Origin of the sequence: Parasediminibacterium paludis (assembly GCF_042651445.1) — a bacterium.
GTDB classification, from domain to species: Bacteria; Bacteroidota; Bacteroidia; order Chitinophagales; family Chitinophagaceae; genus Parasediminibacterium; species Parasediminibacterium paludis.
In genome coordinates, this window is the sequence record NZ_JBHSDC010000022.1 from 1 (window position 1) to 115,343 (window position 115,343).

98 protein-coding genes, 1 tRNA gene and 1 riboswitch (1 of these 100 running past the window's edge) are annotated in these 115,343 nt (G+C 37.0%); of the genes, 49 read left to right on the top strand and 50 right to left on the bottom strand.

Translation table 11 applies throughout. The annotated features are described in order from the left end of the window. Positions 1 to 104: 104 nt before the first annotated feature. The 3 genes from ACFOW1_RS10375 to ACFOW1_RS10385 all read right to left on the bottom strand — a co-directional run bounded on the left by ACFOW1_RS10375 (position 105) and on the right by ACFOW1_RS10385 (position 3,819). Positions 105 to 902 (bottom strand): uroporphyrinogen-III synthase, encoded by a 798-nt coding sequence (locus ACFOW1_RS10375; RefSeq protein ID WP_379014095.1) that lies wholly within the window; start codon positions 900 to 902, stop codon positions 105 to 107. Between the two features lie 24 nt (positions 903 to 926). Next, the gene (locus ACFOW1_RS10380; RefSeq protein ID WP_379014096.1) at positions 927 to 1,709 is read right to left on the bottom strand and encodes a DUF4271 domain-containing protein; all 783 of its coding nucleotides are present in this window, start codon (positions 1,707 to 1,709) and stop codon (positions 927 to 929) included. Positions 1,710 to 2,049: 340 nt separating this feature from the next. Continuing rightward, positions 2,050 to 3,819, bottom strand: coding sequence for a BamA/TamA family outer membrane protein (locus tag ACFOW1_RS10385; RefSeq protein WP_379014098.1), 1,770 nt, complete (start codon positions 3,817 to 3,819; stop codon positions 2,050 to 2,052). A gap of 141 nt (positions 3,820 to 3,960) precedes the next feature. On the opposite strand from ACFOW1_RS10385, the gene hemW reads away from it, so the two are divergent. Then, positions 3,961 to 5,082: a radical SAM family heme chaperone HemW gene (gene hemW / locus ACFOW1_RS10390; protein WP_379014100.1), complete on the top strand. Its 1,122-nt coding sequence runs from the start codon at positions 3,961 to 3,963 to the stop codon at positions 5,080 to 5,082. A gap of 374 nt (positions 5,083 to 5,456) precedes the next feature. Then, positions 5,457 to 5,792 carry a hypothetical protein gene (locus ACFOW1_RS10395; RefSeq protein WP_379014101.1) on the top strand — a complete coding sequence of 112 codons (336 nt, stop codon included), beginning with the start codon at positions 5,457 to 5,459 and terminating at the stop codon, positions 5,790 to 5,792. A 75-nt stretch (positions 5,793 to 5,867) separates the two neighbouring features. Here ACFOW1_RS10395 and ACFOW1_RS10400 read toward each other — a convergent pair whose 3' ends face one another. From ACFOW1_RS10400 to ACFOW1_RS10420, 5 genes are all read right to left on the bottom strand, one after another. Next, a complete protein-coding gene (locus tag ACFOW1_RS10400; protein ID WP_379014102.1) occupies positions 5,868 to 7,931 on the bottom strand; it encodes a M16 family metallopeptidase in 2,064 nt (687 codons plus the stop codon). 48 nt (positions 7,932 to 7,979) lie between these two features. Further along, positions 7,980 to 9,305 (bottom strand): M16 family metallopeptidase, encoded by a 1,326-nt coding sequence (locus ACFOW1_RS10405; protein ID WP_379014103.1) that lies wholly within the window; start codon positions 9,303 to 9,305, stop codon positions 7,980 to 7,982. A 39-nt stretch (positions 9,306 to 9,344) separates the two neighbouring features. Continuing rightward, on the bottom strand, positions 9,345 to 9,539 hold the full coding sequence (locus ACFOW1_RS10410) for a hypothetical protein (protein ID WP_379014105.1): 195 nt from the start codon (positions 9,537 to 9,539) through the stop codon (positions 9,345 to 9,347). Between the two features lie 74 nt (positions 9,540 to 9,613). Further along, positions 9,614 to 10,630 (bottom strand): tRNA (adenosine(37)-N6)-dimethylallyltransferase MiaA, encoded by a 1,017-nt coding sequence (miaA, locus tag ACFOW1_RS10415; RefSeq protein WP_379014106.1) that lies wholly within the window; start codon positions 10,628 to 10,630, stop codon positions 9,614 to 9,616. A 120-nt stretch (positions 10,631 to 10,750) separates the two neighbouring features. Further along, positions 10,751 to 11,095: a HesB/IscA family protein gene (locus ACFOW1_RS10420; RefSeq protein ID WP_379014107.1), complete on the bottom strand. Its 345-nt coding sequence runs from the start codon at positions 11,093 to 11,095 to the stop codon at positions 10,751 to 10,753. On the opposite strand from ACFOW1_RS10420, the gene ACFOW1_RS10425 reads away from it, so the two are divergent. The 3 genes from ACFOW1_RS10425 to ACFOW1_RS10435 are packed head-to-tail and all read left to right on the top strand — an operon-like array spanning position 11,094 to position 13,442. Further along, entirely contained in the window at positions 11,094 to 11,267 is a 174-nt protein-coding gene (locus ACFOW1_RS10425; protein WP_379014108.1) for a hypothetical protein, read from the top strand. The genes ACFOW1_RS10420 and ACFOW1_RS10425 overlap by 2 nt on opposite strands. Positions 11,268 to 11,315: 48 nt before the next feature. After that, positions 11,316 to 11,828, top strand: coding sequence for a DUF7935 family protein (locus tag ACFOW1_RS10430; protein ID WP_379014110.1), 513 nt, complete (start codon positions 11,316 to 11,318; stop codon positions 11,826 to 11,828). Between the two features lie 57 nt (positions 11,829 to 11,885). Continuing rightward, a complete protein-coding gene (locus ACFOW1_RS10435; RefSeq protein ID WP_379014111.1) occupies positions 11,886 to 13,442 on the top strand; it encodes an acyl-CoA mutase large subunit family protein in 1,557 nt (518 codons plus the stop codon). A 124-nt stretch (positions 13,443 to 13,566) separates the two neighbouring features. On the opposite strand, the gene ACFOW1_RS10440 is transcribed toward ACFOW1_RS10435, so the two are convergent. Beyond that, positions 13,567 to 14,646: a fatty acid desaturase family protein gene (locus ACFOW1_RS10440; RefSeq protein WP_379014113.1), complete on the bottom strand. Its 1,080-nt coding sequence runs from the start codon at positions 14,644 to 14,646 to the stop codon at positions 13,567 to 13,569. Between the two features lie 379 nt (positions 14,647 to 15,025). On the opposite strand from ACFOW1_RS10440, the gene ACFOW1_RS10445 reads away from it, so the two are divergent. Beyond that, positions 15,026 to 15,898, top strand: a complete 873-nt coding sequence (locus ACFOW1_RS10445) for a transglutaminase family protein (protein ID WP_379014115.1) — start codon at positions 15,026 to 15,028, stop codon at positions 15,896 to 15,898. A 158-nt stretch (positions 15,899 to 16,056) separates the two neighbouring features. Here ACFOW1_RS10445 and ACFOW1_RS10450 read toward each other — a convergent pair. Further along, positions 16,057 to 16,128, bottom strand: a tRNA-Glu gene (locus ACFOW1_RS10450). Between the two features lie 100 nt (positions 16,129 to 16,228). Here ACFOW1_RS10450 and ACFOW1_RS10455 point away from each other — a divergent pair. Beyond that, the gene (locus tag ACFOW1_RS10455; protein ID WP_379014117.1) at positions 16,229 to 17,815 is read left to right on the top strand and encodes a C1 family peptidase; all 1,587 of its coding nucleotides are present in this window, start codon (positions 16,229 to 16,231) and stop codon (positions 17,813 to 17,815) included. 113 nt (positions 17,816 to 17,928) lie between these two features. On the opposite strand, the gene ACFOW1_RS10460 is transcribed toward ACFOW1_RS10455, so the two are convergent. Further along, positions 17,929 to 18,729 (bottom strand): chitinase, encoded by an 801-nt coding sequence (locus ACFOW1_RS10460; protein WP_379014118.1) that lies wholly within the window; start codon positions 18,727 to 18,729, stop codon positions 17,929 to 17,931. 179 nt (positions 18,730 to 18,908) lie between these two features. Between ACFOW1_RS10460 and msrA the strand changes: the two genes are divergently transcribed. The 3 genes from msrA (at position 18,909) to ACFOW1_RS10475 (ending at position 22,358) form a co-directional block, all read left to right on the top strand. Further along, positions 18,909 to 19,556, top strand: coding sequence for a peptide-methionine (S)-S-oxide reductase MsrA (gene msrA / locus ACFOW1_RS10465; RefSeq protein ID WP_379014119.1), 648 nt, complete (start codon positions 18,909 to 18,911; stop codon positions 19,554 to 19,556). 125 nt (positions 19,557 to 19,681) lie between these two features. Next, positions 19,682 to 20,872: a DUF1624 domain-containing protein gene (locus ACFOW1_RS10470; RefSeq protein WP_379014121.1), complete on the top strand. Its 1,191-nt coding sequence runs from the start codon at positions 19,682 to 19,684 to the stop codon at positions 20,870 to 20,872. Between the two features lie 55 nt (positions 20,873 to 20,927). Continuing rightward, complete coding sequence (locus tag ACFOW1_RS10475; protein WP_379014122.1) at positions 20,928 to 22,358, top strand: L-serine ammonia-lyase; 1,431 nt, start codon at positions 20,928 to 20,930, stop codon at positions 22,356 to 22,358. Positions 22,359 to 22,496: 138 nt separating this feature from the next. Here the strand turns inward: ACFOW1_RS10475 and ACFOW1_RS10480 are convergent, their stop codons facing one another. Next, positions 22,497 to 23,807, bottom strand: coding sequence for an exo-beta-N-acetylmuramidase NamZ family protein (locus ACFOW1_RS10480; RefSeq protein ID WP_379014123.1), 1,311 nt, complete (start codon positions 23,805 to 23,807; stop codon positions 22,497 to 22,499). A 137-nt stretch (positions 23,808 to 23,944) separates the two neighbouring features. Between ACFOW1_RS10480 and ACFOW1_RS10485 the strand changes: the two genes are divergently transcribed. From ACFOW1_RS10485 to ACFOW1_RS10500, 4 genes are all read left to right on the top strand, one after another. Further along, positions 23,945 to 24,397 carry an FKBP-type peptidyl-prolyl cis-trans isomerase gene (locus ACFOW1_RS10485; protein WP_379014124.1) on the top strand — a complete coding sequence of 151 codons (453 nt, stop codon included), beginning with the start codon at positions 23,945 to 23,947 and terminating at the stop codon, positions 24,395 to 24,397. Between the two features lie 253 nt (positions 24,398 to 24,650). Continuing rightward, the gene (gene atpD, locus ACFOW1_RS10490) at positions 24,651 to 26,156 is read left to right on the top strand and encodes a F0F1 ATP synthase subunit beta (protein WP_379014126.1); all 1,506 of its coding nucleotides are present in this window, start codon (positions 24,651 to 24,653) and stop codon (positions 26,154 to 26,156) included. 142 nt (positions 26,157 to 26,298) lie between these two features. Beyond that, positions 26,299 to 26,550 (top strand): ATP synthase F1 subunit epsilon, encoded by a 252-nt coding sequence (gene atpC / locus ACFOW1_RS10495; RefSeq protein ID WP_379014128.1) that lies wholly within the window; start codon positions 26,299 to 26,301, stop codon positions 26,548 to 26,550. A gap of 212 nt (positions 26,551 to 26,762) precedes the next feature. After that, positions 26,763 to 27,227 (top strand): hypothetical protein, encoded by a 465-nt coding sequence (locus tag ACFOW1_RS10500; protein ID WP_379014129.1) that lies wholly within the window; start codon positions 26,763 to 26,765, stop codon positions 27,225 to 27,227. Positions 27,228 to 27,233: 6 nt separating this feature from the next. On the opposite strand, the gene ACFOW1_RS10505 is transcribed toward ACFOW1_RS10500, so the two are convergent. Together ACFOW1_RS10505 and ACFOW1_RS10510 are read right to left on the bottom strand one after the other, a co-directional pair. After that, the gene (locus ACFOW1_RS10505; RefSeq protein WP_379014131.1) at positions 27,234 to 27,482 is read right to left on the bottom strand and encodes a hypothetical protein; all 249 of its coding nucleotides are present in this window, start codon (positions 27,480 to 27,482) and stop codon (positions 27,234 to 27,236) included. Positions 27,483 to 27,568: 86 nt separating this feature from the next. Continuing rightward, positions 27,569 to 28,540, bottom strand: a complete 972-nt coding sequence (locus ACFOW1_RS10510) for a peptidoglycan DD-metalloendopeptidase family protein (protein ID WP_379014133.1) — start codon at positions 28,538 to 28,540, stop codon at positions 27,569 to 27,571. Positions 28,541 to 28,759: 219 nt separating this feature from the next. Between ACFOW1_RS10510 and alaS the strand changes: the two genes are divergently transcribed. Next, positions 28,760 to 31,531 (top strand): alanine--tRNA ligase, encoded by a 2,772-nt coding sequence (alaS, locus tag ACFOW1_RS10515; protein ID WP_379014134.1) that lies wholly within the window; start codon positions 28,760 to 28,762, stop codon positions 31,529 to 31,531. Positions 31,532 to 31,674: 143 nt separating this feature from the next. Then, positions 31,675 to 32,049, top strand: a complete 375-nt coding sequence (locus tag ACFOW1_RS10520; protein WP_379014136.1) for a VOC family protein — start codon at positions 31,675 to 31,677, stop codon at positions 32,047 to 32,049. A 356-nt stretch (positions 32,050 to 32,405) separates the two neighbouring features. On the opposite strand, the gene ruvC is transcribed toward ACFOW1_RS10520, so the two are convergent. Next, positions 32,406 to 32,972 carry a crossover junction endodeoxyribonuclease RuvC gene (ruvC, locus tag ACFOW1_RS10525; protein ID WP_379014137.1) on the bottom strand — a complete coding sequence of 189 codons (567 nt, stop codon included), beginning with the start codon at positions 32,970 to 32,972 and terminating at the stop codon, positions 32,406 to 32,408. Positions 32,973 to 33,137: 165 nt separating this feature from the next. Here ruvC and ACFOW1_RS10530 point away from each other — a divergent pair, with 165 nt between their 5' ends. Further along, positions 33,138 to 34,070 (top strand): lysylphosphatidylglycerol synthase domain-containing protein, encoded by a 933-nt coding sequence (locus ACFOW1_RS10530; RefSeq protein ID WP_379014138.1) that lies wholly within the window; start codon positions 33,138 to 33,140, stop codon positions 34,068 to 34,070. Between the two features lie 8 nt (positions 34,071 to 34,078). Continuing rightward, complete coding sequence (locus ACFOW1_RS10535; RefSeq protein ID WP_379014140.1) at positions 34,079 to 34,879, top strand: DUF3108 domain-containing protein; 801 nt, start codon at positions 34,079 to 34,081, stop codon at positions 34,877 to 34,879. Between the two features lie 71 nt (positions 34,880 to 34,950). Here ACFOW1_RS10535 and ACFOW1_RS10540 read toward each other — a convergent pair whose 3' ends face one another. From ACFOW1_RS10540 to ACFOW1_RS10550, 3 genes are all read right to left on the bottom strand, one after another. Then, positions 34,951 to 36,207: a homoserine dehydrogenase gene (locus tag ACFOW1_RS10540; RefSeq protein ID WP_379014142.1), complete on the bottom strand. Its 1,257-nt coding sequence runs from the start codon at positions 36,205 to 36,207 to the stop codon at positions 34,951 to 34,953. A 422-nt stretch (positions 36,208 to 36,629) separates the two neighbouring features. After that, positions 36,630 to 37,664 carry a homoserine O-acetyltransferase family protein gene (locus ACFOW1_RS10545; protein ID WP_379014144.1) on the bottom strand — a complete coding sequence of 345 codons (1,035 nt, stop codon included), beginning with the start codon at positions 37,662 to 37,664 and terminating at the stop codon, positions 36,630 to 36,632. Positions 37,665 to 37,782: 118 nt separating this feature from the next. Further along, the gene (locus ACFOW1_RS10550; RefSeq protein ID WP_379014146.1) at positions 37,783 to 39,090 is read right to left on the bottom strand and encodes an O-acetylhomoserine aminocarboxypropyltransferase/cysteine synthase family protein; all 1,308 of its coding nucleotides are present in this window, start codon (positions 39,088 to 39,090) and stop codon (positions 37,783 to 37,785) included. A 390-nt stretch (positions 39,091 to 39,480) separates the two neighbouring features. Further along, a riboswitch (SAM riboswitch) is annotated at positions 39,481 to 39,598 on the bottom strand. Between the two features lie 107 nt (positions 39,599 to 39,705). Between ACFOW1_RS10550 and ACFOW1_RS10555 the strand changes: the two genes are divergently transcribed. From ACFOW1_RS10555 to ACFOW1_RS10575, 5 genes are all read left to right on the top strand, one after another. Further along, on the top strand, positions 39,706 to 40,686 hold the full coding sequence (locus tag ACFOW1_RS10555; RefSeq protein WP_379014147.1) for a glycosyltransferase: 981 nt from the start codon (positions 39,706 to 39,708) through the stop codon (positions 40,684 to 40,686). Positions 40,687 to 40,746: 60 nt separating this feature from the next. Continuing rightward, a complete protein-coding gene (uvrA, locus tag ACFOW1_RS10560; RefSeq protein WP_379014148.1) occupies positions 40,747 to 43,596 on the top strand; it encodes an excinuclease ABC subunit UvrA in 2,850 nt (949 codons plus the stop codon). Positions 43,597 to 43,679: 83 nt separating this feature from the next. Continuing rightward, positions 43,680 to 45,191, top strand: coding sequence for a cryptochrome/deoxyribodipyrimidine photo-lyase family protein (locus ACFOW1_RS10565; RefSeq protein WP_379014150.1), 1,512 nt, complete (start codon positions 43,680 to 43,682; stop codon positions 45,189 to 45,191). Positions 45,192 to 45,230: 39 nt separating this feature from the next. Then, positions 45,231 to 45,362 (top strand): hypothetical protein, encoded by a 132-nt coding sequence (locus ACFOW1_RS10570; protein ID WP_379014151.1) that lies wholly within the window; start codon positions 45,231 to 45,233, stop codon positions 45,360 to 45,362. Between the two features lie 39 nt (positions 45,363 to 45,401). Continuing rightward, positions 45,402 to 45,728 (top strand): hypothetical protein, encoded by a 327-nt coding sequence (locus ACFOW1_RS10575; RefSeq protein WP_379014152.1) that lies wholly within the window; start codon positions 45,402 to 45,404, stop codon positions 45,726 to 45,728. Positions 45,729 to 45,953: 225 nt separating this feature from the next. Here the strand turns inward: ACFOW1_RS10575 and ACFOW1_RS10580 are convergent, their stop codons facing one another. Beyond that, a complete protein-coding gene (locus ACFOW1_RS10580; protein WP_379014154.1) occupies positions 45,954 to 46,460 on the bottom strand; it encodes a hypothetical protein in 507 nt (168 codons plus the stop codon). Between the two features lie 93 nt (positions 46,461 to 46,553). Then, entirely contained in the window at positions 46,554 to 47,006 is a 453-nt protein-coding gene (locus ACFOW1_RS10585; RefSeq protein WP_379014155.1) for a GNAT family N-acetyltransferase, read from the bottom strand. Between the two features lie 214 nt (positions 47,007 to 47,220). Here ACFOW1_RS10585 and ACFOW1_RS10590 point away from each other — a divergent pair, with 214 nt between their 5' ends. Continuing rightward, positions 47,221 to 48,717, top strand: a complete 1,497-nt coding sequence (locus ACFOW1_RS10590) for an NAD(P)/FAD-dependent oxidoreductase (RefSeq protein WP_379014156.1) — start codon at positions 47,221 to 47,223, stop codon at positions 48,715 to 48,717. A gap of 99 nt (positions 48,718 to 48,816) precedes the next feature. On the opposite strand, the gene ACFOW1_RS10595 is transcribed toward ACFOW1_RS10590, so the two are convergent. Next, positions 48,817 to 49,371: a YqgE/AlgH family protein gene (locus ACFOW1_RS10595; RefSeq protein ID WP_379014157.1), complete on the bottom strand. Its 555-nt coding sequence runs from the start codon at positions 49,369 to 49,371 to the stop codon at positions 48,817 to 48,819. 163 nt (positions 49,372 to 49,534) lie between these two features. Between ACFOW1_RS10595 and ACFOW1_RS10600 the strand changes: the two genes are divergently transcribed. Further along, positions 49,535 to 50,863: a sensor histidine kinase gene (locus ACFOW1_RS10600; RefSeq protein ID WP_379014158.1), complete on the top strand. Its 1,329-nt coding sequence runs from the start codon at positions 49,535 to 49,537 to the stop codon at positions 50,861 to 50,863. An 83-nt stretch (positions 50,864 to 50,946) separates the two neighbouring features. Here ACFOW1_RS10600 and ACFOW1_RS10605 read toward each other — a convergent pair whose 3' ends face one another. Continuing rightward, on the bottom strand, positions 50,947 to 52,176 hold the full coding sequence (locus tag ACFOW1_RS10605; RefSeq protein WP_379014159.1) for an S-adenosylmethionine:tRNA ribosyltransferase-isomerase: 1,230 nt from the start codon (positions 52,174 to 52,176) through the stop codon (positions 50,947 to 50,949). Between the two features lie 254 nt (positions 52,177 to 52,430). Between ACFOW1_RS10605 and mraZ the strand changes: the two genes are divergently transcribed. From mraZ to ACFOW1_RS10685, 16 genes are all read left to right on the top strand, one after another. Further along, positions 52,431 to 52,883: a division/cell wall cluster transcriptional repressor MraZ gene (gene mraZ / locus ACFOW1_RS10610; RefSeq protein WP_379014160.1), complete on the top strand. Its 453-nt coding sequence runs from the start codon at positions 52,431 to 52,433 to the stop codon at positions 52,881 to 52,883. 5 nt (positions 52,884 to 52,888) lie between these two features. Next, the gene (gene rsmH, locus ACFOW1_RS10615; protein WP_379014162.1) at positions 52,889 to 53,830 is read left to right on the top strand and encodes a 16S rRNA (cytosine(1402)-N(4))-methyltransferase RsmH; all 942 of its coding nucleotides are present in this window, start codon (positions 52,889 to 52,891) and stop codon (positions 53,828 to 53,830) included. 32 nt (positions 53,831 to 53,862) lie between these two features. Further along, the gene (locus ACFOW1_RS10620) at positions 53,863 to 54,234 is read left to right on the top strand and encodes an FtsL-like putative cell division protein (protein WP_379014163.1); all 372 of its coding nucleotides are present in this window, start codon (positions 53,863 to 53,865) and stop codon (positions 54,232 to 54,234) included. 22 nt (positions 54,235 to 54,256) lie between these two features. Further along, complete coding sequence (locus ACFOW1_RS10625) at positions 54,257 to 56,368, top strand: penicillin-binding protein (RefSeq protein ID WP_379014165.1); 2,112 nt, start codon at positions 54,257 to 54,259, stop codon at positions 56,366 to 56,368. After that, positions 56,368 to 57,831: a UDP-N-acetylmuramoyl-L-alanyl-D-glutamate--2,6-diaminopimelate ligase gene (locus tag ACFOW1_RS10630; protein ID WP_379014167.1), complete on the top strand. Its 1,464-nt coding sequence runs from the start codon at positions 56,368 to 56,370 to the stop codon at positions 57,829 to 57,831. The genes ACFOW1_RS10625 and ACFOW1_RS10630 overlap by 1 nt, the downstream gene beginning before the upstream one ends. Positions 57,832 to 57,911: 80 nt before the next feature. After that, on the top strand, positions 57,912 to 59,222 hold the full coding sequence (gene mraY, locus ACFOW1_RS10635) for a phospho-N-acetylmuramoyl-pentapeptide-transferase (protein WP_379014168.1): 1,311 nt from the start codon (positions 57,912 to 57,914) through the stop codon (positions 59,220 to 59,222). A gap of 91 nt (positions 59,223 to 59,313) precedes the next feature. Further along, positions 59,314 to 60,654 carry a UDP-N-acetylmuramoyl-L-alanine--D-glutamate ligase gene (murD, locus tag ACFOW1_RS10640; RefSeq protein WP_379014170.1) on the top strand — a complete coding sequence of 447 codons (1,341 nt, stop codon included), beginning with the start codon at positions 59,314 to 59,316 and terminating at the stop codon, positions 60,652 to 60,654. A gap of 70 nt (positions 60,655 to 60,724) precedes the next feature. Continuing rightward, entirely contained in the window at positions 60,725 to 62,047 is a 1,323-nt protein-coding gene (locus ACFOW1_RS10645) for an FtsW/RodA/SpoVE family cell cycle protein (RefSeq protein WP_379014171.1), read from the top strand. Next, positions 62,048 to 63,187, top strand: a complete 1,140-nt coding sequence (gene murG, locus ACFOW1_RS10650; RefSeq protein WP_379014172.1) for an undecaprenyldiphospho-muramoylpentapeptide beta-N-acetylglucosaminyltransferase — start codon at positions 62,048 to 62,050, stop codon at positions 63,185 to 63,187. It abuts the gene before it with no gap. A gap of 2 nt (positions 63,188 to 63,189) precedes the next feature. Next, on the top strand, positions 63,190 to 64,551 hold the full coding sequence (murC, locus tag ACFOW1_RS10655; protein ID WP_379014173.1) for a UDP-N-acetylmuramate--L-alanine ligase: 1,362 nt from the start codon (positions 63,190 to 63,192) through the stop codon (positions 64,549 to 64,551). Next, positions 64,551 to 65,582 (top strand): cell division protein FtsQ/DivIB, encoded by a 1,032-nt coding sequence (locus tag ACFOW1_RS10660; RefSeq protein ID WP_379014174.1) that lies wholly within the window; start codon positions 64,551 to 64,553, stop codon positions 65,580 to 65,582. Before murC ends, ACFOW1_RS10660 begins: the two co-directional genes overlap by 1 nt. A gap of 93 nt (positions 65,583 to 65,675) precedes the next feature. Then, complete coding sequence (ftsA, locus tag ACFOW1_RS10665) at positions 65,676 to 67,055, top strand: cell division protein FtsA (RefSeq protein ID WP_379014175.1); 1,380 nt, start codon at positions 65,676 to 65,678, stop codon at positions 67,053 to 67,055. Positions 67,056 to 67,171: 116 nt separating this feature from the next. After that, positions 67,172 to 69,010: a cell division protein FtsZ gene (gene ftsZ / locus ACFOW1_RS10670; protein WP_379014176.1), complete on the top strand. Its 1,839-nt coding sequence runs from the start codon at positions 67,172 to 67,174 to the stop codon at positions 69,008 to 69,010. Positions 69,011 to 69,294: 284 nt separating this feature from the next. Continuing rightward, positions 69,295 to 69,876, top strand: a complete 582-nt coding sequence (locus ACFOW1_RS10675; RefSeq protein WP_379014178.1) for a hypothetical protein — start codon at positions 69,295 to 69,297, stop codon at positions 69,874 to 69,876. Between the two features lie 164 nt (positions 69,877 to 70,040). Further along, a complete protein-coding gene (locus tag ACFOW1_RS10680) occupies positions 70,041 to 70,964 on the top strand; it encodes a TIGR01777 family oxidoreductase (RefSeq protein ID WP_379014179.1) in 924 nt (307 codons plus the stop codon). Between the two features lie 67 nt (positions 70,965 to 71,031). Next, entirely contained in the window at positions 71,032 to 71,397 is a 366-nt protein-coding gene (locus tag ACFOW1_RS10685; RefSeq protein ID WP_379014181.1) for a DUF3471 domain-containing protein, read from the top strand. Positions 71,398 to 71,470: 73 nt separating this feature from the next. Here the strand turns inward: ACFOW1_RS10685 and ACFOW1_RS10690 are convergent, their stop codons facing one another. From ACFOW1_RS10690 to mnmD, 5 genes are all read right to left on the bottom strand, one after another. After that, positions 71,471 to 71,677, bottom strand: a complete 207-nt coding sequence (locus ACFOW1_RS10690) for a hypothetical protein (protein WP_379014183.1) — start codon at positions 71,675 to 71,677, stop codon at positions 71,471 to 71,473. 154 nt (positions 71,678 to 71,831) lie between these two features. Next, a complete protein-coding gene (locus ACFOW1_RS10695) occupies positions 71,832 to 72,422 on the bottom strand; it encodes a hypothetical protein (RefSeq protein ID WP_379014184.1) in 591 nt (196 codons plus the stop codon). 326 nt (positions 72,423 to 72,748) lie between these two features. After that, positions 72,749 to 72,907 (bottom strand): BlaI/MecI/CopY family transcriptional regulator, encoded by a 159-nt coding sequence (locus ACFOW1_RS10700; protein WP_379014185.1) that lies wholly within the window; start codon positions 72,905 to 72,907, stop codon positions 72,749 to 72,751. Positions 72,908 to 73,200: 293 nt separating this feature from the next. After that, positions 73,201 to 75,168 carry a DNA topoisomerase (ATP-hydrolyzing) subunit B gene (gyrB, locus tag ACFOW1_RS10705; protein ID WP_379014186.1) on the bottom strand — a complete coding sequence of 656 codons (1,968 nt, stop codon included), beginning with the start codon at positions 75,166 to 75,168 and terminating at the stop codon, positions 73,201 to 73,203. Positions 75,169 to 75,447: 279 nt separating this feature from the next. Beyond that, positions 75,448 to 76,113, bottom strand: coding sequence for a tRNA (5-methylaminomethyl-2-thiouridine)(34)-methyltransferase MnmD (gene mnmD / locus ACFOW1_RS10710; RefSeq protein WP_379014188.1), 666 nt, complete (start codon positions 76,111 to 76,113; stop codon positions 75,448 to 75,450). Between the two features lie 44 nt (positions 76,114 to 76,157). Between mnmD and ACFOW1_RS10715 the strand changes: the two genes are divergently transcribed. Then, complete coding sequence (locus ACFOW1_RS10715) at positions 76,158 to 76,763, top strand: DNA-3-methyladenine glycosylase family protein (protein ID WP_379014190.1); 606 nt, start codon at positions 76,158 to 76,160, stop codon at positions 76,761 to 76,763. A gap of 49 nt (positions 76,764 to 76,812) precedes the next feature. Here ACFOW1_RS10715 and ACFOW1_RS10720 read toward each other — a convergent pair whose 3' ends face one another. From ACFOW1_RS10720 to ACFOW1_RS10755, 8 genes are all read right to left on the bottom strand, one after another. Then, positions 76,813 to 77,811, bottom strand: coding sequence for a lytic transglycosylase domain-containing protein (locus ACFOW1_RS10720; RefSeq protein WP_379014192.1), 999 nt, complete (start codon positions 77,809 to 77,811; stop codon positions 76,813 to 76,815). A 46-nt stretch (positions 77,812 to 77,857) separates the two neighbouring features. After that, positions 77,858 to 79,288 carry an Asp-tRNA(Asn)/Glu-tRNA(Gln) amidotransferase subunit GatA gene (gene gatA, locus ACFOW1_RS10725; RefSeq protein ID WP_379014193.1) on the bottom strand — a complete coding sequence of 477 codons (1,431 nt, stop codon included), beginning with the start codon at positions 79,286 to 79,288 and terminating at the stop codon, positions 77,858 to 77,860. Positions 79,289 to 79,338: 50 nt separating this feature from the next. Then, the gene (gene tatC / locus ACFOW1_RS10730; RefSeq protein WP_379014194.1) at positions 79,339 to 80,187 is read right to left on the bottom strand and encodes a twin-arginine translocase subunit TatC; all 849 of its coding nucleotides are present in this window, start codon (positions 80,185 to 80,187) and stop codon (positions 79,339 to 79,341) included. 78 nt (positions 80,188 to 80,265) lie between these two features. Further along, a complete protein-coding gene (locus ACFOW1_RS10735) occupies positions 80,266 to 80,484 on the bottom strand; it encodes a Sec-independent protein translocase subunit TatA/TatB (protein WP_379014196.1) in 219 nt (72 codons plus the stop codon). Between the two features lie 112 nt (positions 80,485 to 80,596). Further along, positions 80,597 to 80,950: a 50S ribosomal protein L19 gene (gene rplS, locus ACFOW1_RS10740; RefSeq protein ID WP_379014198.1), complete on the bottom strand. Its 354-nt coding sequence runs from the start codon at positions 80,948 to 80,950 to the stop codon at positions 80,597 to 80,599. 117 nt (positions 80,951 to 81,067) lie between these two features. After that, positions 81,068 to 81,505, bottom strand: a complete 438-nt coding sequence (locus ACFOW1_RS10745) for a hypothetical protein (protein ID WP_379014199.1) — start codon at positions 81,503 to 81,505, stop codon at positions 81,068 to 81,070. Positions 81,506 to 81,619: 114 nt separating this feature from the next. Next, on the bottom strand, positions 81,620 to 83,179 hold the full coding sequence (rny, locus tag ACFOW1_RS10750) for a ribonuclease Y (protein ID WP_379014200.1): 1,560 nt from the start codon (positions 83,177 to 83,179) through the stop codon (positions 81,620 to 81,622). 437 nt (positions 83,180 to 83,616) lie between these two features. Then, positions 83,617 to 84,105 carry a DUF6702 family protein gene (locus ACFOW1_RS10755; protein ID WP_379014202.1) on the bottom strand — a complete coding sequence of 163 codons (489 nt, stop codon included), beginning with the start codon at positions 84,103 to 84,105 and terminating at the stop codon, positions 83,617 to 83,619. Between the two features lie 55 nt (positions 84,106 to 84,160). On the opposite strand from ACFOW1_RS10755, the gene ACFOW1_RS10760 reads away from it, so the two are divergent. Both ACFOW1_RS10760 and ACFOW1_RS10765 read left to right on the top strand, forming a co-directional pair. Further along, positions 84,161 to 84,742 carry a HupE/UreJ family protein gene (locus ACFOW1_RS10760; protein ID WP_379014203.1) on the top strand — a complete coding sequence of 194 codons (582 nt, stop codon included), beginning with the start codon at positions 84,161 to 84,163 and terminating at the stop codon, positions 84,740 to 84,742. Between the two features lie 324 nt (positions 84,743 to 85,066). Next, a complete protein-coding gene (locus tag ACFOW1_RS10765) occupies positions 85,067 to 87,481 on the top strand; it encodes a M1 family metallopeptidase (protein WP_379014204.1) in 2,415 nt (804 codons plus the stop codon). Positions 87,482 to 87,591: 110 nt separating this feature from the next. Here the strand turns inward: ACFOW1_RS10765 and ACFOW1_RS10770 are convergent, their stop codons facing one another. The 8 genes from ACFOW1_RS10770 to rpsO all read right to left on the bottom strand — a co-directional run bounded on the left by ACFOW1_RS10770 (position 87,592) and on the right by rpsO (position 94,656). After that, entirely contained in the window at positions 87,592 to 88,263 is a 672-nt protein-coding gene (locus ACFOW1_RS10770; RefSeq protein WP_379014205.1) for a hypothetical protein, read from the bottom strand. A gap of 135 nt (positions 88,264 to 88,398) precedes the next feature. Then, positions 88,399 to 88,803, bottom strand: coding sequence for a hypothetical protein (locus ACFOW1_RS10775; RefSeq protein WP_379014207.1), 405 nt, complete (start codon positions 88,801 to 88,803; stop codon positions 88,399 to 88,401). Between the two features lie 143 nt (positions 88,804 to 88,946). Next, positions 88,947 to 90,620 carry a helix-hairpin-helix domain-containing protein gene (locus ACFOW1_RS10780; protein WP_379014209.1) on the bottom strand — a complete coding sequence of 558 codons (1,674 nt, stop codon included), beginning with the start codon at positions 90,618 to 90,620 and terminating at the stop codon, positions 88,947 to 88,949. Between the two features lie 136 nt (positions 90,621 to 90,756). After that, complete coding sequence (locus tag ACFOW1_RS10785) at positions 90,757 to 91,101, bottom strand: hypothetical protein (RefSeq protein WP_379014211.1); 345 nt, start codon at positions 91,099 to 91,101, stop codon at positions 90,757 to 90,759. 69 nt (positions 91,102 to 91,170) lie between these two features. After that, positions 91,171 to 91,437: a 50S ribosomal protein L27 gene (gene rpmA / locus ACFOW1_RS10790; protein WP_379014213.1), complete on the bottom strand. Its 267-nt coding sequence runs from the start codon at positions 91,435 to 91,437 to the stop codon at positions 91,171 to 91,173. Positions 91,438 to 91,520: 83 nt separating this feature from the next. Then, on the bottom strand, positions 91,521 to 91,826 hold the full coding sequence (gene rplU, locus ACFOW1_RS10795) for a 50S ribosomal protein L21 (protein WP_379014214.1): 306 nt from the start codon (positions 91,824 to 91,826) through the stop codon (positions 91,521 to 91,523). A 186-nt stretch (positions 91,827 to 92,012) separates the two neighbouring features. After that, positions 92,013 to 94,175 (bottom strand): polyribonucleotide nucleotidyltransferase, encoded by a 2,163-nt coding sequence (gene pnp / locus ACFOW1_RS10800; protein WP_379014215.1) that lies wholly within the window; start codon positions 94,173 to 94,175, stop codon positions 92,013 to 92,015. A gap of 211 nt (positions 94,176 to 94,386) precedes the next feature. Next, positions 94,387 to 94,656: a 30S ribosomal protein S15 gene (gene rpsO, locus ACFOW1_RS10805; RefSeq protein WP_379014216.1), complete on the bottom strand. Its 270-nt coding sequence runs from the start codon at positions 94,654 to 94,656 to the stop codon at positions 94,387 to 94,389. Positions 94,657 to 94,916: 260 nt separating this feature from the next. Between rpsO and ACFOW1_RS10810 the strand changes: the two genes are divergently transcribed. Both ACFOW1_RS10810 and ACFOW1_RS10815 read left to right on the top strand, forming a co-directional pair. After that, positions 94,917 to 96,005 (top strand): glycosyltransferase, encoded by a 1,089-nt coding sequence (locus ACFOW1_RS10810; protein WP_379014217.1) that lies wholly within the window; start codon positions 94,917 to 94,919, stop codon positions 96,003 to 96,005. 13 nt (positions 96,006 to 96,018) lie between these two features. Then, positions 96,019 to 97,158 carry a glycosyltransferase gene (locus ACFOW1_RS10815; protein WP_379014219.1) on the top strand — a complete coding sequence of 380 codons (1,140 nt, stop codon included), beginning with the start codon at positions 96,019 to 96,021 and terminating at the stop codon, positions 97,156 to 97,158. Between the two features lie 61 nt (positions 97,159 to 97,219). On the opposite strand, the gene ACFOW1_RS10820 is transcribed toward ACFOW1_RS10815, so the two are convergent. Next, positions 97,220 to 98,053 carry a hypothetical protein gene (locus ACFOW1_RS10820; RefSeq protein WP_379014220.1) on the bottom strand — a complete coding sequence of 278 codons (834 nt, stop codon included), beginning with the start codon at positions 98,051 to 98,053 and terminating at the stop codon, positions 97,220 to 97,222. A 113-nt stretch (positions 98,054 to 98,166) separates the two neighbouring features. Between ACFOW1_RS10820 and ACFOW1_RS10825 the strand changes: the two genes are divergently transcribed. The 3 genes from ACFOW1_RS10825 to ACFOW1_RS10835 are packed head-to-tail and all read left to right on the top strand — an operon-like array spanning position 98,167 to position 104,054. Beyond that, positions 98,167 to 99,525, top strand: a complete 1,359-nt coding sequence (locus ACFOW1_RS10825) for a DUF3667 domain-containing protein (protein WP_379014221.1) — start codon at positions 98,167 to 98,169, stop codon at positions 99,523 to 99,525. Positions 99,526 to 99,534: 9 nt separating this feature from the next. After that, positions 99,535 to 100,314, top strand: coding sequence for a nucleoside triphosphate pyrophosphohydrolase (gene mazG, locus ACFOW1_RS10830; RefSeq protein WP_379014222.1), 780 nt, complete (start codon positions 99,535 to 99,537; stop codon positions 100,312 to 100,314). Next, positions 100,311 to 104,054: a sensor histidine kinase gene (locus tag ACFOW1_RS10835; protein WP_379014223.1), complete on the top strand. Its 3,744-nt coding sequence runs from the start codon at positions 100,311 to 100,313 to the stop codon at positions 104,052 to 104,054. The genes mazG and ACFOW1_RS10835 overlap by 4 nt, the downstream gene beginning before the upstream one ends. Before the next feature lie 831 nt (positions 104,055 to 104,885). On the opposite strand, the gene ACFOW1_RS10840 is transcribed toward ACFOW1_RS10835, so the two are convergent. From ACFOW1_RS10840 to ACFOW1_RS10865, 6 genes are all read right to left on the bottom strand, one after another. Beyond that, positions 104,886 to 105,578 carry a hypothetical protein gene (locus tag ACFOW1_RS10840; protein WP_379014224.1) on the bottom strand — a complete coding sequence of 231 codons (693 nt, stop codon included), beginning with the start codon at positions 105,576 to 105,578 and terminating at the stop codon, positions 104,886 to 104,888. 205 nt (positions 105,579 to 105,783) lie between these two features. Next, a complete protein-coding gene (locus ACFOW1_RS10845) occupies positions 105,784 to 108,924 on the bottom strand; it encodes an efflux RND transporter permease subunit (protein ID WP_379014225.1) in 3,141 nt (1,046 codons plus the stop codon). 69 nt (positions 108,925 to 108,993) lie between these two features. Beyond that, on the bottom strand, positions 108,994 to 110,100 hold the full coding sequence (locus tag ACFOW1_RS10850) for an efflux RND transporter periplasmic adaptor subunit (RefSeq protein ID WP_379014227.1): 1,107 nt from the start codon (positions 110,098 to 110,100) through the stop codon (positions 108,994 to 108,996). A gap of 63 nt (positions 110,101 to 110,163) precedes the next feature. Continuing rightward, on the bottom strand, positions 110,164 to 111,456 hold the full coding sequence (locus ACFOW1_RS10855) for a TolC family protein (protein ID WP_379014229.1): 1,293 nt from the start codon (positions 111,454 to 111,456) through the stop codon (positions 110,164 to 110,166). Between the two features lie 217 nt (positions 111,457 to 111,673). Further along, positions 111,674 to 112,018, bottom strand: a complete 345-nt coding sequence (locus tag ACFOW1_RS10860) for a hypothetical protein (RefSeq protein WP_379014230.1) — start codon at positions 112,016 to 112,018, stop codon at positions 111,674 to 111,676. Positions 112,019 to 112,225: 207 nt separating this feature from the next. After that, on the bottom strand, positions 112,226 to 115,343 hold the 3' portion of the coding sequence (locus ACFOW1_RS10865; protein WP_379014232.1) for an efflux RND transporter permease subunit. Its footprint extends 47 nt past the window's final position; 3,118 of the gene's 3,165 nt are visible here — the last part of the coding sequence; its start codon lies beyond the right edge, outside the window — the gene reads right to left on this strand; its stop codon occupies positions 112,226 to 112,228.

Below are 115,343 nucleotides of genomic sequence, written 5' to 3' on the forward strand. Positions count from 1 at the left end.
TAACACACCTCCTCCCACGCCCTTCATCACTACACCACACTACACCAACACAAAATGCACCAATAAGCAGTGAGGCAATAAAATGTTATTAATTAAATATACAATTACTTCTTAGCGTGCGACAACAAAAACTTATCTAACGCGGATACCATGCTTGGTGCTTGAGGTTGAGGCGCTTTAATGGCTAAGTCTAACCCTAAATCTTCTAATGATTTGGTTGTATTTTGGCCAAAAGACCCGAGATAAACACCGTTTTGTTTGAATTCTGGATAATTATCAAACCAACTTTTAACACCGCTAGGTGTAAAAAAGCAAATTATATCAAATTTATTTTTTTCGACAATTGGCTTAATATCATTACTCACAGAGCGATACATGAATGCAAGTTTATAATCGCATTTGTGATTTTTAAACCAGTTTACAATATCGTTGTCTTGTTGATTCTCACTGCATACATATAAAAAACGTTCATTCTCTTTATGTTTGTTAATAACATCAAACATACTTTTGTTAGTACCGTCTGCGCCATAAAATACTTTACGCTTACGATATAATATAAATTTTTGTAAGTATAACGCCACTGCTTCTGTTATGCAGAAGTACTTAGTATCTTGATTAATAGTCACCTTCATTTCTTCACACATTCTGAAGAAATGATCAATAGCATTGCGGCTTGTAAATACCACAGCTGTAAAAGAAGTAATGTCAATTTTTTGTTTCCTAAATTCTTTAGCTATAATACCTTCTAATTTTATAAAAGGTAGAAATACTAACTCTACATTATGCTTTTTTTCTAGATCAAAGTACGGCGACTTTTCACTTTCTGGCTTAGGTTGAGAAATAAGTATTTTTTTTATTACTTTAGTTTCAGTTTCTAATGCTACTGCTACTTTTTTAGCCATGCGATAATTAAAATTTTGGCAAAATTAAATGCTTGTTCCTATATAATTGAAAGCCGCTTTATAAATGATTAATAATGGCAAGATTTCAATGGTGCAAAGGTATAGGAAAAAATGTAAGGGGTTAATACTCAAATCTTTCCTTACAGAACTTAAGGATACTAAATACCTGTATAATAGCATTCCTGCAATTAAAAAAATTGAAATAGTATATGTAATTTCAGCTATTTGACCGTTATTGAATGATAATAATATTAAGAAAGGTAATAAAGCAACAGCCATGATTTTATTACTCAAAAACACGATGAATGTATAGGTTTGTGCAGCTTCTTTTGTGTTAAATACCCAACCACTGAATTGCAGGAATAAATATTTAGTGGTATAGATAATTGCTAAAATTGCTGATGCATAGGCAATTAACCACCAGAAATCTACAGATACCCAACCTCTTAACTTTACCACAAGGGCAATATAAATGCCACCAGATGCGATAAACAGCATATTCATTAATAGTGATGCTAATTTATTTTGCAATAGTTGTTCTCGTGTTTGTTTTGAACGTAAAGTGGTTTGAAAAAATAAGCTAAACATATTATTGAAATACTTAGGAAATACAATTTTCACAAAACCTACTAACAGTAATGCTGTGGCAAGCATGTAAAATAATTCTTCTTTTTTATTGGCTTGATGGTCTTTCTGCAACTTAAATTCTACCTCTTTACCGAAAGGCAAATATTGTGTTGCTAAAATAGTAGCGAAAGTAGATGTGTCTATTTTAGGTAAGGAAGCTTTGGCAGTAACTCTTGCCAATGAATCTTTATATATTGAATCAATTAAAACCTTTGCTTCACTATTTGAATCCGACAACCTTATCGAGTCTTTTATTTTCGTAGAGTCGATCGTGGGTTTCTTTTTTAAACTGTCTGTTATAATTGGTTTTTTAGGTGTTAATACTTTGATTTTAATGCTTTTACTAGTGTCTATTTTAGAGGGTGTACTTGCAATTGTATCTATTTGCCCGTAGGCAAACGATAGAAAACATGAAAAAATTATGGTGAAAATTTGCTTCAATTGCGATACTGTTGAGCCGCAAAAATAGTGGATTAGATGGTGGTGATTCAAAGCACTTTTTTAAAATGGTACAGTAATTTTAAAAAATACTTACAAAACCTATGTGAATTTTACTTTCTCTAAAATTAAAAGGTAAATCGTTGCGTTTACCTCCGGCAAAACTAATATTAATAATGCCCTGTTTGGTTTCAAACGCTAGTCCAAAACCTGCACCAATATAACTATTACTGCTATTGGTCAATTTATTAGTCACTGCGCCTAAATCTATAAATCCATTAAAATAAGAATTAATGCCTATTAAATAGCGATATTCTAAGGTGCCAACTGCATAGCGATTTGCAACAATACTTTCCTCGTCAAAACCTCTAAGTAGTTTATAGCCGCCTATCTGAAACAGCTCGTTTCTAAAATAATTGGGGCTTTCGTACCAGCCAGCATTAATAGCAGTTTTAACCACCGATTGCTTGCCTGTGGTAAAATAATGCGCCAAACTTGTTTTTACTTTTAGTTGGTAGGTATTTTTTTGAATGGTATCGTAAAGGCTACTATAATCAAAGCCGGTACCCTTTAGCTGCGTGATGGTGTTATTGGCTTTAATGCTTTTATTCCCCGCACTAATGCCTATCTTCAATTCGTTGCCGTTACGTGGATTAAAACGATAATTGGTATTATTCAATTCGTATTCAAGTGCCAAATTGGTGGTGCTTACATCAATAATATCTGGTAGCTTTTGTGTAATAATTACGGTAGCAGTATCAACCGTTAATAAATTGGTTTTAAATGTTTCAAGAGAAATTTTACCTGATTGCTTCGCTGAAAGTATATATTGTACACCCAATTTTGCAGTTAGGTTTAAATAGGCAGAATCTTTTTTATACAACTCAAACCCAAAATCGATGCCAAACGCTGAGTTAAAGATATAGGGCTTTTGAAAACCTAAGTTTAGGCGAGGAGATGCAGATTGTAATTGCTGCCAATTAAACAAAATGGTTTCGCCGGTAGCGAACGCATTTTTTAGGTTCAAGTTGGCTTCACCAGTAAGCAATACGTTGCCGCCAACCTGTTGATTGGCTGGTAGAAAACCCACTATTACATTAATTTGATTGCTGCGTTTAGGTTGTAAATATAAATTAAGGCTGTATGATGTTGCCAACATATTTAAATTCCAAGCACTACTTTGTTGCAAGTAGGGTAGTTCTAGCAAGCGCTGATTAATGGCATTCAGTTTCTCCTTATTAAATACTTCACCTGGTTGAAGATTGAGATAATGGTATAAAAAAGTACTATTTATTTTAGCGCTACCTAGTATATGTAAACTATCGAATTTGTACATAATTCCTTTGTTTACATATAGGTGAGCTTTCACTTTATTGTTTACTATTTGCACACTATCAAAACCAATTTTTGCAAATGGATAACCTGCGTTATCAAAATAATCAAGTAGTTTTTCCTGCAGTTGGGTAATATTTTGTGGATTAATAGGCTTGGCTGTAAATGCTTCTTTTTTGATACCCAATTGCTCGAGTAAAGGTTGTTGTTGCGGTAAAATAGTAAGCGATTGCCAAATGTATTTATCACCCAAAAAAAGTAGAACGGTAGTTGTGGCCGAATCTTGGTAAAAACTATCTACCGATGCGGCTAAATAGCCTTTTGATTGCAACAAGCTTGGTAATTGATTGACGTAGGTTTTACATTGTAATTTATTAGCAAATTTGGTAGTAAGTTGTAAATGCTGCCATGCACTGTCCTTACATTGTACATGCAAATAGTGGGTTTGTGCAGTTACTTTTACTAAGCATCCACACAATAAAACCACTAAAAACAAACTGTATAACTGTACTTTCGCCATTAAATCATTACAAGTTTACACCGTTTTTTACCACATAGCCACAGTAGCCACCTAGTTTTTGTATTCTATAGCTAAATGATAGCGAAACTTAGGGTTTCTATGTGCCTACTGTGTCTATGTGGTGTTATTAAATTTTTTTCAATGGCAGGTATTTATATTCATATTCCTTTTTGTCGTAAAGCTTGCCATTACTGTAACTTTCATTTTTCTACCACGCACAGTTTGCTGGCGCAAATGATAGATGCTATTGTAGCAGAAGTAGCGCTACAGCAATTGTATTTACAAGAAAAGATTGATACCATTTATTTTGGTGGTGGTACGCCTAGCTTGTGTACCGCTGAGCAAATAGAACGTATTTTACAAGCCATAAAAGTTACTTTTTCGGTAAGTGATGGCGCAGAAATTACGCTAGAATCTAACCCTGATGATATTACAGCCGAACGCCTAATAGCTTGGCAGCAAATGGGTATCAATCGGTTAAGCATTGGGGTACAATCTTTTGTGGAAGATGATTTACGCTGGATGAACCGAGCACATTCGGCCACACAGGCTACCGATTGTATTCAATTAGCGCAGCAATATGGCTTTACTAATCTCACCATCGATTTAATATATGGCACACCTACTTTAAGCGATGAACAGTGGCAACAAAATGTACAAACTGCTATCGATTTGGGCGTCACCCATTTATCTTGTTATGCGCTTACCGTAGAGCCTAAAACGGCTTTGGACAAGATGATTCAGCTAGAAAAGATAGCCAATGTAGATATAGAACAACAAGCAAAACATTTTGAACTGCTTATGCAATGGCTGCAAGCCGCTGGTTTTGAACATTACGAAATTTCGAATTTTGCAAGGCCTGACCACAGAAGTAGGCATAATAGCAGTTATTGGCAGGGTAAAACGTATCTTGGTCTTGGCCCATCGGCACATTCATTTAATGGCTATAGCCGTCAATGGAATATTGCCAATAATGCTTTGTATATGGCAAGTATTGCAAAGGAAGTAGTGCCTTTTGAGGTAGAACATTTAACCCCAACACAACAACTGAACGAATACATTATGACAAGCCTTAGAACGATGGAAGGTTTATCATTACAGCATGTGCAACTGCGTTGGGGTAATGCCGCCCATACAGCTATTCTGCAAGCAGCGCATCTATATTTACATGATAATTACATGGTACAAAGTGACCAATACCTTCGATTAACAAATGCAGGTAGATTAATCGCAGATGGAATTGCGGCGGATTTATTTCAATAATATTTTAGTAAATGGGGATTAATTCCCTGAATGGGCATTTAAAAGGTAGTAAAAGACTACATAACCCCTATGATAGGGTGGTAAAATGCTAATGATATAATCGTTTAATATCTATATTTTCATGTTAATTGGTAATAAATTAGCACTTAAACTACCATAATAGGTTGGATAAATACCTATGATATGCCTATTAAAAGGCTATGAAATAGACATTCAACTACCATAGTATAACAGTTTAACGGTTTTATTGTGGTGATTATTCTACCTTAATGGGATAGTTTAAGGTCAGGATTGGATGGTCTTAGTCCTATACGAAGAAGATATATGAATATATATGTATGATAAATGTGTATATTAGCCTTAAAATTAATTATATGGAAGCACCACATATAGGCAATATGTTAAGGCTATTTATTACTAAGCATCGGTTATCTCAAAGTGCCTGGGCCAGAAATGCAGGCGTAACACCTAAAACAGTAGCGAGTTATCTAAAGCATCCTACTATGCGGATAGATACGTTGTTTACTGTTAGCCAAACACTAGCGCACAATTTTATAAGAGAAGTGGCAGATATGCTGCCGCCAGATTTGGCGCCACAAAAACCTTTAGACCAAACTGAAACAGTAAAAGCGCTGCAAGCAGAAATAGAACACCTCAAAGTTCAAGTAGCAACTTTAGAAAAAGCCCTAAGCCTAATAGGTGGAAAATAAACTAGGACATTTCACCAAATAAAAAGCGACACCAAAGGATTGATGTCGCTTTTTTGTAGAAGTTGGTGGACGTAATTATTTCAAATCCTCAAGTTTTAAGCCTTGATTAATTTTTACGTCAGTAATATCAATATTAATTTTTAGTTGCCCTTGATCTAAAAGCATTTTAACTGGTATTTGTACACCATTAAAGGTTTTGTACTCGTTATAGTAAGTACTTACAGTTACTTTACCTTGAGGGCCAGCATCTTCTTGTTTTGATGATTTTAATCTTAAAAAAGTAGCGGTGCTGTAATAATTTGTAAGCTCACGACCTTTTGGCGTCTTAATAATTACAACATAAGCATCTTTACCATTTACTTGTTCTATACCTTTTAATGTAAATGAATAGCCTTTTTGGTTTAAATACACATTCTCGTACACTAAAGCTGCTTCTTCATCAAGTTCTTCCTTATCATCATCACCTACAGGCATGTTTTGTCCTTGCTGGGTTACAGTATACACACCGTTTTTAGCAGATTGTTTCATAATAGACATCGGCCCAGCAGACAAGTTTTGTACAAAAGAAGTAGGCACAATATACTTTTGAGAAAGATTTAAACTTTGCCCCATTATGCTTGCAGTGCCTACAGTTTCTACATCTTTAATAGTAGCAATGGCCTTGCCACCACTAGCGTCTAGACTTTTTTGCAACACACTCTCAGCTGTTACATCAGCGGCCACCGCTTTGGTAACTGGCGCAGCTACTTCGTTACCTTCAATATCGTAGTATTTTACAATGCCATATTTATCTAAACCTTTGGCTATTTCTTTAGCATTACCAACTATTACGATGGCCAAATTATTTGCTGGTATGTATTTATTGGCCATCATTTTTACTTTAGCAGCATCTACCGTAGCAAGGTTTTTTAAATAGTTTTGAAAATAATCTTTTGGTAAATTGTAACGTGCAATATTCAACGCAAAGCCAGCAATAGTAGCAGGATTTTCTAAGCTACGCGCAAATGCTCCATTGCGTTCATTTTTAATTAAGCTTACTTCATCTACACTAGCCACTTCGTTTCTAATGCGGTTAAATTCGTAAATAAACTGGCCAATGGCACTATCCGTTTTATCGTTGCGCACCGCAGCAGTAGCAGTAAAATTACCTACCAATTTATCTTCACTAATAGATGAATAAGCGCCATAAGTAAAGCCATATTTTTCTCTCAAATTTTTATACAATCTAGCAGAAGATCCCCCGCCTAAAATATTAGCCGTAATATCAGCAGCAATTGCATCTGGGCTGCCTGGCTGTAATTGTATAGGTGCCACCAAGCTAATATTGCTTTGCACGGCTGATGGTCTGTCTACAATAGCAATAAATGTTTTTGCAGGCGCAGCAGGCGCTTTATATACTGGTGCTGGTACCATACCTCTTGACCAACTGCCAAAATATTTTGTGGCGAGTTCTTTAGCTGCATCCACTGTGATATCGCCCACAAATACCAAGTACGCCACATTAGGTTTCCAGTAGGTAGTATAGTATTTTTTTACATCATCAACAGTTACGGCTTTAATAGTAGTTTCTGTTTCTATTTCGCCGTATGGATGATTTTTCCCATATACTAGTTTTGAAGTAACATTTCTAGCAATAGTAGCTGGGTCTTCTTTGCCTTGTGCCAATGCTGACAATGCTTGTGTACGAATTTTCTCAAGTTCATCCGCAGGAAAAGCAGGGCGTAACGCAATATCACTCATCAACTCTATTACTTTAGGAAAATTGCTACTCAACGAGCTGCCACTAACGCTAGTAGATGAAGTGCTAATATTGGCACCTAAATAATCGATGGCTTCATCTAGGTCAGCTTTTTTTAACTTACTAGTACCACGACGCAAGAGTTCACCTGCTATTGATGTTAAGCCTGCTTTATTTCCTTCAATAATCGATTCTCTATTGATGGTAAGCGTAGCAGAAACTCTAGGTAATTTGGTATTTTGTACCACAAATACTTTTAAGCCATTTGGTAAGGTAAAAATGGCAGGTTCGCTAATTTTTACAATGGGAGCAGGACCAGGTTTGGGTGCTTTGCTTCTGTCTACCTGAGCCATAACAGCCATTGGTAGCGCGAATAAGGTGTATAATAATATCTTCTTCATGTATTAATTTTTACTAGATGGTTTTAATCAAACTTTTAAACTGAATTACTACTTTTTACTGCCTTTTGGTACATAATACAACACCACACGGTTGTCTTTATTAAGATATTTTTTAGCAACGTTTAGTAGGTCTTCACGGGTTACTTTGTTAAACTTAGTGAGCTCTGTATTAATCAAATTAGCATCGCCAAAATACACCTCGTAGTTGGCTAAGGTTTCTGCGATGCCTTCCATGGTTGCATTGCGTGTTACAAATGCAGTGGTGGTTTGGTTCTTAACTTTTTGAAACTCTTTCTCGCCTACCAATGTTGTTTTTACAGCGTTAATAACAGAATCAATATTGGTTTCTAAAACTTCTGGTTTTACACCGGCATTGGCTATACCATAAGTAATAAATAAACCAGCATCTTCTAATGCATAGTTGAAGGCACCAGACGCCACCGCTAATTGTTTGTCATCAACAATGGTTTTGTTTAAACGAGAAGAACTGCCGCCAGATAAAATGGTACTTAGTACATTAAAAGCATAATATTCATCACTACCTTGTTTTGGGGCACGATAAGCTTGTATCACTGCTGGTAATTGAATATTATCTTCAATCACATCTCTTACTTCTTCACCTAGTGGCGGTTCTACAATATTTGGTCTTGGTATCTCTATCGTGCCTTTTGGAATAGTTGCAAAATAATCGTTGATTACTTTTTTAGTGGCTTCAATATCAATATCGCCTGCCACGCTTAAAACGCAGTTATTAGGCACATAGAAAGTAGCATAAAAATCTTTAAAGTCTTGCAGTTTGGCACGGCTTAAATGCTCCAAGCTGCCAATTGGCTGCCAACGGTAAGGATGCACTTTAAAGGCACGGCTAAATACGTTGCCAATGATAGTACCATAAGGTTGGTTATCTACACGTTGGCGTTTTTCTTCTTTTACTACTTCTTTTTGCGTATTCACGCCAATGTCTTCAATTTTCGCATGTAACATTCTTTCGCTCTCAAGCCATAGGCCAAGGGCAAATTGATTGCTTGGAAATAATTCAAAATAATAAGTTCTATCTTGCGTGGTGTTGGCATTGTTGTAACCACCAGCATTAGAAACATACTTGTCAAAATCGCCTCGCTTTACATACTCACTACCTTCAAACATTAAATGCTCAAAAAAGTGGGCAAAGCCAGTACGAGCCGTGTCTTCATTTTTGCTACCCACATGGTACAAAGCCGATACAGCTACTACTGGTGCTGATTTGTCTTGGTGTAAAATCACTTTTAAGCCATTGGGCAAAGTGTACTTTTCAAACTGAATTTGTTTGGTTTGTGCAAATGATACGCTGCCCATGCAGATACCAGCAGAAACCATCAATAGCCATTTTTTCATGTGTCTTTTTGATTTGTATTTAAGGATGGAATGATTGGTTTATTGGATAATTTTTGGCTTGCTATTAGACAGTAACATTGCTATTGCCGTTATAATAACAGTAAAGAATATACTTATAATAAAAATAGATTCTATCGCAACACCCAAGGCAATAAACATAGTTAATAAAAATATAAAACCAGTCACAAAGCCAAGTAGTAATGCGATCGTTTTTGTTGATGGAGATTTTTTCATTGGTATTAATTATGGCTCAAACATAGTAGCAATGCATTTTATAGGTTAAAATTTTATACCAACGCCTATTTGCTCTATGCTAAACCCATCTGTGCTAATAAAATTATTATTTCAGTTTGTAACGTTTTGTTATTGGTCAACCAGTATATCTCATCATCTTTTTTAAACCAAGTCATTTGTCTTTTAGCGTATTGTCTTGTATTTATTTTTATTTGGTTAATGGCAGTCGCTAAGTCACAAGAGCCTTGTAAATGGGCAAACAACTCTTTGTAGCCAACGGTTTGTAAAGCATTCAAATGTTGCACTTTTTCTAGGCTTTCTACCTCGTCTAATAAGCCTGCTTGCATCATTGCGTCTACCCGTAAATTGATGTTTTGTACAAGTTGCTCTCTTGGCATTTCTAGCCCTATTTTTATGATATTAAAAGGTCTTTCAACCGCCGTATTGCTTCGATAATTGGTAATGGATTTGCCTGTAGTTTCAAATACTTCCAATGCGCGCATTAAACGCTGTGGATTTTGTTTTTCGGCGGTTTCCCAAAAAATAGGATCTTTCGTTTGCAACTCCTGCTGTAACCATTCAAGACCATTTACCTGATATTGATTAATAATATATGTGCGAATTTCTGAAGGTATCGTTGGCATAATATCAATGCCTTCACAAAATGCTTTAATGTACAAGCCCGTGCCACCAACCATAATAGCAACATTGTTTTGGGTAAATATCTCATCGCAAGCATGTAATGCATATTGCTCGTACACACCTGCATTTACTTCATCGTTTACACTATGCGAATTGATAAAATAATGTTTGGCTTGCGCCAATTCTTCTTGCGAAGGTTTGGCTGTACCAATGCTCATTTCTTTAAAGCACTGCCTACTATCAGCCGAAATTATGGCGGTTTTAAAATGCTGTGCCAATAGCAATGATAGTGCTGTTTTGCCCACGGCTGTAGGCCCTGCAACAATGATGACAGTTTTGCTATGTGATAAATTGATGGTCATTAGTTGTGTAAAATGCTTCATTAAAACGCTCGCAGAAAACGCTGAAAGCGCAGAATATTCTGCGCGTTCTGTTGTTCCATCAAGCAAAATTATTATAACATAAATTTATAAAATACTTAGATTAGTTATTACAAATATGCTGCAATAAAAAATCCCTCTAGCAAAAAGCAAAGAGGGATTTTAATTAATTTATTTTACCATACTCATTTACACACTAAAAGATGTGCCGCAACCGCAAGTTTTACTTGCATTGGGGTTGCTAAAAGTAAAACCACGACTGTTAAGGCCGCCTTGCCAATCTACTTCCATACCAAATAAATATAATTGATGGCTAGGATTCATGACGTAGCTAATTCCGCCGCTTTCATACACTTCATCCTGTGCTGTAGCATCGTCAAAACCAAGCACATACGTCATGCCACTGCAGCCGCCGCCTTTTACACCTATACGTAATTTTTTTGATTGGTCAAAACCTTCCTCGTTCAATAAACGTTTTATCTCGTTGATAGCGCTTTCTGTAAGCTTTACCGGTGATGTTGTTATTGTTTCCATGCGCACTAATATTTATGCAAAGGTAAAAAATGCGGCTTTTAAACAATCGTTCTTATTATCGGTAAAAGGAAAATATATCTATGATTACATGATTGAAATGATGCTAATGATTACTGTAAATATCATACCATCAAGGAAACATAAAGCACAAATTGTAGTAGATATTAAATGATAGCAAGGCTGTTCTTTCCGTTATTTTTGTAAGATAAAATGGATATCAATGGATACTTTAACGATGATTGTGGGGGTTTGCTTTGCGGCAGTGGTATGTGGTATAGCTGCTAGATTAATGTATTTGCAACGCAAAGGCGCCGCAAAAGATGATAAAAATGAAGCGGCAGATAATAGCTCTAAAACCTTGCAACTACAGGCGTATGAAAGATTATTATTACTTACTAATCGTATGGCGTTGCCCAATGTTGTAAGCCGTGTAAATGTGCCTGAAGTTGGTGCTAGGGATATGCAATTATTGTTATTGCAAGCTATTAGAGAAGAATTTGATTACAATATCACGCAACAGATTTATGTGAGCCCAGCAGCTTGGGATGCCATTAAAAATCTGAAAGAGCAAAATATGCTTGCTGTAAATCAAATTGCTGCTAGCTTACCTGCCAATGCAACAGGATTAGATTTAAACAGACGTATATTAGAATATGTAATGACCGACCAACGTGGCAATTTACACGAATTGGTAGCAGAAGCTTTAAGTTTTGAAGCGAAGAAGCTGTTGTAAGCCCCCCGACCCCTTAGAAGGAGTATTTAAAAAAGCACTTTGAGTAAAACGCTTGCCATGAAAAAAATAGTGACTGATTCAGGTATTGACATTCAACCAATTTATACACCAGCAACTAGCAATCAGCAACCTGTAACAGAACTACCAGGGCAATTTCCATTTACCCGTGGTATTCAACCAGATATGTACCGTGGCAAGCTGTGGACGATGCGCCAGTACGCTGGTTTTTCCACGGCTGAAGAAAGTAATAAACGTTACCATTATTTGCTTAGCCAAGGTGTAAGTGGTTTAAGTGTGGCTTTCGATTTGCCCACACAAATTGGTTATGATAGCGACCATCCTTTGGCTGAAGGCGAAGTAGGAAAAGTAGGTGTGGCTATAGATAGTTTAGAAGATATGCAACGCTTATTTGCAGGTATCCAATTAGAAAATGTCAGTACATCGATGACCATTAATGCTACTGGCTTTATCTTACTAGCATTCTATGTTGCTTTGGCCAAGCAGCAAGGAGCTGATTTAGCCAAAATTACAGGCACAATTCAGAATGATATTTTAAAAGAATACGCTGCAAGGGGTACCTATATTTATCCGCCAAAGCCATCCATGCGCATTATTACGGATATTTTTGATTGGTGTGCAAAAGCTTTGCCTAAATGGAATACCATTTCCATTTCTGGTTATCATATTCGTGAGGCAGGAAGCACAGCCGTTCAAGAAATAGCTTTTACCTTAAGTAATGGTAAAGCCTACGTACGAGCTGCACAGGCAAAGGGTTTAGATATTAATGTGTTTGGTAAAAGGCTCTCTTTTTTCTTCAATGCACATAATAATTTATTTGAAGAAGTGGCAAAATTCAGAGCCGCGAGGCGCATTTGGGCCAACATGATGCGTGAACTTGGTGCAACAGATGAAAAAGCTATGATGTTGCGTTTTCACACACAAACGGGTGGTAGTACCTTAACCGCGCAGCAACCGCAAAATAATATTGCAAGAGTGACTGTACAAACATTGGCTGCGGTACTTGGCGGTACACAAAGTTTGCACACGAACGGATTTGATGAAGCATTGAGTTTACCTACAGAAGAGGCGGCAAGAATTGCGTTGCGAACCCAGCAAATTGTGGCTTTTGAAAGTGGTGTAGCCGATACGGTAGACCCGCTTGCAGGTAGTTATTTTGTAGAAAACTTAACGGCAGAAGTTGAACAGAAAGCATTAGTATTAATTTCTAAAATCGATGCTATGGGCGGTAGTGTGGCTGCTATCGAGCAAGGCTTTATGCAAGACGATATTGCTCGAAGTGCTTACGATTATCAACGCAAAATAGAAAGTAATGAGAAAATAATTGTTGGGGTAAATGCTTTTCAATCGGCAGCAACAACAGTTACGCCTGTATTTAAAATAGATGATAGCATTGGCAAGCAACAAGTAGAAAAATTGCAAAGCTTAAAGGCCAAACGTGATAATGCACAAGTAATTATTTGTTTAGAAAAAATAAAACAAGCGGCTATTGGTACAGATAATTTAATGCCACTGGTAATTGAAGCAGTAGAAAATCTCTGCACGCTTGGCGAAATAAGTAATGTATTGAGGGATGTTTTTGGTGAGCATAAATAATAATCTAGCCACAAAGCCACTACGACACAAAGGTTCATTAAAGAAAAAGCGATGATTTCAACTAAGAAACCATCGCTTTTTTTATGATCTTTCTATCAGTAAAATCATCTTAAATCACATATTATTAATCGTATCTGCCCATATCTTTCAAGAAACGCACATGTGCACCAATAGCTTTGCGCATGGTAGGATATTCAATATACTGTAATTGGTATTCCATACATACTGCACGAACAATATTGCTGATGGCAGGGTAGTGTACATGGGAGATTTTAGGAAATAAATGGTGCTCAATTTGAAAGTTCAAGCCGCCTACTAACCAACTGATTAGTCTGTTTTTAGTTGCAAAATTGGCTGTCGTTTTTATTTGATGAATGGCAAATTCATCGCCCATTGTATTACTATCCACATTGGCTGTAGGAAAAGCAGTATGTTCTACTGTGTGGGCCAACTGAAATACGATGCTTAAGGCAAAGCCTGCCACCATTGTCATTACTAAAAAGCCTATAAGCCATGATAACCAACCAACGGCGATAATTGGTAATATGATAAAAGCAACTGCATGGTATAATTTTACCCCCCAAAAAGTTATATGGTCTTTAACAGCCATTTTTTTTAGAGGCACGTTACCAATTTTTTGGGTAAAATATTTTTTATAATCTGTAAAAAATATCCAAAATACATATAATAGCATATATAAAAACCAAAAGTAAAAGTGCTGGAACTTATGCATCCTTAAGCGCTTTTGTGTTGGCGCCATGCGCATCAGCACGCCAATTTCGATATCATCATCAACACCATCAATATTGGTAAAGCTGTGGTGAATCATATTGTGTTTCATATTCCACATAAAATGGTCAGCACCAAGCATGTTAATACTTGTAGCTGCAATTTTATTCACTAATTTCTTTGTACTAAAGCTACCGTGGCTACCGTCATGCATCACATTAAAACCAATACCAGCTACCAGACCGCCCATTACCACACATTCAGCAATAGCTATATACCATATTGGGGTAAAAAACAAAAGATGCAAATACACGACAATTAGCGCTGCAATCATAACAATTGCTTTGGTAAATAAATTAGCTGTACCTGCTGATGTGATGCCCTTTTCATCAAAATAGGCTTGTACACGTTTTCTGAGTTCGGTGTGTAGTGGCGCTTTTACCACAGGGAATTTAGGGATACATGTTTGAGCCATTAGAAACTAATTAAAATAATAAAGATGCAAGATATAGGGTAAAGGGATGCAGCGTGTACAATTTATTAAACCTATCTAATTATTAACAATCGCTTGGTGTGATTATACTAGTAAGTTGTAGGTGATTATAATATATTTGATATTTAGTTACTTTTTTTAGTATTGATAATAAATTAATTATCTTTTAAATGGCGATTTTAAAGTTGCTACATATCGGTAATTTACTCTTTGAAAATAGGTATAGAAAAACATTTTCCCCAAGAGTAGAATAAGTAAAAATACACACCAACATAATTTTTAAGTTAGTTTGAACGTTGGAAGAATTGTAAAAGATGCTAATTTTTTTAAAACCAATTTCAACAATAAATTTCCGTCTGCTATGCAACAAACTAAAGAACTTAATGCATTATTTACTTTAATAGACGATCCAGATGTTGAAGTGTATTCGCATGTATCTGAACGTATTGTTGACTTTGGAAAAGCCATTATTCCAAACCTAGAAAACCTGTGGGAAAATACGCTAAGTGAAGAAGTGCAAGATCGCATCGCTAATTTGATCCATCGCCTGCATTTTACCGATTTAAAACATGATTTGATAGAATGGCGAGATAGTGGTCAGCACGATTTATTATTTGGCGCCTTATTAATAGCCAAATACCAATATCCCGATTTGCAAACCACTCCCGTATTGCAGGAAATAGAGAAAATTAGACGTAATGTTTGGTTAGAACTTAATAGCTATTTGACCCCATTAGAGCAAGCTAATGTGTTAAGTAGTATTATGTATAATTATTATAGTTTAAAAGGTGGTGAGGTATCGTATAATAAACCAGATGAGTTTTTTGTAAATAAAGTGCTTGCTACCAAACAAGGCAATGCGATTACCAATGGTATTATTTACCAAGTGATGTGTGAATTGCTAGACATAAATGCTAGAGTAATTAATATTCCTAAGCAGTTTATTGTGGCTTTTTTTCAAGATGATTACGATGAATCTACCTACATTGGACATCCTCAAAACAAAATATTGTTTTTTGTAGATGCTACAACAGGACAAGCGCATTCTCACAACGATATAGAAAATTATTTTAAACGCATTGGCGCAACACCGATAAAAGCACACTATAAGCCTATTTCACACAAACGTTCATTACAAATTTTATTGGAGGAATTGAGTAAGTGCTATCATCTGCCAAGTAATGAAACAATGCGTAACGAACTTCAAGAATTGGTAGAATTATTGGATGCGTAGTTGCAACAATGTTACCTAAAAAGTCATAAGAAATTATCCAAACTCGGATATTGAATTACATGCAATGCATCTAAATGGCATCGCATAAACAATGATTTTTCTTAACTCATTTTCATTCAACGAAAATAAAAAAGCCACAATAAAATTGTGGCTTTGAGTAGAGCGTACGGGAATCGAACCCGTGATTCCTCCGTGAAAGGGAGGTGTCTTAACCCCTTGACCAACGCTCCGTTTGTTTTTGGGAGTGCAAATATAGAAGCCATAAAATTACTAGCCAAAAAAAATTAAAACTCTTTTGCTTTTATTTTTAGGCTGTAAAATCAGATAGTTATGCCAATAAGAATGGTAGATGATCCCAACGATCAACAAGACAATAGTGATGACAACAGTGGTATTGGCGGTAGCGCAAACAGTGGTGGCGGTGGCAATATTTTGTTTCAGTTTTTACCAATGATAGTAGGCTTACTTATTCGAAAGCCAATACTATTGATGGTACTTTTAGCTATAGGTGGGGTCTTTTATTTTAAAGGCGGCTGCCATGGCATGGGAAGCACTACTAGTAACACTAATCAAGCAACATTATCGACCGGTGGTGTACTAGATCCTAAACAATTTGACAAGGCAGAAGTGTATGAAGGTTTGGATGAAAGTAAAACCGATTTACCAGAATATGTGTCGCTGTTAAAATTTGCACCAGACAGATTAAACCAAGGTCAGCAAGGTAGCTGTGTGGCATGGAGCAGTGCGTATGGCGCAAGAACCGTTCTTGAAGCGATTAGTACTGGCGAAAACCCTAATAAGTTGGCATTTAGTCCTTCGTTTTTGTACAATCAAATTAAATTAGATGGTTGCCAAGGGAGCTATATTATTCGTGCGATGGAAACAATGACCAAAGTAGGTGCAGTGCCATTTAACGATTTTCCTTATGATGATAGAGACTGTGATAGGCAGCCAAATGGGCAACTGATACAAGAGGCATCTGACTTTAAAATGCTTGGTTTTACAAGGCTTACAACTACAGAAAGTACCAATGGTGTTAATATCCATGCAGTAAAAGAGCATTTGGCAGAAGATGTGCCTGTAGTAATAGGGATGATGGTGGGTGGTAGTTTTATGCAAGATATGGCTGGTAAAGATATTTGGCATCCTACTGATGATGATTATCGGATGATGGGTTTTGGTGGTCACGCTTTGTGCGTGATTGGCTACGACGATAGAAAAGAAGGTGGTGCATTTGAAATCATGAATAGTTGGGGTAAGGAATGGGGTAATAATGGTGTTGCTTATGTAAAGTACAATGACTTTAAACATTTTGTACGTGAGGCTTATGGCATTAATCCTGCACCCAAAAAGGGCGCTGCTGATGTACAAAATTTGGCTTGTAATATTGGCTTGGTAGAAGCGAAAACTAAACGTTATTTACCACTACAATTAACGGAAGCTAATATTTTTAAAACCACCCAACCAATTGCAAAAGGAACAACTTTTAAAATAGAAGTGAAAAATAATAGCGCTTGCTATGTATATGTGTTGGGTAAAGAAACCGATGGTAGCAGTTATGTGTTGTTTCCTTATCCTTCAAAAACAGATGCTACTGAAACCAAATTTTCGCCTTATTGTGGTATTACAGGCTATCGTTTATTTCCTAGTGGTATGAGTCTGCAGGCAGATAATGTAGGCAATCAAGACTTTATAGCGGTGGTTTTTAGTAAAGACCCCTTGAATGTGTTTGAACTAAATGCTGCGGTAAATGCTAATAAAACCAATGGTTTTGACAATGCTGTCAATGCTGCCGTAAAAAGATTATCTGTAAAAGGTGTTCAATTTACTAGTGCTAGTAATGGTACCATTGGTTTTGAAACGCTAACTGGCGACAAAAATATGGTGGCTTGTATCGTGGCTATTGATAAGCAATAATTTTTACCCATAAAACATGCTAATATTTACGCATATTAGGTAAGAGTGCCTAATACAACTATATGGAGATTCGCCTACTTGCTTGTATTCTTATTGTGCTTTGCGTAAGTTATTTAATACACACCCATGCCTTTGCAATCGCAATTAGTATCGGTACTAATGCCTAGCAGTTTGGCAAAATACTTGTAAAAGCCAATACGTTCGTTTCGGTTTTCAATAAACGCTTTGTCAGTGGTATTACATTCAAGGCCACCGTTAATTATTAAAATCGTCATCCCAAAACCAGGCACTCTTTTTTGTATACTGTCTTCTGCGTTGGCTTGCCATTTACCACACATAACATCGTGACAACTAGGTTTTGGTTTTTGGGCTTTCATCCAAAACCAAAGTGCGGTTTTAAAAGCTATTATACCATTGCTTGCAACTAATTCGGGCTGTTGTAGTAATGGTAATTGTAGTTCATCGCCTGCCAAACCATAATTGTAGGCATAAGATATTTGTATTGGCCCACGGCCAAAATAATTTTTACCAGCAGCAGGTGTGTATTTGCTCAAGCCACCAGTATTGTATACAGGACAGGGTTTATTTACACAGGCTTGTTCTTCTTTAAATACCAAGCCCCACGCATATGGGCCGCCCTTTGCACCTTGCCAGCCGTTGGTAGTTTCGTGCGCAATATTGGCAAAAAAAGCAGCAAGTTCTTGCTTGTTTTGCAATGTGTTGCCCTCATTGGCAAATGAAGGAAAACCATTTGCGGCAGCGATAAAATTTTCATAACTATAAATGGTATCGTGATGCGGAAAGAGTTGTTGGTATTGTTTTTTAGAAATTAAATGTCGTAAAGTGCTGCTAGTATTTTGGCAAAAATTTTGTGTAAAAATCAGCAATGCGATAACCAATGATGTTGCTTTCATATGTTACAAAATAAAATATTATCAAATATAATCTAATGCAGCAATAGCTATTTCTGTATTAAGAAAGTTTTATGATTTCGGTTTGTAAGCAAAGTGAGTTGTTCTCGTATATACATCAAACAAATAAAGTTGCTGTTTGTAAATAGATAGTAACTAGTAATTACCAACAAATACAAATTATGAAACATTTAATTCGCTCGATCACTTTTATCGCTTTGGGTTTGGTAATATTAGGTCAAAGTAGTTGTGCCAAAGCACAAGGCGTGTACAAGGTAAATTTAACAGCGCCTAAAGGCAAAGCTATTGCAGCATTTGCTGAAGGTTGCTTTTGGTGTTCGCCACATATTTTTGATGCAGTGCCTGGTATTGATAGTGCAGTAGCAGGTTATGCTGGTGGACATACAGTCAACCCAAGTTACAGAGAGGTATGTACCGAAACTACCGGTCATGCCGAAACCATTTTAGTGTATTACGATCCTAAAATAATTAGTTATGATGCACTGTTAGATGTGTTTTTTACTTCACATGACCCTACTACCAAAGACCAGCAAGGGCCTGATAGAGGTTCATCTTATCGCTCAGTTATATTTTACCAAACACCTGCAGAAAAAGCAATGGCAATAAACGCGATTGCGCAATACAATAAATCAGGGATGTTTAAAAAACCAATAGTTACTGAAGTAACACCGTTAACGGCTTTTTATAGAGCAGAAGAATACCACCAAAAATTTGTTCAAAAAAATCCAGATAATGGTTACATCCAAGCTGTGTCATTACCAAGATTTGAAAGATTCAAAAATACTTACAAGGGTAAGTTAAAAAATTAGTTTGTGTTGTTAGTTTAGGTTGTTGTAGGCAGCCAATCCTTTGAGGGTTGGCTGTTTTATTTTATTAAAGTACTACTTGTATTTTAAATACTACATTAGTGGTGTAATAAACAATAACGGCTAAAATGGCAACACCCACCGCCCATGTAAAACGTATAGAGTCAATAGATATACTGAGGGGTTTAGTGATGATCATCATGGCGCTCGATCATCTGAGAGATTATCTGCATATTGATGCGAATTTGCACGATCCTTTAGATTTACTAGCAACGACACCTATTTTATTTTTCACAAGGTGGATCACGCATTTCTGTGCCCCAGTTTTTGTGTTTTTGTCAGGTGCGTCTATTTATTTACAAAGTCTTCGTAAAACTAAAAAGGAACTCAGTATTTTTCTACTAAAAAGAGGCCTTTGGCTTGTGTTTGCAGAAATATTTATTGTGTCGTTTGGTGTTACTTTTATTCCTTTTTACAATTTTCTTTTTCTACAAGTTATATGGGCTATTGGTATCAGTATGATAGTATTGGGTTTGGTAGTGCATTTACGTTTTGAAGTAATCTTAGGTATTGGGTTAGCCATCGTTTTAGGACATAATTTATTAGATTTTCCAGAAGCAGCAGTAGGTTTTAAACCCAATTTATTATGGGAATTTTTGCACAAAGGGGGGATAGAAAAAATATTTGGAATTACTGTTTTCATGTTCTACCCATTTGTGCCTTGGCTTGGTTTAATGATGCTTGGCTATTGCACAGGTATCTTTTTTACGTCAAAATTTTCTGTAGAACAACGAAAAAAGATATTATTGCAACTAGGATTTGGTTTAATAGCAACCTTTGTAATTGTGAGATTTATAAATGTTTACGGTGACCCTTTGCCTTGGGCAAAACAACAACAACCATTTTACACTTTCTTGTCTTTTATTAAAGTACAAAAATATCCTCCATCACTTTTGTACATGTGTATTACTATAGGGCCAGCTTTATTGTTTTTGGCAAGCATTGAAAAGGTACAAAACGGCGTTACCGATGTTTTGCGTACTTATGGTAGAACTGCTTTCTTCTATTATTTACTCCATTTTTATTTAGCACATATTATTTGTGGTGTTGCGTTTTTCCTAAGAGGCCATACATGGCATCAAGCTTTTGAGGCAGCAAAAGCATTCCCTTTTTTGTTTCAGATAGGCGGAGAAGGATATAGCCTTACGGTAGTTTACATTGTGTGGATTTGCTTAGTAGCTAGTTTATATCCATTGTGCAAATGGTATGATGGCTATAAAACTAGTCACAAAGAAAAACGGTGGTTGAGTTATTTGTAAATAAAATTGGTGAATTACTGCAACTTGTAACTTGCAACTTGAAACTTGTTACACCATGCCACACGAAGCCATTTCTGTATTTGATATGTTTAAAATAGGCGTTGGGCCTAGTAGTTCTCATACACTTGGCCCTTGGCGGGCTGCCATGCGCTGTATAAATACTATAAAAGCAGAATTTGGCTTAAGTGCAGTTGCTAGTGTAACCGTATTGCTATATGGTTCGCTAGCCAAAACTGGTAAAGGACACGGTACTGATGTGGCTAGTATTTTAGGCTTGTGCAATGAAGATCCAGTAACGATAGATGTAAACAGTATTACACCCAAACTTAATCATATTAATGCTTCTAAGCAGTTGCTACTTGGTGGCGAGGCTATGATTCCGTTTGATCCAAGTATTAATGTTCAGTTTTTATTTAGCGAAGCGTTGCCTTTTCACCCCAATGGTATGACATTTTTAATGACGCTGATCAATGGTCATCAGTTTAGCCAAACGTATTACTCAATAGGTGGTGGTTTTGTGGTAATGGAAGGTGAAGCTGCCAATAGTAAGCAATGTGTTGATTTGCCTTTTCCTATTAATACATCAGAAGATTTACTGCATTGGTGCATGAAAACAGGCATGGGTATTCATGAGGTGGTAATGGAAAATGAACTTACATGGCGTACTGAGAGCGAAACAAAAGAGGGGGTATTACAAATATGGCGCATTATGCGGGATTGTATTTATAGAGGTTGCCACACGCAAGGCGAACTGCCAGGCGGCTTGCAAGTGCAACGCAGAGCTTACGCATTAAACAAAAAATTAACTGCCAATCTCGGTCACTATACAAATTTTCAGGATTGGTTGATAACGATTAAAGAGAGTGGCCAAAGCTTTAAAAATGTATTAGATTGGGTAAGTTGTTTTGCCCTAGCCGTGAATGAAGAAAATGCCAGTTTTGGTAGAGTAGTTACCGCACCTACTAATGGTGCTGCGGGTGTAATACCAGCTGTATTGCTGTATTTTATTGCCTTTTGTGATGGCAATAGCGAAGAGAAGATCATAAAATTTCTACTCACTGCTTCAGAAGTTGGTAGTATTTTCAAAAAAGGAGCTACAATTTCAGCAGCCATGGGTGGTTGTCAAGCAGAAATTGGTGTGTCATCAGCAATGGCTGCTGCTGCACTCACAGAAAGTCTCGGTGGTACCCAAAAACAAGCGCTAATGGCTGCTGAAATTGCCATGGAGCATCATTTGGGTTTAACCTGCGACCCTATTGGTGGCCTAGTACAAGTGCCTTGCATAGAACGCAACACCATGGGCGCTATTAAAGCCATCACCGCATCGCAGTTAGCTTTGCAAAGTATGCCAGACTACGCAAGGGTAAGCTTAGATAAAGTAATTAAAACCATGTGGGATACTGCACTAGATATGAACAGCAAATACAAAGAAACCTCTGATGGTGGCTTGGCCATTCATATACCTATTAGCCTCAGCGAATGTTAGTTTTTACCACAAAGTCACAGAGGCACAATAGTTTCATTAAATAATTCAATGTGAATTATCAATAATCAATTTTCAATGCTTTCTTTTCTTACATTTTGAGATTCTTTGTGCCTATGTGTCTATGTGGTGAGATTTTCTTTACTCAAAATCTGGATACAACAAATACTTTTTTCTAATTTTTTTGAAAGCTTGTAATTTGGGTTGCCAGCTTTTACGAATCTCAGCTTCTGATTTGCCAGCTCTTATTTGCGCCATCAACTCACTATTGCCAGCAAGTTTGTTAAAGAAATAGTCGGTTGGTTTTTTACTTTTGGGTTGCAAAAAGAAACTGTCTTTTTCAGGAAATAAACGATAGGCTTCTAGCAAATACTTCAACTGAATTTGATTGTTTATTTGGTGTAATACTTGCTCATTAGTGCCATATAAATTCCAGCCATAACATTTACTGCCGTTTAATTTGGGGCTACTTGCTCCCGGTGTTGGCATTGGTGTAAAACTGAATAATGTATCGGGCAAACTAGGGTGGCCAAATATGCAGAAGGGATGTTCTGTACCTCTGCCTTCACATAAAATTGTGCCTTCAAATAAACAATTACTTGCATACCAATAAATACTTGCCATATCTGGCAAATTAGGAGAAGGTTTTATAGGTAAAATGTATTTGCTTTTGTGCGTGTAATTTTTACAAGTAATAACGGTCAATTTAAAATTGTCTCGCTCTTTTTCAAAACCCAGAATTTCTCCTAACGAATTAATATGATCTTGCATGCGGATATATTTCCAATCTAGCATTTGTTCGCCAATGAGCATTTTAGCGTATTCTCCTATTGTCATCCCGTACACGGTAGGTATGGGTTGCATGCCTATAAAACTTGTATAACTAGAATCAAGCACGGGGCCATCAACATAAAAACCATTTGGGTTTGGTCGGTCCAAAATAATCAGCGGTTTGTTAAACTCAATAGCGCTTTCTAAAAATTCTTGAAGTGAAGAAATGAATGTGTAAAAACGGGTACCAACGTCTTGAATGTCAAATAACATCACATCTACATCAGCAAGGTCTAGCGCTGTGGGCTTGCGCTTTTTACCATATAAAGAAATAACGGGAATACCTGTGGCAGAATCGATATAATTATCAACTTTCTGTCCTGCATCGGCTGTGCCTCTAAAACCATGTTCTGGCCCAAAGGCTTTGATAATGGTAATGCCCAATTTTTGCAACGTATCTACTAAATGTGTATTGCCTACAGTTGCTGTATGATTAGCAAAAATGCCCACACGCTTACCTTTTAGTAATGGCAAATATTCATTCATGGTATTGGCTGCAGGTAAAATCACTTTTGCTGGTAAAAGGGCTTTACTGGTAGGCTTATTGGTAATTTTTTTAGGCTGTGCTAATACAACAGTAGCTAAAAATAGGGTGCAAATAATGGTGGCAAAATACCTCATATAGTGGTTTTAAAAGTTGGAAATTAAATAAATTAGTTGTGATGAGAAGCATTGGGCTGTACTTTCGTTTTTTGAATGAACCATTAATGCTTCAATGTGTTCCCTCAGAAACTATTTTATACATTTAAAAAATACAAATGGCACAAGTAAAAAAAGGTGATACTGTAAAAGTGCATTATCATGGTACATTAACCGATGGTTCTATTTTCGATTCTTCTACGGGTCGCGAACCACTTGAGTTTGAAGTGGGTAGCGGTATGGTAATACCTGGCTTTGATGAAGGCGTAACAGGTATGGCTGTTGGTGAAAAAAGAACGGTAACCATTCCTGCAGACCAAGCTTATGGCGCAGTGCAAGAAGAAATGATTTTAGATTTTCCTAGAACACAGTTTCCGCCAGATATGACCCCTGAAGTGGGTATGCAATTAAGCATGAGCAATAACGAAGGTCAGCAATTTCCTGTAACCATTGTTGACGTAAAAGAAGATGTGGTTGTATTGGATGCTAACCATCCTTTGGCTGGTAAAGACCTAACTTTTGCGTTAGAATTAGTAGATATTACACCAAAATCGATGATAATAATGCCGTAATAAGCATTGTTATTTATTGCATAATGATACTTTTAAAAGCCGAGACAAGTTGTTTCGGCTTTTTTGTGATTAAGCTACGCTTTGATAGAAGCTAAATATAAATAAAAAAGCACATGCCGATAGCTATCGGTAGTGCGCACAGTAACTAAATAGTAGTACAAAAGCTGGCGACCAAAAAATTACTCATTATTGATATTGGCATTTTAACACCATACCCTTACTTTTGCAGCCAATTTAAAAACCTTACTATATTATGGCGTCGGTAGGTAAAATCAAACAAATTATTGGAGCGGTTGTGGATGTGCATTTTGCAAATGATAATGCATTGCCCGATATTTATAATGCTTTGGAGTTAACCAAAGAAGATGGTAGCAAGTTGGTGCTTGAAGTACAGCAACATCTTGGTGAAGACAGTGTACGTACCATAGCAATGGAAGGTACTGAAGGTTTGGTACGTGGTATGGCAGTAACTGATACTGGTAAGCCAATTGCAATGCCTGTGGGTGCGGGCATCAATGGTCGTTTATTCAACGTAACTGGCGATGCTATTGATGGTTTGCCTCAATTAAGTAAAGAAGGTGGCCGCCCTATTCACAATAAACCTCCAAAATTTGAAGACTTAAGTACTGCAACAGAAATTCTGTTTACAGGTATTAAAGTAATTGACTTAATTGAGCCATATGCAAAAGGTGGTAAAATTGGTTTGTTTGGTGGTGCTGGTGTAGGTAAAACCGTATTGATTCAAGAATTAATTAATAATATCGCTAAAGGTCACGGTGGTTTATCTGTATTTGCTGGTGTGGGTGAAAGAACACGTGAGGGTAATGACTTGTTGCGTGAGATGATTGAAGCAGGTATTATGAACTATGGTGATGCATTTAAGCATAGCATGGAAGAAGGTGGCTGGGATTTAAGTAAAGTAGATTTAGAAGGCTTGAAAGAATCGAAAGCAACTTTCGTATTTGGTCAAATGAACGAACCGCCAGGTGCACGTGCTCGTGTGGCATTGTCTGGTTTAACAGTTGCTGAATATTTCCGTGATGGTGATGGTACAGGAAAAGGTAAAGACATCTTATTCTTCGTTGACAATATCTTCCGTTTCACACAAGCTGGTTCTGAAGTATCTGCATTGCTAGGGCGTATGCCTTCAGCGGTAGGTTACCAACCAACGTTGGCAACTGAAATGGGTTTAATGCAAGAGCGTATCACCTCTACTAAAAATGGTTCAATTACCTCTGTGCAAGCGGTATATGTACCTGCGGATGACTTAACCGATCCAGCGCCTGCAACTACTTTCGCGCACTTAGACGCTACCACAGTATTAAGCCGTAAAATTGCCGATTTAGGTATCTATCCTGCGGTAGATCCATTAGATTCTACTTCTAGAATTTTGACACCTGCGGTAGTTGGTGATCAACATTATGATTGTGCGAATCGTGTAAAATTAATTTTACAACGCTATAAAGAATTACAAGATATTATCGCTATACTTGGTATGGACGAGTTGAGCGATGAAGATAAATTAACGGTTTCTCGTGCACGTCGTGTACAACGTTTCTTGTCTCAACCTTTCCATGTTGCTGAACAATTTACCGGTTTAAAAGGTGTATTTGTAAGCATTGAAGATACCATTAGAGGCTTTAACGCTATTATGGATGGTGAAGTGGATGAGTATCCAGAAGCAGCATTTAACTTGGTTGGTACATTGGAAGATGCTATTGAGAAAGGTAAGAAAATGCAAGCTCAGGCAAAAGCCTAAAACCCCCATCCCCTAAAGGGGTGAGGCAAAATTGTGGTGACGAGCTTTAGTTTTTCAATGAAACATCGTTGCGTCGCACACTTCAAAGGCTTGTTCTTTATTCAACATCTAACATTAAATTTCCCCTTTAGGGGCTAGGGGTATGACTTTAGAAATATTAACACCAGAAAAAAAATTATATAGTGGCAGTGTTTATGGTATTCAATTGCCAGGCGAAGAAGGTTTATTTGAAATATTAGATAAACACGCACCTATAGTAAGTGCCTTAAAACAAGGTAAAGTGAAGATTTTGAAAGATAAATCTACTTTTCAGTACTACAATATTCAAGGTGGTTTTGTAGAAATGCTAAACAATAAGGCAACTGTATTGGTAGAAGGTGCAGAACAAGCGTAAAACTGTATTATAAATTTGGTGAAAGAAAAACCATCCGTTATTGCGGATGGTTTTTTTATTTTTATAGCTTTTGCAAAATGTAATTTGTATTGTTGATGGATGATAATAGTTGAAGCATTTTTTAGTTATAATCTAAAGTGCCACCAATTTTTTGTATCAGATAAAAGCACAATCTTGCAGTTTGTATTATTTTGTTGTACTTTAGAATTACTATGGAATTTAATTTTATATTACCAAATAACAAGCAATTTCGCTCATCATTAATACTGTTGCTCATTTTTGTAGAGACGCAGTTGATTATTTATGAAATGGGCGAGTTTACTGATGCAGGCTTGTCAGAAATAACCACACTTGACGAGGTTAAGGAACTGATTGTTACTATTAGAGAATCGAATGAGCATGTAGATGAAGATTGTATATTAGATAGTACAACGCTCTTGAAATTTTATGCATTTGCAATTATCGTAAATAAGCTACTTGTAAGTGAATTGGATGATATTGTTATTGCATTATTTAAATCTAAACTGCCTGAGACTTACAGTTATTTAGATTTTGCTTTAGTAAGAAAAGCAGTATTACTATGTAACAATACTATTTTAGAAGTGATAAAAGAGCAGTCACACTTATTGACTGGTTTCAATGAATTAAATGATTGGCTTAATGAGATAGAGATTTAATGTCCGTTATCTATCAAACTCAATTTTTTTACTCCACATTTTCTTAAGTATCAATAATACTGTGGGCAAACTTATAAGCAGCCACACATAATAAATAATATTCCCAAGTTGCACACCCTTGTCAAAAAAGGCATAGCCAAACATAATACCAACAGTAGAATTAATGCCTAACCACGCAAGCGCAATGCCAATTGTGGTTAATATGCGTTTTAAAAAAGCGGCTACTTCTGGTTCCAATGTTGTTATTTTTTTCAAATTACAATTTTAAAGCACAATAGTTTACTTGCAATTTGTTGTATTTAAATCTACTGTGGCTATTGTGCCTATGTGGTAATCAACTACTAGTCAAAACTTTGGTTGCTACTGCTAGCAAGTTTTAATAGCCTATCAAATTGTGCAGGACTAATATCGTTGTAGAAATAATAAACAGGATCTATTGGTTTGCCATTTTTATGTACCTCGTAATGGCAATGTGGGCCAGTGCTTTTGCCCGTACTACCCACATAACCAATGGTTTCGCCACGTTTTACCGTTTGTCCGGCTCTCGCTTTTACACGTACCATGTGGCCATACACCGTTTCGTAACCGTACCCATGGTTAATCACTACCTCATTACCATAACCACCGCTATTAAAGCCTGCTTCTTTTACTGTGCCATCGGCCGTGGCATAAATAGGTGTGCCCTGCGGTGCTGTAAAATCTAGCCCCGCATGAAACTTGGTTACTTTATACACAGGATCTACCCTGTAGCCAAACCCACTTGCAATACGGGTTAAATTTTTATTACTTACCGGTTGAATAGCAGGTATGGCAGCCAATAATTTTAGTTTATTTTTTATCATATTGCCTATTTCAGCATAGCTTTTTTCCATAAAAGCGGTGCGTAGCGATAGGTTGTTTAACTGATCGCCCATACTTTTCACCAAATCGTTTTCGCTGAGTTTTTCTATTAAAATCACTTCTTTGGTTTTCTCCATTTCAGTAATTCTGGCGCTATCTGGTATGGGTGTGGCTTCAAAAATAGAGCGGTACACATTGTTGTCTCTATTCTCTAGTTCATCCATTTGTAATTCTAGTTGCTTTACCCTGTCTTGCAAAACGGCATAATCATCTTTTAAATTAGCGTTTTGTTCTTGCAGCAACTTTTCATTTGCCGAAGGAAAATATTTGTAAGCAATACTCACTATTATAAAAGCAGTAACCAATGCGGTAGCTATAAACGCAAATATGCGTAGCAGTTGTACACGCAAGGGCACTTCAAATTTTTCGTAGCGTAGCGTATGTGTGTTAAAAAAGTATTTAATCTTTGTCATGCTTGTTGTGTTTTTTCTGTCTGAACCTAGACCCGATAGCTATCGGGTTTGTATGATTAAATGGATTTGTAGGATGTGATTAAGGTATGCACATGTGTTACGCTAATCCTAAAATCGCTGAAATCATCGTTCAGACAACTTACCTTTACCGCCCTTTAAAGCAAACAAAGATAATTTTTATCAACAGTTAATCATCTTATAAAAATATTTCTCAAACCCATGTCTACTGCCGAGCAAATAGTGCCTACAGAATCGCTAAAAAGTGTTCCTACTTCGGGCGAAATACGCCAACAGTTTTTAGATTTTTTTAAGTCTAAAGGGCATCAAATTGTGCCTTCTGCACCTATCGTTATTAAAAACGACCCTACCTTATTGTTTACCAATGCAGGTATGAACCAGTTTAAAGATTATTTTCTAGGCAACCGTGTACCTACTTCACCTCGAGTGGCCGATACACAAAAATGTTTGCGGGTAAGTGGTAAGCACAACGACCTTGAAGAAGTGGGTGTAGATACCTATCACCATACCATGTTTGAGATGCTTGGCAACTGGAGTTTTGGCGATTATTTTAAAAAAGAAGCCATTGCTTGGAGCTGGGAATTATTAACAGAAGTCTACCAACTAGATAAAGACCGGTTGTATGTAACCATATTTCAAGGAGATGAAAAAGAAAGCTTGGCAAAAGATGAAGAAGCGTACAATGAGTGGAAAAAAGTAATTGCTGAAGACCGCATTTTACTCGGTAATAAAAAAGATAATTTCTGGGAAATGGGCGATACTGGCCCATGTGGTCCATGTAGCGAAATACATTATGATTGTAGACCAGAAGCCAATAACGATGGGCACAGTTTGGTAAATAATGATCACCCGCAAGTGATTGAAATTTGGAACAATGTATTTATGCAGTACAACCGTTTAAAAGACGGTAGCCTACAACCCTTGCCCGCAAAGCACGTAGATACAGGTATGGGCTTTGAGCGTTTGGTACGTGTTATTCAAAGTAAACAAAGCAACTACGATACGGATATTTTTATGCCTACCATTCAAGCAATTGAGAAAATAGTTGGCAAAAAATATCAGGCAGATAACTCCCCTTTAGGGGCTGGGGGTAAACAGTCCATTGCTTTTCGTGTGTTGGCAGACCATATACGTACCATTGCCTTTACGATTGCTGATGGACAACTGCCTAGCAACAACGGTGCAGGCTATGTAATACGTAGAATTTTACGCCGTGCTGTGCGTTACTACTATTCGTATTTAGACTATAAGCAACCCTTATTATTTCAATTAATGCCATTGCTAGCAAAGCAATTTGAACATGTGTTTCCTGAATTAAAGGCACAATTGGATTTTGTAAGTAAAGTGACTAAAGAAGAAGAAGAGGCATTTTTGAGGACGTTGGGTAAAGGGATAGAACTTTTTGAAAGCTATATTAGTAAAGTTACTAAAGTTAATAATGAGACTAGTTCTAAGAGTATAATTAGGCCTACAACTTTAAACGATGAAAATAAATTACGTGATTTTGACGCTAAGTCAGGGATAATTAATGGTGCTTTTGCTTTTGAACTTAATGATACTTACGGCTTCCCAATTGATTTAACGCAATTAATGGCAAGTGAAATTGGTTGGACAGTTGATATGCAAGGTTTTGAAGAAGCTTTGCAACAACAAAAAAATCGTTCTCGTGCTGCATCTGTAATAGATACAGAAGATTGGGTAACGGTTAATGATGTTGCTTCAAGCTTTGTTGGTTATACTAGCCTTGAAACCCAAACGCAAATTGTAAAATATCGTAAAGTAAAAGCGAAGGGTAAAGAGGGCTACCAAATTGTGCTAGCTGAAACACCGTTTTATGCTGAAAGTGGTGGGCAAGTGGGTGACAGAGGACAGTTGACGCTTGACAGTTGTGAGTTGACAGTGAGCGATACCAAAAAGGAAAATAATTTAATCATCCATTTTGTAGAAACCCTACCAGAAGCTATTGATATGGCTGCTGAAGTAGTAGCTAAGGTTGATGCGAGTAAGCGTCAAGATACGTCTTCCAATCACTCGGCTACACACTTATTGCACGCTGCTTTGCGCCAAGTATTGGGTACTCATGTAGCTCAAAAAGGTAGCTTGGTAAATGATGAACAATTGCGTTTTGACTTCTCGCATTTTAGTAAAGTCACCAACGAAGAGATAGCACAAATAGAAGCTATTGTAAATCAAAAGATACGTGAAAATGTACCTGTGGTAATTAAAGAAATGAGCAAGGACGAGGCTGTGGCTTTAGGCGCAATGGCATTATTTGGCGAAAAATATGGTGATGTGGTACGTGTGGTAATGATGGATCCTAATTATTCCATAGAGCTATGCGGTGGTACCCATGTAGGCCATACAGGTGAGCTTGGTTATTTTAAAATTAAAAGCGAAAGCGCTGTAGCGGCAGGTGTGCGTAGGATAGAGGCAGTTAGTGGCAAAGCAGCGGCTGCACATATTGAAGAAGCGTTTAGCACCATAGAAGCCATTAAAGGCTTGTTTAATAATCCGAAAGAATTGCTACGTGTAATTGAAAATTCGGTGGCAGATAATAAAGAGCAGAAAAAGAAAATAGAAAGCTTAGAAGCCAAGCAATTAGTAGCCATTAAAGCGGAGTTATTAACCCAAGTAGAAACTGTAAATGGTGCTTCATTTATCGGTAAAGTGCTAGAAATAAGCAATGCTGATAATTTAAAAAAGTTAGCTAACGATTTAGTGGCTTCAATCACCCCTTTAGGGGCAGAGGGCCTTGTGGTATTAGCAGCTAATATTGGCGGAAAAGCATCGGTAGCCATTGCAGTGGCTGAAGCGTTGGTAGCTAAAGGCATTGAAGCGCCAAAACTGATAAAAGAACACATCACACCCATTATTAAAGGTGGCGGTGGTGGCCAAAAAACATTGGCAACAGCAGGTGGGCAAGATGCTAGTAATTTAAACAAAGTGATAGAAGTGGTGAAAGGGTTGTTGTAAAATTTGTTTTTATAGACTTTCCAATTTTTTAAAACTTGGAATGTTTAAGTCGGCGATTCTGAATTATATTTTTAGTCCCGTCAAGTTGTAAAAACTTGACGGGACTTTATTTTTTTGTAGCTTTCAACTATCAAACCACCACCATGAAAGCACCTGCCTATTACAACTCTCTAATGCCTTACATGATTGTACCTAAGGCACATGATTTTGCTAACTTTCTTAAAGCAGTTTTTAACGCTGAAGAACAATTAATAGTACCTCGACAGGGAGGCGGCATCATGCATGCAGAGTTTACCATTGGCGAAGCCTGTATTATGTTTTGCGATGCCACGGAAGACTATTTACCTTTTGCCTGCAGTCTGTTTATATTGGTAGATGATGTGACATCCGTGTATCAAAAAGCTTTGGCACATGGGGCAGCGTCTTTACAAGACATAGCCGAAAGAGATTATGGTAAAAGTGCCGGTATTAAAGACACTTTTGGTAATGTATGGTGGCTAACAGAGATGTCGAAATAATAAAATATTGCTTGTTACTAGCCTTTACAGATTGTACTATCAGTAAGGGCTTTTTATCGGCCATTTGTTAATAGCTGGTACCACCTTTCTATAATGATGCGATGTAAAGTTGCTTTGCGGCGGCGGCGCGCAACTTTAACTTTGCAACGACCAACTGCCACTTTGTAGCGACCAACGTCAACTTTAGGGCGCGCAATGGTAACTTTAGTGCGACGGGCTGCCACTTTGGCGCAACCATAGGCAACTTTATACCGATTGACTTTGACTTTGTAGCGTACAGCTGTAACGGGAGGTCGCAGTAAGGCTACTATAAGATTTCCAATAGCTGTCAGTGTATAATTGACTGGAGAATACCACTATTTCTTTACCCTAGCCTCGTTCTTGGCTATAAAATCGTCCCAACCTTTAAAACCTTTACTAGTGGCAGCCGCTAATGGCGATGATTGTTGGTAATAATGGCACAATGCAACTGCTAAGGCATCGGTAGCATCAAAATATTGTGGTTGTTCGGCAATGTTTAGGGTACGTTGCAACATTTTCCATACTTGGTCCTTATCGGCGTTGCCATTGCCAGTGATAGATTGCTTTACTTTTTTAGGGCTATATTCTGTTACTAAAATACCAGCTTGCATAGCGGCAGCAATTGCCACGCCTTGCGCCCTGCCAAGTTTGAGCATACTTTGTACATTTTTACCAAAAAATGGTGCTTCAATGGCAAATGTAGTGGGGCGATACAAGCGTATGAGTTCGCATACCTTGGTATGAATTTTCTCTAAGCGCTCGTAAATATCTTGATAGCTAGCCAATTTTAATACATCCATAAGTAATACCTGCGGCTGCCCATTACTTACCTTTATTAATGCGTAGCCCATAATGGTAGAACCTGGGTCGATGCCTAAAATAATATTGCTTGGCTGCTGCATGAAGTTTATTAAATGCGATTAATTAAAGCAGTGAAATTAGTTATTCGCTATCATATTATGTCTATTTCATCAATTTTACACGTTTCTTTGTAGCTACTTAAACGCATTTTTCTGAAGCAAACGGTTAAAATATTCATCAGCTATGTTGTAGGACCAATTTTATTTGTGTGGCTAAGTTGGTCAATCTATCATCAAATACAGCAACAGAAAGGCTTACAACAATCGTGGCAAACTATTGTAGCCGCATTGAAAGGTAGCGGTCAGTGGCGCTTGTATGCGGCATTTGCGTTAATGTTTTGCAATTGGGGGCTTGAAGCCAAAAAGTGGCAAGTATTAATGCAAGCCATTCAGCCGCTTAGTTATGGGCGCAGTTTTAGAGCCATTTTTAGTGGTCAAGCCTTGGCTTCTAGTACGCCCAATAGGGTAGGTGAATTTGTGGGTAGAATTGTATACCTAAACGATGGCAATCGGCTTAGGGCGTTGTCATTATCGGCGGTGGGTAGCTTTGCCCAAATCATTATCACGTTTGTAATGGGGCTACTAGGTTTATTACTAGTATATCCAAGCATTACCGACAAATTACAATCAACATTTTCGCTAAGTACTTTTTGGATTAATTGGTTAGTATACGCGGTAAGTCTTACAGTAATGGTGCAATTGGTTTGCTTTTATAATTTATCTTGGATAACCAACTTGATAGAAAAAATACCATTCGTAAGTAAGTATCGCTTTTATATTCAGAAGTTGGAAGACCTTCATAACAAACAATTAACAAATATTCTCTTTCTTTCGTTTATCAGATACGTTGTATACATGGTGCAGTACCTACTCTTGTTTCAGTTGTTTCAAATAGAAATAAGTTGGTGGGTAATTTGTAGTTTGGTATGTGTGCAACTAATGGTTATGGCGGTAGTGCCAAGTATAGCTTTGGCAGAATTGGGGGTACGTGGTCAGGTAAGTATTGCCTTGTTTGGATTGTTTAGTAGTAACACAATTGGCATCATTGCTGCAGTGTCAGGTATTTGGTTAATTAATTTAATTGTGCCCGCATTAGCAGGTAGTTTGCTGATATTAGGCATTAAAATATTTAGAAAATAGGATTGAATATGAAGAAAGTTGTTAGCGCATTATTATTATTTACTGCATTAGCTTGGCAATCACCTACACCCGCAAACGAGTTTTGCGGTAGTATCCGTAACAGAGCTTTTCAAGATGATGAGCGTATAGATTACATTGTTTTTTACAGTGTAATAGGCATTTACATTAATGCCGGCAATGCAAGTTTTACGGCTAAAATTGAGCAGTTAAATAACAAACCTGTCTACCATATTGTAGGTACTGGTAGCAGTAATACTAGCTACGATTGGATTTTTAAAGTGCGTGACAAATATGAAAGTTATATTGATACGGCTACTTTACAACCTCAAAAATTTATCAGAAATGTAGATGAGGGCGGCTACAAAACCTACGAAAATATTACGTTTAACAACCGAGAAAACACAGCAGTTACTACCAAGGGTTTATACAAAGTGCCCAATTGTGTGCAAGATGTATTAAGTTCTATTTACTATGCTAGAAATATAGATTTTAGTAAGTATAAAGTAGATGACAAAATACCATTCTCGATGTTTTTAGACAATGAGGTATATAACTTATATATCAAGTATTTGGGCAAAGAAACCATTAAAACCAAGTATGGTAAGTTTGATGCCATTAAGTTTAAACCCTTGCTAGTAAAGGGAACTATTTTTGAAGGCGGCGAGAAAATGACTGTTTGGGTAAGTAATGATGCCAACCATGTTCCTTTAAGAATTGAGAGCCCCATAGCAGTAGGCTCTGTAAAAGTAGATATGATGGGCTACAGAAATTTACGGTCACCTTTTACCTCGCAAAAGAACTTTAGATAATGTACTGAAAAAAGGCACAATAGCTATTGCTTGATAACTATTGTGCCTTTTTGCTTTATGTATGGGACATGCTAAATTATCCCTGCCAATTCAAGACTTCTTTTCTTCAGTTTTATAATATCCATATCCTCAATTATTGGGTCTGGCATTAGAATTAGAGACGTGTTATTATCTTTCCACCAAGTAGCTTCTTGCAAATAGTTGACGTTTATTACTGCTACCAAATACTTGCGTTCTGCATCAGCGTGCCATTCTTCTATCCACTCAAATTTTTCACGCGGAATAAATTTCCAATCGTCAAAGCTCACATACACTTTTACAAAGTATTCGTTACTTAATTGGTGAGGCTGGTGATGGTATAATTTTTTGTACTCGTAACGGTAATTGTAGCGTAAGGCACTTAAATCGCTCAGCACCGCCGATGCCGTAGGAAAGCTACCTGCACCTTTACCGTAAAAGAATTGTTTATCTGCAAAGCCGCTTTCTATTACCGCTCCATTGTATTCATTTTTCACAAATGATAGTGGGTCGTCTTGTTTTACAAATTGTGGCAGGACAAACGTGGCTACTCTCCCATTTTTCAGCTTTTTAGCTTGCGCTACTAGCTTCACTTCAAAGTTTTTTTCTTTGGCTACCAAAGCATCGCTTAATTGTATATTTTGAATACCATTGAACAGCAAATTGTCAGGATGTTCAACAATACCATACGCATGATTCAATAAAATACTTAATTTATTTACAGCGTCAAACCCTTCCACGTCTAGCTTAGGATTACTTTCTGCAAAGCCCAATTGTTGCGCCAAAATCAAGGCATCAGCAAAGCTCAATTTGTCTTCAAACATTCTCGTTAATATGAAGTTGGTAGAGCCGTTTACTATGGCTTTTATGGCGTGTAATAAATCGTTATCATAGTATTCTTCTAAGTTACGTATTACAGGTATTGATGCGCAAGCAGCGGCTTCATACAATACCGACAAGCCCGTTTGTTTTTGAAGGTCCAGTATCTCTGGTAAATGCTCGGCTAGCATTTTTTTACTGGCACTTACCACATGTTTACCATTCAGCAAGGCGGTTTTTACAATCACAAAGGCGGCATCGGCATCGTCAATTACTTCAACAATCACGTTAATGTTTGTATCGTTGAGTAAGTCATCTTTTTCGGTAGTAAAAAGCGCAGCAGGGGCGTCTCTTTTTTTACCAGGATTTTTAATACAAACCTTTACAATGCTGGCTTTCAGCGATGGTGTTTGTTGTAATACTTTGTACAAACCTTCACCCACCACCCCAAAACCAAACAGCCCAATATTCAATTGCTTATGCGTATCCATTATCTACTTGTGATTTAAATGATTGTAATGATATCATGATTGCGTTTTGAAGTCTGTAACTTCTTATCGATTTAATGCTTTTCTTTTTTGTTTACTAGCTTTTGCAGTGCTATGTAGTTTTTTCTTTTGTTGCTATGCGAAGTCTCAGACTTCGCATGCTATATGTTCTTTAGAGTCTTAGACTCTTTACATAGCAATTACGAAGTCAGAGACTTCGTAAAGCATCCTGCTTATAACTGACTTCGCATGCTGTATGTTCTTTAGAGTCTTAGACTCTTTACATAGCAATTACGAAGTCAGAGACTTCGTAAAGCATCCTGCTTATAACTGACTTCGTCTGCTATATGTTCTTTAGAGTCTCAGACTCTTTGCATAGCTATTACGAAGTCTCTGACTTCGTAAAGCATCCTGCTTATAACCTCTTACTCTAAATTCAAGTTCTGACGAAGCAGTTGTTCTATTATCTCAAACTCTAATAAAAATCCATCGTGTCCATATAAAGATTCGATGGCTGCAAAAGTTGCGTTTGGTATATGTTGCGCTAAAAACTGCTGCTCACTCAATGGAAACAAAATATCTGTGGTTACACCTATCACCAATGTTTTTGCAGTAATACTTGCTAGTGCTGCTTCCACTGAAGCTCTGTTTCGGCCTACATGATGGCTATCCATGGCTTTGCTTAATGCATAATAACTAAAAGCATTAAATCGTTTTGCCAATTTTTCACCTTGGTAGCGCTGATAACTTTCTGCATTAAATACTTGCTCGTCTATAGGTAAGTTGGCCGTTTGTTGTGTAAAGCCAGTTTGTTTTACGCCATACGTATTATGGTTTCTATACGATAATAAGGCGATACTTCTTGCAGCTTTCATCCCGTTCATACCAGCATGGTCATTGTCCTCTTTCCAAGTTGGGTCATGCTCTATACACATGCGCTGGGAAGCATTAAATGCAATGCCCCAAGCCGAATGAAATGCATTGGTAGCAATCGGTACAATATTTTCAAACAAGTTGGGTTCTTCAATAGCCCATTCTAGTAATTGTTGCCCACCCATAGAACCGCCAATACCAATATGAATTTTAGTAATGCCTAGTGCTTGTTTTAAAAACTGGTAAGCCCTAATCATATCTCTTGTGGTAAACCAAGGAAATGTGTGATAGTAAGGCTTACCAGTAGTAGGATTGGTACTGAATGCGTTGATACTACCGTAATGACTGCCAGGCATATTTGCACATACAATATAATATTTTTCTGGTGTAAATAAACAGCCTTCACCCACCAAACCATGCCACCATTCCATCGGGTTGCTATTACCTGTAAGGGCGTGAAACACCCAAACAACATTATCGCCAGCAGCGTTTAAAGTGCCAAAGGTGTTGTAAGCCAAATGTAGTTCTGGTAATACTTTGCCGCTCTCGAGTGTAAATGATTGTTGGTGTTTAAAAATCTCTGTCATCTTGTGTTAGAGTTTCACGTAAAGCAACTAAGGATACTATGCCCACAACGTAACCTGTAAATCTTCGTGCACGTCGTCTTCTTTGTAGCCTTGCGTGAAATAATCTTTGTGTGAAATACTATGCAAAAACCTTATCAAATGCCTGCTGAATATCAGCTTTAATATCTTCTATATGCTCTATGCCTACACTTATGCGTACCTGATTTGGTGCTACACCAGCAGCTAATTGTTCTGCCTCGCTCAATTGCTCGTGTGTGGTAGATGCGGGGTGAATGGCTAATGTTTTGGCATCACCTACATTGGCTAAGTGGCTAATTAATTGTAAGCTGTCAATAAATTTCTCTGCGTTGGCTCTGCCGCCTTTTAAGCCCACTTGCAATACACCACCAAAGCCGTTTTTCAAATACTTTTTAGCTAGCTCGTGGTAAGCATTGCTTGGTAGGCCTGGGTACAATACAAATTCAACTGCTTCGTGTTGCTCTAGCCATTGCGCTAGTGCTAATGCGTTTTGCACATGACGTTCTACACGCAAACTAAGGGTTTCCAAACCCTGGATTAGTAAAAATGCATTGAAAGGACTTTGGGATGGTCCAAAATCACGTAAGCCTTCAACTCTTGCTCTAATAGCAAACGCAATATTTGGTAAACCTAAAGGATTATTGACACCAAAAATATCTGAGAAAACAAGTCCGTGATAGCCCTCGCTTGGTTGTGAAAACTGCGGGAATTTTCCATTGCCCCAATTGTAATTACCGCCATCAATAACCACACCACCTACACTAGTACCATGGCCACCAATCCACTTGGTAGCGCTCTCTACCACAATATTAGCGCCGTGTTCTAATGGTTTAAATAAATAACCGCCAGCAGCAAATGTGTTATCTACCACCAATGGTAGATCGTGCTTTTTAGCCAATGCTGCAAAGGCTTCAAAGTCAGGAATATTCAACCTTGGGTTACCGATTGTTTCTAGGTAAATGGCTTTTGTATTGTCGTCTATCAAAGCTTCAAAACTAGCAACATCATCGCCATTAGCGAAGCGAACATCAACACCTAAACGTTTAAAAGCTACTTTAAATTGGTTGTGTGTACCGCCGTACAAGTAAGAGGTACTTACGAAATTATCGCCTGCTTGTAAAATATTGTTGAGTGCCAAAAACTGTGCAGCCTGCCCACTGCTAGTAGCGACAGCGGCTACACCACCTTCTAAAGCCGCAATACGTTGCTCAAATACATCGGTGGTAGGGTTCATTAATCTGGTGTAAATGTTGCCAAATGCTTTTAGGCCAAATAAGTTGGCAGCATGTGCCGCATCGTTAAATACATAAGATGTGGTTTGGTAAATGGGTACTGCACGTGCGTTTGTTGCCGCATCTGGTTTTTGACCCGCATGTAGTTGTAAAGTCTCGAAATGTAAATTGCTCATAATAATTAAATTTTTATGGTTTTGAAAATTAGAAAATGCTTTGTAAAAGAGTTGGTTGCAGCGGTAAAAGCCCAAGTAGAATAATATAAACTGTGTAATGCCTTAAGGCATACAACAACAAACAGCAAATGGTATTGCACCATTTAATCGTAGTAATATGTTTGTTGTAGTTGTCACGTTATTTTCTACAAATTTAGTAGGGTTTTGCTTGTTTCAACCAAAATTTTATTTGCCCTAAGGCAAAATGCATACGTAATTTTCAAAAAAGTACTTATCAATCAAGTAATTATGTGGGCAAATGGGCATAAAAAAGCCCATCTGATGAAGTCAGATGGGCTTGAAATATGTATAACTGCTGGTAACTAGCAATTTGTAATCAAACTTAACTCTGACTTATCTCTTCCTACACATGTGGTAGGATGGAGTTGGCACCTTCAAACAAGTGAGTAACTTGCTTGGGTTGCCAAGGCTTCATTGGGCCAATTCCCTCTGCCTTTCTTGATAAGTGATTTAAAGAACTGGTGCAAATGTATAAGTAGCAAATTTAAAATGCCAAATAAATTTTTGCGATTGTGATGCGACAAGCTGTTAATTTCATTTTTTAAGCGAGTAAATATGCATGTATTAATAGTAAATAATACCATCATTCCTGCCTTAAAATATGGTGGTACAGAGCGGGTAATTTGGTGGCTAGGTAAAGAACTGGTAAAGCGTGGGCATAAGGTGACCTATATGGTAGCAAAAGGGTCAAACTGCCCATTTGCCAATGTGCTAGAATTAAATACAGACAAGCCTTTTAACGAATTGGTGCCTGCAGATGTAGACATGATTCATTTGAATCATGCGGTGAATGAAACGCCTTTAAAACCATATATTATTACGCTTCATGGTAATCTCAATCACCAACAACCATTAGATAAAAATACAGTGTTTGTTAGCGCCAATCATGCAGCAAGATTTGGTAGCGATATTTTTGTACACAATGGTATTGACCCAGAAGATTATGGCAAGCCAATTTTGAATAATAGGCGTAAGTATATCCATTTTTTAGGTGATGCGGCGTGGCGTGTAAAGAATATAAGAGGCGCTATAACAATAGCAGCTAAAGTTAAATTTCCCTTACATGTAATAGGGGGTGTGCGCTTTAACTTTAACCAAGGTTTACGCTTAACTTTCGATAGAAATGTCATATTTCATGGCATGAAAGGTGGTGCAGAAAAAAATCAAATCCTCAATCAATCTAAAGCCATGCTGTTTCCTGTATTGTGGCACGAGCCTTTTGGTATTGCCATAATAGAAAGCTTGTATTTTGGCTGTCCTGTATTTGGTACACCCTACGGTTCTTTGCCAGAAATTGTGAATGATGATGTGGGTTATTTGTCTAATAAGGCAAGTGAACTTGTTATTGGTCTTCAAAATATTGACATATATGGTAGGCAAGATTGTCACGATTATGTGATGGCAAATTTTACCTCGGTGCAAATGACAACTAAGTATTTGCATTTTTATGAACAGGTGTTAAATGGAAATAGCTTGAATAAAACGCATCCACAACTGCAAAAAGTACAGGTTGAAAAGTTCTTGCCTTTTGTGTAAGTGCTAATTATTAAACTAAAAAAATTAACAAAACAACTACCTTGTTGTTTTATTAACAGTATGAGCAAAATTGATACACCAAACGAGTTTATAGAAGTATTTGGCGCAAAAGAGCACAATCTTAAAAATATTGATATTTCGATACCTAAAAACAAGCTAGTAGTGTTTACTGGCGTTAGCGGTAGCGGTAAATCTTCGTTGGCTTTTGATACTATTTACAATGAGGGGCAAAGACGCTACATGGAAAGCTTTAGCGCTTATGCCAGGCAGTTTATGGGCGATATGGAAAGGCCTGATGTAGATAAAATTACAGGCCTTAGTCCAGTGATTTCTATTGAGCAAAAAACTACCAACAAAAACCCAAGGAGTACTGTAGGCACTGTAACAGAAGTATACGATTTTTTGCGTTTATTATATGCAAGAATAAGTGAAGCCTATAGTTACAATACGGGTAAAAAGATGCTTAAGTTTAGCGAAGAAGAGATAGTAGAAAATATTTTTGAAAAATTTAAAGGCAAAAAAATATCAGTATTAGCGCCACTGATTCGTGGTAGAAAGGGACATTATAGAGAGCTGTTTGAAGATATCCGTAAGAAGGGCTTTTTAAAAGTACGCGTAGATAGTGAGGTATTGGATTTAAAAGAGCGCATGCAAGTAGACCGCTATAAAATTCACGATATCGAAGTGGTAATAGATAGATTGGCAGTTACCGATGATATGAAAGTAAGGGTGAGCCAAAGTGTGCAGCAGGCATTGAAAATGGGTAAAGATTTGATGTTTCTGTTGGTAAATGATACCAATGCCATAGTACAATATTCCAAACAATTAATGTGTGTAGATACGGGTATCAGTTATGAAGAACCGTCTCCTAATGCGTTTTCTTTTAACTCGCCTTATGGTGCCTGCCCTACTTGTAAAGGGCTTGGCAATGTGTACACGGTAAGTATGGAAGCGATTTTGCCCGATATGTCTAAAAGCATTAAAGAGGGCGGTATTGCACCTTTGGGTGAGCAACGCGAAGCATCCATGTTTAAAAGCGTAGAAGCATTGGCAAAACGCAATAAGTTTAGCATTGATAAACCAATAAAAGATTTACCACAAACAGCTTTAAATATGTTGTTATATGGTAATACTGAAGGCATTAGCGAAGATATTTTAGACTTTGAAAATCTACCAGAACACGATCCTTATGGTGGCGAATTTGAAGGGATTATTCCAATGCTGAAACGTTGGTTTGGTAGTACAAGTAGCACCGAAACCATGCGTGAATGGACAGAGAAATACATGGAGCTAAAACGCTGCCCTAGCTGTGAAGGGGCAAGGTTGAGAAAGGAAAGTTTGTGGTTTAAAATTGATGAAAAAAATATTGCTGAATTAAGTAATCTTAATTTAGATAAACTACAACTATGGTTTACTGACCTTGAAACAAGAATGAATAATAAGCAGAATGTTATTGCTAAAGATATTCTGAAAGAAATTAGAGAAAGATTACAATTCTTGTTGGATGTTGGCTTAACCTATTTAACCCTAAATAGACCATCACGTACATTAAGTGGTGGTGAAAGTCAGCGTATTCGATTGGCTACGCAAATAGGTAGTCAGTTACAAGGGATCACTTATATTTTAGATGAGCCAAGTATTGGTTTACACCAGAGAGATAACCATCGTTTAATCACTGCGCTGCAAAACTTAAGAGATATTGGTAACAGTGTTTTGGTGGTAGAGCATGATAAAGACATAATGCTAGCTGCTGATTATTTAATAGACATTGGTCCTAAAGCTGGTCGCTTTGGCGGTAATATTGTGGCCCAAGGCACACCCCAAGAAGTGCTAAAAAGTGGTAGCGAAACTGCAGGTTATTTAAATGGTACAAAAGGCTTAGAAGTGCCCAAAACAAGGCGCACTGGCAATGGTAAAACGCTTGAATTAAAAGGTGTTGTAGGCAATAATTTAAAAGGTGTAAGCGTGAGTTTTCCTTTGGGAAAATTGATTGTGGTAACAGGTGTTAGCGGTAGTGGCAAATCTACCTTAATCAATGAAACGTTGTACCCAATTTTATCAAAGCATGCATACAATAGTCGTACACAGCCAATGGAGTTTTCGTCTGTTACGGGCTTGGAAGCGATTGATAAAGTAATAGAAATAGATCAAAGCCCAATTGGTAGAACACCACGCAGCAATGCCGCTACTTATTGTGGCTTTTTTACAGATATTAGAACCATGTTTGCTGCCGTACCTGAAGCTAAAATTCGTGGTTACAATGCAGGTCGTTTTTCATTTAATGTAAAAGGTGGCAGGTGCGATGTGTGTGAAGGTGGTGGTATGCGTGTGATAGAGATGAACTTCTTACCAGACGTTTACGTGCCTTGCGAAAAATGTAATGGTAAACGGTACAATCGGGAAACTTTAGAAATTCGTTACAAAGGTAAATCTATCAGTGATGTGCTAAACATGACGGTAGATGAAGCAGTAGAATTTTTTCAAGCTGTGCCTTGGATGTACCGTAAAATTAAAGTGCTGCAAGATGTTGGTTTAGGTTATATCACACTTGGCCAATCGGCTACAACCCTTAGTGGGGGCGAGGCACAGCGTGTAAAGCTAAGTACTGAACTTGGAAAAAAAGATACCGGCAAAACCTTTTATATTTTAGATGAACCAACTACTGGCTTACATTTTCAAGATATTAAATTACTAATGGATGTCGTGAATAAATTGGTTGATAGAGGCAATTCTGTGCTGATAATTGAACACAATTTAGATGTGATAAAAATGGCTGATCACATTATAGACCTCGGTCCTGAAGGTGGCGATGGTGGCGGTAAAATATTATTTGAAGGCACACCAGAACAAATGATTAAAAACAAAGTAAGCCATACTGCTAAGTTTTTGAAAATAGAAATGGGTTTATAAGATTGAAACGCTAATGGCGCTGAATACAGCGGATAAATCGGATTATTCTTTAGCCATAAAATCATTGTCTTAATAAATAGCAAGTGCTACCTAGTATCAATATTGTTTGGTTTAAAAAAGACTTGCGCTTGCAAGATCATTTGCCGTTGGCGAAAGCCATTGCTGTTAAATCACCAACTTTGTTGCTTTATGTTTTTGAGCCATCTATCATGCAAGCAAGCGATGCAGATGACAGACACTACAGATTTATATATCAAAGCATCATGCAGTTGCAACAGGCCTTACAGTCTGTAAGCGCCAATATCGTCATCGCACATTGCGAGGTGCTCGAGGCACTGCAAATATTGCAACAACAATATCATATTGATACAATTTTTAGCCATGAAGAAACTGGTAATGCCATCAGCTTTGCAAGAGATAAAGCAGTGGCTAAATTTTGCAAAGCACAACCAATCACTTGGAAAGAATATCCTACAAATGGTGTTATCAGGCGATTAAAACGTAGAACAGATTGGAATAAAAAGTGGCTTGCCACAATGGAACAACCGCAAGCGGTGGTAGATATTTCTCAGCTTATTCCTGTAACCATTACACAAAAAATAACCGACATATTATTCCAAAACCCTTTGCCTGAAAGTATTACAAGTGCTAATACTCATTTTCAGCCGGGTGGTTTTTTGTATGCAGAAAAGTATTTGCAAAGCTTTTTGTATAACAGAAAAGGCAACTACATGAAAGTCATTAGCAAGCCGCTAGAAAGCCGAAAAGCTTGTAGCCGTTTGTCGCCTTATTTAACGTATGGTAATTTAAGTATGCGACAAATATACCAAGCTGCACAGCAGGCAAAGCAAGCAACAGGCGATAAACGTAACATTAATTTTTTTACTAGTCGGCTTATTTGGCATTGCCATTTTATACAAAAATTTGAGAGCGAATGTTCGATGGAATTTTATAACCTTAATAAGGGTTTTAATATCATAAGAACAAACGTTGATGAAGCTAAATTATTGGCTTGGCAGCAAGGTAATACTGGCATTCCTTTGGTAGATGCTTGTATGCGTTGTTTACAGCAAACAGGCTATCTCAATTTTAGAATGAGAAGTATGCTCGTAAGTTTTGCCACACATCATTTATGGTTGCCTTGGCAAGCGATAGCACCACATTTGGCTAAGTTGTTTTTAGATTACGAACCTGGGATTCATTACCCACAAATTCAAATGCAAGCAGGCACCACTGGCATTAATACGATACGAATGTATAACCCTATTAAACAAGGACAAGACCATGATCCTAAAGGTATTTTCATTAAGCAATGGTTGCCACAGCTAGCTAAATTGCCCGAAACTTTAATCCACGAACCTTGGAAAATGAGTTCGCTGGAACTGCAACTACTCGGCTTTCAATTAGGGGTTGATTATCCTTTGCCAATTATATCGGTAGAAGAAGCTGCCAGATATGCTCGTAATGAACTTTGGCGGGTAAAAAATAGTAGTACAACCAAGCAGTTAAACGGCGCCATACTTAAAAAACATACCCAACGTAATAGCGAAAAAGAAGAAATGTTGCGTTTGCCGGGTGCAGATTTTAATAGCTGATTTTATTTATTACATAAATTTATACAAACTAAAAAAACAATGGATTTAAGTGCGCTTGATATTTTACCTGATTGGGACGATGAACGCTTTAAAAGAGATAGTAGTAGCGAAGGCGACAAATGGAAAACTGATGAAGCTGATGCTATTGCAAAAAACATGTATTTGCAATAGCGCGAAGTGTTCAACTTGGTGTATGCATATGCTGATAATTTGAGTACGGATGAAGAAGATGAATTAACCAACGGAACTACCGTTAAACAGCTCATTTATCAAAATATTATGCTGATTGCACCGAAGATTTTAAGCGCTGCGCGTATGGATAGCTATGTGCTTAAAATGGAAAATGCGGCTGTTATTAGGCATAATTGCAAAGAAATGATGGATCAAGTGAGTGTGGCTGTAATGCTTGGTATTGCAGATGAACAGCATGAAGCTGTGATTGAAGAAGCAGTTGCGGTGTTTAGAGAGCTATTTAAGCATTGGGTTGCTACTTTTAAAAAAGATGATTATGAAGATGAATGGGGTTTATTTTTATAAAAAGATTAGTAATGCTAGTTGCCTATCTTTTTCTATTAGTTGCGACAAACTGACTTGTAAAAACATAACTGGACGTCTGGAAAATACAACTGGGCATCCGGAAAAAGTAACTGGGCGCCCGAAAAGTTTAACTGGACACTTGTTTTTGACAACTTGACGCTAGTTCTAAATAATTGGGTATTGGAAAAACCTAGCTAGCTGCACAATAACCATAACTAATTTCATTTACATTAAATCTATAATTCTTCCATCTTCAACTCGGTATGGACCGTTTAATTCTGGGTTTTCTCTCATGGCTATTTCCATGTCTAAAAAGCAATTGTAAAAATGTTGCGCCAATAATTCCTCGTCTCCTGTTTCCCAAAATTCGCCTTCATCGATTACCTGTAAGTCAATAAAGCAATCTTGAATTTGTTGCAGCAGTTGTACAATTTTAACGTGTGTAACCGTATCAGCAAATTGTGTTTTGCAATATTCTTGCAAGTAGTTATGCTCGTCAAATTCTAGTAATAAAGGGTCAGAAAATTCGTGCGGCTGAATAGTAATGCCTCGTGTAGCGCCTACATAATCCCAATCTTCATCCTCTTTTACACGTTGCAATAGTTTGTCTGTTGCTTCAAAAAATGAGAATGGCATAGCATTGCTTTCAGCAAAAGTTTTTGCCGTCATCATCACTTTGTCATATGCTGCGTTAGACTTTAATTGCCCTTCAAAATGTATGGTTACGCCCATGTTTTTTATTATAAGTTTCTCAAAAAGAAACTAAGGTTTAATTAGTGGTGATTTTTGTTTCTTGGTCTTCTTTGCTTCCCTTGTGTAAATTCTCTATGCAGCTTTCTTAATCATCTCAATATGGTCAATGCCATCTTCATCATATACGTCGCTCGTTTGCACAAAACCAAAGCTTTCATAAAACGCTTTTAAATACAGTTGCGCGCCTATTTTAATATCTCCATTACCAAATAATTGGTAACATGCTTTTATGGCTTCTTGCATCAAAGCTCTGCCTGCCCCTGTGCCTCTGTAAGCAGGGCTACTCACCACACGGCCAATGCTTATTTGCACATAAGCAGTATTTGGGGCTAATAATCTTGCAGAACTAACCAAGTTATCACCATCGTAACCAAGCAAGTGATGACAGTTTTGGTCTTTATTATCCATATCTAAAAACACACAATTTTGTTCTACAACAAAAACCTCGCTGCGTAGGCGTAGCAAGGCATAGAGCTGTATATTGGTAAGATTATTAAAGTGAAGGCATTGCCATTGGAGTTGCATAAATACTTGCTATATTATTGATCAAAAAGCAACAAAGCTATTGTGCAAATTGTTAGCTGCATTGCAGTACGGGTTTTATTTTGCATTTTTGCCCACATTTTTGAGCGAAGGACAGCAATACTGACGACACAGATTAGATAGATTGAAATGGATTCTTATAATTTAAGCCTTTACATCTTTCTAAATCGAGGTTCAGACAAACAAAAAACAAAACATGCAAAAAAAAGTAGCCATCATTGGCGCAGGACCTGCCGGGTTAACAGCGGCTTATTTATTGGGTAAGGCAAACGAAAGTGTGGTGGTATTTGAAAAAGATCCAACTTATGTAGGTGGTATTTCACGTACAGAAACTTACAAAGGTTACAGTTTTGACATAGGTGGACACCGATTTTTTAGCAAAAGCAAAGAAGTAGAAGATTTTTGGACAGAAATTCTAGGCGATGAAATGCTAGAGCGCCCTAGAAGTAGCCGTATTTACTACAATAAAAAGTTTTTCTCTTATCCTTTGGTGGCGATGGAGGCATTGCAAAAGTTGGGCATTTGGGAAAGTGGTTTGTGCGTGTTGAGTTATTTGCAAGCCAAAATGAATCCCGTAAAAAATCCAACCAATTTTGAAGATTGGGTGGTAAATCAATTTGGCCGACGCTTGTTCAATATATTTTTTAAAACCTACACCGAGAAGGTTTGGGGTATTCCGTGTAACGAAATTTCGGCAGATTGGGCAGCACAACGCATTAAAGGGTTAAGCCTTAGTAGTGCCATTATGAATGCGGTTTTTAAACCTAAAAAATCGGCTAGTGGCGATAAAGACAAAGTAATTAAAACATTAATAGACAGTTTTAGATACCCGAAAAAAGGCCCAGGTATGATGTGGGAAGTTTGTGCTGAAAAGTGCAAAAACATGGGTGTAACCATTGAAATGAACTGTGGTGTAATTGATGCAAAACTAGCTGATGGCAAATGGAGTGTTACTACTACCGATGGCAGAACATTTGATGGTTTTGATAATGTAGTATCTACCACACCAATGCGTGAATTAATTGGATTTACCAAGCCTACTTTGCCAAGCGATGCCTTGAAAGCTGCTAATAATTTGGGTTACAGAGATTTTATAACTGTAGTATTAATTTGCAAAGATGAAGATGCGTTTAACGACAATTGGATTTACATCCACGACCCTAATGTGAAAGTAGGCCGTATTCAAAACTTTAAAAGTTGGAGCCCTTATATGGTGCCAAATCCCGAAATGGCTTGCTATGGCTTGGAATATTTCTGCTTTGAAGGCGATGGTATGTGGACGAGCAAAGACGAAGATTTAATTACATTAGCCAAAAAAGAAATAGAACAAATTGGCTTAACCAAACAATCTGCTGTGGTAGATGGCTATGTGGTGCGTCAGCCAAAAGCATACCCGGTGTACGACCATACTTACAAAGAAAATGTGGACGAAATTAGAGAAGCGCTAAAAGCATACCCTGGTTTGTATTTAGTGGGTAGAAATGGTATGCACAAGTACAATAACCAAGACCATAGCATGATGACTGCTATGTTGGCGGCTAAAAATATTATTGCAGGTGAAGATTTATTTGATGTATGGGATGTAAATGAAGATGCCGAATACCACGAAAGTGGCGATAGGGGTGCAGTAGATGACCATGCATATGATAAAGCTGGTATTATTGGTAGAATGGTACCGAAGAAAGTGAACTAATAACCGCTGATTATCTTGATTTAAATGATTGGCTATGATATTTGAACAGGCTGCCTCGATTTTCGAGGCAGCCTGTTTAAGTAAATCCATTTAAAAAAACTAGTTGAGTTGCGGGTCTAGTGGATAGTTAGGCATTAATTCATACTCACCACCTAAACCTTTAAGCGCATCTTTCCATATTTGCGTGGGTTTTGTACAAAAAACTAGTTCCTTACTGCCTTCGCGAATAATCCAACTTTTCTCCACAATTTCATCTTCAAGTTGACCAGTGCCCCAGCCGCTATAGCCTATGAAAAATCGAATATCTTTTTCGGTTAGGCTATCGGTTTTAAGCAAAGCCCTTACTTGCTCAAAATTGCCGCCCCAATAGATACCGTTGCCAATATCAGTGCCTTCATCTATAAAATCGGGGCGAGTATGTATAAAATGAATACTATTTTTTTGAACGGGTCCGCCCTCATATACTGAAAAATTTATACCTTCTAAACCTTCTACTAAATCGCCAATGCCAAGTTCGAATTGTTTGTTAAAAACAAAGCCCACACTACCTTCAGAATTGTATTCGCAAATAATGACTGCAGTTCTTAAAAAATTCGGGTCTTTTAAAAAAGGGTCCGAAATGAGAATAACGCCTGTTGTTAATGCTTCAATCATGCAAGAAAAATAATAAATTTTGCTACACGAAGACAATTTTTTAACGCATTCCCTTGGGTTTTAAGTTTTTTTTGATAGTAAAGTGTTGAATACCAATATTGGCAAGTGTTTGGCAATTATCTATACCAAAGTTTTAACACTGGTTAGAATTATATTTGCCAAGATGAAAAGAGCTTTACCCCTTATAGTTGTATTAACATCGTTGTCTTTTTTAGGCCTCATCTTGTTGCAGGCGTCTTGGCTGAAGAACTTATTGGAAGTTCGCGAAGCCCAATTATTTTCAAGAATTTATAGTGCCAGCACAGAAGTAGCTGTAGACTTGGCCAAAGGCAATGGAAGCGCACCGCTTATTAAAACACCGAAACGCATGGGTTTTGGTAGGTTCAATCCAGACATCTCAAGATTAATAAAGCCGCCTACTGTTGAGGAACGCTACTCTACAACAGATGTGTATAATAAGCTTAAAAACATATACGACGGTAGCGAACTGAAGAACTTGCACTTTGAATTTGCTGTTATTAATGGCTCGGCAGATTTAGAAATGCACTCAAATAATTTTGAAACAGAATATTATGATACCCTGCACAATAAGCGACTCTTTATCGCTATTGCGCCAGAAAGTGCTAGCGATTTAGAAAGTATTGGACCATTTGAACACCTCATCGTAATAGTACCCAATTTTAAAAATCAAGTTTGGGGTTCTTTGCGCTGGATTATTGCTGGTGGTGCAGGCTTTATGTTGGTAATTTTTGCTGCATTTTTTGTAACTCTTCGAACATTGTTTAACCAAAAGAAATTAAGTGAAATAAAAAGTGATTTTATTAATAATATGACGCATGAGTTTAAAACACCCATTGCCACCATATCGCTGGCCGTAGATGCTATTAAAAACGAAAAGGTGCAGAATGACAAGGATAAGCTCGCTTATTTCACAGGTATTATTAAGGAAGAAAATAAGCGCATGAATAAACATGTAGAAACCATCCTGCAAGCGGCTTTACTAGAAAAACAGGAGTTACAATTGCAATTGGTTGATCTGCCGATTCATGACACGTTGCATCATATTTTAGATAATTATGTATTGCAATTGGAAGATAAAAATGGCAAGGTGGACTTATATCTCAATGCTAAAAAAGATATTATTCAAGCCGATGAAGTACATTTTACGAACTTAATATCTAACCTAGTAGACAATGCTATCAAATACAGTAATGATAATGTACATATAATAATTACCACGCATAGTACTAATAAGTATTTTGTAATGAGTGTTCAAGATAATGGTATTGGTATGAGTAAGGAAAGTGTGAAACGTGTTTTTGAGAAATTTTACCGTGCACATACAGGTAATGTACACAATGTAAAAGGCTTTGGCTTGGGCATGAGTTATGTAAAAACTGTAATAGATGCGCATAAAGGGAAAGTGAAAATAGACAGTGCAATAGGTAAAGGCACTACGTTTACTGTTGAAGTGCCTTTTCGCCAATCGTAACAATGATGGAATGCAGAGGTGTAACGTAAAAAGTGAGGTATTTCAAATTGTCACCTTTGGCGTTCATCGTTTCCTCTATCACATTACCCCTTCATCAATAAGCAGCCATCACCATAGCTTAAAAAGCGATAATCCTTATTGAGCGCATGGTTGTAAATCATTTTCCAATCATCTCCAACAATGGCAGCGATTAATAATAACAAAGTAGATTGTGGCTGATGAAAATTAGTAATTAAGCCTTGCGCAACTCGCAATTGGTAGCCTGGTGCAATGATAATTTGGGTTTTAGTAATCAATCGCTCAAGTTGATTGCTTTTCATCCAATTTGTCAAAGCTGTTAATGCAGCTTCTAAAGATATATTTTGTGGTAAATCGTAAGCATCCCATTGTGATAAACTGGGTACTTTTTCATTTATTTTCGCCTGCTCAGTACTCATCAATACACCGAGCCAATACAAACTTTCAATCGTTCTTAATGATGTGGTTCCTACTGCAATAATTGGCTTAGGCTGATGCTGTAATAAATGTTCAATTAATTTAATATGAGAATCAATAAACTCGGTATGCATCTCGTGTTCATCCATCGTAGCAGCTTTTACTGGCTTAAAAGTGCCTGCGCCTACATGTAGCGTTACAAAATCTCTTTTAATGTTTTTATCATCTAGTTTTTTAAATAATTCCTCTGTAAAATGCAGGCCCGCAGTAGGCGCTGCTACGCTACCATCATACTTGGCATAAATGGTTTGGTAGGTATGTTTATCTGCTTCTTCTGCGTCTCTATTGAGATATGGTGGTAATGGTATTAAACCTGCAATATGTAATATTTCTGCGAATGTTAAGTCTGCGTTGTTCCAGCTTAATTCAATGATAAAGCAATCTGTCTTCTGTTCTATCTTTTTTGCCTCAATAATTACATCAAATTTATCATGCTGAATAAATTTAGCCAATGGTTCTTCTTTCCATTTTTTGGCGCCACCCACCAAACATTTCCACAGCACTTTACCTTTTTGCAGCATCGCCGTGGTAATGTCAGCATATTGGTCGTGCGGTTCTAGACAAAATATTTCTATTTGCCCGCCTGTTGGTTTTGTAAAAATGAGTCTTGCTTCTACTACTTTGGTATTATTAAAAATAAGCAAGCTTTCTTCAGGCAAATACACATCTAAGTGTTTGTACTGACTTTCTGAAATTTTCCCACTTTTAAACACCAAAAGCTTGCTTTCGTCTCTTTTTGCTAGTGGATGCTTCGCAATTTTTTCATCTGGTAAATGGTAGCTAAAGTCGTTTATTGACAGTTTTTTCGGATGAATCATCTTTGTTCAATCTTTTTAAATAATAGATTTTCAATTTTATTTACCTTTTAAACACCGTAAAATCACAGTTACGCACATGCTATTCACATGAAAAAGTGAAAATATGGTGACAATTGCCCTGTAATGCAATACTGGATTGCATTACAGGGCATAAAATACTGTGGATAAATACAAACTCTTAGAATTCGTATTTCCAGTGGGAAATTGTGTTATTTTGTGTTAAGAAATGGTAAATCTTAAACAAATACTCTAACATGGTAGGTTTTCACGGTGAATATGAAGCAACAGTCGACGCGAAGGGTCGCTTCTTGCTGCCTAGTGCCCTGAAAAAACAATTGCCAGAAGGGGAAAATCGTTTCATCCTTTCAAGAGGATTTGAAAACTGTTTAACCCTTTATCCCATGAAAACATGGGAGGCCATTTTAGAGAAGTTTAAAAAATTAAACCAATTCGACCCAAAGGTAAGACAGTTCACTCGTCAGTTTTTGAACGGTGCCACTGAAATTGAATTGGATAGCGCAGGCAGAATGATGTTGTCAGCATCATTTAAAGCTTATGCAAGTATTACAAAAGATGTGGTGATAGCTGCTACGCTAGACAAATTTGAAATATGGGATGCTGTTAAATATAACGAGGCAATTAGCAAGTTGTCGGCAGAAGACTTTAGCAATTTGGCAAACGAAGTAATGTCTGACGATAAAATGTAAGAAACATGAGCGATTTGCAGAATATAGAACCACAGCCTTCGCATTTAGAGTACCACGTGCCAGTGTTGTACGCAGAAACGCTTGATGGTTTAAATATTCAAGCAGATGGTGTATATGTTGATTGCACATTTGGGGGAGGCGGACATGGCAGAGGTATTTTGAAAAATTTAGGCGAAGCTGGTAGACTAATAGCGTTTGATCAAGATGCAGATGCCGTAAAAAATATACCAGAAGATAGTAGGGTAACATTTGTGCCACAGAACTTTCGCCATTTACAACGCTTTTTGCGCTTGCATAAGGTGAGTAAAGTAAATGGTGTTTTGGCAGATTTGGGTGTAAGCAGTCATCAGTTTGACGAAGGTGAACGAGGATTCTCAATTCGCTTTGATGGTCCGCTTGATATGCGAATGGATCAGCGACAAAGTTTAACGGCTGCAACTATCGTAGCTACTTATTCTGAGCTGCAGCTGCATAAAATGTTTGAGCATTTTGGTGAAGTGAGTAATTCTAAAACATTGGCCAAGCATATTGTAGAGGCGAGAAAGCAAATGCAGGTACAAACCATTTTACAGTTTAGGGCAATGATTAGCTCTGTTGTAAAAGGTAATCCTAATAAATATTTGGCGCAGGTGTTTCAGGCTTTGCGCATAGAAGTGAATGCAGAAATGGAGGCACTAAAAGAAATGTTGTTGCAGTTGAATGATGTGGTAGAAGTGGGTGGAAGAGTTGCTATTATTACGTTTCACTCGCTTGAAGATAGATTAGTAAAGTTGTTTTTAAAGAACGGCGGTTTTGATGATGAGGTGGATGATAACCCATTTGTACAACATACAAAAGTGCCACGTTGGAAATTGGTAACAAAGAAACCCATTACAGCCACGGCCGATGAGTTGAAAAAAAATACAAGAAGTAGAAGTGCCAAGTTGCGCGTGGCAGAACGAGTGTAACGGGCGATTAGCGATGATGAAGCGGATTAGCTATGATTTTAAAACTTAAAATTAAAGTGGAAGAAAAGCAAGACAATAGTCAACAAGTAAAAGAAAAGAAAACGGCTTTTAAAGCCGTCAGAGACAATATTGTGGGCGGCAAATGGATTGCAAAAAACTTGAATTTCTTTTTGTTTGTATCGGTGTTGGCTATCGTGTATATCGCCAATGGGCATATGGCCGATAGGGCAATACGAGATATTAGCAAAACACAGAAAGAGATAAAGGAATTGCAATATGAATACAAGACGATAAAGAGCGAGGTTATGTTTAAAAGTGAAGAGGTGCAAGTGTTGAAGGCGGCAGAGCCATTGGGGTTAAAGATTAGTAAAGAAGTGCCGCAACGTTTGGTAAGTGAAAAATAAGATTGCTTAATTGTTATTATAAATGGACGTAAAAAAAGACATACTATGGCGGGTGTATTTAAGCTACATCGTAATGGTGATAATTTGTCTTGCCGTTTTTGCAAAAGCATTTTACATACAACAGGTACAAGGTGCAAGCTGGCGTAGCATGAGCGATAGTTTGCACCAAAAAATTGAAGAAGTAGATGCAGAAAGAGGCACGATTTATAGTGAAGATGGGCAAATGTTAAGCACTAGCGTTCCCAAATTTAATATCTACATAGACTTTGCTGCTGATGGTTTAAGGGAGAAAAGTGGTGTACGCTTTAGAGAAAACTTAGATAGCTTATCTTTTTGTTTGGCTAATTTATTTAACGATAAATCTGTAAGTGATTATAAGCATTTGTTGCAGCAAGGTTTTAAAAATCGTGACAGATATTTCTTGTTGCAAAAAGGAATTTCTTATCGTCAATACGAGTCTTTGAAGCAGTTTCCTTTGGTCCGCTTGGGTAAAAATAAAAGTGGTTTTATAGTAGATGAGCAAACGATTCGTTTAAATCCTTATAAACTTTTGGCTTACAGAACGATAGGTTTAGATAGAGAAAATGCACAAAAAATTGGCTTAGAAAAAACCTATGACACATTACTGAAAGGTACAACGGGTAGGCGTTTGGTGCGATATATAGCAGGGGGTGTAAGCATACCTGTTGATGATGAACAAATAGAGCCAGAAAACGGAAAAGATATTGTAACAACGTTGGATGTATTTATACAAGAAGTTACAGAAAATGCTTTAATGAAGATGATGGTAGGTAATGAGGCGGTTCATGGTTGCGCTATTGTCATGGAAACAAAAACAGGTAAAGTAAAGGCGATTGCCAATTTGGGTAGAAGGCAAGATGGTACTTATTCAGAAGATTATAATTATGCAATAAGTCCTTCAGAGCCAGGCTCAACTTTTAAGTTGGCTACTATGATGAGTTTACTTGAAGATAAAAAAATTACACTGAATAGTGTGGTGAATTTGAATGGTGGTTCATGGCAAATTAACGGTCAAACGGTTTTTGATTCTGAGCAACATGGCAAGTTTGATGTAACGGTAAAAGATGCATTTGCATTGAGTAGTAATGTGGGTATGGCAAAACTGGCATTAGCTAGTTATGGTAATAATCCTAGGCGTTTTATTCAACATTTACATGAAATGCATTTAGATACTTTAACAGGTATTGATATTACAGGTGAACGCAACGCAGTAATACCTAAGCCAGGCACTAGAAATTGGAGTTCTATTTCATTGCCTTGGATGGCATTTGGGTATAATATAGAGGTAACGCCTTTGCAAACAGCTACATTTTATAATGCAGTTGCTAATAATGGTAAAATGATGAAACCTTACTTATTAAGCGCTGTGAAAGAAGAAGGCGAAGTGGTAAATGTAAATGAGCCAAAAGTGTTGATTGAAAAGATTTGTAGTGAAGCTACCATACAAGACTTGAAAACATGTTTAGAAGCAGTGTGTGCAGGTGGAACCGCAAAGGAACTCTTTAAAAATTCTACATACAAAGTGGCTGGAAAAACTGGTACTGCATTAGTTGCTGATGGTAATAGGGGCTATGCAGATCAAATTTATCAAACATCGTTTGCTGGTTATTTCCCTGCAAATGACCCACAATATACGATAGTAGTGGTCATAAAAAATAAGCCTCAAGCTGTATTACATTACGGCGCAACGGTTGCAGGGCCTGTGTTTAAAGAGATTGCTGATAGATTATACACAAATTATGTAAGGCAAGTAAACTATATGAGTACTAATAAAAAGATAGATAGTACTGCTACTTTTTACTATACCGGCTCTAGGCAAGATTTAAAGCAATTGGCGAGCCGATTAGAATGTGGGCAGAAAGAGATTGATAGTGCAACAGATGAATGGTTAGATGTGCGCATACATAAAGGTGCTGTTAGTTTTCTAGCTAAGCCAGTAGATGTCAGAACAATGCCTCAGTTGAGAGGTATGGGATTAAAAGATGTAGTGGTGTTGTGTGAAAATATTGGCTTGAAAGTAAATGCTAAAGGAAAAGGGCGGGTATTAACACAGTCGATACTGCCTGGTCAGTCATATGCAAAAGGACAAATTTTAAATATAGAACTTAACTGATGCTAACATTACAAGATATATTATACAAAGTGCATTTGCTACAAGTGCAAGGTGCTACTAATATTCATGTGTCAGCTATTGTTATTGATAGCCGTAAAGTAATTGCAGGTTCAGTATTTGTTGCTATTAAGGGCTTACAGAGCGATGGTCATGCTTATATAGATAAAGCAGTAAGCCTAGGTGCGGTCGCAATCGTTTGTGAAATAATGCCCGACAAATTGGTGGACGGCATCACCTATATACAGGTGAAAAATAGTAATGAAGCGGTGGCTTTTATGGCTAATAATTTTTACAACGAGCCATCATTGCATACAAAGCTTGTAGGTGTTACGGGTACAAATGGTAAAACAACTATAGCTACGGTACTTTTTAAATTATTTACACAACTAGGTTATAAATGCGGGTTGATAAGTACCGTGCAAAATCAAATTGCAAATGAAGTAATACCAGCAACACATACAACGCCAGATGCGGTCAGCTTAAATGCCTTGTTGCGTGAGATGGTAGATGAAGGTTGTTCGCATGTGTTTATGGAGTGTAGTAGCCATGCTATTCATCAGCATCGTATTACTGGCCTACATTTTACAGGGGGCTTATTTAGTAATATCACACACGACCATTTAGACTATCATAAAACCTTTGATGAATACATTAAGGTGAAGAAAAAGTTCTTTGATGACTTGCCCTCAAATGCTTTTGCAATAAGCAATGCAGATGATAAGCGTGGCGAAGTGATGTTACAAAATACCCATGCGAAAAAATATTTCTACAGCCTTAAAACGATGGCTGATTTTAAGGGTAAAATACTGGATAATGCATTAACTGGTTTGCAAATGACCGTTAATGAAATGGAAGTGCATTTTAGATTAATTGGCGAGTTTAATGCTTATAACTTATTAGCAGTATATGGTGCGGCAGTATGCTTAGGTGAAGATAAATATGAAGTACTTACTGCATTGAGTATGCTCACGGGTGCAGAAGGGCGTTTTGATTATGTTATCAGTAAGCAATTAATCATTGGCATTGTTGATTATGCCCATACACCCGATGCATTGGAAAATGTGTTGGTTACGATTAAAAAACTTAGAAAAGGGCACGAACAAATAATTACAGTAGTTGGCTGTGGTGGCGATAGAGATAAAACCAAGCGACCAATAATGGCACAAGCTGCTTGTGCATTAAGTGACAAAGTGATTTTAACAAGCGATAATCCTAGAACAGAAGATGCTGCTGCTATTTTAGCCGACATGGAACAAGGTTTAGATAGCGCAGGTAGAAGAAAATCGCTTACAATAAGCGATAGGCGAGAAGCCATCAAAACGGCTGTGAGCTTGGCAAGAGGAGAAGATATTATTCTAATAGCAGGCAAAGGGCATGAGAAGTACCAAGATATTAATGGCATAAAACATCCTTTTGATGATAAACAAGTGTTGAGAGAGATGTTTGAATTACTTGAAAAATAAGATGATAGATATAAGATGTTAGTTAACAGAATGGAAGTGTATTACTGTCAACTAACAACAATCAACTAACAACTATTATTATGTTATACCATTTATTTACATGGCTAGATAAGCATTTTGAAATTCCTGGCGCAGGACTATTTCAATTCTTAACATTTCGCATTGCGATGGCTGTTTTATTGTCTTTAATCATAGCAACGGTATATGGTAAACGCATTATTTTATTGCTACAAAAAAAGCAAATTGGTGAAAGTGTTAGAGACTTGGGTTTAGAGGGACAAGCACAAAAGAAAGGTACGCCTACCATGGGCGGAATTATTATTCTATTGAGCATTCTAATTCCAACCTTGTTGTTTGCTAATCTAGATAAAGTGTACATCCGATTAATGGTTTTATGTACTGTTTGGCTAGGTGTAATCGGTTTTTTAGACGATTTGTTTAAAATACGTGCTAGGCAAGCTGCGAAAGCAAAAGGTGAAACATATAAGAAAAAAGATAGTGACGGATTAGCTGGTATTTCTAAAATTATTGGTCAGGTGGGTTTGGGTATAATCATTGGCACAACGCTGTATTTTAGTAATGCTGTAACTGTTGAAAGAGAAGTGTTTACATCGCCACAGGCACAATTGCAAAGAGGGGAAAAATTAGCAAAAGATTCTAATATTATTATTAGAAAAATTAATGGAATACAGAAACGATTTGTAAAAGTAAAAACACCAATTACAACAATTCCTTTTATAAAAAACCACGAGTTTAATTATAGTAAACTAATTACTTGGATGGGTAAAGGTGCAGAAGATTATACTTGGACAGTTTATATCATCATTGTGACTTTGATTATTACGGCAGTATCAAACGGCGCTAACTTAACAGATGGTCTAGATGGCTTGGCAGCAGGTGTTAGTGCTATCATAGGTATTGGTATTGGGGTATTTGTATATGTAAGTGGTAACTACATTTTTGCAGATTACTTCAATGTGATGTATATCCCAAACCTTGGTGAACTATCCATTTTTGTAGGTGCGTTTGTCGGTGCTTGTATAGGGTTTTTATGGTATAATGCTTATCCAGCGCAGGTTTTCATGGGCGATACGGGTAGCCTAGCACTTGGAGGCATTATCGCTTCGCTTTCTATTATAGTACGTAAAGAATGGTTGATACCTATTTTCTGTGGTGTGTTTTTGGTAGAGAATTTAAGTGTGATCATTCAAGTAAGCTACTTTAAATATACAAAGAAAAAATATGGTGAAGGTAGAAGGGTTTTCTTAATGAGCCCGTTGCACCATCACTATCAAAAGAAAGGTTTTCATGAGAATAAAATTTCTATCAGATTTTGGATTATTACTGTATTGCTTGTAGTAGCGAGCATTGTAACACTTAAGATTAGGTAAGCAAAGCTCAAGAAAGAATAAGGCCTTGAAGTGTCCGCCTAAGGCGGAACGAAGTAAAATAGAAATATAAAAGCTGGTTAACAAAGAAAAAATGAAACACAAATTAGTAATACTTGGCGGGGGCGAAAGCGGTATTGGTGCTGCATTGCTTGGCAAGCAGCAAGGTTACGATGTGTTTTTGAGTGATGGCGGATTGTTGAAAGCTGCTTATAAGCAAGAGTTGGTAGCCAATGGCATTGCCTTTGAAGAAGGACAACACACGGCTGATATAGTATTAGGTGCTGATGAAATTGTAAAAAGTCCTGGCATACCTGAGAAGAATGATATGATGAAAGCGATTAGAGCCAAAGGCATTAAGGTGATTAGCGAAATCGAACTGGCTTACAGGTTTAAAGGTGATGCAACAATTATTGCAATTACTGGCAGTAATGGTAAAAGCACCACAACGGCTTTAACGCATCATATCTGTATAAAAGCAGGGTTAGATGCAGCATTGGTTGGCAATATTGGTTATTCGTTTGCCAAGCAAGTGGCAGAGAATCCAAAGCCTTATTATGTAGCAGAAATCAGTTCTTTTCAGCTAGACGATATAGACACATTTAAACCAGATGTGGCAATATTATTAAATATTACAGAAGATCATTTGGATAGATATGATTACAAGTTTGAGAATTATATCAATAGCAAGTTTAGAATCATAGAAAATCAAACAGCAGACGATTACTTTATTTATTGCGATGACGATGAAGTAATACAAAATAAACTAAATACACTAACTATTAATACTAACCCACTACCATTCTCAATGAAACACGAAATCAAAAAAGGCGGCTACATTAAAGGCGATCAAATGATGCTACGTATACAAGAAGAACGCGTAAGCATGAGCATCTATGACTTCGCTTTAAAAGGTAAGCACAACAATTACAACACAATGGCAGCAGGCATTGCAGCAACTACAATTGGTATAAGAAAAGAGAAAATTAGAGAAGCTGTTGCCGATTTTCAAAGTTTAGAACATCGTAATGAATTTGTAGCATCGGTACGTGGTGTAGCATTTATTAACGATAGTAAAGCTACCAATGTAAACAGTACTTGGTTTGCGCTTGAGAGTATGAACAAGCCTACCATTTTAATATTGGGTGGTATAGATAAAGGCAATGATTATGGCCTTATTGCTGACCTCGTAAAGGAAAAGGTAAAAGCAATTGTGTGCTTGGGTAAAGACAATAAAAAAATTATAGCTGCCTTTAAAAATATTGTGCCATCAATTATTGAAACAGACAATGCACAAGACTGTGTGAAAGCTTGTTTTAAAGTTGCTACAAAAGGTGACGCAGTGTTGTTAAGTCCTGCTTGTGCAAGTTTTGATTTGTTTAAGAATTATGAAGACAGAGGTAACCAGTTTAAAGACGCTGTAAAGGAATTATAAACAGTTTGAGATTTGAGGTTTGAGATTTATAGTTCATCTCAAATTTCAAATTATAAATTATAAATTAACAATGGCTTTTAACGATACATTATTTTCTCAAATGCCTTCTGTACAAGGAATGCGAAGCCAACTGGCCTTACGTACTCGTGGCGATAAGTTTATTTGGGGAATAGTAATTTTATTAGCCTTGATTTCAGTGTTGGTAGTGTATAGTGCCACTGGTTCTTTGGCGTATAAAATGAATAAAGGCAACAATGAAGTGTATCTGTTTAAGCAAGTTGCTTTTATGATGATTGGCTTGGCATTAATTTATTTCATGCACCGAGTAAATTATACCATTTACAGTAAAGTAGCATGGATGTTTTTTCTCATAGCAATACCGCTATTACTTTACACATTGTTCTTTGGCACAGAAATTAATAAGGGTAGCAGATGGATACGTTTGCCTATTATCAATATGACGTTTCAAACGAGTGATTTTGCTAAGTTGGCTTTGTTTATGTATCTATCTAGAACCTTAAGTAAAAAGCAAGAAGTAATAAAAGATTTTAAAAAAGGCTTTTTGCCAGTCGTAATTCCAGTTGCAATTATTTGCGCTTTAATTATGCCCGCAAACTTATCTAATGCTTTATTAACTGGTGCTACCTGTTTGTTGTTGATGTTTATTGGTCGTGTAAGTACCAAGCATATTATCTTAACGGTTGGTATAGCCGCTATTCCAGTAGCATTAATTATCGGTATAGCAATGCTTACGCACAGTGGTAAGCAAAAGACACAGCAAATTTCGGAAGCAACGACTGAAAATAATAAGTTGTTCAAACGTTTTGATACTTGGGTAAAGCGTGTACAAGATTTTATGTACGCTAAAAATGAAGAAGTACCTTATCAGGTGCAGCAGGCAAAAATTGCCATTGCCAATGGCGGTATTTTGGTGGGTTTAGGACCAGGCAATAGTCGTCAACGTAACTTTTTACCACAAGCTTATAACGATTTTATTTATTCAATTATTATAGAAGAATACGGCTTACTTGGGGCAGCTTTTATTATATTAATTTACTTGGTGTTTTTATTTCGAGGCATCAGGGTTTTTAAAAAATGTCCTTACGCTTTTGGTGCTTTTTTAGCGCTGGCATTAAGTTTTACTTTAGTTATTCAGGCAATTGCTAATATGGCAGTAAATGTAAATCTGGTACCAGTTACAGGGGTTACGTTACCGCTGGTTAGTATGGGTGGCAGTTCTTTTTTATTTACCTGTGCAGCCATTGGTATTATATTAAGTGTAGCAAGAAATGTGGAGATAATGGAAGGTAAAGAGCCTGTACCACACACAGATTATTTACAGCCGCAAGTGGCAACCTCTAGTCCCGAAGGGGAAGAAATAAATAAAGTATAAATGAGTGTACTAAATGAAAATATAAAGAAGTCTCACAGCACTCCTTTAGGGGCGGGGAGGCGTATCATTATTGCGGGCGGCGGTACCGGCGGGCATATTTTTCCTGCTATCGCTATTGCCAATGCGATCAAGCAATTGCAGCCAGATGCTGATATTTTATTTGTAGGTGCAAAAGGTAAAATGGAAATGGAAAAAGTACCACAGGCAGGTTATCCCATCAAAGGACTAACCATTGCAGGCTTTAATAGAAGTTCTTTAATTAAAAATATTGGCTTGCCACCTAAAATAATTAAAAGCTTTTTTCAAGTTCGTGCCATTATCAAGCAGTTTAAACCTACAGCTGTTATTGGTGTGGGCGGCTATTCAAGTTTTCCTGTGTTACGTGTTGCTCAAAGTAAAGGCATACCAACCTTTATTCACGAGAGTAACTCATTTGCTGGTAAAGCTAATATGCTTCTTGGCAAAAAAGCGACGAAAATTTTTGTGGCTACGGATGGTATGGGGCAATTTTTTCCTGCCGAAAAGATAGTGGTCACGGGTAATCCTGTTCGTGCAAGTATTGCACATAGCAAGGTTACACAAGCTGAAGCTTTATCATTTTTTGGCTTACAAAGTAATATCAAAACGGTATTGGTAGTAGGTGGAAGCTTAGGAGCTAAAAGTATTAACGATGCTATTGCTAATCATATAGAAACCTTCGCAGAACAAGGATTGCAATTGATTTGGCAAACAGGTAAAACCAATGCGGCACATTACAAAGCAATAGCAATTGGTAAAGCAAATGTATGGGTGAGTGATTTTATTACACAAATGGACATGGGTTATGCAGCTGCAGACATCGTAATCAGTAGGGCAGGTGCAATGGCGGTAACAGAGTTATGTGTAGCTGGTAAACCTTCCATATTTGTGCCTTATCCATTTGCCTCAGAAGACCATCAAACGGCTAATGCAATGGCATTGGTAAATAAAAAAGCTGGGTTACTCGTTAAAGATAGTGATGTAAATGAAGCGTTGATAAATACTGTCTTAGAACTCAGTAACAATGAATTATCGCAGCAGGTGTTGCAACAAAATATTAGTGCATTGGCTATTAAAAATGCCGATGAAATAATTGCTCAACAAATTTTATCAAGCATTTAATTATGAGCCGTATCAATCAAATACAGAAGATATATTTCATTGGCATCGGTGGCATAGGCATGAGTGCTTTGGCAAGATATTTTCATTCGAAAAATGTAGTGGTTAGTGGCTATGATAAAACGCAAACGCAATTAACCAAAGCTTTAGAAGATAGCGGTATTGCCATTCATTATCATGAAGATGTGGATAGCATACCTAAAGATGTAGATGCAGTAGTGTACACCCCTGCAATGCCTGCTAATCATGCAGAACTAATGTATTATCAAACCAATGGCTATACAGTGGTAAAACGTAGCGATGTGTTGCAATGGATAAGCGAGAGTTCTTTTAATATCTGCATTGCTGGTACACATGGTAAAACCACTACCACCTCAATGATAGCGCATATTCTAAGGCATACGGGCTATGGTTGTAATGCATTTTTAGGTGGCATCGCTGCTAATTATAATACCAATTTTTGGAGCAGTGAGAATAATGTGGTGGTGGTGGAAGCGGATGAATATGATAGAAGTTTTTTGAAATTGAGCCCAGATATAGCCATTATTACCTCTATGGATGCAGACCATTTGGATATTTATGGTACTGCTGAAGAAGTAGAAAACGCATTCATTCAGTTTTCACAAAAAGTAAAACCTGGTGGTTGCTTAATTACAAAATACGGGCTTGCTAGGGCAAGTGAATTTGAAGTACCTGACCATTGTACATATAGCTTGAATGATAGCCTTGCTGATGTACATGTTTCCAACTTAATAGTGGTAAATGGTAGCTATCAATTTGATGTTATGAACCAATATTGGAAAGTTGATAATGTGGTGTTACACATGGGTGGGCTACACAATATTGAAAATGCGATTGTAGCCATTAGTGTAGCTAAGTATTTGAAAATTGACAACGAAAAAATTAAAGCTGCTGTAGCAGATTTTAAAGGTGTAAAGCGCAGGTTTGAATACTTGTTGAAGACTGAAAAGCATGTATTGATTGATGACTATGCGCATCATCCTACAGAGCTAGAAGCATTGATAAGTGGTGTGAGAAGTTTGTTTGCAGGTAAAAAATTGACACTTGTTTTTCAGCCGCATTTATTTAGTAGAACCAACGATTTGGCTGATGAATTTGCTGTAAGCTTAAGCAAGGCTGATGAGGTGATATTATTACCAATTTATCCTGCGAGAGAATTACCAATGGCAGGTGTTACAAGTGAATTGATTTTGAATAAAATGACATTGGTTGATAAGCAAGTGCTTGCTAAAGAAGCCATGCTAGAATGGATACAAGTAAATAAACCAGAACTTGTGGTAATGGCTGGTGCAGGCGATATTGATACCTTATTACAACCTGTTAAAAAAATATTGACAACTGATTAATGAACTGGAAAAAACGACTGGTACAAGTATTATGGCTGCTAGCTGGCATTGGAACAATCGTATTGTTTGGCGCTGCTATGCAACAGAAAAACCATAAAACTTGTGTAGGCGTTAAAGTAGAAATTACAGGTGTAGAAGACCATTTGTTTATTGATGAAAACGATATCTTGGCTATTATCAATAGTAAATCGATTGTTAGTAACCAAGCAACAAGTAAGATAGATTTAAGAGCGATTGAAATGGCATTAGAAGGAACTGCTTGGGTAAAAAAAGCGGAACTGTTCTTTGATAACAAACAAGTGCTGCAAGTAAAAATTGTAGAACGTCAGCCGGTGGCAAGAGTGTTTACTGCTGAAGGTACTTCGTTTTATGTAGATAGTAATGGCTTACGACTACCGCTAAGCGAAAAGTTGAGTGCAAGAGTACCGATGTTTACCAATTTTCCAAGTGATAGACCCGTACTGGCAAAACCAGATAGTTTACTGCTTGAAAGTGTAGTAGCACTTGGTAAATACATAGTAGCAGATAGTTTTTGGATGGCGCAGACAGCACAGATAGCAATTACACCACAAGCAACATTTGAGATAATACCAACGCTTGGTGACCAAATCATTGTTTTTGGTACAGCAGATGATTATGCAGCTAAGTTTAATAGGTTGTATACTTTTTACAAAAAAGCGTGGTTGCAAAATGGCATTAATACCTATGAAAAATTAGACGTACAGTTCAATAACCAAGTAGTAGCAGTAAAAAGAGGTACGGCGCAAATAGCAGTTGATTCTGCAAAGGCGAAAGCGATGTTGCAAATGAATTTGGATGCTTTGGTTACTGATTCAGTAAGAAATATGCCCATCCCTACAGTAAAAATAGATTCGTTAAAACTTAAAAAGCAAATAGTTAGCATAAATGAGAAAAAAAAGTTAGCCGATAATAAAATTAAGAATAATAAAAAGAACGTAAATCCGTTATCAATTGTGAAGAAGCCTGCTTTGGCTAAACCAAAAGCAGAAATGAAGAAGTTTGGTGGGTGATAAAAGTTGATAAAAGGACAAAGCGCTGCAGTGTGCGACGCAACAGAAGCTCAATAAAGAACAATAGGCTGACACAATAAATAAAGATATTTTATGACTAACAACGAGGCACCGATTATTGTAGGATTGGACATTGGAACTACCAAAATTGCAGCAATTGCTGGCCGCAAAAATGAGTATGGTAAATTAGAGATATTGGGCTTTGGACGTGCCAATAGTAATGGTGTACAACATGGTCAAGTATTAAATATCGACCAAACGATTAAAGCGATTCATCAGGCATTGCAAAACTGTTATGATAGTAATCCTGAATTAGAAATAACGGAAGTGTATGTAGGTATTGCAGGGCATCATATAAAAAGCTTGCAAACACGTGGCGATATGGTAAGGCAAGATGCTGAAACAGAAATTCAGCGTTTTGAAATTGAGCAATTAATCAGCAATCAACGTAAAACTTTTATTCCTGCTGGCGATGAAATTATTGAAGTGATACCACAAGAGTTTCATGTAGATAATATTCAGAATATTAAAGATCCTGTAGGTTATAACGGTGTAAAAGTTGGGGCGAATTTTCACATCATTACTGGCGATAGAAATGCGATTAAAAATATTAGACGCGCTGTAAATAGAAGTTCTTTAACCACTAAAGATTTGGTATTGCAACCACTTGCTAGCGCTAGTGCTGTAATGAGCGATATTGATATGGAAGCAGGTGTTGCCATTTTAGATATTGGTGGCGGTACAAGTGACCTTGCAGTGTTTTATGAAGGTATTTTAAAGCATACAGCCGTTATACCTTTTGGTGGCGAAAACATTACCAACGATATCCGATTGGGTTTAGGTGTATTAAAAAGCCAAGCCGAAGCCATGAAAGTTCAGTTTGGTAGCGCCTTGGCAGATGAAGCAAAAGCCAATGCATTTATAACCATACCTGGCTTAAAAGGGATGCCTGCAAAAGAAATTAGTGTTAAAAACTTAGCACAAATTATTCAAGCTCGCATGAGTGAAATATTAGATTTTGTAAGCTATCATTTAAAACAAATTGGGTTAGACCAGCGCACTTTAAATGGTGGTGTTATTTTAACAGGCGGTGGCTCTCAATTGAAGCATTTAATTCAATTAACGGAGTACACAACTGGTTTAAATGCACGTATTGGTTTGCCAAACGAACATTTAGCACCAAACCACATTGATGAGTTGAAGAAGCCAATGTATGCAACTTGTATTGGTTTAATACTGAAAGGCTATAGCGATTACGAGCATCAATACAAACAGTTTACCGAGACCTTTAAAAGAGTAGAAATACCAAAGGTGTTAAAAACCGAAGCTACTGTAGAAACGCCACAAGAAAAAGTCGAACTGCCAGCAGAAAAGGAAATGATAAAAGAAAGAACAAAGCTAAAATTCTGGGATAAGTTTAAAGATAATTTGATAGACTTATTTAAAGAAGAAGAAGACCAAAAGATAAAATAAAATTATTAGTTACAAGTTTCAGGTTACCAGTAACAAGAAACAAGTGACCAGCAACCAAACAAGACCCTTAAAGAACGAGAGAGATATTTACTTTACTAATCCGTAATTCCGAAGACATGATTCAATTTGATTTGCCTAAACAAAAGTCATCTATCATCAAAGTAATTGGTGTAGGTGGTGGCGGTAGCAACGCCGTAAACTTTATGTTTAATCAAGACGTAGAGGGCGTAGACTTTATTGTTTGTAATACCGATGCTAAAGCGATAGAGCAAAGCAGAGTACCTAATAAAATACAACTAGGGCCATACCTTACACAAGGTTTAGGCGCTGGCGCTAACCCAGAAGTGGGTAAAAAAGCGACTGAAGAAAGCTTAGAAGAAATTAAAAAGATACTTGAGGTTAATACCAAAATGGCCTTTATTACTGTAGGTATGGGCGGCGGTACAGGTACTGGTGGTGCACCTATTATTGCACAAATTTGTAAAGAGCTTGGTATATTAACTGTTGGTATTGTTACCACGCCTTTTGGCTTTGAAGGCCCACGTCGATTAGCACAAGCTGAAGAAGGTATTAAGCAATTGAAACCACATGTAGATACTTTGCTAGTTATTAGCAACGATAAACTACGGATGCAATATGGCAACCTTAAAATGAAGGAAGCGTTTGGTAAAGCAGACAATGTTTTGGCTACCGCTGCTAAATGTATTACAGATATTATTAATAGTCGTGGTCATATCATTGTTGATTTTGCTGATGTATGCACCGTAATGAAAAATGGTGGTGTGGCAATACTTGGTAAAGCAGAAGTAGAAGGTGAAGACCGCGCTCAACGGGCCATTGAAGAAGCTTTGTCTTCTCCATTGCTTAATGATAACGATATTAAAGGTGCTAAATGGATACTTATCAATATTAATAGTGCTGAAGGTGATGATGAATGTACCATGGATGAACTGGAAGTGATTAATAGCTATTTGCGCATGCAAGCTGGGGAAGATGCGGATGTAATTGTAGGTATGGGTTACGATAACTCATTGGATAAAAAAATTGGTATCACCCTAGTAGCTACAGGCTTTGATGCTAAAAATCCTTTTAGCAAACCAGCAAAACCAGCAGCACCACAACCTGAAAAAATTGTAATGACTTTGGGCTTAGAAGGTGAAGAGAAAAAACTAACGCAGCCTGCACCATTGCCACAATCAAGCATTCCTTTTGTAGAAGTGGATCCTTTTGCACCTCGCTTACAAGATGAAGTAGCAGAAGCGCCAACTGTATACACCATGGAAGCAACAGAAACATTGGTAGAAAGCCATGACGATAATGAAGTGCTACACTTTGAATTAAGTACTACTATTTCTGATGATTTTGTAGCGCCAAAACCAGTTGTAGAAGAAGCGCCTAAAGCCCCAATAATAGATGAAACATTGCAGTTTGTGATGACTGAGCGTAATCCTAGTATTTTAAACAAACCAGCCAATATTTACGCCGAGCAAAAGCCATTCAAATCTTGGTTACAAGAAGAAACAAAAGCGCCTGAAACACCCGCTGAAACACCAACGCCTGCGCCTACTTATAGAGGGCCAGTGTTTGAGTTTGAGAAAGAGGAGGAGGAAGTGCCAGCACCATTTGAGTTACACGAAAAACCAGCAGCGCCAGTACAAGCCATTGCTGGCGGTGTGGGTGGTTTTGATGACTTTGATGAAGCTGAAGAACAACGCAGAAGAGCACAAGAGCGCATACAAAAACTACGCAACCTTAGCTTTAATATGAACAGTGCAGATGCGAATAGCGATTTTGAAACTGTTCCAGCCTACATCCGTCAGAAGATGGATTTATATGGTAATGCATTTACTAGCGCAGAAAACTTTTACAGCAAGTACACGGTAGGTAAAGATGAGAATAACAATACCAATATTTCTAGCATCAATACCTTTTTAGATGGTAAAAGACCAGACTAGTTACTGGTTGCAAGTTGCTTGTTACTAGTAAAGCATACAGTATTTAAAAAATCCCGAAGCGTTTGTTTCGGGATTTTTTATGATGATTTGTTGCAATTGATATCAAAATACCTACGCTACAATAAAGCTCCAAAAAGTGCAGAACGTACAACTGTGCGACGCAACAAAAGCTATATTGTAGCAAAGGTGCTGAGGAATAAATTTGAAAATAAATATTTCAGGTTAGTTTATTGAGTAAATGTAGGTTTACCTTATTTTTAGAGAGTTTTTCAATATTTGACCCTATGGAAAAGAAATACTTAATCTACGCGCTTCTGGTTTCTATATTATTACAAGGATGCAAAAAAGCAACTGATACAACGGCTGCTTATCCTTACCATTTGAATGTTAGTATTAACAAAGTAAATTTTACTACCAACTCTGTTGCACGTTTTGGTTTGTCGAATGAGGCGGGCTGTGTAGCTAATAAGAGCTTTGAGGTAACAAATGCTGGGCAAATAGACGTAGATGCTTATTTTTTAGATTGTTATTTTAAGCACTTTACAAATAATATTGATTTTAAAAATACAAAAACTGGTAGCTATAAAATTTTTGATGGTGGCGACTTATTGAAGGCTAATCAATGCAATGGAGATTTGATTATCGGGTTAACTGACAATAGTATTAATAATTTATATTCTACTGCCATTTTACAGCCCACAAATATTGTACATAAAATAACTAATATTAGTATTGTAGATACCACTGCCGCAACAACAATTACCTATTCTGTATCAGGTAACTTTTCTTGCAATTTTAAAAACGCCAATAATGTGATTATCCCAATTACTGGGGATTATGTATTACCTATTAAAATTATAAAATAACTTCTCTAATAGTTGCTTGAATATTAGTTTTTAGTTTATATAATCAATTGTGGGTTGCTAAAAATTAGTATTTCTTTACATCCTAATAAAATATTGCAACTCCCATTTTGTTGCTGGTACAACTATCCCTGTGCATCTTTGTTGATATAACAAAACTGATAGTAATGGCAACGGTGTTAATAACAGGCGGTACTGGTATGGTGGGGCAACATTTAATGGAATTGTTGGTGGTGAAGGGTTACGATGTAATTATTGTGAGCCGCGGGCCTAGTAAAATGCGCCCTCATGCTAAGGTGAGCCATGCGCAATGGAATATTGATACGCAGGAAATAGATGCGGAAGCATTGGCAAAAGCTGACCATATTATCCACTTGGCTGGTGCTGGTGTGGCAGATAAACGCTGGACAACTGAACGAAAGCAAGAGATTGTAGATAGTCGTACTAAAAGCAGTGCTACGTTGGTAACGGCTTTGGCAAAATTGCCTAATAAAGTTCAAACGGTGGTAAGTGCATCGGCAATCGGCTGGTATGGTGCCGATACTGCTGAAAGCTTGATTAATGGCTTTACAGAAGATGCGCCTGCTGATACTGAGTTTTTGGGTGAAACCTGCAGACTTTGGGAAAAAAGTATAGCACCAGTAATACAACTAGGTAAACGTTTAGTAAAACTGCGTATAGGTATTGTACTTAGTAATACAGGCGGTGCACTAGTAGAATTTAAAAAGCCATTGCAGTTTGGTATTGCGGGCATACTAGGTAACGGTAAGCAAATGATTAGTTGGATACATGTTGAAGACCTATGCAAACTATTTGTGTATGCCATAGAACAGCCCCAAATGCAGGGCGCCTACAATGCGGTGGCAAGCAAACCTGTAACTAATAAGGAATTAACAATAACCCTTGCTAAAATGCTGAAGAAAAGCTTATTTATACCATTGTATATTCCAGCATTTGTGCTTAAAGTAATGCTTGGTGAAATGAGTATTGAAGTGCTTAAAAGTACTAACGTTAGTAATAAAAAGCTGTTATCAACTGGGTTTAAGTATGATTTTGCAACAATAGAAGCGGCTTTAGAAAACTTAAAATAGTAATTGTAAATTAATTTTGAACAAAGCATTCCAATATTATCTTCATTCAAATAAAACAATAACAGCTATGAAAAAATTAATGCTATTAGTAATGCTTGTATTGGGCTTTGCTGTAACTAGCCTTGCACAACAGCAAGACACCACATTAGCACAATATGTAGGTAAGTACGTGTTTCCAGCAGGTAGCGTAGTACCAGATGTAACCGTAACATTAGAGAACGGTGCCTTGGTAATGAGTTCTTCAGCAGGTTCTTCAGCCTTAGATAAAGAAAGTGAGGATGTGTATGTAATAGTCGCTTTTCAAGGTAAGGCCATGTTTAAAAGAGATACCAATAAGAAGATAGTTGGTATTAGTATTAATGCCATGGGTTACCAACTAGAAGGTACCAAAGAAAATGGTATTGTGATAGCAACAAATCATATAATAAGATAACACGCTAATTGAGATTAATACAATAAAAAAGCTATCCAAAAGGATAGCTTTTTTATTGTAAATATGCTTGTAATTAAAAACCTTTTTTAGCAACACCATCTGCTATAGCTTGTAGGGCTTTTGCTTCGCCTAAAATAGCTGCCATTTTGTTGCCTTTACCATCATGACCACCAGCCATATAACCACCTTTTGCAGTTCTGGTAATAACAGCATCTTGCATTGGTACATTTTTTTCTTTAGTCTTTAAGCAATATGCTTTAATCATTTTACTTGTATCCATTTTGTTTCAATTTTAACGCCTGTAACGTGTAGGCATTGGTTAGTGAATAAATTAGTAGCACAAACTACAGGTTTATTTGAGAATATGGCAAAAATGTGTCTAAAAACTAATCCACATTTTTATATCATACAATGTGACTAAATTTTATGTTTAGCTAAAATTGGTAAAAAAGCTTTATACCAATAAAAGCAGCATTTTTTAAATCTACATAACTTGAAAATTGCGCATCTAATTTTACAGTTGAAGATGTATATGATGCGGCTATTTTAAATTTACCTGTTGTATAAGCAATTTGCGGGCTATAGGTAAAACTGATTCCTGTGGTATCACTAATAACATTATACGTATTACCTTCATTTTTAAAATTGTAGATGCCCACACCAGCAGCTATACCCAATGAGAAGTTACCAATAGTATAACGTGGTCCCCCAAGAATTGGGATATAGCCAATTTTAGGAGATGTATAATCAAAATTGAAAGGAATACCACCGTAATTAACGCTATATGTATTTTTTTTGCCAGTAAAAACATAGTAGCCACTAGTTACATACCAACTAAATTTTTCATTAAATAAATAACTAATTTCAGCTTCGCCACCATAACCTGTATTGTAATAATTGCTAAATTTTCCACTTGGCAAAGATGCAGAAGCACCTACTGAAAATTGCCATTTTCTGTTACTTTGCTGCGCCACTACCACTACTACACCTAAGCATAAAAAACAAGCAAGCGTTATTTTTTTCATACCGTAACTATTTTGGTAATAATCAGCAATAATACTAAGTGTTTATTGTAAAATTACTTTTAATACAGTTAAATTATAAGGGTGGTAGATTATCATAGTAATAAAAAAATTATTAGAGGGTTGTATTTTTATTTATTCATTAAATGAGGATAGTTATTTCAACTATTCATATATTTTTTAATAATATTTTAGATGGTCTGTCAAACTTTTTTCCCATCTGTCTCGCCTAGCAATACCATGCTACACACCATAAACTTTATCAAATAGAGATAGCTTTCCATTTGTTACTGTTTCAGATGTTGTAATAATATATCTATCTCTTTTTGTTATAGCGATTTGGTGTCTACCATAAAAGACACCACATTGGTAAAAGAACCTTCAAAATAATTTGCTACAATGTTGGCAATGCCATTTTTAGAATAATCTGCCTTTGAGACGATTGGAAAATAGTAATGATTTCTACCATGTACTTCATGCAATGCCAATGCCTTCTCAATTAATATTTGGGGAAGCGTGTTTTTGTATTATTGTGTGGCTTAGGTGCTGGCATCTCTTCAATAATATCTTTTAGGTATGCTTTCTCTAATTTCTAAAGAACCTGCATTATTTGTTCTTCTGATTCTGTGAGTTGTCTTATATTATACCTAATGTCTTAGGTATATTTTTAAAAATTTACCCCCCCCCCAATATTTATCGGTACTTATTTTAATGAAAAACCCCCTTGAAAGTCTAACGTTTCAAGAGGGGTTTCATTATTCATTGTTACCATTTTCGAATACTAAACGTCAATCTTCGCATATTTTGCATGCGTTTCAATAAAGTTTCTTCTAGGTCCTACTTCGTCGCCCATCAACATACTGAATACACGGTCTGCTTCTGCGGCGCTTTCAATGCTTACACGTTTTAAAGTTCTACGTGCAGGATCCATGGTTGTTTCCCAAAGTTGGCTCGCGTTCATTTCACCCAAACCTTTATAGCGTTGGATGCCTACCGCATTATCATTACCATGCCCTAATTTTTCTACCAATGCCTTGCGTTGCTCTTCACTGTAAGCATATTCTTGTTCCTTACCTTTTTTAACCAAGTATAAAGGTGGCTGTGCTACATACACATTACCTTGTTCTACCAAGGCCTTCATATAGCGGAAAATAAAGGTTAAAATCAAGGTTGCAATGTGGCTACCATCCACATCCGCATCTGTCATAATAATTAGTTTATGATAACGCAGTTTGGTGGTATTTAAGGCTTTAGGATCTTCAGGTGTGCCAATCGTTACACCCATCGCAGTGAAGATATTTCTAATTTCTTCACTTTCATAAATTTTATGCTCCATGGCTTTTTCTACGTTCAATATTTTACCACGTAGCGGCAAAATAGCTTGATAGCTTCTATCTCTACCTTGCTTGGCTGTGCCACCTGCCGAATCACCTTCCACTAAGTAGAGCTCACATCTTTCAGGATTACGTTCACTACAATCGGCCAATTTACCTGGTAAGCCACCACCACTTAATACCGTTTTACGTTGTACTAAGTCACGGGCTTTTTTAGCAGCCATTCTTGCCTGGGCGGCTAAAACAACTTTGCTGATGATATTCTTAGCCTCACGTGGATTTTCCTCTAAAAACGCTTGTAATACGCGGCTAACGGTACTATCTACCACGCCACTCACTTCGCTATTACCAAGCTTGGTTTTGGTTTGGCCTTCAAACTGTGGCTCAGGTACTTTTACCGAGATAATAGCGCTTAAACCTTCTCTAAAGTCATCACCTTCAATTTCTACTTTGGCTTTTTCAAATAAACCTTCTTTATCGCCATAGCTTTTAAATACACGGGTTAAAGCACGTCTAAAACCTGTAACGTGTGTACCGCCTTCAATGGTGTTAATATTATTAACGTAGCTGTAAATATTCTCCTTGAAATCGTTATTGTAGGTCAATGCCACATCTACCGTTACATTGCTTGGCTCATCATAACCTTCTACATATAATGTATTGGTTAATAACGGCTGGCGATTGGCAGTTCTATCTAGCATTTCTACAAACTCAACAATACCGCCTTCACTATAAAATTCCATGGTATAGTCAGAGCCATCTTCATTTTTCTCTCTTAGGTCGGTTAAAGTAATTCTAATTTTTTTATTTAAATACCCCAATTCACGTAAGCGACCTTCTAAAATTTCTTTTTTGTACACCAAATCTTGAAAAATACTACCATCTGGCCAAAACCTAACAGTAGTGCCGGTTCTATCACTGGTGCCTATTTCTCTCACAGGGTAGGCAGGTATACCACAATGGTATTCTTGCTCAAACATTTTGCCTTCGCGCTCTACCGTTACGTGCAGCGTCGTACTTAATGCGTTTACACAACTTACACCCACACCATGCAAACCACCACTCACTTTATAACTACCTTTATCAAACTTACCACCAGCGTGCAGCACGGTCATTACTACCTCTAGTGCACTCCGTTTTTCTTTCGTATGCATGGCCGTAGGAATACCTCGACCATCGTCTTTTACACTTATGCTATTATCTTCATGAATGGTTACAAAAATATTTTTACAGTAACCCGCCAACGCTTCATCTATCGAGTTGTCTACCACTTCATATACCAAGTGGTGCAAGCCCTTTACGCCAATATCACCAATGTACATGGCTGGCCTTTTTCTCACCGCTTCTAAACCTTCTAAAACCTGTATACTATCGGCACCGTAACTGCCTTGTTGAGGATTCAATTCTTCGCTCATATTTTTTGTTCTATGCTGTTTTTATGAAAGGCTGTGAAGATAAGGAATTTAAAGGCTTTCAGGCTATTTTACGGTGCTTCATTTTCCACATTTTAAAGGCCATTTTTTATTTTTTGGGGACAAAATTTTGCACTACTATTTGGCACCTGTTGCGTCGCACACTGCGGCTTTTTGCAACCCTTTTCAGCTACCACTTTTTGCCAGCAAATTCATAATTATCAATTCGAAATGCTCTTCCAACAATTCACAATTCACTATTCACTTTTAGCCTTTGGTCACTCACAGTTTGCTTGCCCTTAGCATTTCCCATTTATTGGCAAAGCCTTTCAATTTTTCTACTGTAAATCCAGCAGCAATCATATTGCGCCGCACTTCGCCTTTACAGCAATAGGTTACTAAAACGCCACTTGGGGTAAGCATTTGGTACATTTTTTCGAATACTGCTTTGGTCCAAAGTTCGGGTTGATCATTTGGCGCAAAAGCGTCAAAATATATCAAATGAAATTGCTGATTGGCTGCTAGCTCTAGTAACGATTGTTGTAATTTAATAAGTGTAAAATGGTTATCTAACACCACAGATTTTCCCCATTCGCTACTATGTAGTTGCTGCAGTTCTTTTATCATTTGTAATGATTCACCAAAGTTTAACGCTGAGGCTTCTTGATGCAAAATTGGGTAAAGTTCTAAAGCTGTATAATCAACAAAAATTTGTTGTTGCTGTGCATATTGCCAGCTAAGCAAGGCATTTAAGCCTGTACCAAAACCCATTTCAAAAATATGAATGGGCTTAATGTTTTGTACCGTATCTACAAAGCGTAAACCCGCGTTTATAAACACATGCAAGCTTTCGCCGATAGCGCCACTTGTACTATGATAGGTAATATTTCTCTCTGGTATGGCAATGGTGGTGCTGCCATCATTCGTTATTTGGATAGCCCGTTTCATACGTGCAAATAAATACTTTTTAAAATCATCTGTATCTTCCGTCTATGGATTATGTGGCACACTTGCAAAAAGACAAAAAACTAGCTGTGACGCTTGGTACAACTGTGCATGAATTGCAGCTGCGAAAAAATATCCCGTTGCGTTTGATGGCCAGCATTATGAGTCAGCAATTAAGCACCAAGGTGGCATCGGTTATTTATCGCAGGTTTCTAGCATTGTACAACGACAAAGAACCCAAACCACAGCAAGTTTTAGATACACCATTTGAGACGCTTCGAGGCATTGGTTTGAGCAATAATAAAGTGGCTTATGTGCAAAATGTAGCGAGATTTTGTATAGACCAAAACATTACTGATAAAAAGTTGCAAGCCATGAGCAATGAAGAGATTGTGGCTTTGCTTACCCAAATAAAAGGAGTAGGGAAATGGACGGTTGAAATGCTACTCATGTTTAGCCTCGGCCGTGAAGATGTGTTTGCGATAGACGACTTAGTCATTCAACAAATGATGGTAAAACTATACAAGCTAGATGCTAGCAATAAAAAGGCTTTCAGAGAAAAAATGCTTAAAATTTCTACCAAGTGGCAACCCTACAGAACTTATGCTTGCTTGCACTTATGGCGCTATAAAGATGCTGTACCAGACTTGTAATTTCTTATTTATGATTTGAAATTAGCGGTATATAATGATAAATTTCAAATTAATGGCCTTCAAGCAGCATTCTAATACTTTCGGCCAGTATCTCTTTTTTTCTTGCTTCAAATACTGGCAGTTTATCTTTTGCAAGGCGCAATTGGTAATTTTCGCCTACAGACAATTTCTTATCAAAATCAGGATTCCATTTGGTAAACTGACCTAAATCCATGTCTAAAAACTTAATCACAATTCTAGAATTGTAACGCCCATTAATAGTTGTTGTAGTTGTAGTTTCTAGCTCTTGGTCAGTAAGCAGTTGTACCATTTTAGTGGCAGCATTGGCTTTAAAATCGGTGGCTTCTTGTTTGGTCATAGTGGTTAACCCGCCACTTCCTTCAAACAGATAATGCGTGCCAATAAATTTTTTTACATGTGTTCTAGTTTCTTCTTTTAAAAAATATTGTAAGTCCCAAAAGTCTCTACTGCCGCTTTTTCTAATGGCTTGCCTTACTCTACCCGCACCGCCATTATAGGCTGCAACTACTAGCAACCAATCACCAAATTGCTCGTATAATTCTTTCATTAATTTGGCTGCAACCTGGGTGCTTTTAGTGTAATCGGTTCGTTCGTCTATTGGCGAAAGTTTTAGCCCAAAACGTTTGGCTTCATAATCCATCAATTGCCAAGGGCCTACGGCGCCTGCCCAGGATACCAAACCGCTGCGTAAATGACTTTCAATAACGCTTAAGTATTTCATTTCTTTAGGTATACCGTATTGCGTTAATATTTGATCATAAAGTGCAAAATAGGGGCGCCCCCATTCTTTCATTTTAGTCAATTCTTTGCCTTGCTTGCGTATGTATTCTTGTACAAAAGGCACAGCTTTTGGGCTTAGCTGAGAGAGATAAGGTTGATTGGGATTAAATGTATCATTGGCAAACAGGCTTTTAAAACCTATTTTATCTAAGCGTAAAGTATCTGCAACTATCTGGCCGTAAGCACTATTTACAGCGCAAGCTACAACTAGAATGAAGTAAAAATGGTAGATGCGTAACTGTGTCATAACATCCTGTTTTATTGCTTCAATTGCAGTTGGTAATTACAACGTTCTACTTATTAATAGTTGCTGCAATGTTTAATAAGGTTGCTTCTTCGTAATGACCTGTCATTATTTGCACGCCAAAAGGCATACCGTTGCTATGGGTAAATAATGGTATAGATATAGCCGGAATACCAACTAAATTTGCAAAAACCGTATAGATATCGCCTAAAAACATTTCAATGGGGTCATTGCTTTTTTCGCCAATTTTAAATGCAGTGGTAGGCACAGTGGGTGAAATAATCGCATCGTAATTAGCAAAAATATGAGTGGTTGTTTGTGCCAATAATTGCCTTACTTGCTGTGCTTTGGTAAAATAGGCGTCAAAATAGCCTGCACTTAACACAAACGTACCTAATAAAATTCTACGTTGTACCTCTTTACCAAAAGCCTCGCTGCGCGTTTTTTTATACAATTCAGTTAAATCATCATCGGCAGATAATTGGGCACGGTACCCAAATTTTACCCCATCATAGCGAGATAAATTACTGCTCGCTTCTGCTGTGGTAAGTATATAATAAGTTGGTACTACATAGTCAAGCATATTAAAGTCTATCGCTTCTACAGTGTGACCTTTTGCTTGTAAGTTGGCTATTGTAGTATGCAATGCGGCTGCTATTTCTGCATCTAAACCTTTGTGGTTGAGTGTTTCTTTAAAATAGGCAAAACGGTATTTCTTACTAGTATCTGCTAATTGTTCAGAATAATTGGACACAGGTTTTTGTGATGCAGTACTATCATAATCATCAGCACCAGCTATTACTTCCAGTACTAAGGCTGCATCTGCTACATTTTTTGAAAAAATGCCAATTTGATCAAATGAAGAGGCATATGCTATTAAACCATAACGCGATACGCGGCCATAGCTAGGTTTTAAACCTACAATACCACAAAAATCTGCGGGCTGACGTACAGAACCACCGGTATCGCTACCAAGAGACACCATACACAAGTCTGCCTGAACTGCCACTGCCGATCCACCAGAAGAACCGCCAGGTACCCTTGTTTCGTCAATTAAGTTTTTTACAATACCAAAAGCAGAGTTTTCACTGCTGCTACCCATTGCAAATTCATCGCAGTTGTTTCTACCAATAATGATAGCGCCTTCAGCTAATAGATGTTCTGTTGCTGTAGCATTATATATCGACGTGAAATGGGCTAAAATTTTAGAAGCAGCAGAGACTTGATGCCCTTTATAGCAAATCACATCTTTTAATGCTACTACTACGCCATGCAACTTACCTAATGGCGCACCATTGATACGTGCATGGTCTAATGCCGCAGCTTGCACTAATGCATCTTCGGCAAATACTTCTAGAAAAGCGTTGAGATGGTTGTTGGCTTTTATGTTATTGATATAAGATTCAACGACCGCCACACAAGTGGTATTGCCATTTAGTAATTGCTGGTGATAATCTTTAATATTATTGAAACGGAACAATTGATTGAGTTTGACTTTATTTAAAAAGATACTATATTGTCAATATGGGTTTATTCCCACTCTTTAATAGCGTCTTTGGCGCGTTTTTTTTCTACATTCTTACATAATAAGATACTTATCTCGTACAGCATTACTAGCGGAATACTGCATATAATCGTACTCAACATGTCTGGAGGCGTAATAATTGATACGGCAATAACAATTACGACAATGGCATGTTTACGATATTTACGTAAAAAAGACGCACTTACAACATCTATTTTGGCCAAAAAGTATAATACCAATGGCAATTGAAAAGCCAAGCCCGACCCTAATATAAGCGGTACGATGGTGTTGAAATAGCTACCAATCGTCCAAAAATTTTGTATATTATCGTCTAATGAAAAATTAGAGAAAAAGTTGATGGTATATGGTGCAATAAAGAAATAACCAAACAAAACACCTGTAAAAAAGAGGGTGGATACCCAAAAAATAACGCCTCTCGTATTGCTCAATTCGTTCTTCTTGAGTGCAGGCTTCACAAAGCGCCAAAATTGCCAAAAAATATAAGGAAAAGCAATAATAAATCCGCCAATAAGAATGATATTCAAATACACATTAAACTGCCCAGCAACAGCATTGCTTTGCATTTTAACATTAATTTGCGTTAGGCAAAGCTGGTTTCCCAAGCCCAGCCGGTGCCCAAGTTTACATAAATATACATAGGTTAAAAAATCGGGGTGTGTAGGCCCCATTAATACCTTTTTTACGATAAAACTATTGTACACAGCCATTACTATTGCACCACCAATAATAGCAATAACAGACCTAAGTAAATGTTTTCTAAGCACATCGATATGCTCGATAAAAGACATTTCTGCGGTGGCATCTGAATGTGTTCTCTTTTTAAAAATGCTCATTAATTTGGGGAAAGCAAATGTGTTATAGATGTTTAACAAAATAATACCTCGTAAGTAAATTGCGAGGTATTAGAATTTTTAATTGTTAGATGTTGAATTGGTTGATGTGCTCTTTGTAGAAGAATCTTCATTGATATGTTCTTCTATCTCTCTTTTTACGTTGTCTTTTGCATCTTTAAATTCTCTAATGCCTTTACCCAAACCACGCATTAATTCAGGTATTTTTTTACCGCCAAATAAAAACACAACAATGACCAGGATTAGTATTAAATGTTGCGGTGCAAATAAATCTCCCATAATAATAAAATTTAGACAGCAAATGTAAAAGAAAAAATAGTTTAATGAGAAACAAAAAAGCGGAAGTTTAGTTAATACTAAATCTTCCGCTTTTAAATATGGGTAAGAAAAATTATTTAACGCGTTTTTCTTGAATTCTTGCACTTTTACCAAAACGTTCACGTAGATAGAACAATTTAGCACGACGAACTTTACCAACCTTATTTAAGATGATAGATTCGATATTTGGCGATTGTATTGGGAATAAACGTTCAACACCTACACCATCTGAAATTTTACGAACAGTGAAAGATGCGGTACCACCAACGCCTTGTAATTTAATAACATCGCCGCGGAAACCTTGAATACGCTCTTTACCACCCTCTACAATTTTATAATTTACGGTAACATTGTCACCTGCTTTAAATTTTGGATGTACTTTCTTAACTGTAAGTTGCTCGTGTACAAATTGAACTGCTGATTGCATGACTAAATTTTTTCGGACTGCGAAGGTAAGGGGCTAATTGTAATATTCCAAAATAAAATTTTTTAGGATAATTTCCCAATACGAATACATATTTTAATATTCAAAATTAAAATACGTTTATTGTGGAATCATTTTGCCAAAAGTACCATTAGATGCAGTTTGATCTAACCAATTGTAATGTGTTTGATCAAGTAACATAATTGTTGACGTGAAGGTTCCATAAGAATTTGTTACTTGAACTTGGGTTTCATTATTTAAAAAGATCCAAGTGCCATTTAGCGTGGCACCAGTTTCGTTAATTTCTGTGTACGTACCATCTGTTTTATAGGTTACCCTATTAATGCTTAGATTGAGTAAATTACTTCCTTGGTTTTTTTTGTAATACAAAATAGCATTGGTTGTATTATAATTTCTATAATACTCATCATATAGCCAAGTATTTCCGGTTAGTAGCTCTTTTTTTGTTTTGGTTGCAATAGGGCTGTCCTTGCTACATGAAATAGCCCAAATTGACATACTAAGAATAAAAGTTTTGTAAAGAAGCTTCTTCATCATTAGAAATTTTGATTTATGAAATATATTATTCATTGCAATATAATACATATGTAAATAAAAATCCCAAATTCTATTAAAGAATTTGGGATTTTTTTCAATTTGTTTTTAAATGATCTATCTCGCCATATTCACAGCGCGTTTTTCACGGATTACTGTTACTTTAATCTGACCTGGATAAGTCATTTCTGTTTGAATTTTTTGAGCAATTTCAAAGCTTAGTTTATCGCTGTCACCATCGTTTACTTTTTCGGCTTCTACTATTACACGTAGCTCTCTACCAGCTTGTATGGCATATGCTTTTTCTACACCTTGGTAACCTAAGGCTAGGTTTTCTAGGTCTTTAATGCGTTGCAAATATTGTTGCATGATTTCGCGTCTAGCGCCTGGTCTGGCACCGCTTATCGCATCGCAAGCTTGTATGATTGGTGAAATGACATATTGCATTTCCATCTCATCATGGTGGGCTCCAATGGCATTTACAATTGCTGGGTTTTCACCATATTTCTCAGCTAATTTAGCACCAAGCAAAGCATGGCTCAACTCTGTTTCCTCGTCAGGTACTTTACCTATATCGTGCAATAAACCAGCACGTTTAGCCAATTTTGGGTTCATACCTAATTCAGCAGCCATAATGCCACATAGATTAGCGGTTTCGCGACTATGCATTAACAAGTTTTGACCATAAGAAGAACGGAAACGCATTCTACCTACCATTCTAATTAGTTCTTTATGCAAGCCATGAATACCTAATTCTATTACGGTACGTTCGCCTATTTCAGCTACTTGTTCGTCTAGTTGTTTGCGTGTTTTTTCAACAACTTCTTCAATACGTGCAGGGTGAATTCTACCATCAGCAATTAATCGCTGTAAGCTTAGGCGTGCCACTTCTCTCCGCAATGGATCGAATGAAGATAATACAATGGCTTCTGGGGTATCGTCTACAATTAAATCCACACCAGTTGCAGCTTCAAGGGCACGAATATTTCTACCTTCACGGCCAATAATTTGGCCTTTAATTTCGTCTGTTTCTAAGTTAAATACAGATACCGTGTTTTCAATGGTTTGCTCAGCAGCAGTACGTTGAATGGTTTGAATAACAATTTTACGAGCCTCTTTATTGGCTTTTAACTTGGCATCTTCAATAATTTCTTGCTGAATGGTTAATGCCTGCGAAATAGCTTGGCTACGTAAACCTTCTATCAACTGCGCTTTTGCTTCTTCTGCTGTAAGACCAGCAACTTTTTCTAACCTGCGAATGTGCTCTTCTTGATGTTTTTCTAGCTCAGTTCGCTTAACATTTACAACTTCAATTTGCTTGTTAAGGTTTTCTTTAATAACCTCATTTTCCTTAATTTGTTTGTCTAGCGCAATTTCTTTTTGGTTTATTGCTAGTTCTTTTTGTTTGGTTCTTGCTTCCGATTCTACAATTTTTTTGTTGCGTTCTAAAACGTCTCTGTCATAATCGGCTTTAAGTTGTACAAACTTTTCTTTGGCCTCTAGTTGTTTTTCCTTTTTTAAGGTTTCTGCTCTTAATTCTGCTTCTTTAAGAAGCGCATTGGCTTTGACTTCTGCATCCGCCACTATTTGTTGCGTGTTTTTAGCGAAAATAAATTTCCCCGCTACAATTCCTACTATTAGTGCAAGTACACCAATTATAATTACTAAATAATCCATGCTGTTGGCAAGTTTTTAAAAATGGTTCAAAATCATATTTCTAAATCGTCACAACCTGTTTTTCTGTTTCAAAAACAATGCGATAGCTGCGAAGGTAATTAAATATGCTTTGTAATATGAAGTGATTTTGCAAGAAATATGGATGTTATAAAAGGATGTTTGTAAAGTGCTAATAAATTCGATAATGAATGAAAAAATAATTATCCAATTTGCAATTGAATTAACTTTTTAAGGCTTAGTAAAATAACCTGAACTACAATAAAATGGTATTATAAAAAATATTATAACCACGTAAGAGGGCGTAAATACTCCGAACTAATAATATTTTAATTTTATATATTTTGTATTACTACATGGATATTACAATGTCTGATGCAATGATATTACTTGTATTAAAAAAGTTATTATACAGAAAATTTTGGAAAGCCTCAGGTTCTTTAAAACTCAAAACTCGTAGTCGTTTTAGGATTATCTAGTTTAAAACTTTTATCGCCTGCCGCGGCTTTCAGATGAATGATATTGGCTTGCTTTTGCTCAAATTCGTACAGTAAATTACAATTTATATCTAGCTTCTTTAGCGATGTTACATTTTCTACTTCAAGATACACCCAAATACTTTCAAGCCTTTGTTCGTAGCCTATATAGTGCATGGTTACGGGCTTACCATCTACTTTTAATTGTAGCTTATTTTGCATATACGCATTTACAAGCTTGTCTACTGCAGCTTTATCGCTAGGGTGTTGTAGGTCTAGCTTGGTAGTATTACCAAATTTCTTCAGCGTCGCTTCTAGGTCTTCGGCAAAAATGCGCACACTTATTTCTAAACTTTTTTCTTTTGTGTTTTGGTCTATTTGTATTACCGACACAAAAAATGGATGAAAGAATATTGCTGTGGTAATCAACCATCTAACCAAGATATTTGCCATTTAACATTTGCATTTTGTAGTTGCAAATGTGCTAATTAATTTCCAACTCTTACACATGAATGACTTTCAATTATATTTTACATTGGGTAGGCAACATATTGCCGATTGGCAAGGTATCGACCATATCTTATTTGTAATGGCTTTGTGTCTGCGTTATCAATTCACCGATTGGCGGAAAATACTCGTTTTGATAACGGCATTTACTATTGGTCATTCGGTTACATTGGCTTTAAGTGCGTTTAACTTGGTTCATTTTTCTACAAAATGGATTGAGTTTTTAATACCAGTAACTATTGTTATTACAGCCATCAGCAATGTGTTTGTGAAGAAATTTGTGTATAAAAGCAAGTTTCCTTTCATTTACTTTATGGCTTTGGGCTTTGGATTAATCCATGGTCTTGGCTTTAGCAATTATTTAAAAAGCTTACTTGGCACAGATGAAAGTATTATTCTGCAATTATTGGCGTTTAATATAGGGCTAGAAGTGGGGCAATTATTAATTGTTGCAGGGGTATTAACAGTTTCACTTATCTTAGTTCAATTGTTGAAGTTAGGAAGACGCGATTATATTTTGTGGATGAGTGGTGGTGTATTTGCATTAGCCATGCAAATGTGCTTGCAGCGATGGCCATTTTAAATGATGGATTATCATTAAAGATCACTAATCAACGAACTAAGTTGCGTTATGATGAACTCCAGTTCGTTATTATGAACACTAGTTTGTAAAAAATGAACTAGTGTTCGCTACAGTGAACTCTAGTTCTTTAAAAGCAACCATTAGTTTGTTAAAAATGAACTTTAGTTCGTTACAATGAAGTCTAGTTCGTAAAAAATGAACTCTAGTTTGCTAAAAGCAAACACTAGTTTGTAAAGAATGGACGCCAGTTCTGTAACAATGGATTAAGTGATGACAGACCATTAACCGATAAACTATTAAACTTTAAACTATAAACAACACGCAATGAGAAAGCTTCTATTATTTGCTTTGATGGGTGCTGGTATCGGTGCTACAGCACAAGATATTAAGAATAACCCAGGATCAAATCACGGTAATAAGTTTGAGCAGTTGGGTACTATTTTACCTACGCCAAATGAATATCGTACTGCTAGTGGTGCCCCAGGTCCTAAGTATTGGCAACAACGTGCCGATTATGACATTAAATGTACCCTTGATGAGAAAAAATTGTTATTAACAGGAAGTGAAAGTATTACCTATTTTAACAATAGTCCAGATGTATTAACCTATTTGTGGTTACAATTAGATGAAAACGAACATAGTTCTGTGTACAATTCTGGCTACCAAACTAGTACCACACTTGGTAGAGCGCAAACTGTGGCAGGCTTACAAGCACTTGCTGATGCAAAAAAAGACAATGGCAATGGTGACAAAATTTCTAAAATCACGGATGCTTTGGGCAAACCGTTAACCTATACCATCAACAAAACAATGATGCGTATAGAATTGCCAACGGCGTTAAAACCAGGTCAAACATTTAAATTTAATATCGACTGGAGCTACAAAATCACAGACCGCTTATCTGTAGGTGGCCGTGGTGGTTACGAATATTTCCCTGAAGATGGTAACTATATTTTTACAATGACACAATGGTACCCTCGCCTTTGCGTATACAGCGATTTTCAAGGCTGGCAAAATCACCAATTTGTTGGTAGTGGCGAATTTGCACTAACATTTGGCAACTTTAATGTGGCCATGACAGTACCTGCTGACCATGTTGTTATGGCTACTGGTGAAGGACAAAACTATGCTAGCGTATTAAGCGCAGCACAACAAGCACGCTGGGCTACTGCAAAAAATGCAAAAGAACCAGTAGAAGTAGTAACGCTAGATGAAGCCACAAAAGCTGAAAAAGCACCATCATCTGCTACAAAAACTTGGGTGTTTAAAGCTAGTAATGTCCGCGACTTTGCATGGGGTTCTTCTCGCAAATTTGTTTGGGATGCCATGCCTGCTTATGTTGAGGGCAAAAAAGTAATGTGTATGAGTGCTTATGGTAAAGAGGCTTATGGTTTGTACCGTAAATTCTCTACCAAGGCAGTTGCGCACACTATTAAAACCTACTCTAAATTTTCTATACCTTTTCCTTATCCAGTAGCACAAAGTATTGAAGCGAGTAATGGTATGGAATATCCAATGATTTGCTTTAATTATGGTAGAACCGAAAAAGATGGTACTTATACAGAAGCAAGCAAAAATGGTATGCTTGGTGTTATTATTCACGAAGTAGGCCACAACTTCTTCCCAATGATTATTAATAGCGATGAGCGCCAATGGACTTGGATGGACGAAGGCTTAAATAGCTTTGTAGAATACCTTACCGAAGAGTTGTGGGACAACAAATTCCCTTCTCGTAAAGGTGCTGCTTGGTCTATTGCAGATTATATGCGCTTACCAAAAGATCAGTTAGAACCAATTATGACCAATAGTGAAAATATTATCAATTTTGGTCCTAATGCTTACACCAAGCCAGCTACGGGTTTAAATATATTGCGTGAAACCATTATGGGGCGCGAATTATTTGACTACGCTTTTAAAGAATATGCACGTCGTTGGGCATTTAAACATCCTACACCAGCCGATTTATTCCGTACTATGGAAGATGCAAGTGGCGAAGATCTGGATTGGTTTTGGCGTGGCTGGTTTTACGGTACAGAGCCTTGCGATATTGCGATCGATACTGTAAAACATGCCATTTTCGATCCAACTGCTACTGCTCAAGCTGGTGGTGGTTTTGGCGGAAGAGGTGGTGCAGGATTTGGTGGTGGCAACGGTGTTGCAAAACCACAAGTACCTTTATTTGACGATATTTCTAAAATTAGAAATAGAGAAGATAAAAAAATTGTGTTTCAAGTAGATGCAGATACAACGCTAAGAGACTTCTATTGGAGATACGACAGAGGTATTGAGCCTTACGATAGTACTGCAAAAGCGGCTTTACCGCCAGCGGCAGCGCCTGCAGGACCAGAAGCGTTAACCGATGAAGAAAAAGCGAAATATGCAAATACCCATTTGTACGAAATTACATTTAGTAACAAAGGTGGTTTAGTAATGCCAATTATTGTTGAGTTTAAATTTGAAGATGGTACAAATCAAATAGAAAGAATACCAGCACAGATTTGGCGTAAGAATGAAAACTTAGTAACCAAAGTTTTCATGACTACTAAAAAAGCAGTGTCTATTAAATTAGATCCATTGCGTGAAACAGCTGATATTAATGAGGCTAACAATGTATGGGGTAAAGTAGATGCAGAACCTAGCAAATTTGCTTTGTTTAAAGCTGGTGCGGGCAACCGTAGAAATCCTGCTGCTACCACCAAAAATCCAATGCAGATTGCTAAAGAAAAAAGTGGTAAATAATATTGGTTATTGAAATGATTTTTGTGATTAAATGATAAAAACGGTGCAGCCAAATGGCTGCACCGTTTTATTATACTATTTATTTAATAACTCCCTTTAGGGCTGGGGCATTACCCCGTTCTACCATCTCTTACTTTAAAAGCTTTTTTACCAGAGTTTTTTTTCTCAAAATCTAATATCTCTTTCGTCTTCAATTGCTCAGGTGTTTTTTTGGTAGAATCTGTTTTGGCCACTTCAGTTGGTGCTGCGCCTGCTACTTTTGGTATTACCAATTTATCCATATCATAATTTTCGGTTTTTATTAGCGACAAAGAGCCCGGTCTATAATATTTCCAAACCCCGTTTTTATAGGTTTCGCCTTCCCGTTTAACTACTTTTCTGATCACCTTGTATTGGTCTACAACATCGGGTACATCTATGGTATCGTAAGGTTTTTCTGGATTAATGGCGCGCCAGCTTTCTTCTCTTTCTAGGCCTGCAATGGTATAGTATCTACAAATGCCGTCTTTATAGCCCCAACGGTAATTTTCAAGCCCTATAAAATCGCCCTCTAAGCTATACAAGCGCCATGGGCCTTCTTTTTTATCGTTTTTAAATACACCTTCTTCCTCATAGCCAGGTTCGCCACGTAGGCTTTCGATGCGTATTTTCCATTTGCCTTGCTTTTGATTTTTCATATCAGTGCAATTAATGGTATCACCTGTAGACGTTAAACGATAGGTTTTACATTGTGCCCTACTTTGTAGACCAATGAATAATAATGGAACAATTAACCAACGCATATGGCTTGTATTTAGTCACCCAAAATTAGCAAACTATTAGCGCAAGAAATTGCTAATATCTTTTAAAGTGCACATTAAAAAAGCTACTAACCAAATTAAGGTAGTAGCTTTTTTCAATATTTTAATACAAAATACTTATACAAGTTCCCTTGTCAGGTGTATCTTGGTCATGTCTAGATATTGGTTTTGCAGTTGGTGTACATAATGCACATTAGGGTTGTGTCGTTTATCTTCTCTATACCACATTTCCATTTTGCTAAAATCGCCATCTACGGGTGTTACAATTCTGAAACTACCTTTTTTGTATTTGGCAGAGCCATCCGCATTCGGTTCTTTACTAAAACCAAGGTCTAGTAAAGCCGCGTCATCTAGCACAATCGGGTGGAGATGTTCGGTATCAAACCAAAATTCTTGAACATCGGTGCGTACGCATACTTGTTTTTCGTCACCATTTAGGTTTACTACTTCGCCAGTAGATAGTTGGCCTTCGTATTCGGCTTGCAGAAAGTCGCCAATTTTAATGTCGTTGAACTTAATCATATAGCTTATCGTTTTAGAACGAGAAGATAATGCTTTTTTTGAAATAGCAACCTTTTTTCAGTATTATTTTTTGGTAACCAGCATTTGTTTTCCAATAAAGCTGTGGTTGCGTCGCACACTTGTGCGCTTTGTACGCTATGCAACTACCGTTTACTATGCTGCGCTGCTACAAAGGCTTCAAACTGTTCAAGATTAAAGCTACTCAAATTTTTTGCAGCGGTAAGGCCAGCCTTCTGCGCTACCAAAACACCGTATTTGCAATCTGCATAACCCTCTATCGCATGCGCATCTGGATTAATTGATATTAATACGTTTTTATCTAATGCATGTTTAATCCAACGCCAATCTATATCTAGTCGCCTTGGGTGTGCATTTAGTTCTATCACCACATTATTGGCAGCACAAGCATCTATAATTTTGAAATGGTCTACAGGGTAGCCACCACGGCTTAGCAACAATCTACCCGTCATATGACCGAGTATAGATGTATATGGATTTTCTATGGCATTTATCAAGCGTAACATTGCTTTGTCTTCACTCATCTTTAAGTTCGAGTGGATTGAAGCAATCACAATGTCAAAGGTTTTTAGTATATCTGTATCGTAATCTAAACTACCATCACCAAGTATATCGCTTTCTATGCTTTTAAATAGCTTAAATGGTGCCATTTTAGCGTTTATCTCAGCTATTTGCATATGTTGCGCTAGTACCTTTTCTTCAGGCAAGCCTTGCGCATAAAATGCTGTTTTCGAGTGGTCGCTTATTACCAAATATTCATAACCTTGAGTTTTAGCAGCACTAGCCATTTCCTCAAGGGTATTTACACCATCACTCCATTTACTATGGCTATGTATAATTCCCTTAATATCTTCAGTGGTAATGATGGTTGGTAAGCTATTGCTTTTCGCTTGTTGTATTATTGTAGCATCTTCACGTAAGTAAGCAGGTATTACAGCTAGATTGGCAGTTTCAAATATGGCTTCTTCGCTGTCGTAGTTAGCAGTTTCATCCCAACCTGTAATATTGTTCCAGCTATTTAAAAAAGCTGCACTACAACTTGTAGTAAATAAAGTGCTGTAAAAAGCGGAATTATTGACGCAATAAAAACCAAGTGTTACATTTTCTTTACCTACAAACGATGCATAATTACCATCGTCATCTACCAAATCAAATTGATGTTTCGTTAAAAAATCTATCAGTACTTGTTTATCTAGCGTGGTTACCCATTCTAGTTTTTCTATTATTTCAAGCTGCCTTCTAAAAGCGCCCGTTACCGTAAATGTTTCTTTTGGAAATAAGGCTTGCATTTTAGCATGCACATTGTGTGCAAAATGTTCTATTTGCTGGTATAAATAACTACCAAGGCTACCTAGATAAAACTCAATGCCTTCTTTAATATTTTGTTGGGTTTTTTCGCCAAAACCTTTGTACAGCATCAAGCGGTTTTCGTTGCATGCGTAAAGCAGTTCCCCCAATGTTTCTATTTCTAGCTCTTTCCAAATGGTAGAAATCTTTTTAGGACCAATACCTTTTATGTTTAGCATTTCTATAATGCCTGGTGGTGTATTGGCTAAATAGTCGTTTAGTAATTGTAATTCGCCTGTTTCTATTTGTTCTACAATTTTCTCGCCAATGGTTTTACCAATGCCTCTAATAGCGAATATTTTATCGGCTGACAAATCTGCTAGTGGAGAAGGCAACTTTTCAATGGTATAAGCCGCAACTGAGTAAGATTTCGTTTTAAAACTATTCTCACCATGTATATCCATCAATTTACCAAGTAACGAGAAGTTTTCGGCTATCGCATAATTATCCATAAATGATTGTTTCTTTTTTGAAGCAAATAAAATTCGTTACAAATCAACGTAATCATTTCCATCAACTACTAAAATAAAAAATCCCGAAGTTACCTTCGGGACTAATAGTATGATAGTAAAACTATTTACTTATTTACTACTTCTTTTTAGAAGCGGCTTTCTTTGCAGGAGCAGCTTTTTTAGCAGGTGCTGGGGCGGCTTTCTTTGCAGGAGCAGCTTTTTTAGCAGGTGCTGGGGCGGCTTTCTTTGCAGGAGCAGCTTTTTTAGCAGGTGCTGGGGCAGCTTTCTTTGCAGGAGCAGCTTTTTTAGCAGGTGCTGGGGCAGCTTTCTTTGCAGGAGCAGCTTTTTTTACGGGAGCGGCTTTCTTTGCAGGAGCGGCTTTTTTAGCAGGTGCTGGCGCAGCTTTTTTCACTGGTGCCGATGCAGCCTTTTTTGCAGGAGCAGCCTTCTTTGCAGGGGCGGCTTTTTTTGCAGTTGCCATGTTTTTAGATATTTAATGGTTAGTTAATAACCTAAAAGTAAAAACAAATTGCCTACTACAAAAATATTTTTATTCAGTCACTTCTACCGGACTTACAGAAACATAAGTTTTGTCTTCTCTAGTTTTTCTAAATTGAACTAAACCATCAGTTAATGCAAACAATGTAAAGTCTTTACCAACGCCTACATTTTTACCAGGGTGGTATTGTGTACCCCTCTGACGAATGATGATATTACCAGATAATGCTGGCTGACCACCAAATATTTTAACGCCTAAACGTTTGCTGTTAGAATCACGACCGTTTTTTACGGAACCTTCACCTTTTTTGTGTGCCATCTTATAAAGATTTGAAAATTTTAATTTGATAATCTACTACTCACATTTGCACAATAGTATATTATTGATACCTACTTAAAATATTAAGCAATACTTTCAATTTTAATGCGGGTATAGTGTGTACGGTGACCATGTTTCTTGCGGAAACCTTTTCTACGCTTCATTTTAAAAGCGATTACTTTGTCACCTTGTACAAGGTCTTTAACTATTTCAGCAGTTACTACAGTTTTAACGTCTGCACCTACGGTTAAGGCACCAGCATTATCAACTAACAATACTTCGCTGAATTGAACTTTATCGCCAGTGTTACCTTCAATATGAGGTACGTACAAACTATCTCCAGCTTGTACTTTAAATTGCTGACCTGCTATTTTTACAATTGCTAACATAACTATCCAAAATTTGGACGGCAAAAGTAAGGGTATAACTTCAAATTTCGTAACGATTTTCTAAATAAATTATTTTAACAGGTATTTACCTCGAAAAAATGTTTGTTTTTGAGCCAATCAGTACAATTTCAACTAATATTTCACAAAAAAATACCCTCATTTTCAGAGGGTATTTTTAGTAATTTATTAGTTATTACTAGCTGGTCTATCTTGTCTTGGTGGCGCATCATTGCGTTCTGGTCTTGGCATTAAGGCCTTACGGCTTAATTTAAATTTACCAGTACGTTGGTCTACATCCATCAATTTTACTTTTACTTTATCGCCTTCTTTAAACACACCATCCATGGTTTCTAGACGGCTCCAACTTATTTCACTGATGTGTAATAACCCTTCTTTTTTAGGTAAAAACTCTACAAAAGCTCCAAACTCTTTGATACTTTTTACAGTGCCTTCGTAGGTTTTGCCTACCTCAGGTATAGCAGTAATGCCATTTACCCAAGCCACGGCTCTTTCTAGGCTTTCTTTTTGAGGTGAGAAGATACTTACTTCACCTGTATTGCCTACTTCTTCAATATTGATAGTAGCGCCCGTTTCTCTTTGTATTTCTTGAATAATTTTACCACCTGGTCCTATTACTGCACCAATGAATTCTTTGTCGATAATCAATTTCACCATGCGTGGTGCATGTGGTTTCACGTCTTCACGTGCTGCTGGTATGGTTTCGTACATCGCATCTAAAATGTGTAAGCGACCTTTACGTGCTTGTTCTAGTGCTTCCATCATTACTTCCATACTTAAGCCATCTACTTTAATGTCCATCTGTACACCGCAAATACCATCACGCGTACCAGTAACTTTAAAGTCCATATCACCTAAATGATCTTCATCACCTAAAATATCCGTAAGAATAGCATATTTACCGTCTTCACGTGTAATTAAACCCATTGCTACGCCACTTACGTGCTTAGGAATAGGTACGCCAGCATCCATTAAAGCTAATGAACCTGCACATACAGTAGCCATAGATGACGAACCATTGCTTTCTAAAATATCACTTACTACACGAACCGTGTAAGCATATTCGTCGCCTGGCATCATTTGTTTTAGGCTACGCATCGCAAGATTGCCATGACCCACCTCTCTGCGGCTTTGACCACGCATCATTTTTACTTCACCAGTACTAAATGGAGGAAAATTGTAATGTAAAAAGAATTTGCTATCTACTGATTTGGCGGCACTTTCTACTAATAATTCGTCTAAGCCTGTACCAAATGTAACGGTAGTTAAAGATTGTGTTTCACCTCTAGTGAATAATGATGAACCATGTGGAGTAGGTAATACATCTATTTCCATCGCAAGTGGACGAACTTGATCCAATTGTCTACCATCTAAACGGAAACGATCGTCTATAATCATGCTTCTGACAACTTCCCATTGTAAATCAGCATAATATTTTTTAGCTAATTTCTTTTGAACATCGGTAATTTCTTCGCCAAAACTCGCTATTAATTCTTCTCTTAAAGCAGCATAAGCATCGCTACGTTCGTGTTTGGCAGAACCTTTGCGAGAAATTTCGTAAATTCTATCTTTTGCAAATGCTTCAACTTTCGCTTTAATATCTGCATCTTCTACTGGTTTTTTATACTCTCTATATCCAGTTACGCCTTTAGCCGCTCTCAACTCATGCTGTGCTTTAATTTGTACACGGATAGCATCGTGGGCTAATTGTAAAGCTTTTATCAAATCCTCTTCGCTACATTCTTTTGCTTCACCTTCCACCATCATCAGGTTTTTCTCGGTTGCAGCAATAATAAATTCTAGGTCAGATTGCTCAAGTTGGGTTCTAGTAGGGTTTACAATAAACTCACCATTTAAACGGCTGATACGAACTTCCGAAATAATTTCTTTCATTGGTATGTCAGAAACCGCAATAGCAGCCGATGCCGCTAAACAAGCCAACGCGTCTGGCAACACTTCTAAATCGCTAGAAACAAGGCTAATTAATACTTGTACATCACAGAAATAATCTTCTGGAAATAATGGGCGTAAAGCACGGTCTACTAAACGACTTGTTAATATTTCGTAATCGTTTAAGCGTGCTTCTCTTTTAAAGAATGAGCCTGGAATACGACCAGCTGCTGAAAATTTCTCTTGGTAATCTACGCTTAAAGGAAAAAAATCTTGTCCTTCTTTTGGATCCTTATTGGCAACCACAGTTGCTAATAAAATACAGTTGCCTTGACGAACGGTAACCGCACCATCTGCTTGGCGGGCTAGCTTACCGGTTTCAATAATTACTTCTGCACCATTAGGCAGCAAAAAACTCGATTGTATTGGTTGTGATAACATTGTTGGCGTTAAATGTGATAATGTAGTTAATGTGCTAATATAATGCCATTACCATTATCTTGTTAAAATAACTAATGAAAGTAAAAAATAGATATGAGTGAAAAACACAAATCCCAACATCAAAGAGAAGTTGGGATTTGCACATACTAGAAAATGAATTCAGTAAAGTATATGAATGCCTCCAAACCCCCCTTGTAAGGGGATTGAGACCTTATTTTCTTAAACCTAATTTTTCAATCAAAGCACGGTAACCCATTAGGTTAGTTTTTTGCATATAGCTTAACAAAGCTTTACGCTCACCAACTAATTGAATTAAACCTTTTTGGCTTGAAAAATCTTTTTTATTAGTCTGTAAGTGTTTGCTAATATCTAAGATTCTCTCAGTTAATAAAGCTATTTGAGCTTCAGTAGAACCAGTGTTAGTTGCAGCACCACCAAATTGGGTGAAAATGCTAATCTTTTTTTCTTTAGTAATTGACATCTTAATTTCTTTTAGAGCAAACGGTATTGCTTCTTTTAAATTTTTTATGGCTGCAAAAGTAAGAGAAATTTTCTAAGTGCAGAAAGTTTTAAAAAATATTTTTTTTCAAATACAGCAAATAGCTAGCAAAGCCATAGGAAAGCCCACGCTATTCCCACTTAACTAGGTTGTAAATGGTATTGGTTTTAAATAGATAAAAAAGGCGCATCTAGCGTTTTGCCAAAATACCATCGGCTATATTTGCCCCAAACTTAGCGATTTTGCCACGGATAGTCTGTACAGTAACCAACGATTTAAGCTACGACCAACGGATGCAGCGTATCTGTATGTCGCTGTCTAGTGCTGGTTATGGCGTAGTTTTAGTAGGCAGACGATTAAAAAAATCCAAGCCATTACAAAAGCAACCATTTATCCAAAAGCGCTTGCCCTGCTATTTTACTAAAGGCTTTTTGTTTTATACAGAATATAATCTACGACTGCTATTCTTTTTGTTATTTACAAAAGCTAATGCCTTCTGTGCCATTGATTTAGATACTATTTTACCCAATTATATCGCATCTGTTATCAGACGTAAACCTAGAGTGTACGATGCCCATGAATTATTTAGTGAACTAATAGAGGTTGTAAGTCGCCCTCGGGTGCATAAAATTTGGCTAGCAGTAGAACGTTTTGTAGTACCAAGCTTTCAGCATGGCTATACAGTTAATCTGTTTATTAAGGAAGAGTTTAAAAGGCGTTATGGTGTTGATTATCAAATAGTAAGAAATCTGCCATTGAAAAAAGAAATCAATGTATTAGAAAAATATCCTCGCTTTACAATATTATACCAAGGCGCTGTGAACGAAGGTCGCAGTTTTGAAACTTTGATACCTGCTATGCAACTGGTAGATGCCAATTTGTTAATATGTGGCAACGGCAATTATTTTACCCAAGTGCAAGATTTAATACAGCAATACGGTGTACAAGATAAGGTTGCGCTAATGGGGGCAGTATTGCCCAATGAACTAAAAGCTATTACATCTAAATGTCATGTTGGAGTTACCATATTTGAAAGTGAAGGATTGAATCAATATTACTCCCTTGCTAATCGTTTTTTTGATTATATGATGGCAGGTATACCTCAAATATGTGTCAATTATCCTGAATATGCCCATATTAATAACCAATATGGGTTTGCTTACATGATAAAAGATGTACAGCCGCAAACAATTGCAATGGCATTGAACAATTTAATGGCCGACAACGTTTTATATCAACAGTTAAACGCTAATTGTGCTATAGCTAATGAGCAGCTAAATTGGCAACAAGAAGAAAAAATATTGATTCAATTTTGGAACACGATAGTTTAAAGCCATATAAATTTTGGAAAAGCATTTACATATTATTTGTTTGAACGTGCCTTATCCGGTAAATTATGGCGGTGTGTTCGATCTATTCTATAAGCTGCCTGCCTTACAAGCAGCTGGCGTAAACATACATCTACATTGTTTTAATTATGGGCGTGGTGCGCAAGAAGAATTAAATAGATATTGCGTATCAGTTAATTATTATGAGCGCAGAGAAGGACATAAAAGTATTTCTACATCACTACCTTATATTGTAGCTTCTCGTAAAAATGATGCGTTATTGGATAATTTACTGCAAGATGATTATCCTATTTTTATGGAAGGGGTACATTGTACATATCTATTGAACGATGAAAGATTTGCTCGAAGACGCAAATTTGTTCGCATACACAATGTAGAATACCAATATTACCATGACTTATATAAAACTGCTACTTCACCATTAAAGAAATTATATTATTGGCGAGAAAGCAATTTACTAAAACGTTATGAGGCTTCAATTGCAGATAAGGCAACTGCCTATTGGGGTGTTACACATAAAGATGTTGCTTATTATCGTAATGAATATCAATGTAAAACCATCGATTATTTGTCATTATACTTGCCACCAACTTGGGAGGTAAAGGGTATTACAGGTATTGGTAATTATTTCTTGTACCAAGCAGATTTAAGCGTGGATGCCAATGAGAAAGCCGCTATTTGGTTGTTAGAAAAAGTGTTTAGCAAAATAGAAGTCCCCTTTGTAATTGCAGGTAAAAATCCTAGTGAAAAGTTACAACGTTTGGCACATTCCCAGTTGCATACTTGTATTGTTAGCAATCCTTCTGAAAGAGAGATGCAGGACATGATAGCGAAAGCGCATGTGAATATTTTGCCATCTTTTCACAGTACAGGTATTAAACTAAAATTGTTAAACGCCTTATACAACGGCAGGCATTGCTTGGTAAATAGGGCTACTGTAGATGGTAGTGGCTTAGAAAGCCTTTGCCATATAGCCAATACTGCCGATGAATTTATTGCAGCCGTTCAAGCTATTGAAAACCTGCCTTTTGTAGCCGAAGATGTACAAATACGCGAAATCGCTTTAAAAGGGATGTTTAATAATGCTGCCAATGCTGCGCAGCAAGTACAATGGATTTGGACTGATTATGCGTAATTATTTTGCAAAAACTTGCGAGTTTAAGAGATAGAATCCAAGCCTCAAATTTATTTTAAGCTTACTGATACAAGTATCCGTACTCAATTTTACCGATTAGTTGCTTTTGCTTGTTGTAACATATTTCACTTTCCTTCAAGCCTTTATCATTGTAAGTGTACGTCCATACCAAATAATTACTGCCACCATTGGTTACTTGGGTCATTTTGCTAATTCTCCCTTTGTCATCGTATTCGTACAAAAAGTCTGGTAGCATTTGCTTGGCCCTAGTATTAAAACGTACAATATCTGTCACTTGATTTTTATCGTTGTAATAGTAGTAGTAGGTTTCAAAAATTTTGCCTTTTCTTTTCCAATGTTCTTCACCAATATTACCCTTTTCATCGTATACAAACTCAATAAAAGTAGTATCTACTTTATTTTTAATTTTTAGTAAGGATGCAGGGATATTATTGGCATTATAAGTCCAAATATGTACTTCGCTGCTATTAATTTGTACTGCTGTATCGCTGGTGTTTGAGGAAATAATGGTAGGTAAGCCTTTATCGTTGTAAGTAAATGTATTAGTGGTTTCTACTTTATGATTGACATCTACGCTTTTCTTTACCCTGTTGTTTTCATAAGTTACGGTTAATGTACTTTTTGTACCCTCTTGAAGCGCTGTATTTGTAATCGTTTTTCTAAAATCGGGGCTTACTTCCTGCTCTATGCTAAAGCCCTGTGTTACTTCCCCGGACGGCTCATAGCTAATGGCTTTAATGTTTTTAACTCTGGCTTGTTTTAGCAACTTAAACTGTTGATTGCTTAATGTATTGGCAACAATATCATTGTAATAATATTGACCATGAACAATGCTACAAAAACAAACACTAACTACTACAAAAACAATACGCATCTCGGAAGATTTTCCTCAAATGTAGAAGCAAGTTTATTAACAATCCAAAAACATCAAAGCATATCATTGGCTATAATCGGTTGTTCCTGTATTTTTAGCCAAATATTAACAGCGTGTCTCACTTAAAAGAAAGAAAGGAAAAGCAGTGCCTTAATTGTAATGCCATTATTTATGGTAGATTTTGCCATGTTTGTGGGCAAGAAAATGTGGAGCCAAAAGAATCTTTTTTACATTTAGTAAGGCATTTTATAGAAGATGTTACCCACTTTGACGGTAAGTTTTTTGATACGTTGCGCTACCTTATTTTACGTCCTGGTTTTTTAGCTTACGAGTACATGCGTGGACGTAGAAACAGCTATTTGAATCCAATTAGAATGTATGTGTTTACGTCGGCTATTTTCTTTTTAATTTATTTTTCAGTAAATAAACAAGAACATAAGGGGAAGGATGGTAAAAATATAGCTGCTAATGAACAAAGCGATAAGGGTGGTCTTTTTAATATCGGCGATAGTATACAGGCAAATTTTAAAACAAATTTTGAAAAGGAGCATGTAATCGATTCATTAGAGGCTATTAATCAAATATTATCTGATTCTATTCTTAAAACTAAAGATGCTAGTGCTAAAGAAAAGCTAATTAATAAACAGAAAACCGTTGTTAGTATTTTAAAAATCAGCAAGTCTATTATTGGTAATACAATTAATGAAGATACAATTACACATAATATCGCCAGCGCGCAGAAAACCGTAATAAAAGATTCCTCAAAAGCTAATAAATATACATTCAAAAAAATTGATTATAAATTAGATAGTGTATATCTAAAAAAGCTGGAAGATTCGATAATTAAAACCAAAGACACAGCCGTAAAAAGGCGTTTACAAGATTTGAAAAATGGAATAAATAAGAAAGATATTATTGTAGATGATGTGTCTATTGAAGAAACGAAAGACGATGATGAGCCAGATTCAGTATCCACCAGTGGGTTGAAAGTATCTAGTAAAGAGAAGGATAAACATAGTGATACGAAAAGTAGAAGCGCTTTTGAAGGTTTTTTGGATGGATTATCTGAAAACAGAGAAGAGGTAACGCATAAAATACCTCAAGTGATGTTTATTACTTTACCTTTTATGGCGTTAATATTGCAATTATTGTATAGGCGATTAAAGCAATTCTATTATGTTAATCATATTATTTTTATCGTTAACCTTTATATCGGTGTTTATTTATTGATCTTATTAGAGTTGGGTTTAAATTATGTCTACAGTCTTTCTCATTTTGGACTCTTCTCTTTTTTAGCATCAGTTGTTAGTCTAGGTACATTTTTTTACGTATATAAATCCATACGCAACTTCTACCACCAAGGTAGGTTGAAAACATTCATCAAATGTTTATTGTTATATTTCATGTTTTTCTTAGTTGCTATTATTAGTTTTCTCATTGTAGCCGCCTTACCTTTTTCGTTATCACATTAAAACTTTACAATGCCTACATTATCAGATAGTTTTTTAAAATTGGTTGGTATCATGGATGACCTAAGAGCCAAGTGCCCTTGGGATAAAAAACAAACCATAGATACTTTACGTCCATTAACCTTAGAAGAAACCTATGAGCTTGCTGATGCGATTACCGATCAAGATTTTAAAGGCATCAAAGAAGAACTAGGTGATGTACTGTTGCACATTTTATTTTATGCAAAAATTGGTAGCGAACAAAACCAATTTACTTTACAAGAAGTAATTGATGGCATTAGCGAAAAACTCATTATACGCCACCCGCATATTTATGGCGATGTAACAGTAGAAAATGAAGAAGATGTAAAGCGCAATTGGGAACAAATAAAACTTAAAACCAATAACAAAAAAAGCGTTTTAAGTGGCGTGCCAAAAGCATTACCCGCAGTGGTAAAAGCGACACGTATTCAAGAAAAAGCTAAGCAAGTAGGTTTTGAATGGGAAAACAAAGAAGACGTATTTAAAAAAGTACAAGAAGAAATAAGCGAGCTACAAGAAGCCATTGCTGAAGATAATCAAGCGCACATAGAGGAAGAATTTGGCGATGTGCTATTTAGCCTTATCAATTATGCACGGTTTTTGAAGGTAGATGCCGAAGGTGCTTTAGAAAAGACCAATAAAAAATTTATGTACCGCTTTCAACAAATTGAAGCCATAGCCAACGAACGCGGCAAAGCCTTGCAGGACATGACTTTAGGTGAAATGGACGATATTTGGAACGAAGTAAAACGCTTAAATAAAAACGCTTGACCCAATCATTACGCACAGCTTTTGCGCTCAATAAACGTTTGCTAATTACAGCTTTGTGTTTGTATGTGGCTTCTATTTTGGTTACAGCTTTTTTAATTTATCGTGCAGCACCCAAGCAAGTTGTAAAACAACTCGAAGCTAAGCTAGCTAAGCATGAACTAACGTTTGATAAAATTTACAACGATACTGCTTTATTATCGTTGCTTACAAAAGATACGCTTACACCTAATATTTCGCAATTACAAAAACTGCCTTTTGGATTGTTTGTAAATGTGCTGAACGATGTTGGTCATCCTATTTTAACGTATTGGAATAGTAACCAATACTATTTACCAAACCAGAATTTGCCACAACGCGATGGCAGCTATTTTATTACTAATCAAAATGGCAATTTTGAAGTCGTTAAAAAAACGGTGCGTTTTAATGGGCAAACTATTTTAAGCTATGCGGTAATACCTATTCGATGGCATTATTTTATTGAGAATAAATATTTACACACCAATTTTGATGGCTTTAGCGATTTAGATGCTCAATACGATATAAGGAACGATGCGGGGGCTTATGCAGTTCATAATAGTAGTGGACAAGCCATTTTTAAAATTTCACCTAAGCAAAGCGATTATTTTATCACCTACGATTTGGCGACTATTTTACTCCGAACATTGGCGGTATTACTTTTTGTGATTGCGTTAAATAGTGTGAGCCTGCAATTAGTTAAAGACAAAGGCTTTGCAAAAGGTTTTACTGCGCTAGTATTTACAGTGATAGTGCTGCGTTTGCTCACTTATATATTGCCTTTTCCATTTCAGTATGCTAAACTTGGCTTGTTCGATCCGTCGGTTTATGCGTCTAATAAGTTACATCCATCTCTAGGCCATTTGTTAATTAATAGTATGCTAGCCTTTTGGCTGATTGGCTTTTATAAATTTAATAATCCAGATGAGCGTAAAAAAACACAAGTACCTAAATGGACAATATTTGTTAACTTAATTTTACTGCTGGCTGTTACTTTACTTACAGCCAATATTATTACCAGTATTGTAGCAGATTCTAAAATCTCATTCGATGTTACCAACTTCTTTAGTTTAGACATCTATAGCGTAATTAGTTTTATTATTTTGGGTTTCTTAGCGCTTGCTTTTTATCACTTATCGCACATTTTATTAAGGCCCGTTCTTAGAAGTCAATTACCACTTTGGCAGCAATTGTTGGTAGTACTTGTAGCAGGTTTTTTATATTTATCATTTACCGTTGGTAGCAACAAAACCGCCATGCATTTAGCCATATTGGCTTGGTTGCTGTTCTATATGGTATTGGTTTATTGGCGTAGTAGCGATATCCATTTACCACTATTAAAATCTTCTTTTTTTATTTTTTGGATGATGTGGTTAGCTGCTTCCTGCACTGTTTTGGTAAGTTCGCAAAACAAAATCGTAGAGTGGGAGCAACGTAAAAAAATGGCAGAGCGATTGTCCTATCAAAGCGACCCCAATGGCGAAAATTTATTGGCCATAGCGATGGCTAATTTTGATAATAAAAGCCTTGCTACAAATTTTCATCGTTTTCAATCTGAGTACGCCAATAAATTTTTGAAAGATAGCTTGCTAGGGCAAAATTTTTCTGGTTACCTCAATAAATTTGATACGCGTATTTACACCTTTGATAGCTTGTACCATCCTTTATACAACGATGATTCTACCACTTATGCTATCTTAAAAACTATTGAAGTTACTAAAGGCAAAACTGGCAGTATGCCAGATTTATATACCTACCAAAATGCCGATCAAGTTAATTATTTATTCGAAAAAATAATAGAAAACAAAGGTGTGAAGCTCGGCTATTTTTTTGTAGTAGTAAAGCCTAAACGTTATAAAAGCGAAGCCTTGTATCCAGAATTATTCAAACAGGTACAAGATTTAAATATCGACTTAAATACCAATTATGCTTATGCTGTGTATATCAACGGGAGGATAGTAAACAAGCTTAACGACTACGATTTTCCGACACAAATAAGCAGCAAAGCATTAACACCATTTGAATACAAAAAAATTACAGCCCCCGATTATACCGAGCTTTGGTACAATGCGGGCAATGCTAAGTCTATTATTATTGCTAGGCAAGACCCTGGCTTGATAGAAGTAGCTACCTTATTCGCCTACTTATTTTTTACTTTTTTAATATTAGTAGTGAGTTTTCATGCAGGTAGTTATTTGCTGCGAACAGATTTTTCGAAACTCACGCTTAAGCAATTGTTGCAAGCCAATATTCGCTCCCAAATACATACCACTATCATCTTTGTTAGCTTATTTTCCTTCGTAGTAGTAGGCGTAGCTACTATTTCGTTTTTCATTAGTCGGTTTAATAAAACCAACGAAGCAAGGCTTAGCAAAACCATACAATTAATAGGCAACGAAATTGAAAGCAAGGTGAAAGAAATTCGCACCCAATTATTTTTGGATGATGTGCTTACCTTATATGATGTAGGGTATGTAAACGACCTTGAACATAAAATAACCGAAGTATCGGAAGTGTATAATGTAGATATTAATTTGTTTACAGCCAATGGTTCGCTTAAAGCCACTACACAACCTTATATCTACAACAAATCGCTATTAAGTTATCAAATGAACCCGATGGCTTTTGATGCTTTGCATTACAACAAAGCCAGCCGTTTTGTACAGACAGAGTATATTGGCAACCTGAAATATATCAGTATTTACATCCCTATTTTTGATGAGGAAGGCCATGCTTTTGGCTATATCAATATTCCTTATTTAAACTCGCAAATAGAGTTGACGCAAGAGATTTCTAACTTTATAGCAACACTCATTAATTTAAATGCCTTTGTATTTTTACTAGCTGGCGCTATTGCTTTTTTGCTTACTGAGCGTATTGTATCTGCCTTTAAAGCCATTGCCGATAAAATGCAACAAGTGAACTTATCGCAACACAATGAGGTTATTACTTGGCACAGAAATGATGAGATAGCGCCATTAGTAAACGAATATAATGCCATGGTGCAGAAGCTAGAACAAAGTGCTGTAGCGCTTGCTCGTAGCGAGCGGGAAGGTGCGTGGCGAGAAATGGCAAGGCAGGTAGCACATGAAATTAAAAACCCGCTCACACCTATGAAACTAAGTATACAATACTTACTTAGAGCCATAGATGCTGACGCTGCCAATAGTAAAGAACTCTCCAAAAAAGTAGCCACCACCTTAGTAGAACAGATAGATCAATTGGCTAAAATTGCAGGCGATTTCTCACAGTTTGCCAATATTAACAATGTGAAGCTAGACACCTTCGATATAGCCGACGTACTTAGTTCGGTTATAGCTTTGTATCACCACAGTGAGGGGGTTACCATTCATTATCAGCATGCACTTGCTAGCTTAGTAACTGCTGACAAAACCCAACTAAATCGCCTATTTACCAATTTGATTAAAAACGCAATAGAGGCGGTGGGCGATGAAAACGAAACCCGCAAACCAATCATAACCATTGTACAACAGCAGCAAGCAAAAACGGTGGTAATTAGTATTACAGACAATGGCAAAGGCATACCCGAAGCTATGCAAAGCCGCATATTTACCCCCAATTTTACTACCAAAACCTCAGGTACGGGCTTAGGTTTGGCCATTTGCAAGGGTATTGTAGAAAATATCAATGGCACCATAGAATTTAGCACCGAAGCTAATGTAGGTACCACGTTTACGGTAAGCTTGCCTTTAGCGAATGTTTAGATTTCGATAACGCATCTTTTTGTACTTAGCCAATCGGCAGTTCAGCTTTTGGTTATTAGTCCTCACCACCAGATAGCTATCGAATCAGGGCTAGATTGGCAGCTAATAAGTCCCCTCATCAGAGGGGTGTTAGCTTGCTGAAGGGGTGCAATATATTGCAGTTTAATATATAATGTACCTCGCAGACTTTGAAGGTTTCCGAAATTTCAAGATCTCTAAAAAATGGGTCAGTATTAACAAAACTTAACAGGTCTTAAAGACCTGTCAGTTTTATCGCAAGCCTATTACCCGAAGGTAAAAACAATGGCAAGTCTATTTTGCGCATACCGATGTAAAAGCAGTACCTGAAGAACTGACATTAAATTGGGCAGATGTAGCATATTATCAGTACACAAAGCACTACAAGCCGCAATGTTAGTGGCGATTATATGCCAATAAACTTTAAACTATTTGAATAAGCTTGTAAAGCCCTTACTGAACTACAACCAATGGTGAACGAGTTGGGCTTTTAAAAAGTAAAAATCTACAGGTTTAGAAAATAAAGGCAGGGGTCATCCAAAAATGGCTAAGGATCACTCGAAAATGGTTGAGAGGCACCAAAAAACAACTGAGGGTCACTCAGAAATGGGTGAGGGGCATCAAAAAATGGGCAAGAGGCACTCAGAAATGATCGAGGGTCACCTAGAAATGATTGAGAGGCATAAAGAAATGGGTGAGAGGCTCTAAGAAACGGGTTAGCGTCTGTTTCTCGACAGTTTTTTTCAAAAAAAGCCCGCATTGCAATAGCAAATTGGGCTTTTATTGTTAGGGGGCATACTGTTTTTTAGCACTTTATTCTTTCCAACCGAGCTGTTCACGTAATTGTGGGCTGTCGCTAAGGGCTACAATGGCCATTTTCTTAAAGTCACTCATCCAATCTGCAAAGGCATCTAGCGCCATATCACGTTTTTTAGTAGCTGCCTGCGCCTCGCCAGTTTCTTTCTTTTGGCTAGCTGCTAAGTCAGACAAGCCTTCAAATCCTGTTTTTTGAGCGGTTAATATGGCTTCTGTAATGCCTCTTATGGCTAATGCTGTTTGATAATCTGCATTTTTTAATACGCCATTATAAAACTGTAAGGCTTGGGCTTGAAAGCCGCTTTTACTTTTTTTACGCTCACCCGGTAAACCTAAAGCTACTTGTGCCGCTACATCGTTTTTAAATACCACCCTTGAAATGGTTAGGTTTTTTGAATAGGTCTCATGTAGGGCATTTTCTTTAGCCGAATAGGTAACAGTGGCTTTGTATTGTTCACCGTACTCTTTTTTCTGCTGTTCGTGTAGCGTTTCTAAAGTTGCTACCTCTTGCAGTTTGGCACCAATTATTGCAGGTGTATAGCCTATGCCCAATAGCTTAGGCGCTATTGCTGGTAGTGCAGCATTTTTTAATGCTGTTTTACAGGCTGCTAAATAGTGCACAATGTCTTGGTAATTACTTTGTGGCTTCGGTACTGTTGGTGTTGTGGGTGTTGTTTTTGACGCTTCCATAATTGGTTAAATTTTATTTAATTGCAATGTAAAAAAGCTGGCTTAAAATATATATACTGCTTTATTATATTTATCCACATATTAAAGGTTTCGTGTGAACAAACTAAGTATAATATGTTTTCGCTTATTTAATGAATAGAACGGGCTGCCATGGAAATGGCAGCCCGTTCTATTCATTACTAAACTTGCGTAAAAAAAACCGAGTTTAAGAACGAGAAACTAGCCCTGTTTGCTTTAGTAGCTGTCTATTATCTCGTTTGTGCATCATATTGTACACCAATGTATAAATGATTGGCAATATTAGAAGTGTTAATATAGTAGAGGTAATTAACCCACCAATTACTACAATGGCTAGTGGTTTTTGTGTTTCACTTCCAATACCTGTAGATATTGCCGCTGGCAATAGCCCAATGGCTGCCATTAAAGCCGTCATTACTACTGGGCGTACCCTAGAAATAACCCCTTGTAATATGGCTTCATGGAACGGCATTTTGGCACTCAAATTTTTCCGAAACACACTTATTAATATCACCCCGTTTTGAATACACACTCCAAACAAGGCAATAAACCCAATGCCAGCACTAATACTAAAGTTGATGCCTGTAATGTGAAGCGCTAGTATACCACCAATGAGCGCAAACGGCACATTGATAATGGTGAGTAGCGCATCTTTTACATTGCCAAACGTGATAAATAAGATTAAGAAAATAGCTAGCAAACAAAGTGGTACTACATTAGCTAAGGTATTTACCGCTCTTTGTTGGTTTTCAAACTCACCGTTCCAGCTAAGCTTGTAACCATGGGGTAGTTTTACCGCAGCGTTTACTTTTTCATGTGCTTCTGCTATGGTACTGCCTAAATCTCTACCGCGTACAGAGAATTTTACAGGTATATAGCGGCTGTTATTATCTCTATACACAAAAGCAGGGCCTGTAAGGGTTCTAATATCTGCAATTTCTTTCAGCGGTATTTTGCTGCTATCCTGTGTAGGAATCATCAGTTGTTCTATCTTGTCCTCCGAGTCTCTAAATTCTTTTTGATAGCGTATTCTAATATCAAATTTGCGTTCCCCTTCATACAATTGTGTAGCTGCTTTACCGCCAATGGCCATTTCTATTACAGATTGTGCATCGGCTACGCTTACGCCGTACAAGGCCATTTTTTCTTGGTTTAGTTCTATTCTAAACTCTGGCTGACCAAGATTTCGCAATACGCCTAAGTCTTCAATACCTTGTATTTTGCCCAAGGTGGCTTGCACTTGGTTGGCAAGGCTATCAAGTACTTTAAAGTCTTTGCCAAATATTTTTACCGCAAGCGATGCGGGTACACCAGCCACCGCTTCCTCCACATTATCCCTAATTGGCTGCGAGTAGTTGAGTAACAAACCTGGAATTTTACTCAATTGTCGGTCCATACTATCTACAAGCATGTCTGTAGTAATGCCTTTGCGCCACTCGTCTTTTGGCTTTAAGTCTACCGCTATTTCTACGTTAAAAAAGCCTTTAGGGTCTGTACCATCATTGGTTCTACCTATTTGGGCAAGCGTATGTTTTACCTCAGGAAACTTGCGAATCATTTCTGTCATTTTATCTGAAATGGCTTTTGATTGCGATAGTGAGGCGCTCATAGGCAATTGCGATTTTACCCACAAAGCACCCTCATCTAATTCGGGTAAAAATTCGCTACCTAAAAACTTAGCAGAGAAAAAGCTTAATGCCATTATAATTACTGCTATTAGTACACTCAGCTTTGGTACTTTAAAGGCTTTTTCAAATAAGTATTTAACCCCGTTTTCAAAAAAGCTTACGATAGGATTGTGTTTTTCACGAACATTTTTGCGTAGCAAAATACTAGATAGCGCAGGTACCAATGTTAAGGTAAAAATAAGTGCCCCAAGTAATGCAAAGCTGAGTGTATAAGCTAGTGGCGAGAACATTTTGCCCTCAACTTTTTGGAAAGCGAAAATGGGTATTAAGCAAGTAATGATGATGATTTTAGAGAAGAAGATGGCTTTACCCATTTCTGTACCTACATTTTTAAATAGGCCTAGCTTGGCAAGTTTATTAAACTTCTCCATACCTACTTCTTTGGCTTTATGGTCTAGTGCTACAAATAAGCCCTCAACCATTACCACGGCACCGTCTATGATGATACCAAAATCTATCGCCCCCATCGATAACAAGTTGGCCGTCATGCCTTTTAAACGCATACACATAAACGCAAATAGTAGCGATAGTGGGATGATAATGCTTACGGTAACGGTTGTACGCCAGTCGGCCATAAACAACAGTACAATGCAAGTAACCAATACAATACCTTCAATAAGGTTGTGTATAACGGTGTGCGTTGCAAAATCCATCAGGGTGGTACGGTCGTAAAATGGCACTAGTTTTACATCTTTCGGTAAAATATCTTCGTTAATTTCTTTTACTTTCTCATGAATTTTATCTAATACTTCGGTTGGGTTTTCGCCTTTTCGCATTACCACAATACCTTCAATAATATCGCTTGTCGTGTCTTTAGATACTAGGCCAAGTCTGGGTTTACCCGTTTCTTTTACTTCGGCCAGGTTACGTACCAAAACGGGTACACCACTAATTTTGGTAACAATAATATTTTGTATTTCATTGATATTGTTAAGCAAGCCAATACCACGCACTACATAAGCTTGCCCATTACGTTCAATAACATCGCCACCTACATTAATATTGCTTTTATTAATGGCATTGAATACATCTAAAGATGATAGGCTATATTTCGTTAATAAATTGGGATTGACACTTACTTCAAAGCTCCTCTCTTCGCCACCAAAACTGTTCACATCTGCCACACCTGGTACACGTTTAAATTCTTTGTCAAGCACCCAATCTTGAATGGTGTAAAGTTCTCTTATGTTACGTGTTTTGCTACTTAATGTATAGCGATAAATTTCGCCAGTAGGACCATAAGGCGGCTCTAATTCTGGTTTTAGGCCATCGGGTAAATCTACATTGCCAAGGCGACTTAATACTTGTTGTCTACCAAAAGCATCATCTACGCCATCATCAAAAATAATACGTACATAGCTTAAGCCAAAAGAGGAGGTAGTACGTAGGTTGCTCTTTTTTTGAACCGATGTTAATGCCGTTTCTAGTGGAACTGTAATAAATTTTTCTACCTCTTCAGCACTGCGGCCAGGCCACTGCGTAATGATGATAATTTGCGTATTAGTTACATCAGGAAAGGTTTCTATGGGTGTATTTTTATAGCTCACAAATCCAATAACGCCCATTACCAAGGTAAGAAAAAATACCAAGGCTCTGTGGCGAAGTGAAAAGTGTATGATAGCTTTTATAAACTTGTTCATCTTAAATTAAATAATAGGGTGATTAATAAGTGCAAAAACATAAGCACTGCTAATGATAGATGTCAGCCATTAAGGGGTTGTTGTATTTAGTAATTGCTGAAACACCAGTAATTGATTGGTTACTATCAATTTATCACCGTCTTTTACACTACCACTGATATAGGTTTTATCGCCTACAGTTTTTATAACAGTTACTTCTGCAATTTTTAAGTCAGTATTACTGTTGTATACCACCACAAAGCTTTTACCATCTTGGTCTATTAAAGCTTTGGTAGGTAAACTAAGCGACTGCGTGTTTTCTTGGTTGCTAATAATTACTTTGGCAAACATTTCTGGTTTTAATAAGCCACCTGCATTATCCAATCGTATTCTTATTTTCAAGGCTTTGCTGGTAGGGTCTAGCACTTCGCTTATTTTATCTATTTTACCTGTAAATATTTTATTAGGATAAGCTAAGGTTTTCACCTCAGCAGTATTACCTTCTTTCACTTTAGCAATATCATCTTCAAATACATTAGCATATATCCACACGTCTTTTAAATCAGAAATGGTAAATAAATAATCGCCCATATCAGGTCGTATAAAATTGCCGGCATTTACTTTTTTCTCAACTATGTAACCATTAATAGGTGAGTTAAGCGTGTAAGTACCGCCTGCATTGGTGTTTTTGCCACCATTAATGGCTAAAGTGCTTTCTAGTTTGCTTTTAACGGCTTTAGCTTTTTCGTAATTCTGCTTTGCTTCATTTAATTCACGCTCGCTTGCAATACCATTGGTAAATAAGTTTTGCGTATTGTCAAGTTGTCTTTTGGCAATATTTATATCGGCATTGGCACTGGTTAAATCTGCATAGCTGCCAGCCACATCTGCACTGCGAATAATGACAAGTACTTGACCTTGCGTTACTTTATCGCCAAGACTTACCTTGCATTCAATCACCTGACCACTGCTACGCGGAAACACTTTGTTAATCGTGTTTTCGTTAAAACTTACTTCGCCGCTTAAGGTAATAGTGCTTGTAAGAAAAAGGTTTTTAACGGTATCTATGGCTATCATTTTTGCCATACTATCGCTAATAATAAATGGCTTGGTGGTTGTTTCTGGTGCTTTAGTCTCGTGACAAGCACTAGTAGTAAGTACTAGTAAAATACCTGCTTTATAAATTGTTTTTTTCATGGTAATATTTTTTTCTGTTGATATATTGTAATGACCGTTTTATTAACACTGCAATCAGATTTATCATTGATTGGTATGATAATTCAATTCCTCTTTAGCCAATTGTAGGTTTAATTGTTGCTGCAAAAGTTTCTGCTGGCTATCGGAGTAGTCATTAAAAAAATCTAAAAATTCTAGTAAATTGATTTGCCGTTGTTGATAGCTTTCAACCATATTATTGTAAATAAGTGTGTAGCTATTATAGAAGTCTTTTTGTGTAGCATTATTTTGGCTAATACTTAGCATTAATTTTCTGTAAGCATTTGCTACATTATTGCGCAGTTCGGTTTCAGCACTTTGTGTAATGGCTTTTTGTTGTTTAATATTTGCCTCTGCCGATTTAATATTGCCTTTATTTTTATTAAATACGGGTATTGGAAGCGATACACCAAGCCCGATATAGTTAGGGGCAAAATTTGAATTGCGGTCAAAGTTTGGTCCAAGTGTAATGTCAGGTGTTTGTAGCGCTTTTTGATAAGTGAGATTTTGCTGCTGATACACTGTTTGCGATTGTTGTAGCAAATAGTAGGGATTGCTCTTTAGTGCTATACTAGTGAGTGTTTCAAGGCTTTCGGGTAGTTGAATGCTAGTACTTAAAACCTCACTAGGTTTAATAAATGTATTAGGATTTGTAACCTGCAATAAGGTTTTTAAATCTGCTTCATTATCAGCTAAATCTTTAGTTAAGTCAACAATATCTTGTTGTAGCGATACTACTAAAGCTTGTACACGTACAAAATCTTTTTTTGCAATATTGCCGGCAGTTAACTGTGCTTCCATCCCTTTTAAGAGCTTGTTTAGCTGTACCGCCTGATTATTATAAATAGCAAACAAGGCCAATTGCTGCTGAATATGATAATAATCTTGATGTAGTTGATAACGTAAATTACGCATTACATCTTGCAACTGTAATTCGCTTAACTTGGCATTAGTAGTTGCTAGTGCTATTTGCTTTCCACGCTTTTTTGCAGTTAAAATTAGCTGCTGAAGCTGTACATAATACTGACCCACATAGTCACCATTGGCATCCTTGCCATAATTTAAAAACTTGCCATTGGCACCAATCATAAAGTCGGTATTCAACGTTGGGTTTTGCCATACTTTGGCTTGTTCAATTAATGCTTTTTGTGCATCTACATTGTAATGTTGGGCAAGTAATACAAAATTGCTATCTACAAATCTTTTTTCTACCTCTCGGAGGCTGAGCCTAATTGTGTCTTGAACGGCTTGTGCTAAAAGTGTACCATTAACTATGAAACTGAAGGTCACTATTAGTAGTAATTTCAGACAAATGGGCCTAAATATTTTTTTAGACATAGTGAATTTTTTATGTATTGAATAATAGTCAATAGGAAATAGTTGTTACTATTTTGGGCGGGCAGCCTATTGTTCTATTTTGAAAAATGTATTGAAGCTTACTAGTGCAGCTGTAAACACTGTATAATAAATTGTAATTAATGCTAATAATAGTAAGGTGGTTGTTAAATAATACAACCAACCAATGCGGATCAAAAAAAGGAGGAGACTAAAACTCTTATGCCTTTGGCGGTTCTGGTATTATATCTTTTGCAAAAAGAAAATGATGCCTTTCATTGGAGGGATAAGCAAAAAGGATGTTTGGAATGGATGGTTTCGGCACTACTAAAAATATAATTGGCTCAAATACCTTGGTAATTGTGTGTTTACTATTTTGATGTAATTGTTCTGAGGTATTTCCTTTCTTTGAAGTTTTTGGGAAACCGTTTTTACAGCTTGTTGTAGCTTCTGTAAAATAGTCAGCAATTGAGTCAATATCATCGTAATCCACCAAGTAATCGACATTGTACACAGGAGTGTACATAATGGTATCAATACCTTGGCTTAGTATTTGACATGCCATTATTATCAAAAAGTATTTGATAAATAGTTGTTTCAACGCAAATTCATTTATGAACGTCTGCAAAATACATGGATTTGCAATGGTGATACGTTAAAATTAATATAATAACAAAAGGGGCCACCATGGAAATGGCAGCCCGTTTCGTTCATTACTGAACTTGCGTCAAAAAAAACCGAGTTGATGCTTCAGTAGCATTTATTTTATAGTTTAATCAATTTTTCCTTCTGGTTTTTTGTTTACATTACGGTAGGCCCAAGCAAAAATTAATGGGAATACCCATAGAGAAAATATCATTGCACACAAAATACCACCAATTACTACCCTCGCTAATGGTCTTGAACTTTCTGAACCAATACCATGCGAAATAGCTGCAGGGAAAAGCCCGATAGCAGCCATCATTGCTGTCATCATTACTGGTCTGATTCTAGAGTTAACACCTAGTTTGATGGCACCATAAAGCGAACCAGCTTGTCCTTTTATTTTATCTAAATTTTGTTTGAAAACAGTAATTAGTAATACCCCATCTTGTATACAAATACCAAATAATGCAATAAAGCCAATACCTGCCGATATACTAAAATTAGTACCTGTGATATGTAAGGCAAATAAACCACCTACAATGGCAAATGGTACATTCAAAAACACTAAGCCTGCATCTTTTAAGTTGCCAAACATGGTAAACAGTAATAAGAAAATTAAGAGTAAGCTTATTGGCACCACTTGTAATAGTCTGCCTTCTGCTCTTTTCTGATTTTCAAAATCGCCTTGCCAAGCCATTCTGTAGCCTCTTTTTAATTTTACCGCTGCGTTTACTTTGTCTTGTGCTTCGGCAATGGCGCTACCCATGTCACGTCCTCTTACAGAGAATTTTAAAGCAGCATATCTTTCATTGTCATCTCTAAAAATTAAGCAAGGGCCAGTCTTTTGACTAATAGATGCAATTTCTTTAATGGGTACTTTCGACCCACTTTGTGTAGGCACTAACAAATTACCAATATCTTCTGGTGTTTTTCTAAATTCTTCTGGGAGGCGAATTCGAATATCGAACGTTTTAATGCCCTCATATAAGGTTGACGCTGCCAAACCACCAATAGCCATGGCGATTACAGAGTTGGCGTCTGCAGTTGCTACGCCATACAAAGCCATTTTTTGTTGGTTGAGTTGAATGTCTAATTCTGGTTGGCCAATATTATGTATTACCCCCAAATCCTCAATACCATTTATTTTTTTCATGATCTTATTCACCTCTTCTATCTTCGATTCCATATAATTCAGGGAATCACCATAAACTTTCACACAAATAGATCCTTTTACACCCGACACAGCTTCTTCCACATTGTCCATAATCGGCTGCGAGAAATTGAGATTAACGCCCGGAATTACTGATAAACTTTTGTTCATCGAATCTATTAGTTCCTCTTTAGACATTTTTGGTTCCCATTCAGATTCAGGATATAACATTACCGAAAATTCGTTATTATAAAAACCAGCAACATCTGTTCCGTCATCTGGTCTACCAGTTTGCGATACACAATATTTTACTTGCGGAAATTGTATTAATATTTTTCTAGCTTTTGTCGATACTTCTACCGATTTATCGAGTGAAATGCTGTAAGGCGTTTGGATACGCAACCAGATTGAACCCTCGTTTAATTCTGGTAAAAACTCAGACCCCAAATATTTAAAGGAATAAATACCCAATACCATTATTACAAGTGATATTGGTATTAATATTTTTCTTACTTTGTAGGCCTTACTAAAACCAAAAAGCATAAAACCCGTGAGGTGGTGTACAAAAGGATTGTGTTTTTCATGCACGTTCTTCTTTAATAGTAAGCTAATTAGCACAGGTACTAAAGTAAGTGTTGTAATTAATGCACCTAAAAGCGCAAAACCCAACGTGTAAGCTAAAGGCGAGAACATTTTACCTTCTACTTTTTGGAAAGCGAAGATTGGTAATAAGCCAGTGATAATGATGACTTTGGCAAAGAAAATGGCTTTACCTAATTGAGCACCATTATTTTTGATAAGACCAAATTTGGCAAGTTTATTAAACCGCTCCATACCCACATTCATGGCTTTATGGTCTAGAATCACAAACATCCCTTCTACCATCACCACGGCACCGTCTATAATAATACCAAAATCTACTGCACCAAGTGACAATAAATTAGCACTCATGCCCATTAAACTCAGGCAGATAAATGCAAATAATAACGCCATAGGTATAATCATTGATACAATCAATGTGGTACGCCAGTTAAACATAAATAAGGATACCAACAAGGTTACCAATAAGATACCCTCTATCAAATTATGTAATACCGTATGTGTTGCATATTCTATCAAATCTGACCTGTCGTAATAAGACACGATTTTAGTGTCTGATGGCAAGACAACATTATTCAGCTTTTCAATTTGTTGTTTTACAGCTTCTACCACTTTAGAAGCATTTTCGCCTTTACGCATTAATACGATGGCTTCTACCACATCTGGATCATCGGTAATGATCCTTTTTCCTTTATTATCTTTTAAACCATCTGCTCTTGCTACCCAACCCAAACGTGGTACATTTGATATGGCTACTTCTGCAACGTCTTTTACTAAAACAGGAATACCATTATTATTAAGAATAACAATATTTTTTATTTCGTTGATGTCGTTGAGTAAACCAATACCTCTCACCACATAAGCTTGGTTGTTTTGGATAATAATATCGCCCCCGATATTAATATTGGTTTTTTGTACTGCTGTAAATACATCAAGTGGGGTAATACCTAAAGAAGTAAGCTTGCCTGGATCTACTTTAATTTCGTAAGTTTTTGTTTTACCCCCAAAACTTACAATATCGCCCACGCCTGGTACTGCACGCAATTTTCTGTCAATAATCCAGTCTTGCATGGTTTTTAATTCCCTAACATCCCTTACCGTACTTCTTAAACTGTACCTAAAAATTTCACCTGTTGGGCCAGTAGGAGGTTGTACAGATGGCTGAATATTATTAGGAAGGGTTGCATTTTGCAACAGGTTCATTACTTGTTGCCTTGCTTGTGGGTCTTTAACATCATCATCAAAGATGAGTTTTACGTACGACAAGCCAAATATAGACGTAGAGCGTAAACTTATTTTTTGCTGAACTGGGTTCAGTGCAATTTCGATAGGAATAGTAACAAATTTTTCTACTTCTTCGGCGCTTCTGCCTGGCCATTGTGTAATAATGCTAATCTCTGTGTTTGTTACATCCGGAAATGCCTCTATGGGCATATTTTTGAATGTAAAAATACCTGTTACAATTAACGCTAAAGAAGCTAATAAGATGAAATAT

Coding starts and splice junctions, on each gene's coding strand:
- ACFOW1_RS10395 (WP_379014101.1), top strand. CDS start 5,457: ATGGAAGCACCACATATAGGCAATATGTTAAGGCTATTTATTACTAAG.
- ACFOW1_RS10715 (WP_379014190.1), top strand. CDS start 76,158: ATGGATTATGTGGCACACTTGCAAAAAGACAAAAAACTAGCTGTGACG.
- ACFOW1_RS10680 (WP_379014179.1), top strand. CDS start 70,041: ATGGCAACGGTGTTAATAACAGGCGGTACTGGTATGGTGGGGCAACAT.
- ACFOW1_RS10590 (WP_379014156.1), top strand. CDS start 47,221: ATGCAAAAAAAAGTAGCCATCATTGGCGCAGGACCTGCCGGGTTAACA.
- ACFOW1_RS10385 (WP_379014098.1), bottom strand. CDS start 3,819: ATGGCGAAAGTACAGTTATACAGTTTGTTTTTAGTGGTTTTATTGTGT.
- ACFOW1_RS10410 (WP_379014105.1), bottom strand. CDS start 9,539: ATGAAAAAATCTCCATCAACAAAAACGATCGCATTACTACTTGGCTTT.
- ACFOW1_RS10630 (WP_379014167.1), top strand. CDS start 56,368: ATGCTAACATTACAAGATATATTATACAAAGTGCATTTGCTACAAGTG.
- murD (WP_379014170.1), top strand. CDS start 59,314: ATGAAACACAAATTAGTAATACTTGGCGGGGGCGAAAGCGGTATTGGT.
- rpsO (WP_379014216.1), bottom strand. CDS start 94,656: ATGTCAATTACTAAAGAAAAAAAGATTAGCATTTTCACCCAATTTGGT.
- ACFOW1_RS10570 (WP_379014151.1), top strand. CDS start 45,231: ATGGATTTAAGTGCGCTTGATATTTTACCTGATTGGGACGATGAACGC.
- murC (WP_379014173.1), top strand. CDS start 63,190: ATGAGCCGTATCAATCAAATACAGAAGATATATTTCATTGGCATCGGT.
- rplS (WP_379014198.1), bottom strand. CDS start 80,950: ATGCAATCAGCAGTTCAATTTGTACACGAGCAACTTACAGTTAAGAAA.
- ACFOW1_RS10470 (WP_379014121.1), top strand. CDS start 19,682: ATGGCAACACCCACCGCCCATGTAAAACGTATAGAGTCAATAGATATA.
- ftsZ (WP_379014176.1), top strand. CDS start 67,172: ATGATTCAATTTGATTTGCCTAAACAAAAGTCATCTATCATCAAAGTA.
- ACFOW1_RS10625 (WP_379014165.1), top strand. CDS start 54,257: ATGGACGTAAAAAAAGACATACTATGGCGGGTGTATTTAAGCTACATC.
- ACFOW1_RS10755 (WP_379014202.1), bottom strand. CDS start 84,105: ATGGCAAATATCTTGGTTAGATGGTTGATTACCACAGCAATATTCTTT.
- rny (WP_379014200.1), bottom strand. CDS start 83,179: ATGGATTATTTAGTAATTATAATTGGTGTACTTGCACTAATAGTAGGA.
- ACFOW1_RS10550 (WP_379014146.1), bottom strand. CDS start 39,090: ATGAGCAATTTACATTTCGAGACTTTACAACTACATGCGGGTCAAAAA.
- ACFOW1_RS10620 (WP_379014163.1), top strand. CDS start 53,863: ATGATTTTAAAACTTAAAATTAAAGTGGAAGAAAAGCAAGACAATAGT.
- ACFOW1_RS10765 (WP_379014204.1), top strand. CDS start 85,067: ATGAGAAAGCTTCTATTATTTGCTTTGATGGGTGCTGGTATCGGTGCT.
- rsmH (WP_379014162.1), top strand. CDS start 52,889: ATGAGCGATTTGCAGAATATAGAACCACAGCCTTCGCATTTAGAGTAC.
- rpmA (WP_379014213.1), bottom strand. CDS start 91,437: ATGGCACACAAAAAAGGTGAAGGTTCCGTAAAAAACGGTCGTGATTCT.
- ACFOW1_RS10735 (WP_379014196.1), bottom strand. CDS start 80,484: ATGGGAGATTTATTTGCACCGCAACATTTAATACTAATCCTGGTCATT.
- ACFOW1_RS10420 (WP_379014107.1), bottom strand. CDS start 11,095: ATGGAAACAATAACAACATCACCGGTAAAGCTTACAGAAAGCGCTATC.
- ACFOW1_RS10690 (WP_379014183.1), bottom strand. CDS start 71,677: ATGGATACAAGTAAAATGATTAAAGCATATTGCTTAAAGACTAAAGAA.
- atpC (WP_379014128.1), top strand. CDS start 26,299: ATGACTTTAGAAATATTAACACCAGAAAAAAAATTATATAGTGGCAGT.
- ACFOW1_RS10780 (WP_379014209.1), bottom strand. CDS start 90,620: ATGGATAATTATGCGATAGCCGAAAACTTCTCGTTACTTGGTAAATTG.
- ACFOW1_RS10540 (WP_379014142.1), bottom strand. CDS start 36,207: ATGGATACGCATAAGCAATTGAATATTGGGCTGTTTGGTTTTGGGGTG.
- ACFOW1_RS10580 (WP_379014154.1), bottom strand. CDS start 46,460: ATGGGCGTAACCATACATTTTGAAGGGCAATTAAAGTCTAACGCAGCA.
- msrA (WP_379014119.1), top strand. CDS start 18,909: ATGAAACATTTAATTCGCTCGATCACTTTTATCGCTTTGGGTTTGGTA.
- ACFOW1_RS10460 (WP_379014118.1), bottom strand. CDS start 18,729: ATGAAAGCAACATCATTGGTTATCGCATTGCTGATTTTTACACAAAAT.
- ACFOW1_RS10500 (WP_379014129.1), top strand. CDS start 26,763: ATGGAATTTAATTTTATATTACCAAATAACAAGCAATTTCGCTCATCA.
- ACFOW1_RS10400 (WP_379014102.1), bottom strand. CDS start 7,931: ATGAAGAAGATATTATTATACACCTTATTCGCGCTACCAATGGCTGTT.
- ACFOW1_RS10555 (WP_379014147.1), top strand. CDS start 39,706: ATGCATGTATTAATAGTAAATAATACCATCATTCCTGCCTTAAAATAT.
- hemW (WP_379014100.1), top strand. CDS start 3,961: ATGGCAGGTATTTATATTCATATTCCTTTTTGTCGTAAAGCTTGCCAT.
- ruvC (WP_379014137.1), bottom strand. CDS start 32,972: ATGCAGCAGCCAAGCAATATTATTTTAGGCATCGACCCAGGTTCTACC.
- ACFOW1_RS10685 (WP_379014181.1), top strand. CDS start 71,032: ATGAAAAAATTAATGCTATTAGTAATGCTTGTATTGGGCTTTGCTGTA.
- ACFOW1_RS10720 (WP_379014192.1), bottom strand. CDS start 77,811: ATGACACAGTTACGCATCTACCATTTTTACTTCATTCTAGTTGTAGCT.
- ACFOW1_RS10435 (WP_379014111.1), top strand. CDS start 11,886: ATGAAAAAAATAGTGACTGATTCAGGTATTGACATTCAACCAATTTAT.
- pnp (WP_379014215.1), bottom strand. CDS start 94,175: ATGTTATCACAACCAATACAATCGAGTTTTTTGCTGCCTAATGGTGCA.
- mraY (WP_379014168.1), top strand. CDS start 57,912: ATGTTATACCATTTATTTACATGGCTAGATAAGCATTTTGAAATTCCT.
- ftsA (WP_379014175.1), top strand. CDS start 65,676: ATGACTAACAACGAGGCACCGATTATTGTAGGATTGGACATTGGAACT.
- ACFOW1_RS10480 (WP_379014123.1), bottom strand. CDS start 23,807: ATGAGGTATTTTGCCACCATTATTTGCACCCTATTTTTAGCTACTGTT.
- ACFOW1_RS10375 (WP_379014095.1), bottom strand. CDS start 902: ATGGCTAAAAAAGTAGCAGTAGCATTAGAAACTGAAACTAAAGTAATA.
- ACFOW1_RS10535 (WP_379014140.1), top strand. CDS start 34,079: ATGAAGAAAGTTGTTAGCGCATTATTATTATTTACTGCATTAGCTTGG.
- ACFOW1_RS10440 (WP_379014113.1), bottom strand. CDS start 14,646: ATGGCTCAAACATGTATCCCTAAATTCCCTGTGGTAAAAGCGCCACTA.
- ACFOW1_RS10855 (WP_379014229.1), bottom strand. CDS start 111,456: ATGTCTAAAAAAATATTTAGGCCCATTTGTCTGAAATTACTACTAATA.
- ACFOW1_RS10820 (WP_379014220.1), bottom strand. CDS start 98,053: ATGCGTATTGTTTTTGTAGTAGTTAGTGTTTGTTTTTGTAGCATTGTT.
- ACFOW1_RS10425 (WP_379014108.1), top strand. CDS start 11,094: ATGCGCACTAATATTTATGCAAAGGTAAAAAATGCGGCTTTTAAACAA.
- uvrA (WP_379014148.1), top strand. CDS start 40,747: ATGAGCAAAATTGATACACCAAACGAGTTTATAGAAGTATTTGGCGCA.
- ACFOW1_RS10585 (WP_379014155.1), bottom strand. CDS start 47,006: ATGCAACTCCAATGGCAATGCCTTCACTTTAATAATCTTACCAATATA.
- ACFOW1_RS10510 (WP_379014133.1), bottom strand. CDS start 28,540: ATGACAAAGATTAAATACTTTTTTAACACACATACGCTACGCTACGAA.
- tatC (WP_379014194.1), bottom strand. CDS start 80,187: ATGAGCATTTTTAAAAAGAGAACACATTCAGATGCCACCGCAGAAATG.
- ACFOW1_RS10520 (WP_379014136.1), top strand. CDS start 31,675: ATGAAAGCACCTGCCTATTACAACTCTCTAATGCCTTACATGATTGTA.
- ACFOW1_RS10455 (WP_379014117.1), top strand. CDS start 16,229: ATGCCAATAAGAATGGTAGATGATCCCAACGATCAACAAGACAATAGT.
- ACFOW1_RS10770 (WP_379014205.1), bottom strand. CDS start 88,263: ATGCGTTGGTTAATTGTTCCATTATTATTCATTGGTCTACAAAGTAGG.
- ACFOW1_RS10600 (WP_379014158.1), top strand. CDS start 49,535: ATGAAAAGAGCTTTACCCCTTATAGTTGTATTAACATCGTTGTCTTTT.
- ACFOW1_RS10430 (WP_379014110.1), top strand. CDS start 11,316: ATGGATACTTTAACGATGATTGTGGGGGTTTGCTTTGCGGCAGTGGTA.
- ACFOW1_RS10760 (WP_379014203.1), top strand. CDS start 84,161: ATGAATGACTTTCAATTATATTTTACATTGGGTAGGCAACATATTGCC.
- ACFOW1_RS10475 (WP_379014122.1), top strand. CDS start 20,928: ATGCCACACGAAGCCATTTCTGTATTTGATATGTTTAAAATAGGCGTT.
- ACFOW1_RS10845 (WP_379014225.1), bottom strand. CDS start 108,924: ATGAACAAGTTTATAAAAGCTATCATACACTTTTCACTTCGCCACAGA.
- ACFOW1_RS10695 (WP_379014184.1), bottom strand. CDS start 72,422: ATGAAAAAAATAACGCTTGCTTGTTTTTTATGCTTAGGTGTAGTAGTG.
- ACFOW1_RS10605 (WP_379014159.1), bottom strand. CDS start 52,176: ATGATTCATCCGAAAAAACTGTCAATAAACGACTTTAGCTACCATTTA.
- ACFOW1_RS10645 (WP_379014171.1), top strand. CDS start 60,725: ATGGCTTTTAACGATACATTATTTTCTCAAATGCCTTCTGTACAAGGA.
- gyrB (WP_379014186.1), bottom strand. CDS start 75,168: ATGAGCGAAGAATTGAATCCTCAACAAGGCAGTTACGGTGCCGATAGT.
- ACFOW1_RS10745 (WP_379014199.1), bottom strand. CDS start 81,505: ATGATGAAGAAGCTTCTTTACAAAACTTTTATTCTTAGTATGTCAATT.
- mazG (WP_379014222.1), top strand. CDS start 99,535: ATGCCTACATTATCAGATAGTTTTTTAAAATTGGTTGGTATCATGGAT.
- ACFOW1_RS10595 (WP_379014157.1), bottom strand. CDS start 49,371: ATGATTGAAGCATTAACAACAGGCGTTATTCTCATTTCGGACCCTTTT.
- ACFOW1_RS10775 (WP_379014207.1), bottom strand. CDS start 88,803: ATGATTAAGTTCAACGACATTAAAATTGGCGACTTTCTGCAAGCCGAA.
- ACFOW1_RS10860 (WP_379014230.1), bottom strand. CDS start 112,018: ATGGCATGTCAAATACTAAGCCAAGGTATTGATACCATTATGTACACT.
- mraZ (WP_379014160.1), top strand. CDS start 52,431: ATGGTAGGTTTTCACGGTGAATATGAAGCAACAGTCGACGCGAAGGGT.
- ACFOW1_RS10485 (WP_379014124.1), top strand. CDS start 23,945: ATGGCACAAGTAAAAAAAGGTGATACTGTAAAAGTGCATTATCATGGT.
- ACFOW1_RS10445 (WP_379014115.1), top strand. CDS start 15,026: ATGCAACAAACTAAAGAACTTAATGCATTATTTACTTTAATAGACGAT.
- atpD (WP_379014126.1), top strand. CDS start 24,651: ATGGCGTCGGTAGGTAAAATCAAACAAATTATTGGAGCGGTTGTGGAT.
- ACFOW1_RS10785 (WP_379014211.1), bottom strand. CDS start 91,101: ATGGCAACTGCAAAAAAAGCCGCCCCTGCAAAGAAGGCTGCTCCTGCA.
- ACFOW1_RS10405 (WP_379014103.1), bottom strand. CDS start 9,305: ATGAAAAAATGGCTATTGATGGTTTCTGCTGGTATCTGCATGGGCAGC.
- ACFOW1_RS10675 (WP_379014178.1), top strand. CDS start 69,295: ATGGAAAAGAAATACTTAATCTACGCGCTTCTGGTTTCTATATTATTA.
- ACFOW1_RS10840 (WP_379014224.1), bottom strand. CDS start 105,578: ATGGAAGCGTCAAAAACAACACCCACAACACCAACAGTACCGAAGCCA.
- ACFOW1_RS10660 (WP_379014174.1), top strand. CDS start 64,551: ATGAACTGGAAAAAACGACTGGTACAAGTATTATGGCTGCTAGCTGGC.
- ACFOW1_RS10545 (WP_379014144.1), bottom strand. CDS start 37,664: ATGACAGAGATTTTTAAACACCAACAATCATTTACACTCGAGAGCGGC.
- murG (WP_379014172.1), top strand. CDS start 62,048: ATGAGTGTACTAAATGAAAATATAAAGAAGTCTCACAGCACTCCTTTA.
- rplU (WP_379014214.1), bottom strand. CDS start 91,826: ATGTTAGCAATTGTAAAAATAGCAGGTCAGCAATTTAAAGTACAAGCT.
- ACFOW1_RS10850 (WP_379014227.1), bottom strand. CDS start 110,100: ATGAAAAAAACAATTTATAAAGCAGGTATTTTACTAGTACTTACTACT.
- alaS (WP_379014134.1), top strand. CDS start 28,760: ATGTCTACTGCCGAGCAAATAGTGCCTACAGAATCGCTAAAAAGTGTT.
- mnmD (WP_379014188.1), bottom strand. CDS start 76,113: ATGAAACGGGCTATCCAAATAACGAATGATGGCAGCACCACCATTGCC.